The sequence below is a fragment of the Arthrobacter sp. efr-133-TYG-118 genome (assembly GCF_030209755.1).
Lineage (GTDB): Bacteria > Actinomycetota > Actinomycetes > Actinomycetales > Micrococcaceae > Arthrobacter.
In genome coordinates, this window is the sequence record NZ_JARVRH010000009.1 from 1 (window position 1) to 113,143 (window position 113,143).

The following is a 113,143-nucleotide window of genomic DNA, read 5'->3' on the forward strand; positions in this document are numbered from 1 at the left end:
TCACAGGAACCGCGGCACTATGTCCATCCCTAGCACCAAGGAGAGCGCATGCTCAGGCGAATTGCGGTACCGAGGAGAGCGCATGCTCAGGCGAACTGCGGTACCGAGGTGAGCGCCGCGCGCAACTCGCGGACCGCCGACGGGCCTCCCGCAAGGAACCAGTCCAGGCCGTTAACGCGCACGACGTCGGTGTCCCCGCCGGCCGCGCGGACGATCGCCTTGCCGGGGAGCCAGTCCCACTCAGGGCAGCTGTGTTGGAACCAGCAGCCCAGCTCGCCGTCGGCCACCCGGCCGAGATCGCAGGAGCCGGAACCGAACATGCGCAGTGAAGCGGCGGACACCGCTGCAGCGTGCCAGGGCATGGCAGCGCGGGGATCGGCAAGCCAGGTGGGGTGGATATAGGTCGCGGCCCCGAGTTCGCTGAGGGCTGCCCCCGACGGTCCCGGGATCCGTTCGTCGTTGAGGGTCGCGGGGTGGCCTTCGCCGCCGGTCCAGAGCTTGTCCAGCTCCGGCTGATAGATGGCCCCGAGGATGACGTCGGCATCCGAGGCGGCCCCGGGTGATGCCGTGCCCTCGTGCTTCAAGGCGATCGCGGAGCACCAATACGTGGAGCCGTGCAGGAAATTGTAGGTACCGTCCACGGGATCGATCACCCACGTGCGGCCGCTGCTTCCTGCCACCGAGCTTCCTTCTTCACCCAGGATGCCGTCGTCCGGCCGGCAACGGCGCAGTTGCTCGAGGACGTAGGCTTCAGCCGCATGGTCGGCGGCGGTCACCACGTCCGAAACCGAGGTCTTCCGTTCTCCCTGCAAGCCGCCCATCCGCATCAGCAGGGCAAGTTGCCCGGCTTCGCGGACCAGGGCGGCAGCCAGTTCGTAGTCGTCCAGCGATGGATCAAGTTCTGTGGCGGAGTGCCTGCCAGTGGTCATGGGTCCAGCTTATGTGGCGGGATAATGAATGACATGGCCAAGACCCCCGCCCAACGCATCAAGAAGCATGGCGCCAATGCCGCCGTCCCCCAGCACCACTTGCCGTCGGTGATCAATCCCACCACCCAGCGGTCCCCCGAGAAGGCGCAAAACAACGGCCGCCTCATAGTGATTGCCGGGGTGGTGGCCAGCCTTTTCCTGTTCTGGTACGTGCACCTGCTGACCCTGAACCAGATGACCCAGTTGTCCGGCGGCATGGCCATGCCCGATTCCCTCATCGGCGGGTTCTCCACCGACTACGTCCATCAATTGCATGGCGCCATGACGGACGACGCCCGCGGACAGCTCAGCTACATCCACAAGACCGCGGGAACCTTGTTTCCGCTGATCTTCGGCTTCACCTGGCTTCTGCTGATCGGCACCAATGTGGCCGGAAAGGCACTGCGCTGGGCCTTGTGGGCTGCTCCCCTGCTGTTCGCGGTGGTCCGCTTGTGGAGCAACGTGGCGGTTGACGCTGCGCTGGCATCCGCAACGCCCGACGCCGGCCAGGTGGGTTTGGCGTCCACGCTCACCGTTGCGGGCTGGGTGCTGTTCCTGCTGAGCCTTTTGGCTGGCGGCGCGGCTGTGTTCCTGACGCGGCGTTCCAAGAGCGTCTAACAAAAGCGCCTAACAGGGCCAACGCCCGCCGGGGCTACTCCCGTTCCGGATCAGGCCCTATTCCGAATCAGGCCCCGGGGCGAGCATCTCGCGGGCTTGGAGGGCCCGCTGGTGGGCGCCGGCTTTGTCGAAGCGGTCCGCCGCTTCGACAAAGCTTTCCTTCGCCGCCTGAGGGCTCCCTGTACCGGCTTGGGCCCTCGCCATCAAGAGGTAGACCTCGCCTGCCATCTGCGGCGGCAGTTGGTCAGCGCGGCCCCTGATTTCGTCCAGCAGTTCAAGTGCCGCCCGGGCGTCTCCCGCCAGGTAGTTCCAATGCGCGCGGTTGAGCCGAAGCAGGAGAATTTCCTCTTCGCTGCCGCCGACGACATCCGTGGCGAGCTCTGCCCGTTCTATGCACCGCAGGGTGGCGGCATCTGCCACTTCAGCGGCCAGCCTCATCGCTGCCGATGCCTTGTTGAATTTGGCCCAGACATCAAGGTTCCGGGAAGGCGAGAAGGTCTCCGCGGCCAGCTCGTGATAGTGGAGCCCCTCGTCGACCTTGTCGCAGAGGAATGCCACATTGCCGATGACCCAGTACGCTTTGCCGGCTAACTGGTCATCCATTTCATCGGAGATTCTTTCCGAGAGGGACAGGCACTCTTCCCAAGCCTCCTCCAGCTTGCCGGACTCGCCGAACGCGGCGATCAGTGCCTGCCGGGCATGAACGTCGATTTCCATGTCGGCGTCATCATCGACCAATCCCACTGCCGATGCCGCAGCCGAGGTGGCCATCTCCAGGAGCCCTTCGCCCCGCAGGGAGTTCGCCATCAAGATCAGTGCCCGGGCCCGGCGCTGGGGAGAAGCCACGGCCAACGATGCCTCGGAAAGCGACCTCGCTAGGGCAGTGCTCGCAGCGAAATCACCGGCGTCGAGAAGGTTCTCGGCTTGAAGGAAAGTCATGTTCCACCATCCGGCGGAATCGCCCTCATCAAGGGCAATATCAGCAGCCGATCGCGCACCATCGGCAGCCTTGGCGAAGTCGTGGCTAGCCCGGTGCCCTCTCGCCTGCAGTTCCGCGGAGGCGTATGACGGCGCAACCTTCTTTTCTCCCATGGCTCCATTATGTCTCTGGGAACCACGTCTAAGGTGCGGCCGGGCAATTAGCACGATTTTGGGAGATGTGGACAAAGCATTGATGACACGGCGTGTCGTTACTCTTATAATGAGCGTGCTTCACTTCGTTCACTCCAGTCGCATCAGTCACATACCATCAGGAGCTTTCGCATGAAAAGAACTCTCGCCGCCCTCCTCGCGGCAGCAGCAATCTTGCTCGCAGGAATTACCGGCTCGGCAGCAGTGTCCGCCAGCAGCCAGAGCCCCTCGCAGGATTCGTCCATAGCCGTTGGCTGGTGGCCGAACTTTGCACAGGATTCGGCTCAGGCCACCGGCTGGTGGCCGAACTTTGCACAGGATTCGGCTCAGGCCACCGGCTGGTGGCCCAACGCCACCACCCAGGGTTCGCCTCAGGCCACCGGTTGGTGGCCCAACGCCGCCACCAACTCCACCCCCTCCAACTAGCCACACCTGAAAAGGCACCGGACCTGAGGTCCGGTGCCTTTCCGTTGCCTGCCTTTCCATGACTGGAGGAGGCATGCTCAGGTGGCGCGCAGCAGTTCCGCGAATTTTTCTGCTGCCATGGGCCGGCCAAAGTAATACCCCTGGCCACTGGCGCAGCCCAGTCGGGCAAGCTCAGCCGCCTGCTCCGCCGTTTCGATGCCCTCGGCAACGGCCTGCATTCCGCATGCATGAATGAGCTGGAGAACTGCCGCCACAAAGTCCCGTTCCTTGTCGTCCGTGCCCAGGCCTTGGATAAGGGAGCGGTCGATCTTGACCACGTTGACGGGAAGGCTGCGCAGGTAGCTGATGGACGAATAGCCCGTGCCGAAATCGTCGATTTCCAAGCGGATACCCAGACGCCGGAGGCCGGTCAGAGAGTATTTGTCGATGTCGCTGCCGTTCACCGCCATTGACTCCGTCAGCTCGATGACCAGCTTGGATGCCTCCACTCCGGTTTCGGCGAGCACTTCCCGCACATGCTCGATCAGTTCCAAGCTCTGCAATTCGGTTGTCGAAATATTGACGCGCATGCTGAAGTCTTCGTCCACGCCGGGGCCGTCCTGCCACTCGCGCAATTGCTGCATCGCCCGCCGAAGAACCCAATAGCCGAGATCGATGATGATTCCGGTTTCCTCAGCCAGAGGGATGAATGCATCCGGCATCAACAATCCCCTGTCGGGGTGGTTCCACCGCACCAGCGCTTCAGCGCCTTCAATCCGGCCCGAAGCCAACTCGACAACGGGCTGGAAGTGGAGGACCAGCTGATCTGTCCGGATGGCTTCACGCAGCTCGGAGATCATGAGTCCTTGGAGTCGGCGCGCGTACAACAAAGCCGGCTCGAAAACCCTGACGCTGCTCCCCGGCTCGGCCTTTGCCGCATACATGGCCGTATCGGCTTCCATCACGAGGTCGTCCACGGACTGTCCTGGCTCGGCGACCCGGAGCCCGATGCTGGTTCCACAGATGATCCGGACCTCGCCAATGTCGATGCTTTCACCGACGGCTCGGAGGATCCGTTTGGCAACGCCCCGCGCGTGAGCCGCATTGGATTTGGGCATCATGACGGCGAATTCGTCCCCGCCGAGCCTGGCCACCATGTCAGTGTCGCGGACCGCTGCGAGCAGGCGCCTGGCAGTGACCTTCAAGACGGTGTCCCCCGCGCCGTGCCCCAACGTGTCGTTGATCCCCTTAAATGAGTTCAAGTCCAAAACGAGCAATGCGGGTGGGAGCTCGCCCCGTTCGGATTCGACGAGTTCATGGTTCAGCGCCCTTTCGAGTGCCGTGCGGTTGGCCAACTGGGTCAGCGGATCAGTGAGCGCCATCCTTTCGAGTTCGATTTGAGCCTCGCGCAGCATGGCAGTTCGGCTTTCGACCCGTTCCTCGAGCTCCTGGTAGATGGCTTGGAGATCGTCCGCCATGAGGTTGATCCCGGTAATGACGGCAGCCACCTCGTCCCGCGGACCGGAGACCGGGATCCTCGTGCTGAGGTCGCCGTCCGCAATCCGGACCACCCCTTCAACAAGGGCAAGGAGCCGGGGGTCCTGGGGCTCACGATTCACGGTGGTGCTCTCTCAACCAGTCACGGGCTTCCGTCTCGGAGGTGAAGAACTGTCCCGGAAGGGAGCCTGGCTTCGCGCGCAGGAGAAAGTGCGCGATCACCCGGTCCACAGGGCTCTCCCCCAAGAGGGCACAGGCTGAAACGACCACGGAATTCGAGTACGTCAGGCGCGCGTCATCGGTCACGGACAGTACTCCGGTCACCCTGAGCAGAAGCGGAAGCCTCCGTCCGTCCGCAAACATGCGAACGGCTGCTGCGGCCGCCCGCGCCTCCGGCGAGCGGACTACGGTGTTCGGCGGCAGGGTGACTTCGACAATCCCGTCCTCCGCCAAGTCAACGGTGATCTGATCGGCAGGAGCCGGCACGTCTTCGGATGACGCATCCAAAGCATCATCGGGGAGCCTGGAATCCCGGGCGGGGAGTGTCTGGGCGCTCATCGCTGCGTGGCCCGCCGCCGTCGGACGATCGGCCCGTGGGGGTCCATAAGGGCACTACCCGGGAGCTCCGAAGCTGCCCTTATGGGGAATATATCGCCTGCGTGTCCCGGACGACGCAGAACAAGCTGATGAGTCATGGGTCCTATGTTCTGCCGTGTCGATCAATCTAGTCTGGGCCGAGACTGCGTGGAACCCTCAGCCCGACGCCATTCCGGTGAGTGCACTCATGATAGTGCAAAGATTGCCTGCCCGCTGACACGAGGCTACCCGCGAAAACTCAGCGTTTTGCAAGCCGCGCCGCCGTTCGCCGTACTTCCCGAACCCTTTGCGCGACCACTAGCCCGGCGGCGGAAAATCCGATCGTGACCGGATAAGCCATGAGGCGTTCCAAGGTTCCAGGTTCGGGGACATCCATCCTTGTCAGGGCACCGACCACGAGGGCGCCCAGCGTCAACGTCCCGCACGCCACGATGAACCAGCTCATGGCCGTGTGGGGCAGCCAGAGCACCCCTAGGAGCAACAGTGCGAACGCTCCACCGATGAAGAACATGAGGGCGCCCACAAGGTGGAAGGGAGATCCAAGGTCTTCCGGCACAAAACCAACAACCACAGTTCCCAGCCCGGAGATACCCGCCAGGACCCGGACCGCGACGGCGGTGGGCCACGCTCTGCGGTAGGCAGCACCCTGCAGGATGCGCACGCCGGGACGGGCAGCTATGCAGAGGAGCGCCGAACTGAGCAGGAGCGCCCCGAAAAGCATGCCGAGGCCCTGCACCACAAAGGAGGCATTCATGAGCAGATGCAGGGGCGAACAGACGTCGCGGTGCTCGTAGATCCCGCATCTGAGGGCGCCAAGATCGCTGATGAAACCGGTCCGGCGATCGTAGGGCTCGGGACCGCGCCAGGCTTCGATCACCGCCGATTCGGCCACGAAATACTGCACCACGCTCAACTGGGCCCAGCCGCCGATGTTCGAGCGGATGGTGCCCAGGTCCGGGAGGTGGTCGCCGAAGGCGACCGGCGCCGTCATCTGCTCTCTCATGCGGGCCAGCCTAGCGCCAGCGCACCCACGTGCCGCGCCGCCTTTGTCGCCACCCTGCCTGTGCTGCCGGCGTCGGTGTTCGAGGGCTGCCCCGGCAGCTTGTATGCTTGTATGCGTGCCCGGCCAGCGGCTCCCAGGAGCTTCCAGTACGCGCACAGGCCCTCGTAGCTCAGTGGATAGAGCACGGCTCTCCTAAAGCCGGTGTCGTTGGTTCGATTCCAATCGAGGGCACTTGAAAGACCAGCTGCGCGAATCGTCTCCGACGCAAGACCTGCGGGCCTACCTGCTGGGCAGCTGGACCGTGGAACGGTCTCTGTGGGACCGGGCGGGCGGCACCCGCGGTACGTTCACCGGCGTCGTGCGCTATTCAGGAACCCCCGACGGCGGCCTCCTCCTTCGCGAGGACGGCACCATGACGTGGCCCACCCACACGGGCCCGGCCTTCCGCGAATACCTCCTGCGCCCCTCGGGCTCTCCCGCCGCCATGGATGTCTACTTCCCGGACGGGAAACCGTTCCACCGCATGAGCTTCCGCGATCACGCCAACGAGGCCAGCCACTGGTGCGATCCCGATGACTATAAAGTCAATTACCTCTGGGGCGGGCCGGATGCTTTCAGCTACGCCTGGGACGTCCACGGACCGGCCAAGGATTTGCTGCTCGAATCCCGGCTTAGGAGAGCGCAATGACCCGCAACCATCCAGCCAAGGACCTGATAGTCGTCAGCGCGGTCTGCGTGTACGACGACGCCGGACGGCTGCTCACGGTGCGCAAGCGTGGCACGGACAAGTTCATGCACCCCGGGGGCAAGCCCGAACCAGGTGAAACCGCGGCGGAGACGGCATCCCGCGAGCTGGCCGAGGAAGTCGGAATCGACGTCGACCCGGCCGATCTGGAGCCCTTGGGGAGCTGGCTCGCCATCGCCGCCAACGAGGCCGCCACGGATATCCAGGCTACCGTCTTCACTGCACCAGGCATGTGGGAGGCCCATCCTTCGGCCGAGATCGCAGAGATCCGCTGGTTGGATCTCTCTGCTGAACTTCCGGACGATTTGGCTCCACTCCTGACGGACCATGTCCTGCCCCTGCTCGCGAAAAAGTAAGGCCTTCCCGCACCTGGACAATGCTGCGGGTGACACAGCCTGAAGTTCCCTGTTTTCCCATGAAAATCCGGTGAGAACTGGCTATAGTGATCGCACAGTTTGTTTTAACTTGATACAGGCTGCATTGTCAGATCCAGCTGGGGGATCGCATGCAATCTCTTGAACAGCGCCGACGCGCCTGGGGAGACGTCGGCGCGGAAGTCCGCGGAGAACGGACGCAGTTCCGTGACACTCCTGCGGAGGTCAAGGCCTACTCGACGGCGGGAATGGCCGGCTGGGCGGCGCAACTGGGTTCTCCCGCGCCCGAGGCTCCGCGTTCCCGCAGAATGGCCAGGACCGGTGGGATAGCTGCGATCGCAGCGTTGTTGCTCTACCTGACGTGGCGGATCGCATTCACCATGCCGCTTGGCGGCGGGGATCTTGTCATTGCGTGGACGCTGGTGACGTTTGAGGCCCTTCCGCTGATGGGGCTGGTCCTGAAGTCCATCACGCTGTGGAACATCGACTGTTATGCGCCGGAGCCGGTTGCCGAACCACCCAATGGCATGAGGGTCGCCGTGTTGATCCCCACGTACAACGAACCCGTTGAGGTCCTTGCCCCCACCATCGCTGCGGCCTGCGCCCTTAAGCCGAGCCACGAAACGTGGGTGCTGGATGACGGAAGCCGCCCGTGGGTTGCGGAGATGTGCGCATCGTTCGGTGCAAGGGTCGTCACCCGCACCGAGCATGACCATGCCAAGGCGGGCAACATGAACCACGCACTGGAGCTCATGGCCGCAGAGGAAGCGGCCGGCAAGGACGCAATTGACATCATTGCCGTGCTGGACTGCGACCACGTACCGCTGCCGACGTTCCTGACAGCCACCCTGGGATGGTTCGCGGACGAAAAGATTGCGCTCATCCAGGGGCCGCAAGCGTTCTACAACTCCGGAGCCTTCGACGACGACGGCATCTCAGGCGAACAGGGCTTGTTCTTCAACGTCCTGATGCCTTCGCGCAACGTTCCCGGCGCAGGGCCGTTCTGGTGCGGCTCAACCTCGCTGCTGCGCATGAAGGCGCTCCGCGAGGTAGGCGGGGTGGCCACCGAGACGATCACCGAGGACATGCACACGACCCTCAAGCTCATCCGGTGCGGATGGAAGACCGTCTACCACCACCAGACCCTGGCTGTGGGCCTGGCTCCGGCGACAGCGGATCAATACCTGCTGCAGCGCCGACGTTGGGGCATGGGCGCGATGCAGATCCTGACGTACGAGCGCCTCTGGGCTGCCAAGAGCTGGATGACCTGGCGAAACTTCCACGAATACATCAATGGAACTTTATGGTGGCTTGAGGGCATTGCCACTTTGATTGTATTCATCATTCCCATGGCGGTCATGGTCTCAGGCGCCCAGACCTCCACCGCCGGGCCGGTGGAGTTCACGCTTGCCTTCGCAGCCATGTTCTGGGTCCGTTTGTGGGGCGCCAAGAGACTCATGCGCCACCAGATCCACTGGCCGACGGCGTTCGCCCTACGGATTTTCCGGGTTCCCGTTGGGATGGCTTGCCTTTGGTGGCTCGTTTCCCGGAAGTCCTTGGAGTTTCAAGTCACCCCGAAAGGGGCGACGGAACTTCGACTCCGTGGACGGGCCCCGCGGATCCTCGTTGCGCTGATCGTCATCGTGGCCGCGATTATTCTCTATGCGACCGCCGGAGTCTTCGGCTGGGTGCCTTGGCGGACAAGTCCGGGTTCCACCATTGCCGCCGGCGCCTGGCTGGTTCTGGCCGGGGTTGTCTTGGTGCTGGGAACACTCCGGATCAGAGCCGCCGAATTCGCCACATCACGCAGGAGCGCCCACAGGGTCACAGTCAAGGTACCTGTCACGATCGAGGGCGTCGCAGGAGAATTGCTTGACATCTCCATGGGAGGCGCCGCAGTTCGAGTAGAGGCCGACGCGCTGCCCGAGGCCGGTCGCGTTCACCTCGCGCTGCCTGGGGCTGCACCGATTGCCCTGGACATCGTTCGGGTCTGGTCCACGTCGAGGGAAGGCCGCATGGCGTCTCTGCGGGTGCGCGACGGCGACTGGAACGCGTATCGAGGCCTCGCACTCTGGCTGTTCCATACTCCCGATGATGTCCTGCCCGGCTTTCCCCCTGGCGTCCCTGCCGTCGCAACCCGGGAGTCGGCATGAGCGTCCTCAGCCTGCGCAAGCCCACCCTGGCCTGGACAGTTGTCGTCACAGCTGCGGCGGTGGCCGTCCTGGCAACGGTCCTCGGGGCAAACCAAGGGACGTCCGTGGCGCAGTCAGCCGGGGACCTCGCCATCCTGGCAGCCGCGCTGCTCGCCACAGTCAGTTGTGCCCGGGCAGCACGGCGCAAAGACGAAAGCTCCCGTGCGTGGCGGGTCATGGCTTTTGCCACCTTGCTTTGGACCATCGGCCAAGCAATCTGGACCTTTTTTGGGTTGACGCTCGACCATGACTATCCCTACCCCTCCCTAGCCGACGCCGCCTTCGTCGGCTATTCGATCCCGGCCGGGATTGCCCTCTACTTGTTCCCGCGTCCCCGGGTTTCCCGGGTTGCTTTCGTGCGCGCACTCCTGGATTCGGCAGTGATTGCCTCCGCTGTGCTGTTCATGAGCTGGGCCACCGTCCTCGGTTCCATGTACAGGGCGGAAGGCCAGGAAACCCTCGCCCATCTCACCGGCTTGGCCTATCCCGTTGCCGATATCGTGATGGTCTCCATAGTCCTCATGCTCACCATGCGGAGGGCGCCGGGAGAACGCCTCAGATGGGTCTGCCTCGGTGGCGGGCTCCTCGTCCTGGCGATCACTGACAGTACCTATGTGAAGCTGACCTCCGACAACATCACGGGGCTCACCGGGACTCCCCTCGCGGCTGGCTGGATCGCAGCCTTCCTGCTGATTGCCCTCGCCCCACTGGTCCCCTACGCCCCCCGTCCCCGGACGGACCGGCGCCTCTACACCCTGGCGTTGGAGCTCCTCCCCTACGTCCCCGTCTTCGGTGCGGTCATGGTGGCACCCATACGCGTCGGGCGTCCCAGCGACCCCTTCCTCCAGACCGTGGGACTTACCGTGTTGGCCCTGGCCATCACCCGCCAGATCCTCATGATCCTGGAGAACATCAACCTCACGCGGGATCTTGAATCCAAAGTTGCCGAGCGCACCTCGGAACTCGAAGGCTTGGGCGCGATCGTCAACTCTTCGGCAGATGCCATTGTGGGCAAGACCCTGGACGGCGTCGTGACCAGCTGGAATCCCGGAGCCGAACGGATCTACGGATACAGCGCCGCGGAGGCAATCGGCAGGAATGTTTCCTTCATCATTCCGGACGAGCTTCAGGACGAGGAAAAAGAACTCTTGGCAGCCATCAGGGCCGGCGGGGAAACCCACAGCTACGAAACGGCACGGGTCCGCATCGACGGTTCCATCGTTCCCGTCTCGCTGACAATGTCCCCGATCCGCGGAACGGGCGGCATCCGCGGAGTCGCCACGATCGCCCAGGACATCACGGAACGCAGGATCGCCCAGGCCGAGTTGGTGACCGCCCGGGAAGCCGCCGAGGAAGCCAGCCGCTTGAAGTCGGAGTTCCTCGCGACCATGAGCCATGAGATCCGCACACCGATGAACGGTGTGATCGGGCTGACCGGCTTGTTGCTGGACACCACCTTGGAGGAAACCCAGCGCCAATATGCCGAGGGCGTCAAGGGCGCGGGCGAAGCCCTGCTGACCCTGATCAATGACATTCTGGACTTCTCGAAACTCGAAGCCGGCAAGGTCGACCTGGATCCCGCGCCCTTCAATCCACGCACCCTGGTGGAGGAACTCGCAGTCCTCCTCGCCGAAACCGCACAGGCCAAAGGCCTGGAGCTGATTGCGTACTGCCGGCCGGAAGTTCCGGCGATGCTGGTAGGCGACGCCGGCCGCATCAGGCAGATCCTGCTCAATCTGGCCTCAAACGCAGTGAAGTTCACTCCCTCAGGGGAAGTCGTCATTAGCGTGAAGCTCGTTGAGCAAGAATCCGCGAACGCGCGGGTACGCTTCGAAGTCCGTGACACCGGGATCGGGATCGAGGCGGCAGACCATCTCAGGCTCTTCGAGTCGTTCTCGCAGGCCGATGCCTCAACCACCCGGCGGTACGGCGGAACCGGCCTTGGACTGGCGATTTCGCGGAGGCTTACCGAGGTGATGGGCGGCGAGATCGGGGTGGACAGTTCCTTGGGCAACGGCAGCACTTTCTGGGCCACCCTTCCCTTGGCAGTGAGCGGGCCTGCCGCAGCTCCGCCGTCGATCTCGCCCGAGCAACTAACGGGACTCCGGGTCCTGGTGGTGGACGACAACTCGACCAACCGGCTGGTGCTGCAGGCGCAATTGGCGGGCTGGCGGATGAATCCGGAGGCTGTCGGCGACGCCCAACAGGGCTTGGACCGTTGCCGCGAGGAGGCCGCCGCCGGACGTCCCTTCGACATTGCGGTGCTGGACATGTGCATGCCCGACATGAACGGCTTGGAGCTGGCCCACAAACTGAGCACCGACGTCGCGCTCGCATCCACGCGGATCATCATGCTGACGTCCACCATGAATGTGGACAAAGCCGAACTCGTGGCCGCCGGGGTCCAGGAATGGTTGACGAAGCCTGTGCGCAGCTCCGAGTTCTATGACCGCCTCATGCGTCTCGTCGCGACACGTCCGATCGCGGCTCCCGCGGTTTCTCCCGCAATCCCGGTGACCATCAGCCAACCTTCGCGCGGCCTGATTTTGGTCGTCGAGGACAACGAGGTCAACCAGCTCGTGGCCCGCAGCATGGTTGCGAAGCTCGGGTACGAGGCCGACGTCGTCGCTGACGGCAGCGAAGCAGTCGCCGCGACTGCGGCAACAGAGTATGCCGCCGTCCTGATGGACTGCCATATGCCCGTCATGGACGGATTCGAGGCAACCAAGGCCATCCGTGCCCGGCACGATGGCCGCAAGAGGCTCCCCGTCATTGCCATGACCGCAGGCGCGCTGGATGAGGACCGTGAGCGCTGCCTTGCGGCCGGCATGGACGACTATCTGACCAAACCGGTGGACGTGGAAAAATTGGACCAGGTCCTCTCACGATGGATACCCGAAACCCCGAAGGAAAGTGCCGGACCCGCGCTCGACCCCGCGAGGCTGGAAACGCTGCGTGACCTCGGCCCGGACGACGGACTGGGGTTGCTGCCGGCCGCCGCCCACGCCTTCAGGCAGGACATCCAACCGAGCCTGCAAGCACTCCGCCGGGCTTTGGACAACGGAAGCGGAGACACTTTCAGGCAAGTGGCCCACAAATTGAAAGGCGCCGCGGCCAACATCGGGGCCGCCCGCGCGGCCCGGATGTGCGAGGAATTGGAACGTGGCTCATCAAGCGGCAAGCCTGTCGATCCCGCACTCCTGGCTGCCCTTGAAGCCGAACTTGACCTCGTTGACAAAGCGTTGGACCACGCCCTGTCGGTGGCCTCGTGAAGGTCCTGGTGGCGGACGACGACTTCGGTTCGCGTCTCGTGGCGAAGGCGGCAGTGGAGCAGTCCGGCCACGAATGCATCGTGGCCGCGGACGGCAGCTCCGCCTGGGAGATGTACAGGCAACACCGGCCGCAAGTCGTCGTGACTGACCTGATGATGCCCGGGCTCAACGGACTGGAGCTCTGCCGCGCCATCCGCTCCGCGGAAGAGGACTCCTACACGTACCTTGTCCTTGTCACCTCGAAGGATTCACGTGAGGACGTGGTCGCGGGCATGCAGGCCGGTGCTGATGACTACGTGGCCAAACCGCTTGACCCGTTCGCCTTGCATACCCGGCTGTTGGTGGCGCAAAGGGTGACTTCGCTGCACGCGGATCTTGCACGCTACCGTGCCGCGCTCGCCGAACAAGCCCGCACCGATCCCCTGACGAAGCTCCATAACCGGCTGAAGCTCTCCGAGGACCTGGAACAGCTGCACCACACAAGCGCCCGCTACGGAACGGACTACAGCCTGGCGATCTGCGACGTGGACAATTTCAAGAGATACAACGACCTTTACGGCCACCAAGCCGGTGACCTCGCCTTGCAGTCAGTTGCGGCCTCGCTTGCCGGCGAAGGGCGCGAAAGCGACGGAATCTACCGCTTCGGCGGGGAGGAGTTCCTCTTCCTGCTGCCGGGCCAGACGGTATCCGGAGCGGAGACAAGGCTCGCTCGCGCCCTTGAGGCCGTGCGGGACCTGGGCATTGCGCATTCAGGCAACCCCTCGGGCACCCTGACCTTGAGCGCCGGTCTCTCGGCCTTTGTGCCCGACCACCGGGTCAGCAGCGAACGGCTCCTCAAAGAAGCCGACATGGCGTTGTACACCGCCAAGTCCGCCGGCCGGAACCGCGTGGAAGTTGCACCGGAAGTTCGTCAACACACCCGGAGCTGAGAATCCGGCCACGGGGAGACGCCCCCGGGTCTACAGCTCCGGAACAGCTTCCTGGGCCACGGCTGTCGCCTCCGCGAACTGCGTGTTGTACAGCTCCGCGTAGCGCCCGTCCGCGGCGAGGAGCTCTGCGTGCGTACCACGCTCAACGATCGATCCGTCCTCCACGACCAAGATGACATCGGCGGCCCGGATGGTGGAGAGCCTGTGGGCGATCACGACGGCGGTGCGTCCCTCGAGTGCCTCGCCCAAGGCCGCCTGGACGGCGGCTTCACTCGTGGAATCCAAGGCCGCCGTGGCTTCGTCGAGGATGACGACCCTCGGTTGGGCGATGAGGAGGCGTGCGATGGTGAGCCGTTGGCGTTCCCCGCCGGAAAGGCGGTAGCCGCGCTCCCCCACCACGGTCTCCAAGCCATCCGGCAAGGAGCGGACCATCGCTTCAAGCCGGGCGCGCCGGAGCACGTCCCACATTTCCTCGTCCGTCGCTCCGGGCCGGGCCAGCCGCAAGTTGGAGGCGATGCTTTCATGGAAGAGGTGCCCGTCCTGCGTGACCATGCCCAGGGTCGCCCGGAGGGAATCGAACGTGACGTCCCGGACATCCAGGCCGGTCCCTTGACCGCGGCCGCCCAAGCGCACGGCGCCGGAGTCGACGTCGTACAGGCGGGACAGCAGCTGGGCGACAGTGGACTTGCCCGCGCCGGAAGACCCCACGAGCGCCACGGTTTGACCGGGCTCCACGCGGAAGCTGATTCCGTGCAGGACCTCTTCGCCGCCGCGGGTATCAAGCGTCGCCACTTCCTCCAGCGACGCAAGGGACACCTTGTCCGCGGACGGATAGGCGAAGCGGACGTCGTCGAACTCCACCGCAACGGGTCCCGAAGGCACCGCGACGGCGTCGGGCTTCTCCTGGATGAGCGGCTTAAGGTCCAGGATCTCGAAGACCCGTTCGAAGCTGACCAACGCGCTCATGACCTCCACGTGGGCACTGGACAGCGCGGTGAGCGGCGCATAAAGGCGGGTGAGCAGCAGGGCCAGCACGACGACGTCGCCCGCCGCCAGCTGCCCGCTCAGCGCAAGCCAACCGCCCAGTCCGTAAACGAGCGCGAGGGCCAGGGCGGAAACGAGCGTCAGCGCGGTGATGAAGGTGAACTGCAACATGGCGGTGCGGACACCAATGTCCCGCACGCGGCCGGCGCGCAGGGCGAACTCGGCGGATTCCTCGTCAGGGCGGCCGAACAGTTTGACGAGCGTGGCGCCGGGTGCGGAGAAGCGCTCCGTCATTTGGGTCCCCATGGCCGCGTTGTGGGATGCGGCTTCACGACGGAGGTCGGCAAGCTTGGAACCCATGCGGCGTGCGGGGATGAGGAAGATCGGCAGCAGCACCATCGCCAGGACCGTGACCAGCCAGGAGGTGTTGAGCATGACCACAAGGGTCAGGGCCAAGGAGACGACGTTGCTCACCACTCCGGAGAGGGTGCCCGCGAAGGCCGATTGTGCTCCGATGACGTCGTTGTTGAGCCGGCTGACGAGGGCCCCGGTACGGGTCCGGGTGAAGAAGGCGATGGGCATGCGCTGCACATGGTCGAACACCCGTGTCCGCAGATCAACGATCACGCCTTCGCCGATCACGGAAGACAGCCACCGGGTCAGCAGGCCCACCCCGGCGTCGGCGACGGCCACGGCAGCGATGAGCGCGGCCAGCCCGATCACGACGTCCACGCCCGCATGGGCGATGAGCGCGTTCACCACCTTGCCGGCCAGCACCGGGGTGGCCACAGCAAGGAATGCACCGGCGATGGAGGCCAGCACGAAGGCGATCAGCTTGTTGCGGTGCGGTTTCGCGAAAGCGAGGACGCGCTTGATGGTTTCCCGCGAGAACGGCTGGGAGCCGCTCTTGGCGCGGGTGATGTTGTAGAGCGAGCGCCAGGCGACGCCATCCATGCTCATGGCTTGTGATTCCCCATTCCGGAAGTGTGGTGCAGTTCGGTCACGGTGCCGTTGTCAAGGTGCCAGCGGGAGTCGAGCCGGACGTTTTCGAGCAAGCGGCGGTCGTGCGTGACCAGCAGGAGCGCGCCGTCGTAGCCGTCGAGCGCTTCCTCAAGCTGCTCGATCGCGGGCAGGTCGAGGTGGTTGGTGGGTTCGTCGAGGACCAGCAGGTTGACGCCGCGGGCCTGCAGCAGCGCGAGCGCCGCGCGAGTGCGTTCGCCCGGGGACAAGGAATCCACGGTCCGGGAGGTGTGGTCCGCTTTGAGGCCGAATTTGGCCAGAAGGGTGCGGACATCCGCGGAGTTCCATTCGATCAGGACGGATTCGACGGCGTCTGCCAGGGTGAGGTGCCCCGCCAGCAGTCCGCGGGCTTGGTCGATCTCGCCGATCGCCACGGATGCACCCATGGAGGCGTCTCCGGCGTCGGGCTGTTGAAGCCCGAGCAGCAGCCGCAGGAGGGTGGACTTTCCTGCGCCGTTGGGTCCGGTGATGCCAATGCGTTCGCCGGCGTTGAGCTGGAGATTGACCGGTCCCAGCGTGAAGTCGCCTTGGTGTGCCACGACGTCGCGCAAGGTTGCGACGACGGAGCTGGAGCGCGGAGCCTGGCCGATGCTGAACTGCAGCTGCCATTCCTTGCGCGGCTCTTCCACCTCGTCAAGCCGGGCGATGCGGGACTCCATCTGACGGACTTTCTGGGCCTGCTTTTCCGAGGACTCAACGCTCGCCGCCCTGCGGATTTTGTCGTTGTCAGGGCTCTTCTTCATGGCGTTGCGTACGCCCTGCGAGCTCCATTCGCGCTGCGTCCTGGCCCGCGACACGAGGTCCGCCTTGGTGTTGGCGAATTCCTCGTAGCGTTCGCGGGCGTGCCGCTTTGCCACCGCCCGCTCTTCGAGGAAGGAATCGTAGCCGCCGTCGTAGACCGCCACGCTGTTCTGGGCCAGGTCCAGTTCCAGCACCTTGGTAATGCAGCGCGCCAGGAACTCACGGTCATGCGAGACCAACACGGCACCGCCGCGAAGGCCTTGGACGAATGATTCAAGGCGGGCGAGTCCGTCGAGGTCCAGGTCATTGGTGGGCTCGTCGAGGAGCACGACGTCGAATCGGCTCAGCAGGAGCGCCGCCAACGCAACGCGGGCGGCCTGTCCCCCGGACAAGCCCGTCATGAGCGCCTCCGGACCGGATTCCAGGCCGAGTTCCGCCAACACCGCGGGGATCCGGTCCTCCAGGTCCGCGGCACCCGATGCCATCCAGCGGTCAAAAGCCAAGGAATACGCGTCGTCGGCATCCGCGGTCCCGGCTGCGAGCCCCTCCGCGCCTGCCTCCATCTCGGCCGTGGCCTGGGCGCAACCCGTGCGGCGGGCAATGTAGGCGGCTACCGTTTCGCCGGGGGTGCGTTCGTGTTCCTGGGGCAGCCAGCCCACAAAGGCGTCGCTGGGAGCGAGGCTGACCGTACCCTCTTGGGGGCGGTCAGCTCCTGCGAGGATGCGCAGCAGGGTGGATTTCCCGGCGCCGTTGGCGCCGACGACACCCACGACATCTCCAGGAGCGACGGTGAGGGAGAGCTTCGAGAACAAGGTGCGGTGACCGTGGCCGCCGGAGAGCTCTTTGGCGACAAGCGTTGCAGTCATTGGTCTATCCTCTCACTGCTCCGCTCTTGAGCGGAAAGGCCGGCCACGCGAAAAAGGGCGGCCGTGCGAAAACCCTGCCGTGCGAGAAGACCGGGGCATGGAAGAACCCGCTGGTCCGTACTTGGGGGGTGTGCGGACCAGCGGGTTCGAGAATCAAGCATAATTCAATGTGCCCGCATCGTAAAATCAACCTCGCAGTCCTTGCAGGAACCGTCTACCAGAAAGTGGTTCATGTCCCTCCCTTCCAAGGCGTTCCAACGCTGGCTGCACGGGATTGCCCCGAACACCAGCACGGCCGATGTCTGCCGCTTTTCGGGAGTGAAACGCACCACGCTAGCCCAGCAATTGGTCCGCGGCAAGGTGGCCGAGAGTTCACTCGTGAGCATCAGCCGGGCCTTCGACATGAATCCCTTCGATGCATTGGCACAATTCGAGGCATACGCGGCGCTTCGCGGGACCCCGGTTCCCCCCACTGACGCGGAACTCGTCAGCCAGGTCTCCACCATGGATCTGCTGCGCGCAGTCGTCGAGCGCTCGGAGTCCCGGGACGGCGTCCCGCCCTTGGTCCTTGCGGAGACCCCGCACCCGAGTTCAGTCAGGAACTGGGTGGACGCGATCGACGACGGCGAGCTCCGCCACCGGGTGAGCGGCGCCACGGGGATCGCACCGCAGAACTTCTCCGCGCACCTGACAGCCAACCGTTTGCCCCCGGAACTGGCCTTGGCGACGTCCCGGGCGGCCGGCGTCGGACCGGCCGGAGGCCTCGTGGCCAGCGGCCTCGTCACCGAAGCCGAGGCGGGATGGGCCCCCGGGGCGCGGCGGGAGGCACTGGACAGGATGACAGAAGGCGAACTGGCCCTATTGGCCGGGGAGCGGCTGCAGGCCCTCGGCAAGGCCCTGCGCCGCCATGAGCATGAGCTCGACCACACGAACAGAATCTGGGAGAACCTGGGATGACCACCGTATTGGCGTGGGCCACGCTCTCCATTTGCCTCGTTTTGACGGCCATTCGCATTCCCAGCGCCGTCCGGGGCGAGAACCGGATGATGTTCGTCCTGTTCGCACTGATTACCCTCGACATCCTGCTCAGCATCGAGGGTCCATACTTGTTGATCGACGGGTGGCTGGGCAACTTCAACCTTTGTAACCTGCTGCTTAGGTTCATGCTCTATGGAACGTTCCTGCTTATGGGCATCAAGGTGGCGAGGGCCTTTGCTTCACCCGGCGGGGAACGTGCCATCCGGGGGCCCATCGGCTTGGCCGTTTTGGGAGCCACCGCGGTCCTCACGGCTTTCTTTTTCTTCTCGATGGACACCTCGGACTCCACTGTTGGCCTCAATGACCTGGACCCGGGGCCAGCCCTGGATACTTATGCGGCCTTGGGCAGGTTCTACCCGGGCTACGTTGCCGTATGCCTCATCCCGGGCATGTGGCGGTCCGTTCGAAGCTCGGGCCCCGCGCTGCTCCGGGCCGCCTCCGCTACATTGCTCCTGGGCCTCGGTTTGCTGATCCTGTCGCAGGTCTTTCCGCTCATCCCGCTATCCAATACGTGGCTGCGGCCGCTCATCAACTACTCTGCCGCTTTGGCGACTGCGCTTGGCTTGGGAGGCATCTGGCTGTCCAAAATCGTTGCCAGCCGGACTCGCCGCACGGTAACGTAAAAACATACCGCGTAACCTCTTTCATAAATCCATTATATCGTGCCATAATTATGAATGTGTGAAGGCGACGCAGCCTGACCTTTGAATCAATGAACGGGTTTCCAAGGTTCGTGGCGCGTGCGGGAGCACTTTTGGGGGGATGAGTGGTGGCGGGCTGTTGGGGACCGCCCCCACTCAGCCTTTTTAAGCGTCCTTCCGTGTAGGCCCGCAGCAACCGGGCACGGTCCCGTGACTAAGATGGCTTTCATGAAGAGCCTGCCCACTCACCGCATCGCACTGTCCGCAACACTTGCCGCCGTCGCGCTGGCACTGTCCGCTTGCGGCGGCGGTTCCTCGCCGTCGTCGACGTCGGGTGGAGACACTTCGCTGTCCGCCATCAAGTCCAAGGGCGAGATCGTCATCGCCACCGAAGGCACCTACCGGCCGTTCAGCTTCCACGAGAACGGGGCCGGTCCCCTCACGGGCTTCGACGTCGAAATCGCCCAGGCCGTCGCCGGCAAGCTCGGAGTAAAGGCAACCTTCCAGGAAACCCAGTTCGATGGCATCTTCGCGGGCCTTGATTCCAAGCGCTTCGACACTATCGCCAACCAGATCTCCATCAACCCTGAGCGCACGGCCAAGTATGACTTCTCGGCCCCATACACGATCTCCAATGGCGTCGTCGTGACCAAGTCGGACAACAACTCCATCAACAGCTTCGCCGATCTCAAAGGCAAGACCACCGCCCAGTCATTGACCAGCAACTTCTACAAGATGGCAGTTGACGCAGGCGCCAACGTCCAGTCCGTCGAAGGCTGGGCACAAGCCGCCACCTTGGTCCGACAAGGCCGCGTCGACGCAACCGTCAACGACAAGTTGACCTACCTTGACTACGCCAAGAGCACCCCGGACTCCGGCTTGAAGATCGCCGCAGAGACCACGGACAAGACGCAAAGCGCCATGGTCTTCCGCAAGGGATCCACCGAGCTCAAGGCCGCAGTGGACAAAGCGCTCACGGACCTTCGAGCCGATGGCACCCTCGCCAAGATCTCCCAGAAGTACTTCGGCGCAGACGTTACCAAGTAGCCGGCGGCCAAACAGATGACCTTCAACTGGGACCTCGTCTGGAGTTCCTTCGGGCCAATCATCGGCGGCGCAGTCACCGGAACCATCCCCCTGACCCTGGCGTCTTTCGCCATTGGCCTGGCGTTGGCGCTGCTCGTTGCCCTCTTGCGCCTGAGCCCCAACAGGCTGCTCTCGGCCGTCGCGCGCTTCTACGTCTCCGTGATCCGGGGGACTCCCCTCCTGGTGCAGCTGTTCGTGATCTTCTATGGCCTCCCGAGCCTCGGCGTGAAGCTGGAGCCGTGGCCGAGCGCCATCATCGCGTTTTCCCTCAATGTGGGCGGCTACGCGGCCGAGGTCATCCGCGCAGCGATCCTGTCCGTGCCCAAGGGCCAGTGGGAGGCAGGGCACACCATCGGAATGTCGCGGCCGCAAACGCTCGTGCGGATTATCCTCCCGCAAGCGGCCAGGGTCTCGGTGCCCCCGCTGTCCAACACCTTCATTTCCCTTGTGAAGGACACCTCGCTGGCTTCACTCATCCTCGTCACCGAGCTTTTCCGCAATGCCCAGCAGATCGCCGCGTTCAGCCAGGAATTCATGATCCTGTACCTCGAATCCGCCTTGGTCTATTGGGTCATTTGCCTCGTCCTCTCCACGGGCCAGTCCGCCCTGGAGCGTAGATTGGACCGTTATGTCGCCCACTGAGCCCAGCAACGCCCCCCAGGGGAACTCCGGGCTGGTGTTGTCGGCCCGGGACCTCGCCAAAGCCTTCGGCAGCAACGTGGTGCTGCGCGGCATCGACATCGATGTCCGCCGCGGACAGGTGGTCGCCTTGATCGGGCCCTCCGGTTCGGGAAAGACCACAGTCCTGCGCTCGCTCAACGGCCTCGAAGTGCCCGACGCCGGCACGGTCACCTTCGGGGACGCCGACGCCGGTACAGTCCGCGGATCCGGCGCAGGACTGACCCTCGATTTCGCCGGCCCAGTGGGCAAGCGCGAGATTGCCGCCCTCCGGGACCGCAGCGCCATGGTGTTCCAGCACTACAACCTGTTCCCGCACATGACGGTGCTCAAGAACATCATCGAGGGACCGCTGCAGGTCCAGAAGCGCCCCCGGGCGGAAGTAGTGGAGGAGGCCGAGCGGCTCCTCGCCCGGGTTGGCCTCGCGGACAAACGCGATGCCTACCCCTTCGAACTGTCAGGCGGCCAGCAACAACGCGTGGGAATCGTGCGCGCCTTGGCCCTCAAACCCCAACTGCTGCTCTTCGACGAGCCCACCTCTGCCCTGGACCCGGAACTCGTGGGTGAAGTGCTGGGTGTCATCAAGGAACTTGCCGACGAAGGCTGGACCATGGTGATCGTGACGCACGAGCTCGCCTTCGCCCGCCAGGTTGCCGATGAAGTCATCTTCATGGACGGCGGCGTGGTGGTGGAACGAGGGCCGGCCGCGGAGGTCTTGCGGGAGCCCCGGGAGGAACGCACCAAGCAATTCGTCAAGCGCCTCCAACACGACGTCTGAGGCCCAACTGACTCGCATTAGTTGTCGTTTTGGGCCCTCAAAACGACAACTACTGCGAGTCAGTTGGGTGGGTGGGCACTAACTCAGCGGATGAAACGCAAGGTCACCAACTGGAACGGGCGCAGGGTCAATTCGGCGGCACCCGCTCCGGGCGTTACTCCGGGAGCCTCAACGGGGCGCTCCAGGAGGTCCACTGATTGCACCATCCGTGATTCGAAGTTGGCTGTGATGAGGCCCGTGGAGCGTTCACCCAGCGATTCGTAAAGCCTCACGATGACATCTCCGGAGCCGTCCTCGGCGAGCTTGACGGCTTCGATGACCAGCGCTTGGTTGAACACCGTGAAGAGCGGCTCCACAGGATTCGCGCCCGCCAACAGCCTCGGTTTAAGGTTGGTCCGGTAGCCCTCTTCCACGGCGCCGCCGATGCTGGCGCCGGGCCGGATGCTCAGATCCAGGACGTGCACACCGAGGTCGGCCCGGGGGTCCGGGAACTTGGGCGCCCGCAGCAGTGACACACGGACGTTAGTGGTGGTTCCGCCGTCCTCGCGGATGGTCCGGGTGACGTCATGCCCGTAGCTTGACGCATTGGAGATGGCGACGCCGTAACCCGGCTCTGCCACGTGGATCCAGCGGTGGGCGCAGAATTCGAACTTGGCAGCTTCCCAGGACGTATTGGTGTGGGTCGCCCGGAATACGTGACCGAACTGGGTCTCCGAGGCGGATCGGTCGGCACGGACATCCAGGGGGAACCCGATCTTCAGGAGTTTCTCGTGTTCCTGCCAGTCCACCGTGGTGGAAATGCCGAGGGATTCCGCGCCCGCTTCGAGGGAAATGCGCTGCGTGATGGTGGAGGAGCCGACAGTCCGCTCCACCACGACGACGGCGTCCCAGCCTGCTCTTTCCAGCGTCACCGATCGCGCCTCGACTACGGAGACGACGTTCCGGCGGTAGAACTCGTCGATGTCCCAGGCATCCCATTCGTTGGGCGTGTCCCGGTGAAGCTCAAGGTGGTTGCCGAACATCCCGGGAGCAATGGCTTCGCGGCCGCTTGCGTAATCCGAGAGGGAGGTGAGCAATCCGTTGGCGTCCAGCACCGCGCGGATGATGCCGTTGTCCAGAACATAACCGCCGGCGCGTTCTGTGACGTTGACCGGATTATCCTCGTGAACCGCTTCCGCGGCGGCGAGCGCGGGAACCCCGCTGCGCTCATGCGGGGCCGCATTGAGCAGGAAGATGGTGTCTCCCTCGCCCAGTAGGGCCGAAGCGGCATCCGCGATGATGCCTTCCAGCTCCCGGGCAATCGCGGCATAGTTCCGCTCCGCATCCTGGTGGACCCACGCGATGGCGCTGCCCGGCAGGATGTCGTGGAACTGCTGCAACAGCACAAGCCGCCACAAGCGCTTGAGGTCCACCGCAGGATAGGTGAACGAACCGGCCGTCCGTACTGCCGCCGTCGAGCACCAAAGCTCGGCCTCGCGCAGCAGGTGCTCCGAGCGGCGGTTCCCCTGTTTGGTGTTGGCCTGGCTCGTATAGGTGCCCCTGTGTAGCTCGAGGTACATCTCCCCCACCCAGACCGGGAGGTTGTGGTACTCGGCCTCGGCCTGCTTGAAGAACTCTTCGGCGGTTCCCATGCGCACCTTCGGCGAGCCTTCCAGGTCCGCCGTCCGGTGGGCTGCGGCAACCATTTCGCGCGTTGGTCCGCCGCCGCCGTCGCCGTAACCGAAGGGGACCAGCGAAATGGTGCCCCGGCCGTGTTCCCGGTAGTTGCGCTGGGCATGGGCGAGTTCGCGGCCGTGGAGCTCGGAGTTGTAGGTGTCCACGGGTGGGAAGTGGGTGAAAAGCCGCGTGCCGTCGATGCCCTCCCAATTGAAGGTGTGGTGCGGCATCTTGTTGACCTGGTTCCAGGAGATCTTCTGGGTCAGGAACCACCGGGAACCCGCGGACTTGACGATCTGCGGGAGGGCCCCGGAATATCCGAAGGAGTCAGGGAGCCAGGCTTCCTGGCAGTCGACGCCGAACTCCTGAAGGAAGAAGCTCTTGCCCTCCACGAATTGGCGGGCCATGGCCTCGCCGCCGGGCATGTTGGTGTCCGATTCCACCCACATACCGCCAACCGGCACGAATTGCCCGGCCTTTACTTTCTCCCGAATCCGGATGAAAAGCTCAGGATAGAACTCCTTCATCCATGCCAATTGCTGCGCAGAGGAGCAGGAGAAGACGAAATCGGGGTTCTCATCCATGAGGGCGACAACGTTGGAGAACGTGCGGGCGCATTTGCGGATGGTTTCACGGACCGGCCAGAGCCAGGCCGAGTCAATGTGCGCGTGGCCGGTGGCCAGAAGTTCGTGGGCCGAGGCGTAAGCGGGCCGGCTCAAGACCTCGGCGAGGGCTTCCCTGCCGGCGCCTGCGGTGCCCGCGACATCGTCCGGGTCCATGACGTCAAGCATGCGCTCGAAGGCGCGGAGGATCTCATGCCGCCGAGGCAGTTCGAAAGGTAGCTCGTGCATCAGCCCGCTGAGGGTCCAGATGTCCTGGTGGAGCTCCCACACCACCTCGTTAAGTTCGGCTATGGCTATGCGTCCGAACCGGTAGCGGAGCTCGTCTCCGGAGGTGGATTTGTCCCCCAAAGGGGTTGCCGCGAAGCTCCACCCCTGGCTGAGATCCGGATTGGCGGCGGCTTCAACATAGAAGTCCACCGAGAGTCCGCCACCCAGAAGCTTGAGCGGGACGTGCTGGTTGCGCGGAGAGATGGCCTTGATGATGGTGCCGTCATGACGCCATGCGATGCCTTCGCACTGGAATCCGGGGGCGTCGTTGCTGAACCCGAGATCGACGACGATCTCCACCGTCGTGCCGTCGGCAACTCCCCAACCCTCCGGAACCTCACCCCGAAGCCGCAGCCACTTGGTGCTCCAGGCCTTGCCCCACGCAGCACCGTGTTCCTGGGGTTCAAAAACCTGGCGGAGTGCTTCCGAGACCGGAACCGGCTCTCCAGGGGCATCCCAGCTGCTCAGTTCAAGAGGCAATGCGCGGCCATAGATGGCGGGGGCTATCCGCTCCCGGACAAAACGTTCGAGCCGCTTCTCGGTGATCCGGCGGTCGTCGTGCAATTGAAGTCCCCTTTGGCAGTGGGCTGGGTAGAGATGCTTCCTTACCGAGATGAGCAGCCTACTAAGCAAGGTCATTGTCCGGAGGAAACCGATTCCATTCGATGGATAAAATCTACGTTGTTCCTGAACAATAGCCAAGTGATTGGCGGCTATCCCTGCAAGTCCCTAGTCCCCACCGGCTCCCAGCCTTCGCAAGTCCCCACCGGCTCCCAGCCTTCGCAAGTCCCCACCGGCTCCCAGCATTCGCAAGCTCAGGCCGGGGCCCAGCCTTCGCAAGCTCAGGCCGGGGCCCTCGCCGGTGTGGGCCCCCGGCCGGGGCCCTCGCCGGTGTGGGCCCGCGCCGGAACACCCACGCGGTCACTGCCCGCGTAGACGTTCAGGCTGGTCCCCCGGCTGAATCCCACCAGGGTCAGGCCCGTCTCCTGCGCGAGTTCCACGGCGAGGCTGGAGGGTGCGCTGACGGCGGCCAAAACCGGGATTCCTGCGAGCGCTGCCTTCTGGACCAGCTCAAAGGATGCCCTTCCGGAGACCTGCAGGACAGTGCCGCGCAGGGGCAACAATCCTTCGCGCAGCGCCCAGCCCACCACCTTGTCCACGGCGTTGTGCCTGCCCACGTCTTCCCGCAGGCACAGAAGCTCGGCAACACTGCCGGTGCCGTCGTCGTGGATTCTGAAGAGGCCGGCGGCATGCACTCCCCCGGTCTTGTCGAAGACCGCCTGTGCTTCCCGGAGACGGTCAGGCAGGGACGCCAGAACCTCGACCGGAATGCTCAGGGGGTCGCCAGCGGGGCTGAAGTGTGAGGATTTGCGCACTGCTTCGATCGAGTCGGTGCCGCAGATCCCGCACGAGCTGGAGGTGTAGACGTTGCGGCCGGTCTCCGGTAGGACGACGTCGGGACGCAACTGCGCTTCCACGACGTTGAAGGTCTGCACGCCGTTTTCGTCCTCGCCGGCGCAGAAACGCAAAGAGATGAGCTGGGCCGGGTCCCAGATGACGCCTTCGGAGACTAGGAAGCCCGCCACGAGGTCGAAATCGTCGCCGGGGGTCCGCATGGTTACCGAGAAGGTCATGTGCCCCAGGCGCACCTCGAGCGGCTCCTCGACGGCCAGGAAGTCCTCGCGGTAACGGACCGGGTGCTCCAGCGCCTGGGCGGAGCCATCCAGGACAAACTTGTGCACCTTGCGGCGCTGGGTCACCCGTCCCATCTCAAATACCCGCCGTCCCGGCAGCTTCTCTGTGTTCGGCGGCTTCCCCATGCTTGACGAACCGCACCGTCATGGCCTTGTAGCCGGGCGTGTTGGATTCACGGGCAACGAGCTCCCTGTGGACCAGGGCGTTGGCCTCCGGGAAGTACGCAGCCGCGCAACCCTTGGCCGTGGGATAGGCAACCAGCCGGAACTTGTCCGCCCGGCGTTCCGTTCCGCCGAAAGTGGAGATGACGTCCACCATGTCCCTGTCCTCGAAGCCGAGTTCGCTGAGATCGTCCTCGTGGACCAGGATGACGCGACGGCCTTCGGAAATGCCGCGGTAGCGGTCGTCCAGCCCGTAGAACGTGGTGTTGTACTGGTCGTGGCTGCGGACTGTCTGCAGGATCAAGTGGCCGGCCGGGGCTTCAAGGTACTCCAGCGGGCTCACGGTGAATCGTGCCTTGCCGATGTCAGTGGCGAACGTGCGGGTGTCGCGTGGTGGATTGGGCAGCACGAATCCGTTCTTGGTCCGGACACGGGCGTTGAAGTCCTCGAATCCGGGGATCACCCTGGAGATGTGGTCCCGGATGACGTCGTAGTCCTCGGCCATCTCCCGCCAGTTCACCGCATGGTCATCGCCGAGGACTGCCTGTGCCATGCGTGCGACGATGACGGGTTCGCTGAGCAAGTGCTCCGAGACGGGAGTCAGGCGGCCTTGGGTGGAGTGGATGACGGACATGGAGTCTTCCACGGAGAGGATCTGCCGACCGCCCGGGTGTTTGTCGTCCGTGTCCGTTCGGCCCAGGGTAGGCAGGATCAGGGAGGTCTTGCCGTGCACCACATGGGCGCGGTTGGGCTTGGTGGAGATGTGCACCGTCAGCCCGGCCCTCTTGAGCCCTTCCTCCAGCGCGACGGTGTCCGAGCCTGCCGCGGCGAAGTTGCCGCCCATGGAAACGAACACGTCCACCTCGCCCTTCTCCAAGGCGTGTTGGGTTTCCACGGAGTCGTATCCGTGTGCCCGGGGAGTGGTGAATCCAAACTCTTTGTCCAAGGCTGCCAGGAAGCCCTCGGAAGGCTTCTCCCAGATGCCCATGGTGCGGTCGCCCTGCACGTTGGAGTGGCCGCGGACGGGGCAGGCGCCGGCGCCACGCTTGCCGAAGTTTCCCTGCAAGAGCAGCAGGTTGATAATTTCCCGCAGGGTATCCACGGAGTGGGGCTGCTGGGTCAGGCCCAGCGCCCAGCAAATGATGGTGCCCTTCGACGCGGCCAGCATACCGGCCACCTTGGTGATTTCGATGCGGCTCAAGCCCGTGGCCCGTTCAGTCTCAACCCAATCCAGCGCAGCCCGGGCCTCGGCGTAGGCCTCGAAGCCGTCAGTCTGCGCGTCGATGAAGGCGCGATCCACCACTGTTCCCGGCTGCCGCTTCTCCTCCTCCAGCAGGAGGTGGCCCAATGCCTGGAACAGGGCAAGGTCGCCACCCACCTTGATCTGCAGGAATTCATCCGCGATGTCCGTGCCACCGCCCACCACGCCATTGAGCGACTGGGGATCCTTGAAGTTCAGGAGTCCGGCTTCCGGCAACGGATTGACGGCGACAACCTTGCCGCCGTTGTTTTTGCAATCACGCAAGGCGGAGAGCATGCGCGGATGGTTCGTGCCCGGGTTCTGGCCCACAACGAGCACTAGTTGCGCTTCGTGGATGTCTTCCAGTGAGACAGTGCCCTTGCCGATGCCGATGGTCGGGTTGAGGGCGCTCCCGGAAGACTCGTGGCACATGTTCGAGCAGTCGGGCAGGTTGTTGGTGCCCAAGCTGCGGGCGAACAACTGGTACATGAACGCGGTCTCGTTGGCCGTGCGCCCGGAGGTGTAAAAAACGCAGCGGTCCGGCGTGGTGGCATTCACGTGCTCGCCGATCAGGGCGAAAGCATCCGTCCAGCTGATCGGCGAATAGTGTGTGTCGCCGGGGCGGATGACAACCGGCTCGGCAATGCGGCCTTGGCTGCCGAGCCAGTATTCCGTCTTGTCCTCAAGCTCGGCCAGGGAGTGCCGGGCCCAGAACCCTGCATCGACCACGCGTGTGGTGCTCTCCTCGGCGATTGCCTTGGCCCCGTTTTCACAGAACTCGGCTGGACTGCGCTTGCCGGTGATGGACTCCGGCCAGGCGCAGCCGGGACAGTCAAAGCCGTCCCGTTGGTTGACGCGGAGCATTGACTTGACCGTCCGGCTGACGCCCGCTTGGGCCCAACCGCGTTCCAATGCAACGGTGACTGCCTTGACGCCCGCGGCGGAGCGCTTGGGTGGGTGGATCTGGAGGTCATCTTCGTTGATGTCCTGCTCGGGAGCATGCCTGTTCATGTCCCCATCATTGCAAGGCCTGACTCTCTAATCCACCCGCGTCCATTCGGCACCGGAAACTCTCAGCCCGTCAGGGCGCTCCAGTCGACCGGCCCGGACGACACCTTGCGCGCTGGCTTGGCAGGAGTCTTCTTGGCTTTGTCCTCCGTGGCCTTTGGCCGGGGAAGGGGCGGCCCCCACGGCAACGGAAAAGCGGGCACCGCCTCTCCCAGTTGCACGCCGTGCGGTGGCACCACCATGATTCCGTCGGCGCTGGCGAGGCCGCGCATCATCCCGGGCCCCGCATGCTGCGCCGGCGAGGCCAAGCCGTACACGAACCTGAAGGGAAGCAAGCGCGTGCGCCCCGGGTCGGCGTCGAGCATGGCACCGCAAGGAACCTCGCCGACCTCCGGCAGCGCCCTGTGCCCCAGTCCCGCGAGGAGCGGTGCACCGATCGTGAAGAGGACCATCATGGCCGCGAGCGGATTGCCCGGGAGACCCAGCACAAAGCGACCGTCCGGCAGTTCAGCCAAAACGCCAGGATGTCCCGGACGCATCGCAATTCCATCTATCAGCAGGCGGCCGCCGAGCTCCGCAATGGCCCGCCGGAAGTGGTCCGTCCCGGAACGGCCGGTTCCCCCGGTGGTGATGACAACGTCGGCGGGTGGCGCTTCCGGCGACAGTTCGCCTTCCTCAAGGGCCGAGAGCCACTCGTCATAGGAGTCGCCCACCTTGATTTGCTCGCCGCGGATCCCGCCAAGGAGTTCGACGACGGCGCCAAGCTGGGGACCGAAGGTATCCCTCACCCGGCCGGGGACCGGGACACCCGCGGTCACTACTTCGGAGCCGGTGAGGAGCATTTTCACGAGGGGCTTGCCCAGGACGTCCAGATCATCCCGCCCGGCCAGGGCCGCCAGGGCGAGATGGGCAGGGTTCAAGACGACGCCTGCTTTGATCAGCAGCTCGCCCGCCGCGGCTTCTTCTCCGGCATTTCGGATATGTTGGCCGTTGCGCGGTTCGCCCGGTTTCGCGTTCCCGCCGAGCCCGAGCAGCGGTAAGCCATCTTCGTCCGTGGTCAGGACCCCGCTCTCGCTCCGCAGCACGGCCTTGGCCCCCGGCGGGATCAGGCCACCGGTGGCGATCGGGCTCGCTTGGTGCGGGGCCAGCCGATGGCCGGGTTCCGCGAGGATCCATGGGCCGCTGCCGTTGACCGCCCAGCCATCCATCGCCGAGGACGCGTAGTGTGGCAGGTCCTGCAGGGCGTGCACATCCGCGGCCAAGGTCCTGCCGATGGCGTCCTTCAGCGCAACGGGTGCGGCGGGAATGGGCGTGGCACTATCGAAGGCACGTTGCCGCGCCTCGGCCCACAAGTGGTCGGCGTGCGGGACGTGCCCGGGGGCTTCCGTCATCCGGCGTCGGTTCCGGGGTTCGTGTAGTCCTTCGCGAGCGTGCGTGCCAGGCCCATGGCGGCATCCATCGACGCGGCTTCAGTCGCTTGTCCCGAGCCCGCAGCAAGTCCGGCCGCGAAGCCCGCAATGAAGGTAGTCAAGGGAGCCGCGGGCCGGACCACCGAATGGGCTGCAACGCCTGCCAGGGACAGGATCTCGTTAATGTCGATCTCGACGTCTTCCAGCTCATATGCTTGCAGCAGGCTCCTGCACCATTCCTCGAGCGTTTCTTCCTGGCTCTTCACGATCGGCCTCCACTGTCCGGTACAGCTGTTATCACGGCAGGTCGCCGTCCACTCCAAGCGCCGCGGCGTCGTCCCAGGTATCCACGTCATCGGTGGACCCTGCGGGGACAGGCACGGCCAGCAGATCAAGCCTAGCAAGCAGGCGGAACACCGCGGCGTTGGCAAGGCCACCTTGTTCTTCCACAGCCTGCACTTCCCGTTGTAGCGCGGATACGCTGTAGACCCCGAGCAGCGGCTGCTTCCGACCGTCGGCGGATACGGACATGGCCCCTTCCGCTTCCTGGTGGCCTGCAAGTTCCCGGAGCAGTACCGGAACCGCGGCGGCGGCCAGCGGCATATCGCAGGCCATGACGAGTACCCAGGGCGCGGGCTTCGTGGACGGGCTCTGGCCACCCTGCGCTTCGCCGTCTTGCGCTTCTAGCGCGGCGAGTCCGGCGGCGATCGCGGCTGCCGGTCCGGCGAAGGGCGGGTCCTCCCGTGCGGTCAATGTGCCGTCCGGCAAGGTGCCGGGATCCGGCCCGACAACGACGACCCTCCCGGCACCGCGCACGGCCGTCACGGCGCGCTGAAGCAGCGTGACGCCGTCGTACCTCAACTGGGCTTTGGGCACGCCGCCAAGGCGGGAGGACTTGCCACCCGCCAATATCACCGCATCAAAGTCCACCCGCCCAGATTACCCGGGAAGCAGGCTCGACTCCGGTTCAGGCCGCCGATTCAGGCAGGAGGAAGGGATCCCATGCGGGCGCAGGTTTCTCAAGCTCCTTGATCTGCCAGATAGTCCCGGTGGGCGCCGCCGGAGTAAACCTCAGTTTCCAGCCCATCTCGGCTGGAGTGTGGTCGCTCTTGGCGTTGTTGCAGCGAAGGCACGCTGCCACCAGGTTTTCCCAGGAATCCGCGCCGCCCCTGGATTTGGGGTGGACGTGGTCAATGGTGTGTGCTGCTTTCCCGCAATAGGCGCAACGGTGGCCGTCGCGGCGCAAGACGCCGCGGCGTGTAACCGCCGTGATGGTGTTGTACCTCGGCCGGATGTAGCGATTGAGCAGAATCACGGAAGGACGTCCGAGAATCTCCTGTGGCCCGACGACAGGCTCGTCGCCTTCGGCCACTACGCTCGCTTTTCCGGTGAGCACAAGGACCAGCGCCCGGCGGAAGGTTACTACCGCCAGCGGTTCATATCCAGCATTCAGAACGAGTGTGCGCATGCACGTACCTCTTCACGGCCGCACCCGTCAGGGGCGCGAGGGCCGGCTGCCCTCTGCATGTACGGGCTGTGGATCGACAACCTAAGAGTAAACACCCGGAGGCCGGATCAACGAATCCTTGAGGGAGTTCCAGCACAGTGTCGGTCAAAGTTCACGTGCCGGACACGTAGCCGGAACCTTCCAAGCACCTGGAGGCTACTCCTCGAACCGTTGGGTGGAGACATTCAGGAAGGGTGATTTAGCGCATGCTGGTTAAAACAGAACATCCCCGCGGGCGGACCAGCGGGGATGTTCCAGTGGAGCTATGTAGCCGGGGCTATTTAGCCACCAACGCGGATGAAGACCGGGCCGGAGCCGACGTTGACGCTGTACAGGGCGGTGGTGCCACCGTTCCAGCCGCCGTGGACCGCCATGCCGTTGCCGACGTAAACGGCGATGTGGGCCATGCCCATCCCACCGTTCTGGTAGTAGACCAGGTCTCCCGGCTGCGCTTCAGCTGCGCTGACCGTACGGCCAAGGGAGAGGTAGTCTGCCGGCCAGCCGTGGAAGTTGATGCCAACAGCAGCCAGGGAGTTCGAAGCCAGGGCGGTGCAGTCCTGGGCAACGCCAAGCTGCGCGTAAGCTGCGGCAGCAATTGCTGCGCCCTTGCCGCTGGCAACCTTCGTTGCAGGTGAAACAGCAGCGGTGACAGAAAGCGTCGAGGAGCCGGTAGCGGCACCCGTCGCAGCCTGCGAAGCCGGAGTAGCGTCCTGCGTGGCAACCGGAGCTGCGACAACCGGAGCAGCTTCGGTGGAGACCGCCGGGCGCTCGTACTTGATGGCGACGGAGGAGTCGGCCGAAATGCTTGCTTGGGCGATGGACTGGACTTCCAGGGCGGAGGTCGAAGTGGACTCGCGGGGGACGTTGGTTTCTGCAGCGTTGGCTGCGATACCGCTAGTGAGAACCAGACCGGAAGCAGCTGCGATAACTGCTGCCTGACGGCCTACGCCACCGGCGTTGCTGCCGACAGTCTTAGCGATAACAGCGAGCGAGTTGGTCTTGGTGACCGCGGCACGGTGGCGCGCAACAGTAGAGCGTGAAGACACGTTAAGAGGCCTCTCCCTATGCCCGCGAGGTAAGCTGTCGGATTCGGATGGGAGTCATCCGGCCACACTTCTCCCTCTCGGAAGTTGTGTGACTTAACCCCAAGGCCATCGGTGAAGATGACCAAAAGTGGGTCCCCCGCCTCTGCCAGACGATGTTTTGCGAACGGAACCTCGAGCAGTGGCAGAGCTAGGCAATCCACTCGAGTGCATCAACTCTCTAAAAGTTGATGCGTCTTAGACGGTACATGAGTTTTGGCTGAATGTCACATTCAGGTCACGGAGCGTGACAAGCATGCGAGAGGCCTCCATCGGATTGGCTACAGCCAGCCCAGGGGGTCAACGACGTCGCCGTTGACCATGACTTCAAAATGGAGGTGGCAGCCCGTAGAGGCACCGGTGGTGCCGCTCAATGCGATGACATCGCCACGGCTGACCGTTTGGCCCACCTGGACGTTGAACGAAGACAAATGGTTGTACGTGGTTTCCAGGCCGTTGCCATGGTCCACCACAATGCGGTTTCCGCCGCCATACGGATGCCAGCCGGCGAAAGTGACCTTTCCGGCCGCGGCAGCATGGACCGGGGTGCCGCACTGGGCCACGAAGTCCTGGCCTCGGTGGAACTCCCCCAAACCGCCCGTGATGGGATTCACGCGGTAGCCGAAAGGCGAGGCCGTGGTCAGGGTGTCCAGCGGCGCCCCCAGGGTGCCCTTGGAGGACGACGTCTTGATGGTGCCGACGGACTGCGCACTCAAGAGCTGCTTGAGCTTGGTGTCCGGATCCGGCGTGGTGGAAACCGCAGCACGGCTGAAGTCGATCGTGGCGCTTGCGGCTGCCGGAATCTCAGGCTGGGTGCCTACTGCCGAGGCGGCCTGGTTTGATTCGGCCGTGGCCGTCATGGCGCCGGTGCCCGGCATGGCGACCGTCAGGATGAGGCCCGTCGTAGCAAGGGCCACTCCGGCCTTCTGTCCCGCCCCGCTCGCCGCGGCGAACTCGGCCATCTGCCGAAAGGGACCCTTGCGGCGGCGAAGTTCGCGATGGGGATCGCGGGGCCGCTCGTGCTCGACGGCGCTCGTGCTCCGCAGCTCAGCAGTAGGACCGGACGCGCGCCTGCGGCCCCTGGTGTTCTGCGTGGTCAAGGTTTTCCTCTCTGGCAAGCCTGCGAAGTTAGCTGTCGGATTCGGGCCAGAGAGATCGTGGACCCGGTCCGCGCGAAGGGCGCGAAGCGCAGAGCTACCCGAAGGGGCCCCGCGCTGTTTGCACTTCCGCTGCGGACTTCACCCCAAGGCCGTCTTTCGACAGCCGATGGTGGTTCCTCCGCTTCTGCCAGTGAATGGACTAATCCACCTGATCCGCTGGCAGAACTCGGCTTCGGATCAGGTAACGCTTTGGTATCGGCGCCAGTAACAAACTATAGGGGATTAAGCCCCCGCAGTAATAATTCCGTTATCTTTGCTGGTCGCCTCGCGAGGCCGGCTAGGCGACCGTGACAAATACGTGCGAGGCAACCTCGGGCGGCAGTTCCAGCGCGCCGTCGATATTGGGCACGCGAACGGAGATGTACTCCCCCACACGTTCCAGGGAAACACTGGCGCCGGGCCGGATTCCGCCCTCGTCCAGCTGGACCAGAAGTTCCGGTTCCACCTGGATCGGTTCAGCCAGCCGGCTGACGGTGACCCGGTTTTCAGGTGAGTATTCGTTCATCGCGTCAAGTAGGTTGACCACGCCATCCGTAAAGGCGTGGGACGCGACTCCACCGAGCGCTTCAAGTCCGGGAATGGGGTTGCCATAGGGCGATTCGGTGGGGTGGTCCAGAAGCTCGTAGAGCCGCCGTTCCACGCGCTCACTCATGACATGCTCCCAGCGGCAGGCTTCATCGTGGACGTAGGCCCAGTCCAGTCCGATGACATCTGCCAGGAGCCGTTCGGCGAGCCGGTGCTTGCGCATCACCTCGGTGGCGCGTTTCCGGCCCGTTTCAGTCAGCTCAAGGTGCCGGTCGTTGGACACAATCACCAGGCCGTCGCGCTCCATCCGTCCGATCGTCTGGGAAACGGTGGGGCCGGAGTGCCGCAAGCGCTCGGCGATGCGTGCGCGAAGAGCCACGATGTTCTCTTCTTCAAGCTCCAAAATGGTCCGAAGATACATCTCAGTGGTATCGATCAGATCCGTCATCCAGCTCAGCTCCTCGAGCGCAGTATCTTGCGTATTTTCCACCGTACCGCAGCCGCCTCAGTGGTCGAACAGGTGGCCGAACCGCCGGCGGTCCCGGTCCGGGCGCCAGCTCCAAGCTTAGCTTATTTGGAATTACTCCGGATAATTCCGGAACCCCGCCTCCCGCCCGGTCGAGCGCCCGGTCCGCCGCCCCGTCCAAAGCCAGCGGAACAATTGCTTTCCACGTGGCGGACTATGACACCTTCAGTTCTGCCCCCGCCTGCGGCGTCAGGCAGAATTGGGGAGTCGAAGGGGCAGCTTGCCACCTGCCACGACCCATCTAGGCCGCTACTTCACCATTGGAGCATCCCGTGAGCGACAACAGCATCACCATCCCCGCCGATTTGCTGCCCAAGGACGGCCGCTTCGGCGCCGGGCCCTCCAAGGTCCGCCCGGAGCAGATCGAGGCACTTTCTGCCGCCTCGACAACGATCCTCGGCACCTCCCACCGCCAGGCACCGGTCAAGAACCTCGTGGGCTCCGTCCGCGAGGGACTGAGCCAGTTCTTCCGTGCACCCGAGGGCTACGAGGTGATTCTCGGCGTCGGAGGCTCCACCGCGTTCTGGGATGTCGCCAGCTTCGGCCTGGTCGAGAAGAAGGCCCAGCACCTCTCCTTCGGTGAGTTCGGTTCCAAGTTCGCTTCGGCGACCAACAAGGCACCGTTCCTGGAGGCTTCGTCCATCATCAAGTCTGAGCCTGGCACCCGGCCGGTTTCCCAGGCCGAAGCAGGCGTGGACGTGTACGCATGGCCGCAGAACGAAACCTCGACGGGTGTGGCCGCTCCGGTCAAGCGCGTTCAAGGCAGCGACGACGGGGCCCTGGTCCTGGTTGACGCGACGTCCGCAGCCGGCGGCCTGGATGTGGATGTTGCCGAGGCTGACGTCTATTACTTCGCGCCGCAAAAGAACTTTGCCTCCGACGGCGGCCTGTGGCTCGGACTCTTCTCCCCCGCAGCCCTGGAGCGCGCCGCCCGCATCAAGGCAAGCGGCCGTTGGATCCCCGATTTCCTCGACCTGCAGACGGCTATCGACAACTCGAAGCTCAACCAGACCTACAACACGCCGTCCTTGTCCACCTTGGTGACATTGGATGCCCAGGTCCAGTGGCTCAACAAGAACGGTGGACTGGACTTCGCTTCCGGACGCACCGCGGATTCCGCAAGCCGCATCTACAACTGGGCCGAGGCTTCCGAGTACGCCACCCCGTTCGTCGCGAAGGCCGAGGACCGTTCCAATGTCATCGCCACGATCGATTTCGACGATTCGATCGACGCCGCGTCCATCGCCAAGGTGCTGCGCGCCAACGGGATCGTGGACACGGAACCGTACCGCAAGCTGGGCCGCAACCAGCTGCGCATCGCTACCTTCGTTGCCATCGAGCCGGACGACGTCTCTGCGTTGCTCTCCAGCATCGACTATGTGGTGGGCGAACTGAAGAAGTAAGGGACTGCCGCGTTCGCGCGGTCAGGACTGGTCGGCGTCGTCCGGGTCGGGATCCCGGGCGGCGCGACCCCGTTTAACAGCACCGTCCCCTTTAAAGGCGTTAACAGCGCCGTCGGCTTTAGCTGGACCCGCCCCGTGGGACTCAATGCGTAAGAACCGCATCCCGCGGGCGCTGCTATCGAAACGGAGCCGCAGCCGGCGCGCGCGGATGATCCACACGATGCCGACGACGGCGGTGCTCGCGCCCGCCGCGGCGGCCACGCCCACAGCCCATCGGGGTCCGGCCACGTTGGACACCCATCCGACGAACGGTGCACCGATGGGCGTTCCACCCATGAAGATGGCCATGTAGAGTGCCATGACCCTGCCGCGCATGACAGGTTCCGTGGTGGACTGCACGTAGCCGTTGGCGCTCGTGATCATGGTCAGGGCAAACAGTCCGCAGGGAATCAGGGCCAAGGCAAACATGGTGTAACTCGGCGCCAGGGCGGCAAGTCCGCTCGCGAGGCCGAACCCGCCCGCCGCCGCGAAGATGAGCCGCATCCGTGGCCGCCCGCGCCGGGCGGCCAGCAACGCTCCTGCGACGGAGCCGATCGCCATGACTGAGTTGAGCAGCCCGAATGCTCCCGCGTCCATGCCGAACTCCGTGCCGACCATGGCTGCGATGAAGAGGACGAAGTTCAGGCCGAACGTGCCCATGATGAAAATCGCGACGAGGACAACCACAATGTCCGGGCGATTGCGGACATAGCGAAGCCCTTCACGGATGCGGCCCCTGCCCGCGGCAGCCCGGGGCTGGAGGCGCAAGGAGGAGAGAGGGATGGCCCGGATCGCGCCAAGCATTGCGAGGAAGGTCAGGGTATTGGTCATGAATACCCAGCCCGGCCCCACAGCAACCGTCAGCACGCCGGCCACGGCGGGACCGATCATGCGGGCCACGTTGAAGGATGCGCTGTTCAATGCAACGGCGTTGGAAAGATAGTCGTCCTTGACCAGCTCCGACACGAACGTCTGGCGAACCGGGGCGTCAAGTGCCGAGACAACGCCAAGCAAGAGCGCGAACACATAGACATGCCACAACTGCGCGGCACCGCTTAGGACCAGCAGTCCCAAGCCAGTGCTCAGGACCGCCATGGCCGATTGGGTCATGACCAGGAGCCTGCGCCGGCTGTAGCGGTCGGCAAGCAGTCCGGCCCACGGGGCCAGGAAAAGCTGCGGGCCCAGTTGGAGGGCCAAGGTCACGCCCATCGCGCCGGCATCGTGGTTGCTCAGATGGGCGAAGACCAGCCAGTCCTGTGCCGTCCGTTGCATCCACGTGCCGACGTTGGAAATGAGGGCACCAATGAACCAAATGCGGTAGTTGGGGACACCCAGCGATTTGAAGGTGGACATCAGTTTCCACCTTCACGAAATTCACTCGCCGGGTCCGCCAAGGGTTAGTCGGCCTCGATGTCGTCGGCGTCGTCGCTCTCTTGTTCGTCACCGGAGGCGGCGGCGTCCTCATCGGAGGGGCCGCCGTCGTCCTCGACAACGGGGACGCCGGCTTCCTCCGCCAATTCTTCGGCTTCGGTAGCCTCGTCCTCCGGACGGACGCGCTTTGCCCACGGCACCCATTCAGGAGCGAGGATGGAGTCCTCCGACGGCAGCAGGCCAAGCTCGCTGACCGTGACCACTTTGGAGCGCGAGTTGCGGGTCACGACGGCGTACCACTGCCAGCCACCGTAGCCGGCCAGCCGCGATTCGAACAGGTGCGTGACGACGCGTTCGCCTTCGGAGCGCGCGGCAATATGCGGTCCGATCTCACCCGGTTTGGCAATGGTCTCCACCGCGTTCCGGGCGACGTCGACGGCGGCGGCCAGGAAAGCGTCCGGCTTGCCGACGCGCCACACAGGAATGCCGGTGCGGGGTTTCGCCGTTGCCGGCTTCCGCTCAGCACCGGGACCAGCCGTTCCAGCCGTTCCAGCAGTTACAGCAGCGGCATCAATTCCGGCCACTTCAGGACTGGCTTCAGCGGATTCCGATGTCATGGGAGGTTTAGGCTTCCAGCTCGTCGGCAACCTTGCGCAGGGCTGCAGCGATGGCCTTGCCCTTGGCACCCTCAGGGTACTTGCCTGCGGACAACGTGCCAGAGAGGTTGTCCAGGACAGATACAAGATCCTGGACTACCGGAGCGAGCTCGCGGGCATTCATGCGCTTGGCTTTGGCGATGGATGGCAACTTGTCCAGCACGCGGAGGCCCAGCGCCTGGGCGCCCCGGCGACCGTCGGCGACTCCGAACTCAACCCGGGTGCCAGCCTTGAGGTCCGCTACGCCTTCGGGCAGTGCGGATTTGGGCAGAAACACTTCCTGGCCGTCCTCTGCCGCGAGGAATCCAAAGCCTTTTTCCTTGTCATACCACTTGACCTTGCCGGTGGGCACGTAATCAACCTTCTTCGTTCTGACTTGCGAGACACAGCCGGCGCGCCACCGCATCCGCAGGATACTGCGGGAATAGGGGTAACTGCCTGGACCATGTTGGTCTATTGCTTCAAGGTTATCCTGCCCGGCCGCGGATTCGCGCTTTGAGACCCCCGCAGGCAGGTCCCGCCGCCTTTTGTCCGCAACGAGACTGCGCCCTGGCCTGGAACAGGGGATGCGGCCCGGGGCTGTTAGCGTTGCTTCCATGATTCCCCACGACTTCCGCCGCCCGCTCACGATCGTCGCCGCGGTCGTCGCAGTCCTTTCCCTGGCGGCCGTAGCCGCCGTCATGGCCGTCGCTTTCGCCAACGGCGTGGCACCGGTCTGGGTCACGTCCACCGCTCTCTACGGGCTGCCGCTCGCCTTCATTTTGATGGCTGCGTTGGTGGTTGACTCTGTCTGGGCACGCCGTCGCCAATGAGCAGCCGGAAAGCCCGACGGCGGACCCGGCTGGCTGTAACGTTGAACTGATGTCCCTTATTCGCGCGCTCAGCAAGGAACTGGAAGCGCGCAGCGATGATTCGCTGCGGGCCCTGTTTGCCGCGCGGCCGGACCTCATCTCCCCCGTGGTCCCGGACTTCGCTGCACTCGCGGCGCGGGCAAGTGCCCGGGTCAGCGTGCAGCGCGCCCTGGAACGGCTCAACAAACCGGAGATGCAGGTACTGGAGACACTCCACCTGTGCACCAACACCGACACTGGCCACAGCGTCTCCGCGGCGGGACTGAAGAAGTGCATCAACGGCGCCACCCTTGCCGCCCTCGAGCCGATCCTTAACAAGCTCCAGGAACTGGCCCTCATCCACCGCGCCGATCCGCCGGCCACGGTGCACAATCCAGGCCGGCAGCGCTTCTACTTGCCGGTGGGCAGCCTCAAGGACGTCATCGGCATCTACCCGGCCGGTTTGGGCCGTAGCTACACCGAGTTGGTGCGGCTGCAACCGGCCTTCGCCCAGCGCGTGGTGCATCTCGTTGCCGAACTCCACCAGAGCGGCGCCAATATCCTGGCCGCCACGACGCCCATGGACGCGGCGCTGGCGCTGCAACGTTGGACATCGACACCGGAGAACCTCCAGCACATCCTGTCCGAGGCACCCGTACGGACGCGTCCCCTTTTGAACAAGTTCGGCAGCTGGGCCATGGGCGCCGTTCCCCAAGCCCAGCGCAAGGCTTCCGTCCTCCATGAAGGCCGCGACGTCGGTCCCGTGGACTGGCTCTTGGCCCGCGGCTTGCTTGTTCCCCTGGACGCCGGCCACGTTGAACTCCCGCACAGCGTCGGCCTGTCCCTGCGCGGCGGCGCGATCGTGGACCACTTCACGTTGAAGCCTCCCGTGCCCGAACTGGGCCAAACGAGTGCTGCCTTGCGCCGGAACGCCGCCATGGGTGCCATCGCCGAAGCGCTCCGGCTGGTGGGTGAACTCCTGTACGCGGTCCGCGAGCAGCCGGTGGTTACCCTGCGCAGCGGAGGGGTCGGCGTGCGTGAACTCAAACGCCTGGCCGACAGCCTCCGCCTGGGGTTGTCCGAGACCGCCCTGATCCTTGAGCTCAGTGCCTTGTCCGGATTGCTGCGCCTCGACGTAGACAGTTCCACCTGGGTGCAGCCGCCGTCGGTGGAATGGCTCACTCTTCCCCGCCAGGAACAGTGGCTCTGGCTGGTCAACGCATGGCTCGCCAGCGAGCGCGCTCCTTCCCTCGTGGGACAAACCCTCTCCGGACCTGCCACAACGGCACCGCGATCCGGCTCTCCGGCAGGTTCCATCAATGCCTTGTCCGCCGAGGCCCAGCGCCCTGACGCCCCGTTGGTCCGCAAACGGATCCTGGAGATCCTCGAAGAGCTCACCCTCGAGGTGGAAGCACCGGACGGCAAGGCTCCGGTGCTCAACGCCGAAGCCGTCATGGAACGCGCGGAATGGGCCCAGCCCCGCATGTCGCGGCGGTTCAGCTCCCTTGTCCGCGGCATTCTGCACGAAGCCGAACTCCTGGGGCTCATGGGCTCGGGCGCCCTGACCCAGCTTGGTTCGGCGATCGCCACCGAACAGCCCGAGCTGGCGCTCAGCATCCTGGGCGAACACTTGCCCGCCGCGGTCAACCATGTCCTGCTCCAAGCAGACCTGACCGCCGTCGCCCCGGGGTACCTGGCACCTGAACTGAGCGAAAAACTGCTCTTGATTGCCGACGCCGAAGGCCAAGGACCGGCCACGATCTTCCGCTTCTCCGGGGATTCGATCCGGCGCGCGCTGGACGCGGGCCAGGACGCGGAAACCATCCTCGCGTTCCTCCGCACCCACTCCGCCACTGACGTTCCCCAGCCGCTCCGGTACTTGATCAAGGACATCGCCTCGAGGCACGGCCGGCTGCGGGTCGCCAGCAGCCCCAGTTTCATCCAAAGCGACGACGAGGCCGCCATCGCCGAGCTCGTTCGGGAGCCGGGAGCCGCAAGCCTGGGACTTGTCCGGATTGCCCCCACAGTACTCACCTCCGCCGCGAGCCCCCGGGAGACCGCGAGGGTGCTGCGCGAGCTGGGACTCTCGCCTGCCGTGCAGGAGGCGGAGACCGCCGTCGTGCGCTATAAAAGGACGACGGCGGTGGCCGGGGGCGTCCGCCCCGTCTACACGGCGCCCCGCATAGCACCGCCGGACGACGACGTCGACGCCCAGCTCGCGGTCCTGAGGCACCATCGCGCGGTCCACGGCGAAATGACCGGTGAGGCTGCAACACAATTGGGACTCGAAACCCTGCAGAGGGCCATCCGGCTGAAGCAAGCGGTCACCATGAACGTGGTGGACGGCCTGGGGAATTCCAATACCGAAACCGTTGTTCCGGTATCAGTGTCGGGAGGGCGCGTCAGGGTGTTCGACGCCGCCAGGGATACCGAAAGAGTCTTGTCCATCCATCGCATCATCGATGTGGAGCCCGCGGGCGATCCGCGCAAGTGAGGAAGCAATAGTGAGCGACGGTCCGCTGATCGTACAGAGCGACAAAACCATCCTGCTGGAAGTCGACCACGAGCTCGCTACCGAGGCACGGCATGCGATTGCGGCGTTCGCCGAGCTGGAGCGCGCCCCTGAACACATCCACAGCTACCGGCTCACCCCTTTGGGCCTATGGAATGCACGGGCCGCAGGACTGGACGCCGAAAAAGTCCTCGACACGCTCCTGCGCTACTCCCGTTTCCCGGTGCCGCACTCATTGCTGATCGACATTGAAGAGACGATGTCCCGCTACGGCCGCTTGCGCCTCGAAAAGGACCCGCAGCACGGATTGGTCATGCGTACCACCGACTACCCCGTACTCGAGGAAGTCATCCGGGCCAAGAAAATCGCACCCTTGCTGGGACCGAGGATCGACGGCGAAACCGTGGTGGTGCACTCCTCCCAGCGGGGACAGCTCAAGCAATTGTTGCTCAAGCTTGGCTGGCCGGCCGAAGACCTCGCCGGCTACGTGGACGGCACTCCACACCTAATCGCCCTGAACGAAGACGGCTGGCACTTGCGGCCGTACCAGAAGCTTGCCACGGAGAACTTCTGGGCGGGCGGCAGCGGCGTCGTGGTGCTGCCCTGTGGTGCGGGCAAGACCTTGGTGGGGGCCGCAGCCATGGCTACCAGCTCCACCACCACGCTGATCCTGGTGACCAACACGGTGGCGGCCCGGCAATGGAAGGACGAACTCCTCAAGCGGACGTCGCTCACGGAGGAGGAGATCGGCGAGTATTCGGGCGCGGTCAAGGAAGTACGGCCCGTCACGATCGCCACCTACCAGGTCCTGACCACGAAACGCGGAGGCCTTTACCCGCACCTGGAACTCGTGGACGGGCACGACTGGGGACTCATCATCTACGACGAGGTCCATCTCCTGCCGGCTCCGATCTTCCGGATGACAGCGGACCTCCAGGCGCGGCGGCGTCTGGGACTCACTGCGACGCTTGTGCGTGAGGATGGTCGCGAAGGCGAGGTCTTCAGTTTGATCGGCCCCAAGCGCTACGACGCACCGTGGAAAGACATCGAAGCCCAGGGCTACATTGCGCCGGCGGACTGCGTGGAGGTCCGGGTGGACCTGCCCCGGGACGAGCGCGTCGCCTACGCGATGGCAGAAGATGCTGACAAGTACCGGCTCTGCGCAACGTCGGAGACCAAGACCCACTTGGTGGAGCAGCTCGTGGCCCTGCACCAAGGCGAGCAGCTGCTGGTGATAGGCCAGTACATCGACCAGTTGGATGAGATCGGCGAGCGCTTGGACGCTCCCGTGATCAAGGGCGATACCACTGTGAAGGTGCGGCAGAAGCTGTTCGATGCCTTCCGCGCCGGTGATATCAAGACCCTCGTGGTGTCCAAAGTGGCCAACTTCTCGATCGACCTGCCCGAGGCCTCCGTGGCGATCCAGGTATCTGGATCTTTCGGTTCCCGCCAGGAAGAGGCTCAACGATTGGGGCGCCTGCTTCGCCCCAAGCAGGACGGCCGTGCTGCACGCTTCTACTCCTTGGTGGCCCGGGACACCCTCGACCAGGACTTTGCCGCCAAAAGGCAGCGCTTCCTCGCCGAACAGGGCTACGCCTACCGGATCATGGACGCCAAGGACGTACCCGCCGGGTAGGGGCTGGCAACTTAGGGGCTGGGCAACGTCGCGCTAGGCCACCAGCTGGTGTGCGCGCTCCTGTTGCTGCGCTGCTTGCAGCACGACGACATCGACGACAGCCCAGGAGTCCTCGTCCTTGAGCTGTGCATCGGCGAAGCGTTCGGCGGCGGGGCGGTCGTTGAATTCCTCGTGCTCGATGCGTCCAGAGAGCGTATCCAGGTAGCTGACGTGGAATTCGACGTTTTGAATTTCAACGCGTGATTCTTGTTTGTTTTCCATGGCTCAAGTGTGGATCGGGGCTCCGACAATTTAGGACTGGGCCCGCGGCGTGTTGGCTTTTGGCCGGGAACGTTGCCTCGGGCCCGCTTGTTCACGCCCTGCGCAGCACTTCCGCGGCGGTGCTCCGGACCGCCTCAGTCACGGCGTCCAGGATCCGCGACGGTGTCCGCCACCGTTGCCAGTACAAGGGAACGTCCAACGGCCGCTCGGGCGCGAGTTCCACCAAATATCCATCGGCTATGTCCCGGCCGCATTGCGGTTCAGGCAGCAATCCCCACCCAAGCCCCAGGCGGATGGCCTCGGCAAACTCCTGGCTGGACGGAACGTAGTGCCGCGGCCCTGCCGGTTCCATCCCACGCCCCGCACCGCCCAGGAGTTCCAGGAAACGGTGCTGGTACTCATCCTTGCGGTCGAAGTCCACGGCCGGAGCCGCGCTCAGCGAGGCGACATCGACGCCGTCAGGAAGCCACCGCACCCTGAATTCCGGAGTGGTGACGGCACGGTATCGCATGCTCCCCAGCGGCTCCACCCGGCAGCCCTGCACCGGCTCGGGAGTCGCGGTCACGGCGGCCATTACCGTTCCGGCGCGCAGCATGGACGTTGAATACTGCTCGTCGTCCCGGTGAAGATCAAAGACGGCGTTCAGCTCCTCGGGGACCCTGGTAAGGGCCTTGAGGAACCAGACCGACAAGGAATCCGCGTTGACCACGATCGGAACCGAGACCATCGGCGATTCGCCCGGCAGGCCCAGTTCCAGTTCGGCGTCGGCCTCCAACTGGGCGAGCTGCCGCGCCAGCCTGAGCACCACGTGTCCCGACTCCGTGGCCTGGACCGGATTGCTGCGCTGCAGCAATACCCTGCCGGATGCTTGTTCAAGCGCCTTGAGGCGCTGGGAGACCGCCGACGGCGTGATGTTCAGTGATCGGGCAGCGGCGTCGAGCGTACCTTCCGTGAGCACGGCGGCGAAGGTGTGCAACTGTTCAGAAGAGAATCTGGCCATAAGACAATCTTACGATGCCTAAGAATATTTAGCTGGACTAATGTAGAAGGCGAAACCTAGCCTCGAAGTATGAACTCCCCCGATGTTTTCCACGCTGCAGGCCTGGGCCTCGGCACAGGCCTTGCCCTCATTGTTGCCATAGGCGCCCAAAATGCTTTCGTCCTCCGGCAAGGAATCCGTGGCGAACATATCGGAGCAATCGTTGCCGTGTGCGCCATCTCGGACGCCGTGCTCATCGCGGCCGGGGTACTCGGCACCGGCGCCCTGCTCACCGCGGCGCCTGCCGCCGTCGTCGTTCTCCGCTATGTCGGTGCGGCATTCCTGGTCACGTACGGCGTGATGGCGGCACGGCGGATCCTCAAGCCGCAAGCGCTCATGTCCGCTGAGCCCGGGCCTTCGGGTGCCGGCCGAAGCGGACTGGCGGCAGCTCTGGCAACTGTCATGGCACTGACGTGGCTCAACCCCCACGTCTACCTGGACACCGTATTGCTGCTGGGATCCGTGGCGAACGCGCAAGGGCCCGGGCTGCAGTGGTGGTTCGGCGCCGGAGCCATGCTGGGCAGTATTCTTTGGTTCTGTTCACTCGGGTTCGGCGCGAAACTGCTCCGTGGTTTCTTTGCGCGCCCGGCGTCCTGGCGGGTCCTCGACGGCGGGATTGCCGTCACTATGGTGGGACTCGGCGTCGGGCTGGCTCTCGGCAGTTAGCCCGGGCCTACAACCACGACACCCCGATAATTCTCACAACAAGCATCCAGTCAACTCCCAGAAACTGGGAGCATCATGAATGGTATGAAAAAGAACGGCCCCGAAGCCAAGCTCCTCGTCGTCGACGACGAACCCAACATCCGTGAGCTGCTCTCCACCTCGCTGCGTTTTGCTGGCTTTGAGGTCGTTGCGGCGTCGAACGGCCGCGAAGCGCTCGCTGCCGCCGATCTTCACGCCCCGGACCTCGCGGTCCTGGACGTCATGCTCCCCGATATGGACGGGTTCACTGTCACCCGCCGCCTTCGCGCCGCCGGAAAGCACTTCCCTGTCCTGTTCCTGACTGCCAAGGACGATACCGAAGACAAGGTCACCGGCCTCACCGTGGGCGGCGACGACTACGTCACCAAGCCCTTCAGCCTGGACGAAGTGGTGGCCCGCATCCGCGCCGTGCTGCGCCGCACGCAGCCGATGGAAGACGACGACGCCGTCATCCGCGTGGATGACCTGGAGCTCGACGACGACGCGCACGAGGTCCGCCGCGGCGGCACCATCATCGAGCTGTCGCCCACCGAGTTCAAGCTGCTGCGATACCTCATGCTGAACCCCAACCGGGTGCTTTCCAAGGCGCAGATCCTGGACCACGTTTGGGAATACGACTTCAACGGCGACGCCTCGATCGTGGAGTCCTACATTTCCTACCTCCGGCGCAAAGTGGATATTGACCCGGATGCCACTGCCCTGATCCAGACGAAGCGTGGCGTCGGTTACGTACTGCGGACGGCCGAGAAGCGCTGACCTTGTTCAACCGTTGGAAGTCGGCCTCCCTCAGGTCGCAGCTGGTCGCCATCATCATGGGGCTGCTGCTCCTTGCCCTGGCCGCCACGGGCGCCGGGACGCTGACGCTCGTCAAGAGCTACCTCCAGGGGCAAGTGGATGACAAGCTCAAGGCTGCTGTCCAGACCGCCCAGCAGCAGCAGTCTTTTGCCAACCTGTCTGAGGCGAGCCCCGCCGTGCCCACGGACTATTCCTTGACGCTGTACGTCCAGGGCCAGCCGCCCTATCCGTTCGGCGGCAGCAAGACCGATCGGCCGAGCATCGCCGGCATCAGCCCGGTTGAAGCCAAGGACCGCAACTACGCACCCTTCCAAGTGGGTGGCACTGCCGGCGGCAATTGGCGTGTGGTGGCGGTCAACGTCGTGGACAACCGGACCGGGCAAAACGCGGTGGTGATCGTCGGGTTGCCCCTCTCCCCCGTGGACCGAGTCATGGAACACGCGACCCTCGTGGTGGTCGGCGTCGGACTTTTGACCCTGGTGCTCGCGTTCTTCATCGCCACCTGGACTGTTGCACGTTCCTTCCGCCCCCTCGCGCGCGTCGAAAAGACGGCGGCCGCTATCGCTGCCGGTGATCTTTCACGCCGTGTGGAGGTCGAAAACCCGGTCACCGAAGTCGGTCGCCTGGGGGCTTCCCTCAACGCGATGCTCGCCCATATCGAATCGTCTTTTGCGGCGCGTGCAGCCTCCGAGGCCAGGATGCGGCGATTCGCCGCCGACGCCTCCCACGAGCTGCGCACCCCCTTGGTCACCATCCGCGGTTTCTCCGAGCTTTACCGCCACGGCGCCCTTGCCACGCCGGAAGACGTGGGCACCGCCATGGGCAGGATCGAGAGCGAGGCCAAGCGGATGGGATCCATGGTGGAAGACCTGCTGTTGCTTGCCCGCCTGGACGAACAACGGCCGTTGCAGCTCAAGCCGGTGGATCTGCATCTGCTGGCGAACGACGCCGTCGTGGACTCACTCGCAACCTCCGGCGAGCGGAAGATTTCACTCACGGGGCTCGACGGCGGAGCGGCAGCGGCTGCCCCGGTCCAAGGTGACGAGGCCAAGCTTCGTCAGGTGCTCGGAAACCTGGTGGGCAACGCCCTGAGATACACGCCCGAAGGAACACCGATCGAGCTCGCCGTCGGGGTGCGGAACACGCCCGCCGGTCCGTTATCCGTTCTCGAGGTGCGGGACCACGGCAGCGGCATTCCGGCCGAGGAACTGCCCCGGATCTTCGAGCGCTTCTACAGGGCGGACACTTCGCGCACGCGGGAGACCGGCGGCAGCGGGCTCGGCCTCGCGATTGTCGCGGCAATTGTGGGGTCCCACGGCGGCACCGTCAGGGTGGAAGAGACCGACGGCGGCGGGGCCACCCTTGTTGTCAGCCTCCCTTTCCAGGACGACATGTCCGAGGTGCCCGAAGATGCCGGCATTGCCGAGGCGGAGATCTCCGACTAGCAGTTTTCTACGCTGGGCGGCCTGATGTAGCGAGTTGTCCACATACGAAGATTCGACTCTGCCTGGGCCATGTGACGGCTTCTAGGCTCGTTGTGTGGACCACAAGCCAGCCGCACCTGCGGACCCCGTTTAGTTGAAAGGCCACGCCCTATGAGCGTTATCTCCGTCGATACCGAATTGCTCCAGCTCAAGTCCGCCAACGTCAAAGCCACCGTGGATCGCATCAGCGCCGACATCCAAGCGATGAAACGTGGCCTGGACGAACTTCAAGCCACCTGGAAGGGATCAGCGGCCAACAATTTCCAGGCCCTCGTCTCCGAGTGGACGTTGACCCAGAACAAGGTGGAGGCCTCGCTGGCATCCATCAACCTGGCCCTGTCCTCCGCCGCGGCAAGCTACCTCCAGACCGAGCAAGGCAACACCCAGCGGTTCAGCTACTAGGAACTGGGGCTGGGAGATCCCGGCGGGCGGCTAATCTGCCATCCCGCCGGGATCTAGTTGTTTTCAAGGGTCCAGTTGCGTCCAGCGTCCGCGCGTGCTTGCCGCCGCTACTTCTCCGGCGTCGACTGGTGGAAGCGCAACCGCCAGCGGCCGTCGTCCAGCAACCAGATCGAACTCCGCAATGCCGAGCCGGTTCGTCCGTAACTTCTGTAGCTGAGCAAGATGGTGTTGCTGGAGATGCGCTCTGCGGAAATTATTTCTACCTCTGCGGTTTCGCCTGGATCGCCCTCCAACGCCATCATGAGCTCGTCGCGGGACCAGACACGTCCGGAGCTGCCAATCTCAGTGAAGTCCGGGTGGAGCAGGATCCCCGTACGCCCAAGGTCTCCCCTGACGTCGGGCCTCAGGAGCTCCCTCTCAAGAAGAATGACCGTATCCTCGTCCGAACGCCCGCCGGGCTGGCCAAGGACCGCTTCTTCGTCGTCACCGGCGAACAAAGTGGGCTCGATGAATGTCTCCGCCTCCGTGAACGCCGCCGGCACGTTCGGCAAGGACGACCCGCTCAAGAGGTCCTGACCGCCGAACAACGTGAGGTCTTCATCCAGGGCATCAGCGTCGTCGTGGTCGTCGTCGAAAAGCGAGGGCGCCTCCACCGGCGCTGTCCTGACTGACGACGCGCGGGCTGATGGGGTTCGGGGCAAGGACCGTGCAGCTTCACCAGCTCCCGGATAGCCCGGACCGCCGGGAGCGGCTGTTCCTTGCTGGAACGCCGTGGCGACCGCACGGGCGCGATCGTCGGCAGCCTCGTTGAGGTCGTGGCCAGCGTGGCCCTTGACCCACTCGAACGTGTACTTTCGGCCGATAATGGCCTGGTCGATGTCCTTGAGGAGATCGACGTTCAAGACGGGCTTTCCGTCCGCTTTGCGCCAACCCTTGCGCTTCCATCCCGGCATCCACTTGGTGATGCAATTGATGACGTACTGGCTGTCGCAGAGAATCTTCAGCTCTTCATCGGGAACATGTGCCGTGGACCGGAAGAGGTCAAGCACCGCCATGAGCTCGCCCTGGTTGTTGGTTCCGTGCGGCCACCCGCCGGCCCTCCAGCAAGAGTCGTTCACGTACCAGGCCCAACCGGCAGGCCCGGGATTGCCGAGGGCAGAACCATCGGCGGCAGCAATAATCGTCATGGTTTCCATCCTGCCAGACCACCCCGACACTCCCGGACCGCGAGGCCCTGAGCGAGCGTCGCGGCAAAACCCGATAAAGGTGAGCGAGCGTCGCGGCAAAACCCGATAAAGGTGAGCGAGCGTCGTTAAACGGCGACGACGGCCCCCACCGAAGTGGGGACCGTCGTCGTGCGTGTGGCTAGTGAGCCGGCGCGGGGGCTTAGAAGCCGCCCATGCCGCCCATGTCGTCGCCGCCACCCATGGCCGGAGCGTTCTTCTCCGGCTTGTCGGCAACAACGGCCTCGGTGGTCAGGAACAGACCAGCGATGGAGGCAGCGTTCTGGAGAGCCGAGCGGGTGACCTTTACGGGGTCGTTGACGCCAGCGGCCAGCAGGTCCTCGTAAACGCCGGTTGCAGCGTTCAGGCCGTGGCCCGACGGCAGGCCGCGGACCTTGTCGATGACAACGCCCGGCTCGAGGCCAGCGTTGTAAGCGATCTGCTTGAGCGGAGCGTCGATGGCAACGCGGACGATGTTGGCGCCCGTTGCTTCGTCGCCTTCGAGCTGCAGGTTGGCGAATGCCTTGGCGCCAGCCTGGATGAGGGCAACGCCACCACCGGCGACAATGCCTTCTTCAACGGCAGCCTTCGCGTTGCGGACAGCGTCCTCAATGCGGTGCTTGCGTTCCTTGAGCTCGACCTCGGTTGCGGCACCGGCCTTGATGACTGCAACGCCGCCGGCCAGCTTGGCCAGGCGCTCCTGCAGCTTCTCGCGGTCGTAGTCGGAGTCGGAGTTCTCGATCTCGGCACGGATCTGTGCAACACGACCGGCGATGGCGTCGGCGTCGCCGGCACCTTCGACGATGGTGGTCTCGTCCTTGGTGACAACAACCTTGCGGGCGTTGCCGAGCAGTTCGAGGGTTGCGTTCTCGAGGCTCAGGCCGACCTCCGAGGAGATGACCTGGCCGCCAGTGAGGATCGCGATGTCGGCGAGCTGTGCCTTGCGGCGGTCACCGAAGCCCGGAGCCTTGACGGCAACGGACTTGAAGGTGCCACGGATCTTGTTCACGATCAGTGTGGCCAGGGCCTCACCCTCGATGTCCTCGGCGATGATCAGCAGCGGCTTGTTGGACTGCATGACCTTCTCCAGGACCGCAACGAGTTCCTTCACGTTGGAGATCTTGGAGTTGACGATCAGGATGTACGGGTCTTCGAGGACCGTTTCCTGGCGCTCTGCGTCGGTGACGAAGTAAGCGGAGATGTAACCCTTGTCGAAGCGCATGCCTTCGGTGAGCTCAAGCTCCAGGCCGAAGGTGTTGGACTCCTCGACCGTGATGACGCCTTCCTTGCCCACCTTGTCCAGGGCTTCAGCAATGAGGTTACCGATTTCGGAGTCGCCGGCGGAGATGGAAGCCGTGGCTGCGATCTCTTCCTTGGTCTCGATTTCCTTGGCGGAGGCGAGCAGCTCGCGGATGACGGCTTCAACAGCCTTCTCGATGCCGCGCTTGAGTGACAGCGGGTCGGCACCGGCAGCTACGTTGCGCAGGCCTTCCTTGACCAGTGCCTGGGCCAGAACGGTGGCTGTGGTGGTGCCGTCGCCAGCGACGTCATCCGTCTTCTTGGCAACTTCCTTGACCAGCTCGGCGCCGATCTTCTCGAACGGGTCGTCCAGTTCGATCTCCTTGGCGATGGAAACACCATCGTTGGTGATCGTGGGGGCGCCCCACTTCTTTTCGAGGACGACGTTGCGTCCACGCGGGCCGAGGGTGACCTTGACGGCGTCGGCGAGGATGTTAAGACCCCGCTCGAGACCGCGGCGTGCCTCTTCATCAAATGCAATGATCTTGGCCATAACGGCGGTAGTCCTTTCGGGACAGTCGTTAAGAAGGTGCCTTCACTGCGGTGCCCGCGACGGACGATCCTTCACATTCGGCCTCTGTACGCCGCGTGCTCCGGACCTCACCCCAGCAAGGTTTTCTTTGTTCCCCCAGGCACCGCCACTATTTCAATACGACCGGAGCCGCGAAGAATTAGCAGTCAGTGCTTGAGAGTGCTAATCAATAATTAGCACTCACCCGAGGAGAGTGCAAGCAGGAAGAGCCGGAAATTGCTCGCCACGCCAAGGGAATTCGCTACGGGCACAAGCCCGTCATGGAGTCCGAGAGGCGGTCTCCTTGCCGCTCACCCGCGCAGTGTTGTCGGCTCCGTAGGTGAAGACCATGTAATTGGACGAAGTAACGTCGCCGTTGGCGTCGAAGCCGATGGTGCCGGACTCGCCGTCGTAATCCGGGAGCTTGGCCGCTTTCAGCACCTCGAGGCAGTCCTTGTATGACGCACAGGACGTGCGTTCTTTCGTCGCCGCATCCCCCGACGCCGGGCGCGTCCCGCCGGACACAGTGGTGAGCCAGGCCGCGATCGAGCCACCGGCGTCGTCGCCCGCCGCTGCTGCCGCAATCGACGCGAGGTTGACGGCGTCGTACGTCTCGGCAGCGTACGTCGTGTCCTTGAGTTGGGGGTCGATGCCAATCAGATCGGCCTGGAACTCCGCACTCGGAAAGACACCTGGAAGAATCCCCCTCGCGCCGTCGAGGCCACCGGCACCGAGCGCCGTTCCGTATTGGCGGATGGCACCGTCACTCAGGATCAGGCTCTTGCCGCTCAGCCCGGTGTTCAGTAGCTCGGCCAGGGCGCCTTGGGCACCATCACGGGCAACCACGACGACGGCGTCCGGCGTGCCCGACTTGATGCCCGCCGCGGCGGGAGCTGCTTTGCCGGGCGTGAATTCGGCGTTGGACACCGCGTTCATTCCGAGGCTTCGTGCGGCGTCCATGACCGCTCCGGAGACGCGCGTACCGTAGTCCCCGGCTTCGTGGAGGACGGAAATCCTCTTGGCGCCGGCGTCGTGGGCCAGCTTCGCCAAGACGCTGCCCTGTGCGGCGTCAGCGGCCGAGGTGCGGAAGTAGAAGCCGCCGTTCTTGTAGCTGCTCAGCCCCGACGCCGTGTTGGCCGGCGAGATGAGCGGAATCCGGGCGGGAGACAACACATCGATGGCGGCGGGGGCGTGGCTGGAATCCGTTGGCCCCACAACGACGTCGGCGTGGGCCGACAGCAACGCCTTGGCTTGCGCCGCGGTATCGGCAGTGAAGGCCGCCGCGCTGGCCCCTTGGCTAGCGCTGCTGCCTTCGCCGGCCGCCGACGCCGGAAGCAACTCGACAGGGTGGCCCTTGTATCCGCCTGCGTCGTTGATCTGCTTGACAGCCAACTTGGCCGCTGCCAGCTCGGACTCATTGAGGAATGCCGAGCTACCGGTGTTGTCCAGAATCACGCCGACGCGCAGGACCCCGTCGCCGCTCGGGGTAACGGAGCTGAGCCTGGCGTTGCCGATGGGGGCGGAACATCCGGCCAGCCCAAGGGCCAAGGCCGCAAAGCCTGCAAGAAGAGAAACCACCCGGGACCGGTGTCCTCCAAGGGGCCGGGTTCCAAAAGGCCGGGACAGCCCTGTTGCCGCATCACCCACTAGATAAGCCGCACGCTTTCTGCCTGCGGGCCCTTCTGGCCCTCGCCCAGTTCGAAGTCGACCCGTTGTCCTTCTTCGAGAGCACGGAAGCCATCCATCTGGATGGCGGACCAATGCACAAAGATGTCGTCACCGGACTCATCCACGGTGATGAATCCGTAGCCCTTTTCGGCATTGAACCATTTGACGGTTCCCAAAGCCATGATCCCCACACTTTCAACTAGCAGTGGCCGGCTTCCGGGATCTCCGGGCCAGCTCACAACTACTGTAACCACAGTCACGTTGCCGTAGCGCAACCTTGGGTGCGGGTAGCCGCAATGTTATTGAGGCGTAACCGAGTTGCTACTTGTAGCCGGGGCCCAGAATGACAACCACGGGCTGCTGGAATTCGGCGCTGTCCACAAGGTTGGAAATGCCCAGCAATTTGCCGAGCGCTTCGGCATTGCCTTTCTGGGCTGCACCTTTGTAGAAGACCGACGACGTCTGCTGGGGCATGCCACCCCAGTTTGCGACGGTGGCCAACGGCCACCCCCCGCCTTGCACGAGGCCGGCCACGCGGGCAGCCAGGCCGCCGGTGGTGGTGCCGTTGTAGACCGCGACTGCCGCCGTCTTGTCCAATGGCGCCGTGCTGGGGGTCGCTGTGATGGCCGTCGGCGTGCTGGAAGGCGTGTCGCTCGGGCTCGGCTGGCTGGATGCCTGCGCGGAGCTGCTTGCGGAAGGTGACGCCGCGGCGCTTTGCTTGGAAGCGTCCGCGGTGACGACGGCTTGCGGCGTCGTCGATGAGGTGAAGCCAAGCTTCGGAAGGATGAGGAAGGCAACGAGGCCTACGGCCAGCGCGATGCCGCCCAGGAGCAGGACCGGCCACAGCGCGGGACGGGAAGCGGACGCGACGAGCCTGTGGACACCCTGGCGCGATGAGCTCTGCGGGACACGGTCGAATTCATCCCGGGCAAATTTTGTCATGGTGAAGCCTTGTCCTTGCTGCTTGCTTGCTGGGGGATCAGCGGGTGCTCTACGCGTCAGAACCGAGACGACGCGCTGTGCGGGCCCTCTGACGTGACATACGTAGTCTACGCAATCTCTTGACCAGCATAGGATCGTGAGCCAATGCTTCCTCAGTGTCGATGAGGGCATTGAGCAGCTGGTAGTAGTGGGTCGCGGAGAGACCGAAGAGTTCCCTGACGGCCTGTTCCTTGGCCCCGGCGTACTTCCACCATTGCCTCTCCAGGGCAAGCATCTGCTGTTCACGCTCGCCGAGCGGCGAATCGCTGCGGAGTCCGGCGGACAGGTCTTCAAGCACCAATCCAGTTGCTTCGGACGCCATGGGTTCCCGTGCGGGTTCTGCCACGACACACTCCTTCGACGCATTGACTGAAAATGTCCCCCGCCCATGGTAGCGGGCGAATAACACCAATGTCATTTGCCCCGCCGCCTTCCGGAGCCGCTTTCCCAGGCGCCGCTTTCCCCGGGAGCCTCTGGACAGGGACAATGGCTGGGTGGCAGGCGAAGAAGCGTTATTTGAGCTTGAATCCGAGGATCACTCCGCCGGGTTCGAGGCACTCCCGGGAATGGCCTTGGAGGACCTGATGGCGCCGGACTGGGCTGACGCGCTCTCCGGCGTCGAGGACGAGCTGCGCTCGGTGCTGGCCTTCGTGGCGGGCGAGGCCAGCCGCGGAACCCATGTCCTGCCTGCGGCGCCCAACCTCCTTCGCGCCTTCCGGCAGCCTCTGGCAGACGTCAAGGTGCTGATCCTGGGCCAGGACCCCTACCCAACGCCGGGCCACGCCGTCGGGCTCTCCTTCGCGGTTTCCGCGCCAACCCGGCCCATCCCCCGCAGCCTCTCGAACATCTACCGCGAGATGGAGTCCGATCTCGGGCTCCCGCCGCGGGTCCACGGCGATCTTTCGGCCTGGACGGGCCAGGGAGTACTCCTCCTCAACAGGGTGCTCAGCGTCGCGGCCGGTGCGGCCGGCTCCCACCGGGGCAAAGGCTGGGAGGCGATCACGACGGCGGCGGTCACCGCCGTCGCCCGCCGCCGCACCGCTGCCGGGCAGCAGAGTCCGCTCGTCGCGATCTTGTGGGGCAAGGACGCTGAAGCCGTGCAGCCACTGCTTGAAGGCGCCCCTGTGATCTCTTCCGCACACCCCAGCCCGCTCTCCGCGTCGCGGGGATTCTTCGGTTCGCGCCCGTTCAGCCGGGCCAACGCGCTGCTCCGTAGGCAAGGCGCGGATCCCGTCATCTGGGAGCTTCCACCACTGCCCTAGCTTAGGCTTGCCTACATGACATCTTTGCCCGCGACGTCGTCTGCATCCCGCAATACCCGCCCCCAAGTGAACCTGACTGTGCTGCGCACAGAACAGCTTTCGCCCCACATGGTGCGCATCATTGCTGGTGGACCCGGTTTTGCCGGCTACGCGAACAACGACTTCGTGGACCGGTATGTGAAGATCGTGTTCCCGCAGCCCGGCGTCGACTATGAGCTGCCACTGGATCTTTGGGCCATCCGCGAGACCATGCCCCGCGCGCAATGGCCTTACACCCGTACCTACACCGTCCGTTGGGTGGACCAAGCCGCGCAGGAACTGGCAATTGACTTTGTGGTCCATGGCGACGAGGGCCTTGCAGGCCCGTGGGCGCTGGCAGCCCAGCCCGGCGACACCCTTGTTTTCACGGGTCCCGGCGGCGCCTACAACCCCGCGCCCGACGCCGACTGGTACCTTTTCGCGGGCGACGACGCCGCGCTCCCGGCGATTGCCGCCGCGATCGAATCCCTGCCGGCCGACGCCAAGGGCCTTGCTTTCCTCGAAGTCGATAGCGGCGCCGACATCCTTGCCATCGCGGCGCCCGACGGCGTGGGGCTGCACTGGCTGCTTCGTTCCGGAGTCCCGGCCGGATCAAGCACGATCCTGCTTGATGCCTTGGGCGATGCAGAGTGGCTGCCCGGCCGGGTCGACGTGTTTGCGCACGGTGAACGCGGCTACATGAAGGGGCTGCGGGACATCTTCTTCAAGCAGCGCGGGCTGGAGCGTTCCCAGGTATCGCTTTCCGGATACTGGGCCCAAGGGCGTGTGGAGGACGATTTCCAGGCGGAGAAGAAACTCCCGATCGGGCAGATCTAGCGCCTGGCGCTTTGGCGTTCCCTCGGCTGGCGGGCTACCGCCGGCGGACGCGGCGGCGCTCGTTGCTGGCCAGGCCCTTGGTCAACGGCCGGGCAAGGTTGTCACCCAGCACAATCCCTGCGGCCACACCCAGCACGATCGCTCCTGCGTTGAGCATGCCGCCCGAACCCAGCAAGACATCCGCTTCCTGGACCGTCAACACATACATGGAACGGAATATCTTCAGGCCTGGCAGAAGGATGAGGGCCGCGGGAACGGCTACCACCAGCTGCGGCGCCCCGAGCCTGAGTGCCACCATTCGGGCGAGCAGACCGATGACCACGGCGGAAATCGCCGGCGAGAGCCGGTCTCCGAAGCCAAGGTTGGAAGCCCCCCACAAGACGAAGTAACCCACCAAACCCACTGCCGCCGTCGGGAGCAGGAGTTTGAGCAGGGTCTGTTCGGTGATGCCGATGGCAATCACCCCGATGGCGATCAGGATGGCCTGGCCCCACAATGGATACGCCTCGGGGAATGTTTGCGTGACGTCGATCGCGACGCTGCCGATGAGGTCGCCCACAACCACCGCGACGGCGATGCCCGCAACGATCGCGCCGAAGGTCAGGATGGTGGACAGGAATCGTCCGGCCGCAGTCACGGGGAATCCGTTGATGGCATCCTGCACTGAAGAGACGAGCCGCCCGGTTGGCAACAGCAGGAGAATGCCGCCCGCCACGACGATGGACGGCGGGATGTCCGCCCCGGCCCAGTGGAGCATGAGCGCGATGAACGTGACCAGGAAGGAGCAGGCCGCTGTCACGAAGAAGTCAGGCGTGCGCCACTTGCCCAATTGCCGGGCCACGAGGTTGACCAGCATGTTGGAGACGAAAGCCAGGGCGGACGCGCCCGGTCCCCCGCCCAGGACCCCGACGAAGACAGCAGAGAAGACGCCGAACGCCATGGTGACCATCCACCGCGGGAAGGGCTTGCTGCTGCGGATGATGTCATCCAGCCGGTTCACCGCTTCTGACCTGCCCACCCCGCCGGCCACGATATCCGTGACGAGTTGGTGCACCTGGGCCAGGCCTGCGTAGTTGTTGGTCCAGGAGCGAACAACCCGGAGCAGTGTAATGGGAGTCTGGTCCTTGGGCGCATAGTTGAGCGCGACCGACTGGTTGGTGATGTCCACTTCAATGTTCTTCAACCCGAGTGCCGCCGTGACCGCGATGATGCTGGTCTCGACTTCCAGGGCACCGGCGCCGTAACGAAACATGGATTCGGCCATGTGCAGCGCGAAGTCGATGGTCTTGCGGGCCGAAGCGTCAACACCGCCCACGTGGATGATGGGGTTGGCATAGGGGCTGCCCGCCAGGCGGTCGACGATGCTCATGGGGGCGGTGGGAGGATTCTCGCCCTGCACGAGCCTGCGGAGCATGCGCTTGGCGTTGACATTCTGGCGCACCTGGGATGGCTTCAGCGGCTGCGTCTTGGGCAAGCCGTCCGTGTTGGGCCTGTTGTCGGGGCGGTCAGTCACGCGGGTGTTCCTCCAAAGGGCGTGGTTCCTCCAAATACGGTGTCGTGCACATGCAGTGGGCGGGGTGGCGCTGCGATTTTAATAGAACTGCTGGCCCGTGCGGCGGGTGTAGATCTGCCGTGCGATACGTTCCCCGGCAGCGGTCCAGAGCTTGTACTTCAGCGGGCTGATGACTTGGTCGTAGCACCCGACGAAGTCGGTGACGGTCTTGCTGAAGCTGGTCTTGAACAGGCCAAGTCCGTGGAACGGATGTGAGGTGTCTTTGAGCCGGTCCCCGGGCGGAGTGCCGCAGAAATCGTACTCAGTGCAACCCAGCTCCTTGACCTGGTTGATGGCTGTCCACTGGACCAAGTGCGAATCGCCGTACTGCGCGCGCTTCTGCAGCGATCCGCCGTCCTTGTAGGTGCCCTTCCGGCCATAGTTGATGACGAAGGCTCCGACGGATGGGACACCGTTTTCGAAGACAAACAGGAGCCTGCCCTGGCCACGCTCGATGAAGTTGGTCCAGAACTGGCGGTAGTACCCGAATTCCCGGACGCGGACTTGGGACTTCGCCTCGACCGTGTTGGTCATCAGCGCATACATGGAACGGAAGTTCTCTTCCGTGGGTTCCATGGTGTGGACTTCGACGCCTTCGCGGATGGCCCTGCGAACGGCGTTGCGGCCGCGGGAATGCAGGTTGCGCAGCAGCTGGTTTTCCTCGGGAGAGATGTCCAGCAGGGCTGTGGAGTCGTTCGGCTGCAGGTTGGGGGTCTTGACCACTCCCGTAGCCTCAATCGCGTCCCGGGCCTCGCCGCTGAGGACGATGTCCGGCTCGATTTTCACGGCGAAAACCCCGAGCTTGTCCCGCTTGACGAATTCCCGGTTGGCCTTGATGATCCCCTGAATGTCCTCGACGCTGGCAACGTCGGGGCCCTTGATGAGGTACCAGAGCTTGCCGAGCAATGGAAACGACTTCTCCAGGACCAGGTTGTAGCTGCTGTACTCCTTGGTCTCGTAGACGAGATGCAAGGGCTTCCAGCCGAAGTGCTGCTTCACGTCTGCAAATGCCTCGGATTGGAGGAGGTTGCCGCCGTTGGGGTTGGCGGTGACGTGTTTGTCCCAGTGTTCGATTTCCTCGGCGGTGGCAAAGCGTGCGGTAAATTCTCGCAAGGGGGCCGTGTCCAATCAGTTGCGTACGTGAGGCAGCAGGCACCGGTGTGCGGCGCAGGTGTTCAGCCCCAAGTCTATCGGCCCCCACGGAAGGCTACAGCCTGGCCTGTTCCAACGCCTCCACGTTGATGCCCTTCGATTCTCACAGGCAGGGCAAAGGCTCCCCAAAGTCCACAACTAATCCGGCGGCGGAAGGTGGTAGTACCAAACGCCGAGCCAGGAGTATCCGATGATCGTCTACCGCCCCATTCCGCCGCTCACCACCGGCCGCAGCAACGGCATTTGGTCGGTACTCACTGCCATGGCATCCGCGGCACTGCTGGGCCCGGCCTGGCCGTCCGGTACCGGCCGCCTCGAAGATCAGGACTCGGGCGTCAGCACTCCACGACGTTGACTGCGAGGCCGCCCATGGCGGTTTCCTTGTATTTGGAGGACATGTCCTTGCCGGTTTCGCGCATGGTCACGATGACCTCGTCCAGGGAGACGCGGTGGGTGCCGTCGCCCCAGAGCGCCATCTTCGCGGCGTTGATGGCCTTCGCCGCCGCGATCGCGTTGCGTTCGATGCACGGGATCTGCACGAGTCCGCCGATCGGGTCGCAGGTCAGTCCCAGGTTGTGTTCCATGGCGATCTCGGCCGCGTTCTCCACCTGTCCAGGCGAGCCGCCCATGACTTCGGCCAAGCCGGCGGCCGCCATCGAGGAAGCGGAGCCCACCTCGCCTTGGCAGCCCACTTCGGCTCCGGAGATCGAGGCCTGCTCCTTGTAGAGGACCCCGACGGCGCCTGCGGCGAGCAGGAACTTCACCACGACGTCGTCGCGGTCCTGTTGGGTGGCCTTGTCCATGCCGGGGGCGAAATGCAGGGCGTAGTACAGCACGGCGGGGATGATCCCGGCGGCACCGTTCGTGGGCGCGGTGACAACACGGCCACCCGAGGCGTTTTCCTCGTTCACGGCCAGGGCAATCAGGTTCACCCATTCCTGCCAGTACTTCGGGTCGTGATAGTCGGGGTCCTGGTCCTTTGTCTCCTTCAGGAGCCGTTCGTGCCAATCTGGAGCGCGACGCCGGACCTTGAGCCCGCCTGGCAGCACGCCTTCGCGCTTGAGGGACGTTTCAACACAGGCCTCCATGACGGAGTAGATGTGCAGCAGGCCTTCGCGGATTTCCTCTTCGGTCCGGGAAGCGCGTTCGTTGATGAACATGATGTCCGAGATGCCGAGCCCCTTCGAGGAGCAGCGTCCCATGAGTTCGGCTGCCGTGCGGAAGGGCAACGGGAGTTCCTTCTTGGACTCCTCCAGTTCCTTCTGGGCCGCGTCCTCTTCGCCTTCGCGGACGATGAAGCCGCCGCCCACGGAAAAGAACGTAGCCTCGTGCAGCACGTCGCCGTCGGCGTCGGAAACGGAGAACTTCATCCCGTTCGTATGCCGGGGCAGGACCGTGAGCGGGTGCAGGATCATGTCCGATTCCCCGTACGGCAGCGGTACTCCCAAAACCGGGTCGCCATCGGGATCGACGGCGCCGCAAAGGTTCAGCGTCCCGGTTTCGGCAATCGAAGCGAGCCTTTCCTCCACTTCCTCGGGGAGGATCTCCTCGGGGTGATAGCCCTCCAATCCCAGCAGCACCGCGGTCATGGTGCCGTGCCCGCGGCCCGTAGCAGCCAGGGAACCGTACAGGTCAACGCGCAGGGAGGCCACCCGTTCCAGGGCGCCGGTCTCCTTCAGTTCACCCGCGAATACTGCCGCGGCACGCATAGGTCCCACGGTATGCGAACTCGAAGGACCAATCCCAATAGAGAAAAGATCGAAGACGCCAACAGCCATTGTCGGTTCCTAACTAGGTATGTGGTTGGGTGGGGAGGGAGCCGGACATCCTCTGCATGCCTTGGGCCCACACCGTCCGGGTTCCCTGACCGAGCTTGCGAGGTCAGGGGGACGGTGGGGCGCATGCTGCCGGATGCCCAGCCCCCTCCGGGCCCGGAGAACCTCAGCTGAGGTTCGCAACGCGCGGGTAGAGCGGGTGCGCGGCGGCGAGTGCCTCCACGCGATGACGCAGGCCGGAGAGGTCGGCGTCGGCATCGGCGATCAGTGCCTCGGCGATGATGTCCGCAACTTCACGGAACGCCGCTTCACCGAAACCGCGGGTGGCCAGGGCCGGGGTGCCGATCCGCAGGCCGGAGGTCACCATCGGCGGGCGCGGGTCGAACGGAACGGCGTTGCGGTTGACGGTGATGTCGATCGCAGCGAGGCGGTCTTCGGCCTGCTGGCCGTCAAGTTCGCAGTTGCGCAGATCCACGAGCACCAGGTGCACGTCCGTGCCGCCGGAAATCACGGAGATCCCCTTGGCAGTGACGTCGGGCTGGACGAGGCGCTCGGCCAGGATCCGGGCACCGGCCAGCACGCGCTCCTGGCGTTCCTTGAACTCTTCCGAGCCGGCGATCTTGAAAGCCACGGCCTTGCCGGCGATCACGTGCTCCAACGGGCCACCCTGCTGGCCCGGGAAGACCGCGGAGTTGATCTTCTTGGCGATGTCGGCGTCGTTGGAGAGGATGATGCCGCCGCGCGGACCGGCGAGGGTCTTGTGCGTCGTCGACGTCGTGACGTGCGCGTGCGGGACCGGGGACGGGTGCAGACCGGCGGCCACCAGGCCCGCGAAGTGCGCCATGTCCACCATGAGGTACGCGCCCACCAGGTCCGCGATCCGGCGGAACTCGGCGAAGTCCAGCTGGCGCGCGTAGGCGGACCAGCCGGCCACGATCAGGGCCGGCTTGTGCTCAAGCGCCAGGCGCTCCACCTCGGCCATGTCGATTCGGTGGTCTTCTTCGCGGACTTGGTACGGGATGACGTTGTACAGGCGTCCGGAGAAATTGATCCGCATACCATGGGTCAAGTGCCCACCGTGTGCCAGGTTCAGGCCCATGATGGTGTCGCCCGGCTTGATGAGGGCGTGCATCACCGAGGCGTTTGCCTGGGCGCCGGAGTGCGGCTGCACGTTCGCGTACTCGGCACCGAAGAGGGCCTTCACGCGATCGATAGCCAACTGCTCGATGACGTCCACGTGCTCGCAGCCACCGTAGTAGCGCTTGCCCGGGTAGCCTTCCGCGTACTTGTTGGTCAGCACCGAACCCTGCGCCTGCATGACAGCCACGGCGGTGTGGTTCTCGGACGCGATCATTTCCAGGCCCGAACGCTGACGGTTCAACTCGTCGTCGATCTTCGCCGCGATCTCCGGATCCAGCTCGGACAACAACGTGTCCAGGCTCGGCGAAACTACCTGCTCGAACGCTGTGGTTCCGGTGCCTGCGGCCCCGGTTGCGGCGCTCACAGCTCGCCACCGTTCTTGGAAGCGTATTCCTCCGCGGAAAGCAGCGGACCGTCGGACTCGGCGGCGACCTTGAATAGCCACCCTGCACCGTACGGATCGTTGTTGATCAGGGCAGGATCGTCGACGACGGCGGAGTTCACTTCCGTGACTTCACCCGTCACCGGGGAGTACAGGTCCGAGACGGACTTGGTGGACTCAACCTCGCCGCAGGTCTCCCCCGCAGTCACAGCGGAACCGACCTCGGGCAAGTCAACGTACACGATGTCGCCGAGGGCATCGGTGGCCACGGCGGAGATACCGATAGACACAAGGTTGCCGGCCTCGCGGGAAACCCACTCGTGCTCGTCGGAGTACTGCAGTTCAGGTGCAACTTTTGCCATGTTTTTTCCTTTGCGTTGGTCTAAAAACAATTGTGGTCAGGTTACGCGGCGGGGGCCGCCATCCTCTGCGTGCTGCTCCTTCGTCGTTTTGACGCACGCTGCCGGATGCCGCTCCCCCACCGCTAGAGGCATGTTCAGTTTCGGGGCCAACAGTTCCGGAAAAGAACGCTGGCCCTTTCGGTTTTAGTCGGTGACCCGTGGTTCCCGCGGGCCAAGCTGCGGCAGGTGGCTCATCATCCAGCACCTTTGGCTTTCGAAAATGAGCCAAACCAAAGGTGCCGGACTGAAACTGAGCCGCGGTGAGCCGAGAGCCGCCGCTTGCCGGGAGGATCCGGAAGCGTGCGTCCCCACCGTCCCCCTAACCTCGCAAGCTCGGTCAGGGAACCCGGACGGCGTGGGCCCCTGGAAGCGACACGTCCGCTCAGCGGGCGTCTTCGCGACCGAGCACGCGGAGGATTCTTCCGTCCCGCGGCTCCCAGCCACCCCCGGAGCCGCGAGCCACCCGAGACTTACTTGGCTCGCTTGTAGAACGGCAGTGCGACAACTTCGAACGGCTCGGCCTTGCCGCGCAGGTCGACGTCCAGGGCCGTGCCGGGCTCAGCGTGTTCGACGTCGACATACGCCAAAGCGACCGGGTAGCCGAGCGTGGGGCTGGGCTGGCCGGACGTGACTTCGCCGACCACTGTGCCGTCCTTGAGGACCGGGTAGTGGCTGCGGCCGGCGCGGCGCCCGAGGCCCTTGAGGCCAACCAGCTTGCGGCCGCTGGTTGAACCGGCGCCCTCAGCCTTCAGGGCTTCCAGGGCGGCGCGCCCCACGAAGTCGCTTTCCTTGGCGAGCGAGACAACGGGGCCCAGGCCTGCCGAGAAGGGGTTGCCTTGGCGGGAGAGCTCGTTGCCATAGAGCGGCATGCCGGCTTCGAGACGCAGGGAGTCACGCGAGGCCAGGCCGGCGGGGATCAGTTCGCCGTCCTCGGCAACTGCTGCGATTGCTTGCCACAGGGCCGCAGCGGCATCATTGTCCACGAAGATTTCGAAGCCGTCCTCGCCGGTGTAGCCGGTGCGGGCGAGCAGCAGTTCGGTGGTGATTCCGGCAAAGGTGAAGGGCACCTCGACGGCGGCGTAGTACTTGAGCTCGGTAACCAGCGAGTGCTGTTCCGCCGGGACCAGGCGAAGGAGGATTTCTTCCGCTTTGGGACCCTGGACGGCGATCAGGGAGGTTGCCGCGGAGGCGTCCTCGACGACGACGTCGAAGTTGGCTGCCCGCTGTGCCAAAGCCTCGGCCACGACCTTGGCGTTGCCGGCGTTCGGAACCACGAGGAACGTGGCATCGCCGCGGCGGTACGTGATGAGGTCGTCGATGATGCCGCCGTCTTCCTGGCAGATCAGCGAGTACTTGGCCTTGCCCACGGACATGGCGGAGATTTTGCCCACCAAGGCGTAGTCGAGGAAAGCGGCGGCGTCCGGGCCGGTGACCCAGACTTCGCCCATGTGGGAAAGGTCGAACAGGCCTGCGGACCGGCGGACGGCGTGGTGTTCGGCCAGTTCGGAGGAGTACTTCAGGGGCATCTGCCAGCCACCGAAATCGGTGAAGGAAGCGCCGAGCTTCTTGTGCTCTTCGTAGAGCGCAGTGTAGTTCTCAGTCATCGTGGGGTCCTAGTTCTCGAAGTCTTCGATCGGAGGGCAGGAGCAGACCAGGTTGCGGTCGCCTGCGGCGCCGTCGATGCGGCCTACGGGCGGGAAGTACTTGTCCTGCTTGAGGTGGTGGACCGGGAAGACGGCCTGCTCGCGGGAGTATGCACGGTTCCAGTCAGAACTCACGACGGCGGCGGCGGTGTGCGGTGCGTGGCGCAGCGGACTGTTCTCCACCGTGAAGTCGCCGTTGGCGACCTGGTCGATTTCCTTGCGGATGGTGATCATGGCTTCGATGAAGCGGTCGATCTCGCCGAGGTCCTCGGACTCCGTGGGCTCCACCATGAGGGTGCCCGCGACGGGGAACGCCAAGGTTGGGGCGTGGAAGCCGTAGTCGATGAGGCGCTTGGCGACGTCCTCCGCCGTTACTGCGGTGCGAGCGGTCAATTCGCGCAGGTCAAGGATGCACTCGTGGGCTACCAGTCCGCCTTCGCCGGTGTAAAGCACGGGGAAGTACTCGTTGAGGCGCGAGGCAATGTAGTTCGCGGCCAGCAGCGCGGACTTGGTGGCTTCGGTGAGGCCTTCGCCACCCATGAGCTTCACGTAGGCCCAGGAGATCGGAAGGACACCGGCGGAGCCGTAGCGCGAGGCGGAAATCGCCACGCCAGTCCCTGGCAGAGAAGCGCCGTCTTCGTGTGCTGCCTTGTTGGCGTCGCCCGGCATGAAGGGTGCGAGGTGGGCCTTGGCCGCGACCGGGCCTACGCCCGGTCCGCCGCCGCCGTGCGGGATGCAGAAGGTCTTGTGCAGGTTCAGGTGGGACACGTCGCCGCCGAACTTGCCCGGCTGGGCAAGGCCGACCAAGGCGTTCAGGTTGGCGCCGTCGACGTACACCTGGCCGCCGGCTGCATGCACGGAGTCGCAGATTTCGCGGACGTCGGCGTCGTACACGCCGTGCGTGGACGGGTAGGTGATCATGATGGCCGAGAGGACGTCTTTGTTGGCGTCGATCTTGGCCTGCAGGTCGGCGTGGTCGATCGTGCCGTCGGCGGCCGTGGCCACCACAACCACTTTCATGCCGGCCAGCACTGCCGAGGCGGCGTTGGTGCCGTGGGCCGAGGCCGGGATGAGGCAGACGTTGCGCTGGAGGTCGCCGCGGGAGTGGTGGTAACCGCGGATGGCCAGCAGGCCGGCGAGTTCGCCCTGGGAACCGGCGTTGGGCTGGATGGAGACCTGGTCGTACCCCGTGATCTCGGTCAGGTCAGCTTCCAAATCTTCGATCAGTTCGCGCCAGCCCTCGGTCTGGGAATCCGGGGCAAACGGGTGGATCGAGGCGAATTCCGGCCAGGAGATGGCTTCCATCTCTGCGGTGGCGTTCAACTTCATGGTGCACGATCCCAGCGGGATCATGGTGCGGTCCAGCGCCAGGTCGCGGTCCGACAGCTTGCGGATGTAGCGCAGCAGCTGGGTCTCGGAACGGTGGGTGTTGAACACCGGGTGCTGAAGGTAGTCGGAAGAACGCTCGACGGCGGCCTCCAGGGCGAAGCCCTCTCCCCCGTCTGCGAGCGAAGCGCCGAACGCCGCAGCGACGTCGAAAGCATCAAGGACGTCGCCGAGGATTTCTTCAGTTGTTGTCTCGTCAACAGAGACGCCCACCGTGTCGGCGTCAATGCCGCGCAGGTTGATGCCCTTGGCCTCGGCAGCTGCAACGATCCCGGCAGCCTTGCCCGGGACACGGACGGTGACGGTGTCAAAGAAGCTGCCGTGCAGGACCTCAAGGCCCGCAGCCTTCAAGGACGCAGCCAGGGTCCGGGCGTGGTTGTGGGCCGTCTCGGCGATCGCCTTCAGACCCTCGGGGCCGTGGTACACGGCGTACATCGAGGAAACGATGGCCAACAGTGCCTGCGCCGTGCAGATATTGGACGTCGCCTTCTCGCGGCGGATGTGCTGCTCACGGGTCTGCAGCGCCAGGCGGTAGGCGGGAGTGCCGGCGTCGTCCTTGGAAACGCCCACCAAACGGCCCGGCATCGAGCGCTCGAGGCCCTTCTGGACAGCCATGTACGCGGCGTGCGGGCCGCCGAAGAACAGCGGCACGCCGAAGCGCTGGGTGGAGCCGACGGCGATGTCGGCACCCTGCTCGCCCGGAGGCGTGATCAGGGTCAGGGCGAGGAGGTCAGCGGCAACGGTGACGAGGGCACCGCGTTCCTTGGCGGCGGCGATCACGGCGGAGTGGTCGAACACCCGGCCGGAAACGCCCGGCTGCTGCAGCACGATACCGTTGATGTCGCCGTCGGGCAGGCCCTGGGACAGGTCGGCGACCTCCACCTCGAAGCCCAGCGCCTCGGCGCGGCCCTTCACGATCGCGATGGTCTGCGGGAGGCAGTCGGCGTCGAGGACGGTCTTGCCGTCATGGGCCGTCTTGTTCTTGTTGGCGCGGCGCATCATGAGGACCGCTTCGGCGACGGCGGTGGCTTCATCCAGCAGGGAGGCATTGGCGATGGGCAGGCCCACGAGGTCCTGGACCATGGTCTGGAAGTTCAGCAGGGCTTCGAGGCGGCCCTGAGAGATTTCCGGCTGGTACGGGGTGTAGGCCGTGTACCAGGCAGGGGATTCGAGGATGTTGCGGCGGATCACCGGCGGAGTGACGGTGTCGTAATAGCCTTGGCCGATCATCTGCACGGCCGTCTTGTTCTTGGCCGCCAGCTTGCGAAGTTCAGCCAGAACCTCCACCTCGCTGAGGGCGTCGGTGCCGTGCTTGGACAGCCTGAGTGCGACGTCCTGGCGGATGTCATTGGGAACCGCGGTGTCAACGAGCGAATCGACACTGTCGTAGCCAACAGACTTGAGCATGATGTCAATGTCGGCCTGGCGGCGGGCGCCGATATGCCGATCTACGAACGTAGTGGAGGTTGAGCTAACCGTCACGAAGGAACTCCATTAATAAGGCGGCGCAGGGTACGCCACAGCTAATCGGGTTCCTCCCCGCTCTGTATTGGACCTGAGAGTTTCCGCGAATCCGTGCTTGTGGCACTGGTTCGCTTGCACCGTCGGTGAGCACGCGTCAGCGTGCTGCTTTCCAGAGTTGCCTTGCCGCGGCGGTGCGTGGGCCTGAGAGATTCCTGGGGAGGATTTGCTCCTACGGCGCCTGCATCACATGCCTGCAGGACTCTCCCGCCGCAGATCAAAGGCGTATTCAGTTATGTGAATCTACAGTGGTTGCCGGTGACGGCTGCCACAACTATCAATTGTCCTATGGACTGCCCGCGTCCGCAAATGTGGTCACCGACCCCGCCCAACTTTCCCAACTGACTGGCACTTATTGTCGTTTTGGAGCCTCAAAACGACAACAACTGCGAGCTAGTTGGGGGCCGCTCAGTGACGGAGGCGTTCGACGGCGGCCAGCAGCGCTCCGACGTCGGCGCTCCTCGCACTGGCCTTGACTTCCGTATCACCGGCGCCGCCTTCAAGCATCGCGTTGAAGTAAAGTCCATCGCCCATGTACCGGACCGCTTTGGCCATTTCGGGCCCCACTTCCTCGGCGAGCACATCGAGCCATTGTTGCTGGATCCCGGCGAAGCGCCTGCGGGTTTCTTCATGGGCCACTTCCGCGAGCCGCGTGGCCGCTACAAACACCCGGTCCAGGGGAGTATCCGCCCACAGGGAAGACTTGATAAAGAACGCGGCCGCACCTTCGGGGGCTGCCTTCATTGCCTCGATGTCCAGTGCGGCCAGCCCGTCCATGCGTTCGAGCAAGGAACCGATCATGGCTTCCTTGTTGGGGAAATGGTAGAGCAAGCCACCCTTGGAGACGCCTGCGCGCTTGGCGACGGCGTCCAGGGTGGCAGCCCGCTCCCCCACCTCGATCAGCAGGGCTTCAAAGGCATCCAGGACTGCGTCCCGGGCAATAGGTTTTCGCGGCATGGTGTCCATCATCCCTTAGTTCGATGTGGCAATTTTATGAGTCAGATTGAAACTATACCGTCCAGACGGTACAGTTATCTTCATGTTCAGCCCGTCCACAACCCAGCACCCCCGCACCCCTTCGATCCAATCCGCCCCGTGGCGCGATTGGGCTGCCCTGGCACTCCTGATGTTCCCCGTGCTGCTGGTGGCTGTGGACAATACGGCGCTGACATTTGCCCTGCCGCAAATCGCCCGTTCGCTGGACGTCGGGGGCGTGCAGCTCCTGTGGGTCGTTGATGCCTATGCGCTTGTGCTCGCCGCACTCTTGGTGTCCATGGGAAACCTGGGAGACAGGATCGGCCGCCGCCGCCTGCTGTTGATCGGCAGCACGGGGTTCGCCGCCGTTTCCGCGGCCACGGCCTTCGCGCCGTCGGCTGAATGGCTCATTGCCGGACGTGCCAGCATGGGCATCTTCGGAGCCATGCTCATGCCGTCCACGCTGTCCTTGATCCGCAACATCTTCCCGGACCCGAACCGCCGACGGCTCGCCGTCGCCGTGTGGGCCGCCGGATTCTCCGGCGGCGCCGCCCTCGGGCCGATCTTCGGTGGCTGGCTCGTGGAGCACTTCTGGTGGGGAGCCGTGTTCCTGGTCGCGGTACCACTGTTGCTGCCCCTGCTCGCCTTCGGTCCGTTCCTCATCCCCGAATCCAAGGATCGCAACCCGGGCAAGCCGGACGTTCCCAGCGTCGTGCTGTCCATCCTGACGATGGCCCCCGTGGTTTATGGAATCAAAGAGGCCGCCGTGCACGGTTTTGGCCCTGGGCCCGCGGCCTTCACGGCATTCGGCCTGGCCCTGGGAATCGTCTTCGTCCGCCGGCAGCGCTCCTTGGCATCGCCCATGTTGGATGTACGGCTGTTCCGGAACAAGGTCTTCAGCACGGCCATCACGGCCAACGTTTTGTCCCTGTTCTCCATGACGGGCTTCATCTACTTCTTCGCGCAGCACTTGCAGCTCGTGGAAGGCCAATCCCCCATGCAGGCGGGTATCGCGATGGTTCCGGCACTGCTGGCCACCATCGTGGCGGGCCTGGTGGTGGTTCCACTCGTCAAGCGGATCCGCCCGGGCCTGGTGGTGGGATCGGGGCTGGCACTGAGCGCGGTTGGATACCTCGTGGCCGCCCTGGGCAACCACAGCCAGGGGCCCGGGTACCTTTTGACGGCACTCCTGCTGCTGGCCATAGGGGTTGGCTCGGCGGAAACCATCTCCAACGACCTGATCCTCGGCGCGGTTCCCGCCGACAAGGCGGGCGCGGCATCGGCGATCTCCGAAACGGGTTACGAACTCGGATCACTACTCGGCACGGCCGTGCTTGGCTCCATCCTGACAGCGTCCTACCAACACCACTTGCTGCTTCCGGGCGAATTGTCCGGCCACGCAGCCGAACGCTCGCGGGAGACGCTCGCCGGAGCCATGGACGTTGCGGCCACGCTGCCCCAGCCATTGGGCGACGCCCTGGCCACCGCCGCGCGTGCCGCCTTTGAATCGGGCGTCCACATCACGGCAGCGATCGGGCTGGTACTGATGGCGGGAGCGGCAGTCCTTGCCGCCGTCGTGCTCCGCCGCGTGCCGACCGCAAAGTAGGCCAAGGCTGCCTTCAACCACAATGGCCCTGCGCGTGGAGTCTAGACGGCCCGGTTGAAGGCAGCATCAGGCGAGCTGAAACTACGGGTAATTCCGCCCAAGGTAGCGGTGGCAAGGGTCGAGAGGTAGTCGTGCCGGCGTCGGGCAGTAATGCGCGATTGGGGCTCGAAGGATTGCCCGGGATCGTCCGCGTAATGCGCGGAAAGTCCGTCGCGCATGAGGCGGATGCCCTCGGCGCGCTGTTGTGAGACCGCAGCGTGCGTGGAACCGAGTTCCTCGGCCAATTCCTTGACGGTCCGCCCCCCGAAGTAGATCTCCTCGACGACATAACGCATCTTTTCCGGCAGGGCTGCGACGGCGGCGCGAAGGTACTTGAGGCGCTCATCGGCCAGGACTGAGTGCTCCGGGGAGATGGTGTCCGCGGCGACAGTGTCCACGACGACGTCGTCCAACGGCGACAGCGTCCGTGCGGCGTCGGCCAGGGCGGCTTCCACCACGCTGCGTTCGACACCCAGGGCTGATGCGGTTTCGGCGACCGAAGGCGTGCGGCCAAGGAGCCCGGACAGCGTTTCCTGGACCGACATGGTTTCCTTGATGCGTTTGCGCGCAGATCGCGTGGCCCAGTCGCTGGCCCGCATCTCGTCCGCAAAGGCTCCGACGATGCGACGGCGCGCGAATGCGCCGAAGGGGACTCCGAGGTTCGGATCGAAGGAATCGGCAGACGTTATCAACGCCACGGACCCTACCGACGCGAAATCGTCGCGCGACAAATGAGAAGCTCTCGCGCAGAGCTCCGACACCAAGTAGCCAACGAGTGGCAAGTGCTGCAGCACCAACTCGTTGCGTTCTTCGCGATTCAAATTAGTCCCCCCATGAGACCTGTTTATTGAGTTGCCAAGCCTGATTCCAGGGGCTTCATGGGCGAGCTACTGAGACGATGCAACGTGCCGAAGATTACATGGAACAGACATGTATTCAGTGAACATATCATCTGAAAAATAACAATGCGTGTACGCTCATGAAAAAGATACAAAAGAGGCCTCGGAATCATGTTCCGGGGCCAAACCGGGGAGTGGGGAACCGTGGGGGCGGATGAGCTATCGGCGATGCTGTGGCGCGAGCGGAGACAGCTGGAACTGCTGTTGTACCGGCTCGAAACACAGTTGCTGCACGTCCGGGCAGGCAACTGGGATTGGTTGAAATTCACTGCCGCTGACGTGGAAAAGGTCCTGGAAAACCTTCGGTTCGACACCCTTGCCCAGAACATCGAGTCGTCGGCCCTGGCCATCGAATGGCGCCTGCCGGCCAACGCCACGCTGCCGATCATCGCTTCAGTGGCCCCGCCCGGGATCTGGCCGGAACTGCTTCAGGATCACCACCGTGAGCTGGTCCTGTTGCTCAATCACGTGGAAACAACGGCGGCCGCCAACGTCGAGGCTCTCCTGACGGGGCCACAAGGGCCCGGGAACCCGCCGCTTGGCTCTGTGCAACCCGGCGACAATGGGACCCCAGCGGGGCCGGGAGCGGTCGCACAGGCCGACATTGCGGATGACGTGATGCTCCTCGCGGAAAACGCCAATATTGAGCGGGCCTTGGCTGTGACGAGGGATTGCTCGCTGCCGCTCCTCAAGGAGTTCCTGGGCTTGGCTTAGCGCCGGCTACCGGTGGACGACAGTGTGCAAGAGAATAAAGCTTGGCTGTCCCGAGTTCGGGTTTGCATCGTAGGCGTAAACCTCCGAAAAGTTGCACGGTTGCCTGTCCATTTTCGCCCACTCAAGTACTTCCAAGAGGCTGCTAGACGAAATATCGAAAGCCTGCGACTTGTCCCAAGCACCACTGTTGGGGTCGAGCCAGACGTCTATCACTCGGAAAGACGGATCGACACAGATCAAGTTCATGTCCCGCTCGTCAATCGTCTGAATCTTCATCGCAATCAGTCAGATCGCATTCTTGTAGACAACCTGGGTGTCTGAGCCAACATTCCCCACCTGGGGTGAAACTATTTGAATGGTATGAGTGTAATAACAATACCCGGTTCCATACCCTCCACTACTACCAACTTGAGGCACATAGAATGTCACCTGGCTCCCATTGACGCCAACAACCTGGGTTTGGTCACTCGATGCCCGATTCTGAATCGGGCCGGCTGGGCACCCCTGACAACTCGCAGGGCTGAGGGCAAGGTTTCCCCGAATCCGGACGCTGACCGCAGGGATCGCCCAGTTTGAGGCCGCGCAGGTAATGCGAACCTTGAATATCATCCCGCCGGCGCCGAGTGACACGTGGGGTCCATCCATGGTGCTCGTACAAATCACCGTCGCAATGCTCTGGCTGTTCGGTGAAATTGTCCCACGCCCGGATGGCCGAATCACGACTTCAGTAGAAGAGACGGCTGTTGCCAAATCACTGGCCGCCGTCACAGTACCGTCGACGATGCCTGTTGCGCTGCCACCCAGGGGTCTGAACTAGAGTCCGAATTTCTAAGCGATGCCGCTTCTGCCCCGGATGCACCGGAACCAAAGCTTGTGAGAATTAGGGTAGTCCCCAGCAAAATATGGACCGCTGAAATCCAGTTTTTCATTTGGACATCACTTCTTCCATGGAGGGTCATTCCGATTAGAAGACGATGGAAGCAATGAAGCAATGCCATGCGATCAATACAACAAATACCCCCAATGCATGGAGAATATTGCAATTCTCCTAGACCGTCAAGCAAGCAAAAGTCTGTGCCCCGGAACCTCAGCCTTTACTCGGCTCGAAAGAAGACTCATCACCGGGACCGGACTTTGTCGAAGTAGCATAGATGATTCTCGGCGAGGGGTTTGTAAGGCCAAACATCCCCGCGCCAACCGCAACGAGAAGGAACTGCCAGTCCTAGAGGCAGCGGCGGCATCACCGATTTCATACTCGGACGTGATTCATTATGGTTTGGAAGCCATCTAAGCATGCGCACGGTTGCGTCTTGCGCTCCGCTCCACCGGGGGCCATCGTGCAAACTTGGATGACTTGCGCCTAATCGACCTTCGGTTTCCGGGCAGGCGGACGCAGCCCGGCAACGAGTTCCTCGGCTTCGGGGCCAGCCTGGGCAGCAGCGAGGTTGGCCGCGGCGATCGCCTCGACCACTTCGCGACGCTGGATGGACACCCCACGGGGGGCCTCGATCCCGATCCGCACGCCGTCGCCGCGGCCTTCCATGACGGTGATGACGATGTCCTCACCAATCATGATCTGTTCGCCCGGCTTGCGTGTCAGTACCAGCATGCTCTCAATCTACCTTTCCGAGCACGGCAACGCGGGCGGGCTTGCCGTCCACCCATCCGATGGGAACGCCGAGTCCGTTGACCGTCTCGGGACTTGCGGTTTCCGACGCGCCGAAAACAGCAAGGGCGTCGGCACGGACACGCTCGGCGGCCAGTGCGGCGGAGAGCGCCCGGACCCAGGCCGCCGTGTCTTCCGCTTTCCGCCCGGCGTCAACAACCAGCCACAACTGGTCTGCGGCGAGGGCTGCGATGTCCGCCGCGTGCCTCACGGTTTCGCCCTGCATGCCGAGTCCGTACGCCACCAGCACGGTTTGGCCGGTGAGCACAGCTTGGGCGCGCGCCGCCGTCGCGCCCTGGCGCCCCGCCACGTGGAGGTGCCCGAAAGCGGTCAACGCTCCGGCTGTCCGGACGTCGGAACCGCCCTCGGCGATGGACATTTCCAGCGCTGGTCCCAAGGCGTCGTCGCCGAGGCCGAGCAGGATGATCAGGTTGCCGCTGCCGGTAAGCGGCACCGGTACGGGCACAGGAACGCGGTGCCCGACGGCGGCCGCCGGCAACGCCGTCAGGCTCCCTTGCGTTTGTGGTCCGGAGACCTGTAACTCCTTCCCCAGCTGCTCCAACATCCCGGCGAAATCCGGGGATGCAGTCGAAACAACTGCCTCGGGCCGGTGCAGATCCATCTCGGCGGCGTCGGCTTGCTCCAGGAGCGCGGCGATAGCGGGCCCCTGCAACGCGTGAGCCGCCTCGGCAAGCTGCGCCTCCCCCGCAACGTGGGCATCCCAACTAGCTCGCACTTGTTGTCGTTCTGAGCCCTCAAAACGACAACTATTGCTAGCTAATTGGGTGGAACCCTCTAGCTGAACTTCGATAGTGGCCTCGTAGCGATTGGCTACGAAGAGCCCGGCGATCCCCGGATTGGTGACCTTCTCGGCGGAGACGATCCGCGCCCCGGGGCCGTACTGTTGCTCGGCTTTCACCCGGATGTCGTCCAGGGATGCTCCTTTCAGTCGGTATCTAAGACTGTATTGCTTCGGCATGGCGGACCACCCCCACGGTTTCGATCTGGATGTTTGCGGACGTCACTTCCCGGTACGACAACACGGGAACACCGCCGTCGGGAGCAGCCACGAGCCGCCGGACCGCGGGCCGCAACGCCGGGGCGCACACCAGGACGGCTTGCCGTCCTGCATTTGCCGCGGCCTCCACCGAAGACTGCACAGAGGCCAGGACGGCGTCCAGGCGCGCTTGGCTCATGACGATCTGGGTACCCCCTTCGGCCGGGCGCATGTCTTCGAGCATGGACTGTTCCAGGAGCGGATCGATCATGATCACATTGAGCACCGTGCCGTCCAGGAACTTGGCTGCGAGCGCGGGCCCCAGGGACTGCCGGGCGGTTTCCACCAAAGCCTCGGGCTCGGTGGAAACCTTGGCGCGCAAGGCGAGTGCCTCGTAAATGCGGGGAAGATCGTTGATGGGGACCTGTTCTTCGAGGAGTCCCTGCAGCACCCGCTGCACTTCGGCCAAGGACATGAGCCCGGGAATGAGTTCCTCGACGGCGGCGGGGCTCTGCTTGCGCACGCCTTCCGTCAGCACACGGACATCCTCGCGGGTGAGTAGCCTTCCGGCGTTGGCCGAGACGATCGACGACAAGTGGGTCACCAGCACGGAAACCCGGTCGATCACGGTTGCGCCGGTCATTTCGGCACTGTGGCGCATCTCGGTGGGAATCCACTTCCCGGCCAACCCGAAGACCGGTTCCACCGTGGAGGTACCGGGCAGCGCGTCAAGATAATCGCCGAGGGCCAGCAACTTGCCCGACGGCGCCGTGCCGCGTCCGGCTTCCACCCCCGCAATGCGGATGGCATAGGTGGCCGGCGGCAGCTCGACGTTGTCGCGCGTGCGCACGGGCGGAATCACGATCCCCAACTCCATGGCGATCTTGTGGCGCAGGGAGCGGACGCGGGCCAGGAGATCGTCCGAGGCGCCGGAGACCATGTCGACAAGGTCAGGAGCCAACAAGATCTCGAGGGGGTGGACGCGCATGTCCTGCATGAGCCGCTCGTTGGGGTCTTCTTCGGAGCTCAGGATGGCCGCTTCCTGGGCGCCCTCCGCCTCACTCTGCTTCTTCTGCTGCGCCGCCAGGCGCCTGGAGCCGAACAGCAGGGCAGCGCCCACCAGCAGGAAGGGCACGATGGGCATGCCGGGGATGAGTGCCATCGCCACTGCGGCCAGTCCCGCGATGAGCAAGGCGTTGGGCGACTGCATGAGCTGCGAGGAGGCCGTGCGGCCCATGTCTTCTTCGGCATTGGACCGGGTGACGATCATGCCCGTTGACACGGCCATGAGGAGGGCCGGGATCTGGGTCACGAGCCCATCGCCCATGGTCAGCAGGCCATAGGAGTTCAGCGCGTCGCCCACGTTCATGCCGCGCTGCAGCACGCCGATGGCGATGCCGCCAACGAAGTTGATGATGATAATGATGATGCCCGCGATGGCATCGCCCTTGACGAACTTCGAGGCCCCGTCCATGGCGCCGTAGAAGTCGGCCTCTGCGGACACCTCCGCGCGGCGTTTGCGGGCCTGGGCGTCCGTGATGAGGCCGGCGTTGAGGTCGGCGTCGATGGCCATCTGCTTGCCGGGCATGGCGTCCAGGGTGAACCGCGCCCCCACCTCGGCCACGCGTTCGGCGCCCTTGGTGACCACCACGAACTGGATGACCACGAGGATCAGGAACACCACGGCGCCGATGATCATGGAGCCGCCTACGGTGACCTTGCCGAAAGCGTCGATCACTTGTCCGGCGAATCCTTGTCCCAGCACGAGCCGGGTGGACGCGACGTTGAGGCCCAGCCGGAACAGTGTCGCCACGAGCAACAAGGACGGGAAGACGGAGAAGTCCAGGGGCTTCTTGACGAACATGCTGGTGAGCAGGATCAGCAGGGCCAGGAGGATGTTGCAGACGATCAGGAAGTCCAGCAGCGGCGCCGGAACGGGAACCACCAGCAGTAGCACAATGCCCACGATTCCCACCGGCACAGTGAGCCTGGCGAATCTGTTCATTTCTGTGTCCTGTCCGGGGTGGTGTGGTTGCTGGGTGCGGTTCGGGGGCTGGTGCTCCGGCTCATGCGGGCGCTCCGGCCATCGTTCCTGCCACGCCCGGCAAACGGTGCATTCCGAGTGCCGCTCCCCTGGCCTTGAGCGACATGACGAACGCCAGGACTCCCGCAACGGCCCGGTACAGCTCCACGGGGATTTCCTGGCCCAGCTCGCAGGCCGAGTGCAGTGCCCTCGCCAGCGGGATGTCCTGGACCATCGGCACCGATTTCATTTCCGCCTCTTCCCTGATACGGGCAGCGATCACCCCCGCTCCCTTGGCCACTACGCGCGGTGCCGCTTTGCCGGCGTCGTACTTCAGCGCTACGGCGACGTGCGTCGGGTTGACGATCACGACGTCGGCGTCCGCGATCGCGCCGATCATGCGGTTCCGGCTCATGCTCAATTGGCGCGAGCGCCGCTGGGACTTGATGAGGGGATCGCCGTCGCTGTTCTTGTTTTCGTCCTTGATTTCCTTCTTGGACATGCGCGTCTTCTTGCGGTTGCGGCGCATGACCACGAAGATGTCCGCGGCGGCAAGGACCAGCCCCGCCAGCACGGCGAACTGGATCAACGAACCGATGCCACCGGCCGCTGCCGAAAGGATGCCGGACACCGGCAGTCCCCCTGCGGTGAGCAGCACCGGGATGAGCCCTTGCACGACCGCGTAGAGGACAAGCCCGACGACGGCGGTCTTCAGGAGCGCTTTCAGGCCGCCCCACAGTGCCTGGCCGCCGAAGATCCGCTTGAAGCCGCTGACAAGGTTGAACTGTTCGAACTCAGCGCGGAACTTTTTGAAGTGGATGCCGCCCTGCGACGCGGATCCGGCAAGTACTACCACCAGGACCACCACGAACAAGGGCCCCAGCACTTGGGCCAAGGAACCGAATCCGGCTTCGAGCGCTGCCACGGCTTTGGCAGGCTCGGGGTTCGCGATGACTCCGCGGACGGTGAACAGTTGGTCCGCCGCAGCGTTGGAGGCACGCTCGATGGTGGACGGGATCATGGCTGCCGCGGATCCGACGGCGAGCCAGGAGGTGAGGTCCTGCGAGCGGGAAAGCTGCCCCTTGGACCGGACTTCCCGCATCCGTTTGTCGGTGGCTTGCTCGGTTTTCTCCTGTGAATCCGACATCAGCCCACCCCCATCAGTGTGTTCGCCACTTGTTCGGCGAGCATGGCAACGAGCCGCGGCAGTGCCAGGAAAAGGAATCCAGCGAGTCCCAGGGTGATGAAGACTTTGAGCGGGAAGCCCAGGGCAAAAGCGTTCAGTGCGGGCGCTACGCGGGTGAGGAGTCCCAGCCCGATGTCGGCGAGCACCAGCACCACCAACAGTGGTCCGGCGATTTGCACCGCCGAAAGGAACATCCCGGTAACAGCCGAAACCATCGCGTGCACCGGCTGTGCGATGTCCAGTCCCCCAGCCAGCGGCAAGGCCGTGAAACTTCCGGTCAAGCCGCCGACCACCAGCTGGTAGCCGTCGGAGGCGAAAAGCAGGGCCAGGGCGGTCATCTGCATCAGCCGGGTGAATTGGGCACCGTTGATCATCATCTGAGGATCGAAGCCCTGGGCCATCTGGAACCCGCTGAAGAGGTCTAGCAGGCTGCCGGCCGATTGGATGGCCGCGAAGACGAGCAGCACGAGGAAGCCAAGGACCAGTCCGGTCACGAGTTCAAGGACCACAGCCGTGATGAAGCCGGCGGTGTCCTTGGATGTGTAGCCAACCGAGAGACGCTGGGAAACGGCCAGCCCCAAGCCGATGCCGAGCATGCCTTTGATGCGCAGCGGAATTGCTTGGTGCGAGAAGGGCGGGGCCGCCACGAGGAAGGCCGTCATCCGGACGGAGGCCAGCAACAGGACCTCAAGCCAGGACTGGTTGAAGGGGAGCTCCACTTCACGCTCCGCCAATCAGCCCGGGTATCCGGGCAAAGAGCTCGTTGGTGAAGGAGACGGCCTCGGTGATCATCCAGTGTCCGCACACCACCAAGGCCACGGCCACGGCGACTGCCTTGGGCACGAAGGAGAGGGTGGCTTCCTGAAGCTGGGTGATGGACTGCAGGAGGGAAATGGCGAGGCCCACCACCAGCGCGGTCACCAAGGCGGGCGCGGCCAGCTTGGCCGCGAGGATCAGGGCCTGGAGGCAGACGTCCAGGACGGCGTTGGTATCCATCAGCCGCTCGAATAGCTCTGGATCAGGGCGGTGATCACGAGTCCCCAGCCGTCCACCAGGATGAACAGCAGGATTTTGAAGGGCAGCGAGATCATCACCGGCGGAAGCATCATCATGCCCATGGACATCAGCGCGGCCGAGACCACGAGGTCGATCACCAGGAACGGGATGAAGATGACGAAACCGATGATGAACGCTGCCCGGAGCTCGGAGATCATGAACGCCGGGATAAGGGTCTGCAACGGGACCGATTGCGGGTTGGCCGGGTTTTCCAGCTTGGCCGCCCGGGTCATGAGGGCAATGTCTTCTTGCCGGGTGTGGGCCACCATGAAGTGCTGGAGCGGGGCGGACCCGGCCGAAACGGCTCCGTTGAAGTCCAGCGTTCCGTTCAGGTAGGGCTGGATCCCGACGTTGTTGATCTCCGAAATCACGGGCCACATCACGAACAGGGACAGGAAGAGCGCCAGCCCGGCCAGTACCTGGTTGGGCGGGATGGACGGGAGGGACAAGGCGTTGCGGGTCATGGCCAGCACCACGAAGATCTTGGTGAATGAGGTCATCATGAGCAGCAGGGCAGGGGCGACGGAGAGCAGGGTGATCCCGATCAGGGTCACCACCGCGGTGGATGGTTTTCCGTCGAGCCCATTGATGTTGATGCTGACGTTGCCGTTGGAGGGTTGGGCCGGTGCGGTGGGAACTACTGGCGGAGTGGGTGGCGTCGGACTGACCGGTGCCGCATGTCCGGTGGACATGCCCAGCCATAGGAAAAGTGCCGTCAGCAACAGGACACAGAGCACCGCGGGAAGCGTCCTGCGCACCGCAAGCAATATCCTGCCGGTGCTGCGGGCACCGGCAGGCCCAAGGGTCAGGATCAATTCCGGCGTCCCCTGATGGCCTCGGCGGCCTGCCGCCAGGTGGAACCGGCAAGGATCGAGCCGTGCATGGGCTGGGCTTTGTCCAGCTCGCTTCGGCGGTGGATCTCGCTGCGGCGCCTGAGTCCAGCGCCACCGACGTCGCGGAAAATGTCGGCGAAGCTCTCGGGTGCCGGAGGGTTCTCCGGCACGTCGACCGGGACGTCGCCGCTGTGCAGGACGTTGATGGCGTGCTCGGTGACGCCCAGGAGGAAGCGCTTGTCTCCGGCGTCGACCACCACAACGGAGGCCTTTTGGCCGACAGTCTGCCGGCTGACCACCGTCAGGGTGGTGTTGGCCCGGCGTCGGCCCTTGGCCTTTCCTTTGAGGAGGCGGCGCTGCAAGACCCAGATGAGTCCCAGCACCGCACCCAGGGCCACGAGCACGCGCAGCCCGAGGATGAGCGAATCCATCTAGTAGATTCCCTCGGCGACGTCCAGGATGCGGGTGATCCGCACCGCATAGTCCTGGTCCACGACGACGACTTCACCGTGGGCGATCAGGCGCCCGTTGAGGAGGACGTCCGCGGGTGCACCGGCCGAGCGGTCCAGCTCGATCACTTTGCCCGGTTCCAGGGCGAGGGCGTCACGCACGGACATACGGGTGCGGCCGATCTCCACGGTGAGGGCCATTTCGACATTGCTGATCAGTCCGAGGCGGGCCGAAACCGCGCCGGACTGGGCGTTCCGTGCGGCAGCGGTGTCCTGCACGGTCCCGTGTTCGCGGACCCGGACGGCGAACCAGCCGAACGCCTGCCCGCCGTCGGACGAGGGAGACTGGCGCAGTTCGAAAACAGCGGTTTCGGAGTCGGACAGCAGCCCGGCGGCGTCTTCCTCGCGCAACTCCCCCAGCACGCCGGCGTCGAACGCGTCGGCTGCGTGTTCCATCGCCGGACGCAAGATGTCGACGGCCGACACTACTCCGCTGGGCAGCCCGCCTTGGGGTGCGCCGCCGCCCAACCCGCCCCCGGCGGCGGCCAGGAAAGAACGGTCCGTGAGGATGAGTGCGAAGTCCGCGGTCACGGCGCCCACGAAAGTGGCCGTGATCGCGAGAGGTGCATATGGCGCAGCGGCCTGGGACGGGACAATGCCGGAGACGTGCAGCGTGGCAGGAGTCGGCAATTGCATGGCCAAACGCTCGGCCGCGGACTCGTGCAGTGTCAGGGTGATGCTCATCGCTGGTTCTCCTCGATTGTGACGATGACGGCGGCTGCACGGGAGCCGTTGCGGGCCGGTGCTGCGGTGGCCAGGCGGGTGCCGTTGATGGCGACGTCGAACGGCCGGTTCTCCAGGTGCGGCAACGGAATGACGTCCCCGACGGCGAGGCCCAGGATCTGCGCCGGCGTCACCGGAGTGGGGCTCAACTGGATGGCTACGTCTACCGGCACCTGGGTGACCTGGGCCCGGACCAGTGCCTCGGTATCGCGGCTGTGGACAGTGGGATTCACGTCGCCGAGCCCGGAAAGGAGGATATCGGCGGGAATCGCGAGACTCGCCGCGGCAAGGCTTTCGCCCACCTTCACGGTGAATGAGGCCACGATCATGAGCTCCGCCGGAGCAGCGGCTTGGGCGAACTGGGAGTTGTACTGGATGACGTCCATGCGCACCGGGGTGGCCAGGAGGGCGCCAAGCGAATAGCTCAGGTCCTCGAGTCCGTCTTCCACCATGCGGCTGATGAGGGCCTGCTCGATCTGGGTGAACTTCCGATCCGGGACCGCCGCCTCACTGGCCCCACCCAACATGCGGGTGACCCAGGACAATGCCGCCGTGGCAGGAAACTGCATGACCAGCCGCGACTCGCTGCCCTCAATGCGGCACAGGACCATCGAGGTGACCGAAGGGAGGGAAGCGGCGTATTCGTCGTAGCTCTGCATGATGAGCTGTTCCAGGGTCGCGGTGGATTTCACGCGGACCTTGGCCGTGAGCTGTGTTCCCCATTGGCGGGCGAACGTCTCGAAGGCGACTTCCAGGACGCGGCTGTGCTGGCGCGGCAAGGTGGTGGGCCTGCGGAAGTCATAGACGTCCACGGCGCGCTGCCGTCCCGCCGATTGATCTTCCTGTTCACTCACGGTTGCCACTATCGGCAAGGAAAGTGCGGGCGTAAGGGACTAGTTTTGGGCGGGTTCGCGGGTCTGGTCCGGGGGCTGCGTTTCGGAACGCAGCCCCCGGCCGTGACCCACGAACTCAGACTGGCTTAGGCGGCTGGCGCCTGGTTGATCCTCACCATGTTGCCCGAAGGATCGCGGAATGCGCAGTCGCGGGGGCCCCACGGCTGGTCGATCGGCTCCTGCATGACCTCCGCGCCGGAAGCCCTGACCTTCTCGAAGAGCGTGTCGACGTCGTCGGAGCGGAAGACGATCGGCCCCAGGACGCCCTTGGTGACCAGCTCCTGAAGGGAGTCGCCGTCGGCCTTGGACCGGCCCGCGTGCGGTTCGGAAAGCACGATTTCAACACCCGGCTGGTCCGCGCTGCCGAGCGTCACCCAACGGAATCCGCCCTGCGCGACGTCGTTGAGCACCTCGAGGCCGAGGGCGTCCCGGTAGAAGGTGAGTGCTTCGTCGGGATCGTTGACAGTGATGTGTGAGTACTGCAGTGAAATAGTCATGGCAACGACGCTAGTCCGGCGCATGGACGAGCGCTTCTCGAATCCTGCTCGCTTCTTCCAGAGGGCTATGGCGTTCCGAAACCGGCGTCACCGAGAACCTTCTTGCCTTCACTTCCCGTTACCAATGCGATGAAAGCCGCGGCCAGGTCCTTGTTCTTGCTGGTGCCGACGGTGCCGATCGGGTACGTGTTGACGGCCTTGTCCGACTCGGGGAAGGTGATGCCCTTGACCTTGTCCCCGGCGCCCTTGACGTCGGTGACATAGACGAGTCCGGCGTCGGCCTCTCCGGAGGCGACCTTGCCCAGGACGTCAGTCACGGAAGACTCTTCGCTGACGGGCTTCAGGGTTGTGCCGCTGGCCTTTTCGATGGTTTGGGCGGCGGAGCCGCAGGGTACTTGGCTCGCGCAGACGACCACCTTGACTCCTGGCTTGGCCAGGTCCGCGAAGGAACTGATCGACGCCGGGTTGGACGGCGGGACGGCAATCGTCAGGACGTTGGTAGCGAAGTTCTTTGCCGTTCCGTCGAGCAGTTTCGCGTCGGAGAGCTTGGCCATGTTCTTCGTGTCGGCCGAGGCAAAGACGTCCGCCGGAGCGCCTTGGGTGATCTGCGTGACGAGGTCGGAAGACCCGGCGAAGCTCAGGGCGACTTTGGTACCCGGGTTCGCTGCCTCGAATTCGCTGGCCAGCTTGGTGAACGTTGCCTTCAGCGAGGCGGCCGCGTAAACCGTCACCGTGCCCGAAAGCTTTGGCGTTGCGCTGGCGCTATCGGATCCGCTGCTTACAGTGCTGGCGGGACTGCCTGAACCGCAGCCGGCCAGGCTGGCCGCGAGGGCGCCGGCGACGAGCAACGCGACGAAAGGCTTGCGGGTGATCCTCATATGGTGCTCTTTCCTTGGGGAGTTTCGATGATGACGGTGGTCGCCTTGACCACGGCTGTGGCGACCGAGCCGAGTTCGAGCCCGAGCTCCCGGACCGCCTCGCTGCTCATGAGGGAGACGACGCGGAACGGACCGCATTGCAGTTCCACCTGTGCCATGACCTTGTCCGTGGTGATGCCGGTGACCAGGCCGACGAAGCGATTGCGTGCCGAACGGCCCACCCGGGTGGGATCCTCGGGTAGCTGGGCCTGGTCCCGCGCGACGTGGGCAAGTTCCAGCCCATCCACGGCCAGCCGCCCGGAATCATCCCTGACGGGGGTCAGGATGCCGTTCTCGGTCCAGCGCCGGACGGTGTCGTCACTGACCCCCAGGAACCGAGCTGCTTCAGATACTCGAATATTTGGCATAGCTTCAGAATAATCCTCAAATGCGGTTGTGATGGCACGGATATTCCGCAAATCAAATGTGACCGGGTTTCCAGTGGTCCCGGTTAGTAGACGTCCCGGACACAGCAGAGGCCCCGCCCCACTGGGGCGGAACCTCTGGCGTGTGTTGGCCTACTACGTCTTATCGGTTGGTTAGTCTGCGGCGACCGCGAGCGCTTCCCGACGCTTGTTCGCTTCGTTCCGGCTGGGCCGCGTGCGGATCTTCGCCACGCACGCAGGCATGGCAATAACGGCCAGGTGTTCGCGGGCGCGGTAAGTGCTCGGCGGCACTCCCACGAGTTCAGTGAAACGCGAGCTGAAAGAGCCAAGCGACGTACAACCGACCTCCATGCATGCGTCGGTCACACTCATTCCGCCGCGCAGGAGTGCCATCGCGCGCTCGATTCGGCGGGTCATGAGGTAGTTGTAAGGAGTCTCTCCATAAGCGGCCCGGAACTGCCGCGAGAAGTGCGCCGGTGACATGAACGCGTGGCTGGCCATGGTCGGCACGTCAAGCGGCTTGGCGTATTCGCGGTCGATCAGGTCGCGGGCCTTGCGCAAATACGTGAGCCTGGCGATGTCTTCCGGAGTCATGCCACGAGCGTACCTCGGCGCGCTGGCCATTTCCACGGATCCCGACGCCGTCCTGTCACCTGCGCGACAAGCGCGCCGCCCTATTGGCCACCGGCCCTCGCCTTGAGCGCCTCGGGGATGAGGGCGCGGACCACTTCGGGCTTATCCGAGAGGACGACGACGTCGACCCTGCGGTTGAGTTCCATCAGCGCCTCGGTGGAATCGTCGTTGACCTGCCTGGCGGATCCGAACGCGACGGCGCCGATGTGCCCGGCCGCTATGCCCCCATGGTCGACGAGGTACCTCAGGACGTTGACGGAGCGCGCAGAAGAAAGCTCCCATGTGGAGGGGTACGAGGTGATGCCGTTGGCGGCATGGCCTTCCACCATGACTTCAAGGGCCGCCTTGGCCATGGGCGGTGCAATCATGCCAAGGACCTGGCTCGCGCGGGCCGTGAGTTCCGGCCGGTCGGGTTCGAAGAAGGTCTGGGATCCCACGAGTTTCACTGTGAGTCCGCGTTCGCTGATCTGGAACTGCACATTGGCACCCAGCCCCGCGGCGTCGAGCTTGGACTTCATGTCGTCGCGCAAGGCGGTGAGCCGGTCCGCTTCCTTGAGCGCCAGGTCCAGGTTGGAGAATCCCTGGGCGTCGGCAGCTGTGTATTCCGGTGGAACGACGGTCCCGGTGGCGGTGTCCACCTTTTGGCTCGCCACCGTGCCGAAACCCGTGGCCAGCGAATTGCGGAGCTTGTCGAATTTGGCCTGGTCCACCGTGGACATTGCGAAGAGCACGATGAACATGCACATGAGCACCGTAACCATGTCCATGTAGGAAGCCATCCAGCGTTCGTCGACGTGTTCTTCCGTCGGAGGAGAACCGCGGCGGCGGCGGGACCTCATGCTGCCTTGGACGAAGCGAATTTGCCGGGGCGGGCTTCGTCGTCGTCGCTCTTCTTTGCGGACTTCGCCTTGCCGAGCCTGTCCGCGGGAACCATGGCGCGGAGCCTTTCGGCGAGCAGGAGTGGCTGGGTCCCGTTTTGCACCGCCAGCATGCCCTCCATCAGGAGGGTCATCCGCTCGATTTCGAGCTCGGAGAGCCGCTTGAGCCGCGAGGCGAAAGGAAGCCAGATGAAGTTCGCGGACAACAAACCCCAGAGGGTAGCCACGAAAGCGGAGGCGATCATTGGTCCCAGATGATCGGGGGAGGAGAGGTTTTCAAGGACGTGGGTCAGCGATACCACAGTGCCGATAATGCCGATGGTTGGTGCGTAGCCTCCCAAGCTGGCGAAGAATTTGGCGGAAACGTGGTCGCTGCGCATCTTGGAGTCGATCTCGTCCTCCATGAGGATGCGCAGCTCCTCAGCATCCGTTCCGTCGGCGATGTTCTGGAGGGCCCGGGCCAGAAAGGGATTCTTCTCGTCCAAAGCCGCCTCCTCAAGGGAGAGAAGACCCTCGCTCCGCGCCTTCTCGGCAAAGCCGATCAGCTGGTCGATGCTGTCCTGAGGCTTGTCCGTCTTTCCTTTGAACGCTTTGGGGAGGTCCTTGAACGCCCGCACCGTGTCCCGGAAGGTGTTCCCGGCCAGACCGACGGCCAGGGTGGCACCGAAAACCAGGACCATGGGCGCCGGAAGCAGGAGGGCCATGAGGTTGGCGTCTTCGAGGGTCACCATGGCGACCACCGAGCCGAAGGCCAGGAACAGGCCGATTATTGTTGACGGATCCATGGCTTACCTTCCGTCCGGGTCCGGTGTGCGCACGAGGCTCAAGGGGTAGCCCGTCACTGTGGGGAGATCCTGTGCCCGCCGAAGAATATAGGCCCGGTAGTTCGCAATCAGTTCCACGACCTCCGCGAGGCTTTCCCGCACAACGTACGTAGCGCCGTCGAGCGTCACCAGATGGGTGTCCGGGCTTTCGTGGATCCGTTCAATGATGTCCGGATTCACGGCAAAGCGGGTGCCGTTCAGGCGGGTGACAACGATCATGGGCCGTTTCTGCTTTAGGTAGGGAGGCGCTTGTAGGAGGGCGGTTCAGTTCCTACTGTCGGCCAGCCGCAAGCTTGCGTTAGCTTGCAGCCCGCGCGTTGACCGGAATCAGCGGAAATGTCCCTTCAGCCAGCCTCCATCCGCGCGCATCACTTTCATACAGAATTGCGTGAATACATCCTGCGCTGTACTTTGAGGCAATGCAGACTTTGACTCATGCGCCCGTCCTGGCGCGCTTCGGGTACGCGGTGTCGGATCCGACGCGGGCGCGCATCCTCCTGGCTTTGGCGGAGGCATCCGCCTATCCGTCCGATCTCGCCGAGTCCTTGGGCGTCTCGAGGCAGAGCATGTCCAATCACCTGACCTGCTTGCGGGGATGCGGACTCGTGATCGCCGTCCCGGACGGGCGGCGCAGCCGCTATGAGTTGGCTGATCAGCGGTTGGGCCACGCGATCAAGGACCTGATCGGTGTGGTGCTCGCGGTGGACCCTTCCTGCTGCGCCCCGGACGGGCGGTGCCTGGCATGACGGGTCGGCTGCTCGCTCCGACGCCGCAGCGCAAGGCTGTCTTGAGCTTGAGGATCCGGCTTTTCGCTGCGGCCACCATCACCTACAACCTCATTGAAGCCGTCGTGGCGCTCTGGGCTGGTGGTGTTGCCGATTCCTCGGCGCTCATCGGGTTTGGACTGGACTCGGTGATCGAGGTCGCCTCTGCACTGGCGCTGTCCTGGCAGTTCTCCGCGAAGGACCCGGAACGGCGCGAACACCTGACCCTGCGGATCATCGCCGTATCCTTCTTCGCCCTTGCAGCGTTCGTGTCGGTCGACGCGGTCCGCTCCCTCACTGGCGCGGGCGAAGCCCAGCACTCCACACCCGGGATCATCATCGCCGGCCTGAGCCTGGCCATCATGCCTGTTCTGTCGTGGGCTCAGCGGCGGGCCGGCCGGGAGCTAGGCTCCAAGTCCGCCGTGGCCGACTCCAAGCAAACCCTTTTGTGCACCTACCTCTCCGCCGTCCTGCTCGCGGGCTTGATCCTGAACAGCTTGTTGGGCTGGTGGTGGGCAGACGCCGGCGCCGCCCTGGTGATCGCAGCAATAGCGGCGCGGGAAGGCTTCAACGCCTGGCGCGGAGATGCCTGCTGCGCGGTGCCGCACGCGCAAGAAGCTACCGTGCCGCACGCGCAAGAAGCTACCGTGCCGCACGCGCAAGAAGCCCGGGGATCCGGCGCGGATGGCTGCTGCGCTGAGTGCGGATGCGGAACAGGGCCTGCACCCGTCATCCACTCCCTTCCCTTGCGGAGGGACTGACGCGTGAACCTCATGGGACAAACACCGAGCAACCGGAAACCACGCGACGCCGCTAAAGACCCAGCCAAAAGAGTCCGGATCTTCCTCTGGATCACCGTGGGCGTTATCGTCGCGGGTGGCCTGATCTGGTACGCCGTATTCATGGCCACGAAACCCGCCCCAACAGCCGCCCAGCCCGCCTCCGAGGCGCGGCTGGTCAGGGAGGATAGCCACCGCGTCACCGCACCGTCCACCGAAAAGGCCCAGCTCGTCGAGTTCCTCGATTTCGAATGCGAATCCTGCCGAGCCGCCGCGCCTTTGGTGGAGGAGCTGAAAAAGGAATACGGGGACCGGATCACCTTCGTCAACAGATACTTCCCCCTGCCGGGGCACCGGAACTCCGGCACGGCAGCCCTCGCCGTTGAAGCCGCGGCGCAGCAGGGCAAATACGGGCAGATGTCCGGCAAGATGTTCGAAACCCAACCCGAGTGGGGCGAAAAACAGGACTCCCAGGCAACACTGTTCCGTACCTTCGCCCAAGAACTCGGGTTGGACATGGACCAGTACGACGCCACCGTGGCGGACGGCGAAACCCGGGATCGGATCCGCAAGGACGTCGTCGACGGCACCGCCCTGGGCGTCACAGGAACTCCGACATTCTTCCTCAACGGCGAAAAGCTAACCCTCAACAGCGAGGGACAATTCCGGCAACTGCTGGATGCCGCCGTCAAATAGGCCAAATAAGCCAAGCAGTCACACTCGCAGGCTCACCATGCGCAGCCCGGGAAACTCGGCCACAGCCCTCTTCTCATCAGCGCAACGTCGCTGGACGCACGCGTACCGGCGCGAGGATTCCGATGATCATGACGGCGGTCATGGAACCTGCCGCCATGATCGCCGCGAGCACCACTATTTGAAAGCGGCCTGCCTCAAAGGGAGAGACCCCGCCAAAGATCGCCCCGACGAACGCACCGGGCAGGGTGACAAGTCCCGTCGTCTTGGTTTGATCGGTTGACGGGATAAGGGCCGAATATACAGTGCGTCGAGCGAGATCCAGGGTTGCTTGCCTCGGCGAAGCGCCGAGCGCGAGCCAACCCTCAACCTCCTCCCAATGCTCGTAGACCGATTCCTTAAAGCGCCGGCCGGCCAGGACTGCGATGGTCATGCCGTTGCCGATGACTATCCCGCCAATCGCGAGCGTGTAGCGGGGCGTGAACGCGATGGCTCCCGTCGCAAAGATGACGGCGAGGGTTATTCCGATGCCCGCGGCCATGGAGCCGCCGACCAAGCCCAAATGGGGCAGGCTCCAGCCTATCCGGCGGGTGGCGCTCATCGCGGCTACTGCAAACATCACCAGAAGTGCTACCGCCACCCATAGCGGGCTGGTGATCACACCACCCAGAACAAAACTGATCGCGGCGAGTTGCACGGCTCCGCGGAGGATGGCCAGTGCCGGCGCGAATGGGTGAGGGGTCCGGAACACCAGGAGCAGTGCCAACGTGGCCGCCATCAGGACGCCGACGCCGAGGAAGGTCGGCAGGAATTCGGCGAGACCGGGCATGGGGCCAGCTTATCGACTGCCGCAAGGCGCTCGCTCAAGCGACGACGCGTCGCTTCCAAATATTAGGTCATGTAAATCTTGCGTAATACATGTGATTCCGGTCACGATGGAGCATTCTGGATGGAAATTTAGGTATGGCTAACCTAAAGTTTCAAGCTGTGAGCCCGCATTTCCTTCCCCCGGGCTCCTTTGGATTTGCTCGCAGAAAGAAGCCCTCATGAAGATTCGCGCAAATGCGCTGGCCGGCATCGCACTCGCCGCCACTGCAGCCCTGAGCCTGGCGGCTTGCGGCAACGGCACCGCCTCCTCCGCAGCCACCGGCTCCTCTTCCGCCGACGCTGCTACTTCCACTAAGGTGGCTGGCGAAATCACCGTCTACAACGCCCAGCACGACACCCTGACCAAGGAATGGGTGGACGCGTTCACCAAGGAGACCGGAGTCAAGGTCACCGTCCGCCAGGGTTCCGATACCGAGCTCTCCAACCAGATCATCCAGGAAGGCGCGGCATCCCCGGCCGACGTCTTCCTCACGGAGAACTCCCCCGCCATGGCCCAGGTTGAGAACGCCGGCCTCTTTGCCGACATCGACAAGGCCACCGTGGACCAGGTCCCGGCTGAGTACCGTCCGTCCACCAACAAGTGGACCGGCATCGCCGCCCGCTCCACCGTCCTGGTGTATGACAAGACCAAGATCAGCGACGACAAGCTGCCCAAGTCCATGCTGGACCTGGCCAAGCCGGAGTGGAAGGGCCGGTGGGCCGCTTCGCCGTCGGGCGCTGACTTCCAGGCCATTGTTGCCGCCCTCCTCGAACAGAAGGGCGAGGCCGCAACCGCTGAGTGGCTCAAGGGCATGAAGGATAACTTCAAGGCATACAAGGGCAACAGCACCGCCATGAAGGCAGTCAACGCCGGCGAAGTCGACGCCGCGTTGATCTACCACTATTACTACTACGGCGACCAGGCCAAGACCGGCGAGAACTCCAACAAGGTCACCCCGTACTTCTTCAAGAACCAGGACCCGGGCGCTTTCCTGTCCGTGTCCGGCGGCGGCGTGCTGAAATCCTCCAAGAACTCCGCGGCTGCCCAGGCCTTCATCAAGTTCATCACCGGCAAGCAGGGCCAGGAAGTCCTCAAGAACGGCACTTCCTACGAATACGCCATCGCTTCCAAGGTGGACTCGAACGCTAAACTCGTTCCCATCAAGGATCTGCAAGCTCCCACAGTGGATCCGGCTAAATTGAACTCCGCAAAGGTCACCGACCTGATGACCAAGGCAGGACTGCTGTAATTCTGTGACCACTGATCTATCGGCCCGCATCTCCCCGGAAATTCCCGAGGCTTCGGCGAGCACGACGACGGCGGGCAGGGGCAAGCGCCCCCGCCCGCCTTTCGGCGTTTCTGCAATATCCCTCCTGGCCGTGCTGATCGCACTGTTTTCGCTCATCCCGCTGGGGTACGTCGCTTACATGACGGCCGCGACCGGGTGGGACACCGCCGTCGCGCTCATCGTCCGGCCGCGCGTTGGCGAGCTGCTCCTGAACACCGTCATGCTGGTGGTCTTCACGGTGCCCATATGCCTCGTGTTGGGGGTCGGTGGCGCGTGGCTCGTGGAGCGGACGAAGCTGCGGGGGCATCGCTGGTGGGCCGTGGCCCTGGCAGCCCCGCTGGCCATCCCGGCGTTCGTCAACAGCTATGCATGGGTGACGGCAGTCCCCTCGCTGGAGGGCATCTGGTCCGGCGTACTTATCGCCACCCTGTCCTATTTCCCCCTTGTCTACATTCCCGCGGCGGCGACGCTGGGGCGTCTCGACCCCGCGATTGAGCAGTCCGCGGCCTCGCTTGGCCTGGGTCCGTGGGCCATCTTCTTCCGGGTTGTCCTGCCTCAACTACGGATCGCCATGACCGGTGGCGCCCTCTTGGTGTCGCTGCACCTGCTGGCCGAGTACGGCGCGTTCGCGATGATCCGCTTCGACACGTTCACCACCGCGATCATGACCCAGTTCCAATCCACGTTCAACGGCACCGCCGGGAACATGTTGGCGAGCGTCCTGGTGTTTTTCTGCCTCATCCTGCTCCTGGCCGAAGTCAGGAGCCGCGGTACCGCACGCTATGCCCGTATCGGTTCCGGCGCCCAGGCCAAGCCGACCCGGCTTCCCCTGCACCACTACCAAATTCCGTCCCAGCTCGCCCTGCTTGCCCTCACCGTCTTGGCCTTCGGCTTGCCGGTCTTTTTTGTCCTGCGCTGGGTGGTGGCGGGTGGCGCCCGCGTCTGGTCAGCCGACGAATTCCTTCCGGCACTCCTCCAGACCCTCGCGTATGGCACCGTGGGCGCCGCGGCGACAATCGTCGTCGGCTTCCCCATGGCCTATCTGGCCGTGCGGCACCCGAGCTGGTTCAGCAAGATGCTTGAACTCTCCAATTACGTCACCAGTTCCCTGCCCGGCATCGTTGTGGGCCTCGCCTTCGTGACCGTGAGCATCCGGATGGTTCCGGGCGTGTACCAGACGTCCGGGGTCCTGATTGCGGCCTATGTGCTGCTGTTCCTGCCGCGGGCCTTGGTCAACATCCGCTCCGGACTGGCCCAGGCTCCCAAGGAACTCGACGAGGCCGCGCAATCGCTCGGCAAGGCCCCGCTGGTGTCCTTCCTGAAAGTGACGCTGCGCCTCACAGCTCCGGCCGCCGCCGGCGGGGCTGCGCTGGTGTTCCTCGCCATTGTTAACGAGCTGACGGCAACACTGCTGCTATCCCCCAACGGCACGCACACCCTGGCCACCGAATTCTGGAGCAAGAGCAGCGAGATCGACTATTCGGGCGCGGCACCCTACGCGCTGCTCATGATCCTGTTGTCTGCCCCCATGACGTACTTGCTTTTCCAACAGTCCAAGAAAGTAGCCGGACAGTGACCGAACAATCCCCCTCAAGGCTTCCGTCACCCCGCGTAGCGGCTTCGGTGGCTCCCACCACCAACACGCATCTGGACATCGCGGAGGTTACCAAGAACTTCGGCTCGCAGGCCGTGCTGAAGGGCGTGAACCTCTCGGTGGCCAAGGGCGGAACAACCGCCATCGTCGGGCCCTCCGGATCCGGCAAGACCACCCTGTTGCGCCTGATCGCCGGCTTTGAGCACCCGGACACCGGTTCCATCAGCCTCAACGGAAACAAGGTAGCCGGGAACGGGATCTGGGTACCTGCCCACAAACGGCATGTTGGCTATGTTGCCCAGGACGGCGCGCTCTTCCCGCACCTTACGGTGGGGCAGAACATCGCGTTCGGGCTGGACAAGTCAGCGCTCGACGGCGGCCGCCGCGCCGTGAAGACGCGCGTCCAGGAGCTGCTCGACATGGTTTCCCTCGATGCGGACATGGCAAAGAGGCGGCCCCACCAGCTCTCCGGGGGCCAGCAGCAACGAGTGGCACTCGCCCGCGCCCTGGCCCGCGAACCGCAACTCATGCTGCTCGACGAGCCGTTCTCCGCGCTCGACGCCGGCCTCCGCGTGGCCACACGGCGCGCCGTAGCGAAGGTCCTGAACGAAGCCGGGGTCACCACCATTTTGGTGACGCACGATCAAGCCGAGGCCCTGTCCTTCGCGGATCAAGTGGCGATCATGCGCGGCGGCAAGCTGGCGCAGATCGGCAACCCGTTCGTTGTGTACACGCGCCCCGCAGACCGGGCAACAGCCGAATTCCTCGGTGATGCCGTCATCCTGGACGCGTGGATGGAAGGCTCCCTGGCCACGTGTTCCCTGGGCGGCATACCCGTACGCCGTCCCCCGGCACAGGGCCTCGTGCAGTTGATGCTCCGCCCGGAACAGATCCGGATTGCTCCCGATGGTCCCATCCGCGGAGTGGTTGTCGATACCGACTACTTCGGCCCTGAGACCACAGTGCGGATCAAGCTCGCTCCGCGCGTTGCGGCGGCCGGCGCATCCTTGGCCTACCCGGGAGGCGGCGAAATCATCACCATCCGGCACTGGAACGCTTCCATCACCAAGCCCGGCACCGAACTGTGCCTCCGCGTGGTGGGCGAAGGCGTGGCGTTCCCTGTGGAGGATTAGAGATAGGTCGCCGTGATGCCGCCGATTGCGCACCGCGTCGCGGGCGTGTTAGCGTTGCGGCGATCGTGATCAATCGGCAGGAGGTGAGTCCCATGAACGCAGTATCCGCAATGGGTGCTCCCCTGCAGTCCACGATCGCGCGACTGACGTAGTCGCCACCGGGAGCGCCACACAGGCAATTCGCGAAAGGCGACTCCCATGAACACACCCTCTTCTTTACCTTTGCACTCCCGCGAGCGAGCGTTGGTCCTCGGCGGCGGCGGATCGACAGGCAATGCCTGGCTGATCGGCGTCATCGCCGGCCTCTTCGATGCCGGACTGGACGTGACCGACGCCGATCTGACCATCGGCACGTCAGCCGGGTCGACGGCCGCGGCCCAGATTGCTGGCGCGACCCCAACCGAGCTATTCGCCAACATCCTTGACGCTGTCCCACAGCAACGGTCCGCTCCGGTCGGGTCCGGACCGGGACGGGCACCGGCCAGGCCGGTGGTGAACCATCTCGAGCGGATCAACAAGATCATCGCCGACGCCCAGGACGTGGCCGACATGCGCCGGCGATTGGGCGAGGCAGCGCTCGAAATGGATGCGGCGTCGGATGGCTCCTGGTCAACACAATGGCGCAGTACCGTCGCCACCCGGATACCCAACCATCACTGGCCGGAACGAACGGTGCTCATCACGGCGGTCGATGCCCGTACCGGTGAACCGATCGCTTTCGACCGCGACTGCGGAGTCGGCCTGGCGGACGCCGTGGCCGCCAGCTGTTCCAGTGGTATGCCTTACAGGATCGGAGACAACCGCTACATCGACGGCGGTTACCGATCCAACGCCGAGAATGCCGATCTGGCTGCCGGATACGAGCGGGTCCTGGTGCTCTCGCCCTTCGGTGGCAGATCACTGCAACCGCTGGAGTGGGGCACGCATCTGGCAACGCAGGTCGATGAACTCCGCGCACGCGGAAGCAGAGTCGAAACGATCTTCCCGGACGGCAACTCCGAGCACATGTTCGGCGCCAATGCCATGGATCTGTCACTGCGTCCGGCCGCGGCCCGCGCGGGTTACGAGCAAGGCAGGGCCCTTGCCGGGCAGCTCTCCGAGTTCTGGCGCTGAGTGTGCTTCGGGGGTTACTGACCCCGGACAGGCATAGCCTTATGGCATGACGGCAAGTTACAGGTACGACGTGGAGATCTTGCATCTGCTCGTGTCATCCGGACACGCCTACTTCGGCCGCTCACGCGATGGTGCCGCCGAGGTGCCCACCACGGATGCCGAGCAGGTCGACGTCGTGGGCGGCAAGGGCATCGTCGGTGACCGGTTCTTCGGCAAGGCGGCGCACATGGATGCAGCAGTCACCCTGATAGCAATCGAGTCGCTCGAAGCGATGGCCGCTGAGTTGGGCGTCGCACCCTTCAACCCGCTCCTCACGCGCCGGAATGTAGTCCTCAGGGGGGCCCATCTGGCTCCCCTGTTGGGCGGGGAGTTCGCGTTGGAATCCGGCGGCGGCCTTGTACGGTTCCGGGGCGGGCGGCCTGCCCACCCCTGCGCTTGGATGGACCAAGTCCTGGCTCCGGGCGCGCACGCCGCCATGCGAGGCCGGGGCGGCGTGCGCTGCCAACCGCTTTCGGATGGCATTCTCTATCGTGGCCCAGCTGTGCTAATTAGCCCAGTACGGCTTGATCCCGACAAGGCCGGCCAGGCCACCCTCCTCCGGGCTTCACGGCTTCCGTAGGTCAATTCCTACGACTGCCGGGGTTCTGCGTCGGATGCAGCGATCGAGGCGTTGGCCTGATCGGCCGAAGAGCGCTGCCGACGACTCGCCAGGAGGAAAGGCACCGCGATCAGTTCGACGACGCCGCTGATCGCCAATGAGGTGGGGTAGCCGTACACATCGGCCGCCCGGCCAAGCAACGGCTGCACCACCACTCCCCCGCTTGATCCCATGAGCGAGTCGAAGCTCAGCACTGTTGCCCGCTGCTTCGACGGGATCATGTCGTTCACGTAGGCCTGCCGCACCGGGGTGGCGCCCGAGTCGACCATGGCCCAGAACGTCAGTAAGGCCAGGGCCACCCAGAAAACATTCGCGAACCCGAGCACCACCAGAATCGATGCGCTCACCACTCCGCTCAAAATCAACACCGTGGTGCGTTTGCGAACGAGGCGTCGGATACGCGGTGCAAACCACCCGCCCAACACCTGCGCTCCGGCCACGATGGCCGCGGCCAGCCCGGCCACGGAGTACGCGTGCCGGTCACCGAAGAGCTGAAGCAGGTACGGCTGCAGGGCATAGAACACATAGATCCCGACGCCGGCGCTGAACGGCGCGGCCAGCATCACGTACCGCACTGGTGGATTTTTCAAACCGTTCTCGATCGAGGCATCCAGGACGGCGCGGGTCGCCTTGAGGGGACGGGCAGAACGTTCGGGGGTGAACCCGACGTCGCGCATGAGGAAGAAGGCCACGACGAACATAGCGAGGAGCACCCCCACACGAACCAGGAACGGCACGCCAAGGTTGGTCGCCTGGGCGATCACCCCGCCAACCACCGAGCCCGCAAGCATGGCTGCGCCGGACACCATCTGTCCGCGCCCGAGCACCGTCTCCAGGCCGCCGTCATATCCAGTGAAGCGCAACGCGTCGACGAGCCAGGCCTCCACCGCACCCGAGAAGAAAGTGAAGCCCAGACCGAGCAATACCGACACCACGGCCCACCACCAGAACGGGGCGGAAAGCTGCCAAAGCAGATAGTAGAGGTAAGTGGACCCGGCCAGCGTCACCGTGCCCAGGAGGAAGGAAAGCCGGCGCCCCCAACCATCGGCCACCACTCCAGTGGGCACTTCGAATATGACCATCCCGGCCGTGAAGAAGGCGTTCGCCGCAAAGGCCTCGAGGTTGCTGAGTCCCGCATCCAGCAGGAAGAGGGTATTGATCCCCCAGATGAACGAGGCCGCAAGGGTATTGCCAAGGGTCAATGTGAGAAAGATGCTTTGAATCTTTCTGGCGGCGGGGTTCATCAAGGCGCCGTCCCCGCCAGGACGAGGGGGAACCACCAACCCATTCTCGTCCGCTTCGGCTACGCCCGCCAGAGCCGGGGGCTGGACCGCGCTCGCCGGGCGATACCGCGAACGAATTCCGGGAATTTCGGCGGGCAGACGATCTTCGACCTAATAATGTCGTAGGTCCCTGGAATGCTTGGTTTATGGCCGAGAACCGGGGAACACAGCTGATCGGACCGGGTGCGCCTTCGCGCGGCGCGGGTTCGGAGCCTGCCGTGCCGGGCGTCCGCGTACACGAGCTGATTAATGCCGTGAAATCGCTTCGGCCAGCCGCTGCCTTTGAACTGGTGGGCGGCACCGGACCGGACCAGGGCGCCGAATTGATTGACCAGCTGCGCGAACTTGAAGACTTGAAGTCCGCGGCCGCGGCTGCGCAGGCCAGGATCGCCGTCGCGTTCGACGCCGTCCAGCGCAGCGCCGACGCGGCGGCCGGTGTCCCGGCCGACGAACGCGGGCGCGGCATCGCCGCGCAGGTGGCTTTGGCCCGGCGGGAATCCCCCGCCCGCGGCTCCCGTCTCCACGGACTCGCGAAGGCGCTGGTCACCGAAATGCCGCGCACCCTCGCCGCCCTCGAGTCAGGCCGGTTGAACGAATGGCGCGCCACCCTGCTCGTGAAGGAAACAACCTGCCTGAGTGCCGAAGACCGCTGCGCCGTGGACGAGGAACTCGCCGCCGACACCGGAACCTTCGACGGTATGGGAGACAAGGCCATCATCGCCGCGGCCAAGACCGCGGCCTCCCGGCGGGACCCCCGCTCCGTCACCCAGCGCGCGGTACGTGCCGCCGAGGAACGGCACGTCAGCCTGCGCCCGGCCCCCGACACCATGACCTACCTGACCGCGCTGCTCCCCGTCGCCCTTGGCGTGGCCGTGCACGCGGCCCTAAACCGGCACGCCGACACCCTGCGCTCCGGCGGGGAGACCCGGTCCCGGGGCCAGATCATGGCCGACGCCCTCATCGAACGCACCACCGGCACCCCCGGCGGGATCAGCGGGGTGGAGGTGCAGCTCGTCATGACCGACCGCACCCTCTTCCAGGGCGATGCCGAACCGGCCCGCCTGCCCGGCTACGGCATCGTCCCCGCCGCCTGGGCCAGGACACTCCTCACCGGGAACGAGCCTGTCGAACCCGGCCAGCGCGGAGACAAACAGCCTGGCCACGGGCTTCGGCAGGACCAAGCCGGGCAGGATCAGGACCTGAAGGTTTGGCTCCGGCGCCTCTACACCGCCCCGGGACCGGGGACCTTGTCGCCGTCGACTCGAGGGCGCGGCTCTTCCCGGCAGGCATGCGGCGCTTCATCCAGGCCCGCGACGACACCTGCCGCCCCCCTACTGCGACGCACCGATCCGGCACTTCGACCACATCGTCCCGTGGCACCACGGCGGCCCCACCAGCGTGGCCAACGGCGCGTGCCTGTTCGAAGCCTGCAACCACACCAAAGAACTCACCGGCTGGATGGCACGAACCCCGACAGCAAAAACCGGCCCCGGGACACGGCATGTCTTCGACATCCGCACCCACACCGGACACCACTACCGCTCAACAGCCCCACCCCTCCCCGGAGTCGGGATACAAGGCACAGATCCACCCGACACCGCGCCACCGCATTCCAGGCGCCATCGGCGGCGGCTACGACACCACGCCAAGGCCCTCAAATACGCCCAAGCCACCGAACTACACACCGCCGCCTGAGAAAGCTATGCCGAGCCTGGCGCCGTGTCACTCGGAGTCGTGGCCTTCGGGGCGAGTGGCAGCGTGATCCTCATGACCGTTCCCCGCGGACCGCTGCGCTCAACCTCCACAGTGCCCCGGGCCCCGGTGATGATTTCACGGACCAACGCCAAGCCGATTCCGAAGCTGCGCTGGCCCGGTGCGCCCTCGGGGCTGTGGGTCCTCACGAAGCGGTCAAAGATCCGGGTCTGGTCAACTCCCTTGATCCCGGCCCCGGAATCCGAGACGGTGACCACCGCGCGATTGCCGAGCACCGCCGTCGTGATCCCCACTTGGCCACCAGCAGGGGTGTGCGCCAGCGCGTTGTCGGCCAGGGCAAGGAGGGCCCGGCGGAAGCCATTGCTGTCAATGAGCGCGAAGGGGCGGTCCTTTTCCGTCAGGGTGACGCGGACGTTTTTCTCCCCTGCGAGCTGTTGCAGGCTCTCGACGACGGCGCCCGCCACCTTGGCGAGATCGCTTGGCTCTGCTGATACATCCGTGGGCGAACCGGTGGCTGCCACAAGTAATTCGTTGACGATGCCGGTGAGGGTCGCGGTGTCGTTGCGGATGCGGGCGAGTGCTTCCCCGGTTTTTGAGTCCGCTGGGGCATCGCGCTGGGCCAACTGGACGCGTGCATCCAGGATGGCCAGGGGTGTGCGCAACTCGTGGCTGGCGTCCTGCACGAACCGTCGCTGCAATGCCAGCGCTTCTCCCAGGGGTCTGATGGCACTCCGCGCGCTGAGCCAGCCGATGGCCCCGGCAAGGAGGATCCCCGCAATGCCGGCAACGATCATGGCCTTCAGGAGGTCCTTGGTGTCCAAATACGCATAGACGGAGTCGGTTTCGCCTGGCCCAGCCAGCGTTGGATGCTGTGCCTGGTTGAAGAGGTAGATCGCAGCGGCCGCCAGCAGGCAAAGAACCAAAACCGCGCATGCCGCGCTGATCCGCACTGCGATCTTCAGGGACGCTTTGCGGAGCGTCGCCTGGTCCGGGTTTTCAGTCATGGGAATTGTTCTCAGTCATGGGGGTCGCCGATCTGGTATCCGAGGCCGTGGACCGTCCGGATCACCGTTTTGGAGATCTTACGGCGCAAGTGGTGGACGTAGGTGTCGATCACGCCCGGCTGGTCCGTGGGATGGAACAGTGCGTTGATGAGGTCTTCACGGGTAAAGACACGTTCGGGTTCGCCAGCCAAGGTTTCCAGGAGCCCTGCTTCCTTCGCCGTCAGGGTGACCACGGAACCGTAGACGGAGCGCATGGAACGGGCACCGGCGTCGAGCTCCCAGTCCCCGATTCCCAGCGTCTGAGGCGGCAGGGCATACGTCCTGGTCAAGGCTCGCAAACGGGCGGCCAGTTCCATGGCATCGAACGGTTTGGCCATGTAGTCGTTCGCCCCCGCGTCAAGGCCCCGGATCTTCTCATCGGTGGCACCGAGCGCCGTCAGGATGAGGATCGGGGTGGCGATCCCTTTGGCCCGAAGGGCCTTGATCAGTGCGATACCGTCCATGACCGGTAGGCCCCGGTCAATGACCATCGCATCCCAACTCCGGGTCAAGGCGAGGTGGAGGCCCTCGCTCCCATTGACGGCCAGATGAACGGCGAAGTCGGGCTCCAGGAGTTCGCTGATGAGCGGCCCAAGGGCGGCGTCGTCTTCGACCAGGAGGAGGGACGGCCGCTCAGCTGTTGTCATGCGGTCTATTCTTCCCCGGCGTGCCCGTTCGCGGCGCCCACCTTGGCCTTGCGCCGCTTTTTGAGGAACTCGACTCCCCACGGCAGGACGGAGATCAACACCATGATGACGGCGATGGCGTCAATGTTCTTGGCCACGAACTCATAGTGTCCCAGCCAGGAGCCCAGGAGCGTCACGGAGGTTGCCCAAATGACCGCACCTGCGATGTTCCACAGGGTGAAGGATTTGTAGTTGTAGCGGGCGATGCCTGCGCTCAGCGGGGCAAATGTCCGCACAATGGGGACAAATCGGGCCAAGACGATCGCGGGGCCGCCGTGGCGCTTGAAGAAGTCCTCGGCCGTGTCCAGGTGCGCGGTCTTCAAGACCCGGGCATCATCCTTGAACCAGCGCCGTCCGAACTTGTGCCCGAGCATGTAGCCGATCTGGTCTCCGGCGATGGCGGAGACCGATACGACGGCGATCAACACCGGCAATTCAAGCTGCAGCTGCTGGTGAAGCAGGCCGGTAGTGAACAGCAAAGAGTCACCGGGCAGGAAAGGGAAAAGGAGACCGGATTCGATGAAGACGATCAACGCCACTACGCCCAGCGCCGCGGGACCCAAGCCCTGAAGGAGGGTGGTGGGATCAAGGAATGCGGGCATGGCAGAAAGTGCGTGCATGGGGTCCTCCTCAGGATCCGTGTGCTTGGGTTGCGGCTGCTTGGGTTGAGGTTGCTTCCGAGGCGGCTGCTTCCGTCGCAACGCCAAACGGTAGCCGCCCGATGACTCGCGGAACGTACCGGTTCCAGAGCCCGGCCAAGACGATGACTACGGCGCTGGTGGCCAGGAATGACGCCACAACATCGCTGGGGTAATGGACTCCGATGTAGATCCGGGACCACGCCACCACTATGGCCAGGACGGCGCCGACCCACGCGGTGATGACGCCCCATCGGGTGCCCCGGACCAGGAAGTACAAGGCGAAGGCGAGCGCTACTGCGAAGGCGGTATGGCCGCTGGGAAAGCTGTTGGAACCCGTTTCCGGAGCCAGGGGGTCGAAAAGTAGCGCAGGGTTGGGACGGTGGCGGGCAACGATGAGTTTGAATACCTCGCTGGCAGCCCAGCCCGAACATGCGAAGAGCACAAACATGACCGCCCGCACGAAGGACTTTCGAACCAGGAAAACGAACAAGCCGATCACCAGGACAATGCACACTCCCGCTACGGGGGCGAAGAGAAAGTTCAGTGCCATGGCCACGGTGGTCAATGCGCCCACGTGATGGCGGCTGAGTTCCTGGTCAACACCGAATTCGTTGGCGGTCAGGCCGGTTACCGACTGCACACTGAAGCCAATGGCAAGAACTGCCGCGGCGAGGACAATGCCCCACAGAAGCCAGTACCTGGGCTGCGGGAGCAACGGCACACCGTGACGGACGACGGCGGAAGCGCGGCCTTCCGTGGAATCGTTCTGCTTGGCGTCTGATGGCATGCGGCTCTCCGGTTCGGGTGGTGACGGCCGTTGAATGGCCTGCTTCCACTCTCGCGCGCGGCATTTAAGAAGCTCTTAAGAACTCCTGGCCCGCGCCGTTCTCCCCTTGACCCGTCGGTGGCTGAGCGCCAGAGTTTAGGAACCTACTGTCCGCCAAATCGAAGGATCTGGGATGTCCGAATTTGCGCTCTCGAAAGACGGTACCCGCATCGGGTACGACCAATACGGCGAGGGACCGGCCGTGATCCTGGTTGGCGGTGCAATGCAGTTCAGGGGCTTCGACCCCAACACGGTGGAAATGGCCAAGCTCCTGGCCGCCAAGGGGTTCAAGGTGCTGAACTACGACAGGCGCGGCCGTGGGGAAAGCGCCGAGGCTCCGTCATTCAGCCTGAAGGACAACATCGACGATCTCGCCACGCTCATCGATATCGCGGGCGGCCAAGCCGCGCTCTTCGGGAGCTCTTCCGGTGGCTCGATTTCCCTGGCAGCGGCGGCAGCAGGCCTACCCGTCACGAAGCTGGCGCTCTGGGAGACTCCCCTGAGCGATGAGCTCGGCACCGGCGGTGCTGAATTCTTCGCCGGGCTCCAGGAACGGATCGCATCCGGCGACAAGGCCGGCACCATCGAGTACTACATGAAGGACATGCCGCCGGAATGGCTGGCTGGCGCCAAAAACAGTCCGGGATGGCCCATCATGCTCGAGTTGGGCCCCAGCCTTTCCGCCGACGCCGAATCCCTCGCATGGACCCAGTCCGCGCCGCGGGCAGAACTGTGGTCCGGGATCACCCAGCCCACCCTTGCGATCGTCGGCGAGCAAACCATCCCGATCATGCCGAAAGCGGCCGACTCCATCGTGGCCAACATCCCGAGTGCCCGCAAAGCCACTATTCCGGGCGCCAACCACGGCTGGCAACCCGGAGTCATGGCTGACGCACTCGCCGGGTTCCTGGCCGATTAGCACAGCGCCGGCGTCCACGATGGTTCTGGCCGCGATCGCCGTCGAGCTCTACACACTGGTTCCCTCGGCGTTCACGGCGGCCCGCACTGCGCGGGCAAAGGAAGCCAAGTCCGCAGGGGACGCGGAACTGGCAAAACAGGTCGCCCAGTTGCCCAAGCCTTCGACGGCGGCGTGGGCAGTCAACATGCTCGTCCGGCACGGCACCAAGGAATTCGCGGGTGTCCTGGAGCTCGGGGCATCGCTCGGGAGGGCCCAGGAGCAGCAGGATCACGACCGTCTCCGCACGCTCGGCCAGCAGCGGCCGCGCGTCCTGGGTGCCGCCGTCGAGCAGGCCCGGGCCGTGGCGGAAGGCTTGGGCGTCAAAATCAGTGGCGCCGCCGCGATGGAGATCGAGGCCACGCTGAGGGCCGCCATGACTGATCCCGGTGCTGCCGCGGCGCTCCGCAGCGGGCAGCTGGTGCGCTCGCTCTCCACGAACGGATTGGAACCCGTGGACCTCTCGGGCGCGGTGGCGATTGCGGGCGCGCTCCCGGCGGTGGATACCACTGGAGAAGGGCCCGACGACGGCGGGCGGCAGCGCGGGCGGGCAGACTCCCAGCGCGGCCGCGCTGACTCGGAGCGCGAACGCGAGAAGGCACAGACTGCGCTCGTGGAGGCAGAGCGCAATGCGGACAAGGCTGACCTGGAACTCGCCCAGGCCGAGCGCGAAGAGTCGGAGGCCGTGCGCCGGAGCGAGAAACTCGCCGTCGAAGTCAAAGCTGCCAAAGACAAGCTGGCTGCGCTGCAGCTGGAGCTTGCCGCCACGGAGTGGGCGATCACCCTGGCCGAGCGTAACCGCAAACTGGCAGTGCGGCTAGCCGCCCGGGAACGCCGGACCGCGGAGACGGCGCGAGCCCGGTTGGAGGGATTGCCTTGAAGCGGAGCGCGGCTTCCACGTCCGGTATACCGGACATTCCGGGGCGTATTCTAGGACAATGTACAGTCAATCCGTGCGGCCCAAGGCGCCGGCCGCGGCGCAGGTGCTGGCGGTTCTCAGGTTCGTCGCTGGCCAGGCCGGCCCGGTCAGCGCGTCGATCATTTCGCGCGATGTTGGCTTGCCCCGGTCAACCACGTATCAGCTCATTGCCTCACTGATCGATGACGGCTTTCTGGTTCACCTTCCCGAAGAGCGCAAGTATGCCTTGGGAGTGACCGCCCATGAGTTGGGGACAGGGTATTCGCGACAAGCGCCCATCCAGCGGATTGCCCGGTTCCCCTTGTCCCGGCTCGTCGCCCGGACCCGCCGGACTGCCCATCTTGCCGTGATGCACGGGCGCGACGTCGTTTACGTGATCGAGGAACGTGCGCCGCGGCAAAGCCCCTTGGTCACCGACACCGGGGTGCGGCTTCCGGCCCACCTGACGGCCAGCGGCAGGGCGATGATGGCCCAGATGGACCCCGCCCAGGTGGCTGCCCTTTTCCCCGGACCGGAGGCCTTCGCGGAACGCCACAGCAAAGGCCCGCAATCCTTGCCCGCGTTGCAGGATCTCTTGGCGCGGGCACGGTCGCTTGGATATGCGTGGGAGCAGGACGAGGTCACGGAGGGGTTTTCCTCTGTGGCCGTCGCCGTCCTCGATCGGCAGCGCTACCCGGTGGCCAGCGTGACGCTGACGGTGTCGAACCGGGCGTTTCCCGGCGGAGGCACTCGGCACCGCGCCAAGGACGCGGAGACCGCCGAAGAAAGGGCGGTCCGCATCGAGGACGTCGCCCGCGAGTGGATTCCGGAAGTGACCAGATGTGGCCGGGAAATTTCCCGCAGGCTCGGCACCCAAGCCTGATCCCGACATCCTTCCCTCCGTGGCGCAGGGACGCTCGCTCACATATAAGGCCAAAAGCCGCGACGCTCGCGCACCTCAAGTGAGCGGGCGTCCGGGGGAAACACCCCAAAAGTGAGCGAGCGTCCGGGGGAAACACCCTAAGAGTGAGCGAGCGTACCGGGGGGATGGAGGCAAAGGCACGACGACGGCGCAACGGGACCGCCGCCGTCGGGCCCTAGGACAACTGTTCCCGGCACATCGACAGAAACGCTCGCTCACAAACAAGGCCAGATGCCGTGATGCTCGCTCACATATATGGACAAAAGCAGGGACGCTCGCTCACCTCATGTGAGCGAGCGTCCGCCGGAAATGCCCCAAAAGTGAGCGAGCGTCTGGGGGAACGAGGGCAGAGCCTAAACTGCCGCGGTGTTCGACACTGAGCCGGCTAGCGGAGCTACCGCCTCCAAGCCGGGTTCCATCGGGTAGACCATCTCAGCCGGAGCGTTGGAGTTCCTCTTCGCCAGCGGGTAGAACACGATTGCCGTGACCACGAGGCCTACGAGCCAGGAGATATCCGCCCCGCCCAGAAGGTCCGTCATCGGTCCGGTGTAGAGGGTCTGCGCCAGGAACGGGATCTGGACGACGATGCCGATCGCGTAGCTGAGCAGCGCAGTCTTGTTCCACCTCCCATAGCGCCCATTCAGGTCATACAGTGCCGGAATGTCTACCTTTTCCTTGGAAACCAAGTAGTAGTCCACCAAGTTAATGGAGCTCCAGGGGATGAATACCATCAGCAGGAGAAGGACGAAGTTCTTGAAGTTGGCGATGAAGTCGGGAGAGGCGAGGACTGCGATGAGTACTGAGAGTCCGATAAAGCCGATCACATAGGCGAACCGGGTCCATGACGCTACCGCAGACTTGCGGGTGAACGCTGTGACCGAGGTAAGCATGGTCATGTAGCCGCCATATGCGTTCAGCGTGTTGACGGTCAGTTTTCCGGTCACGATGACCAGGTAGATGACCACCGCGATCAGTCCGCCACCACTCAGGTTCCCGAGGAAAGCGACTTGGCCATCCAAGAACCGCGCGCCCTTGGGCAACGCTAGGGCAGCGAAGAGCGCGCCCAGGGTCATGGACCACTGGGAACCGATCACCGTGCCGAAGTACGCCGACATGAAGGTCTTGCGTGTCGGGGTGTTCGAAGGCAGGTACCGGGAGTAGTCGGCCACGTACGGACCGTACGTCAGCTGCCATCCGGCGCCAAGCGAAATGGCGAGCAGGAAGGTCGGAAACTCGAAACCGCCGGCTCCCAAGAGTGCACCGACGTCCTGGCTGGTCAACAACCTGATGCCCAGGTAAGTGAAGCCGAGGATACCGACGACGGTCGCAATGCGGCCCAACATGTGGATGTACTTGTAGCCCAGGGTCGCCACGATGATGGTCAGCACCCCGAAGACGATCATGCCCACGGCCGGGGTGCCCGTGTGGAGGATGAGGCTGATGGCCTGTCCGGAGAGGACAGTGCCGGTTGCCGCGAAGCCGAGGTACATGACGACGACCAGCACCAGGGGAATCACCGCCCCGAAGATTCCGAACTGCGCCCGGCTGGAAATCATCTGCGGCAAGCCGAGCTTCGGCCCCTGGGCCGCGTGGAGCGCCATGACAGCGCCACCCAGGAGGTTTCCGACCAGGAGTCCGAGGATCGCCCACAGCGCATCCGCGCCGAACAGCACTGCCAAGGCGCCGTCGACAATGGCCGTAATCTGCATGTTCGCCCCGAACCAGAGCGTGAACTGCTGGCCGGGCGAACCATGGCGCTCATTTTCCGGGACAAAGTCGATGGAACGACGCTCTACGCGCGGCCCACCCGTTCCCGCTTTTCCTATGGCCTGCATGCCTGATCCTCACTTTGACAACCGAAGTCCGATGTCCCCAACTGAGAATCAATCAGAGCATGCAAAGTGACAGTGATCACGGAAAGGGGGCCATCTTAAGTCCGATATCCCGGACGATAGGGCAAGAGCTGTCAATTACCCCTAATTACCGCCTTTAGCGCCGTCGCCGCCGGCCAGGCCCATGAACATCGTCTTATGCAACACATCCACGTGCCGCCGCGATACCTCCACCGCGCCGAGATCGTCACCAACCCGCAGGGCGTTCACCAGCGCGATGTGGTCCCGATTGGACTCGTGGAGAAACTCGATCGGGTACGGGATGAAGTATGCGTAGAGTTCCGCCAACGCCTCGTTGTAGGCCTCGACCGCGGTTCCCAAGCCTGAGGACGCCGCGACGAGCCGGTGAAACCTCTCGTCGGCCTGGTGATACTCGGACCAATTGCTTGATCCGGCCATTTCCTGGGTAAGCCGCTCCAGCTCGTCAAGTTGCGCTGCCGTGGCATTGACCCCAGCGAAATGGGTGATCGCGCATTCGAACAGCAGCCGGCGGCCCACCAGCCGGTTCACGGCAAGGGATTCTGCGGGCGACGCAGTTAGCTGCTCAAGCACGTTCCGCGGCGGCTCATCAGCGACAAAGGTTCCGCCGCCGCGTCCGCGACGGCGGACAACGACGCCCTGATCAGCCAGGCTTGCCAGGGCCCTGCGAGCCGTGATCGGGCTGACCGATAGGCCCAGCGCGACGTCTTGCTGATCGGGCAGCCTCTCCCCCGGCTGGAGCAGCCCCAAGGATATGGCCATGCCGATCCGCAGCCGCACGGCGTCGATTGCGCTCCTGCGGTCGATTCCGAGCAAAGGGGCAGCATCGATGGGTGAGTCGCCGGTGTTCTCCTCGAGCTGACGGGTCATATCCGCTACTTTACGGGGCAAAATCCACCTTTCTTTTATTTGATCATTATGATCTAATATGAGGCGAGTCACAACGACAACGTGGAGAAACAAGTGCAACGTATCCTTCCCCTCATCGCCGCCCAAGCGTCACCCCGACTGATCGGCGAGCCGATCCAGGCCTTCGCAGCCGAGGTCGCCGCCGCCGTCGCGATCCAACCGCAAAGCAAGCTTGTGGTCTTCCCCGAACTGCACCTCTTCGGGGACACCTACCCGGATCAGCAGCGCACTGAGGTGTTGCAGGACTCTGCCGAACCGCTGGACGGTCCGCGGGTCAAAGAGTTACGACAGCTCGCAGCGGATTTGGGCATCTGGCTGGTTCCGGGCAGCGTCTGCGAACGCGGCCCCGAGGGGCAATTGTTCAACACCCAGTTGGTCCTTTCTCCGCAAGGCGACCTTGCCGGCTACTACCGCAAGGTCTTCCCTTGGCGCCCCTTTGAGCCCTACGACCCTGGCGATCGCTTCACGACCGTTGATCTTGAAGGGATCGGCAGAGTGGGCCTGAACATTTGCTACGACGCCTGGTTCCCCGAGGTAACCCGCCAGCTGGCGTGGATGGGCGCCGAAGTCATCCTCAACGTCGTGAAAACCACGACGGCTGACCGCAAGCAAGAACTCGTCCTGGCCAAGGCAAATGCGATTGTGAACCAGGTCTTCATGGTCAGCGTCAACTGCGCGGGCCCCACCGGCAAAGGCCTCAGCCTGATCGTCGACCCTGAGGGGAACACCATAGCCGAGGCCGGCGACGACACCCCCACCCTTCTCGCCGCGGAACTGGACCTCTCCGCCGTCGAGCATGTCCGCACGCACGGGACCGAAAACCTCAACCGTCCCTGGTCCCAATTCCGCCCCGGCGAGCCGCCCATCGAGCTGCCCATCTACCAAGGCCGCATCGACCCGACCACGTGGACCCCGCGGTCCTCCAACTCCTAAGGAACCACCGGTGACAACGCAACCGAGCCTCACGCGCGCCCTGAAACTGCCCTCGCTGGTCCTGTTCGGGCTGGCCTACCTGACCCCGCTCATCGTCCTGGCGATATTCGGCGTGATCGCCGAAACCACAGGCGGCGCATCGCCGTCGGCCTATCTGGTGGCGATGGTCGCCATGCTCTTCACCGCGCAGAGCTACGGACGGATGGCTGTTGCCTATCCGGTGGCCGGCTCCGCGTACACGTATATCCGGCGCTCCATCGATTCCCGGATCGGGTTCCTGGCCGGTTGGGCGGTCCTGCTGGACTACCTGTTCCTGCCGATGGTCATCTGGCTGATCGGAGGCTCCTACCTCACGGCGCAGTTCCCCGCCATCCCCATCGGGGTCTGGATTGTCGCGTTCATCGCCATCACCACGCTGCTCAACGTGGTTGGCGTCAAGGTGGCGGACAAGGCCAACTACCTGCTGATGGCTTTCCAGCTCCTGGTGATAGTCCTCTTCGTTGCCTTGTCCGTTGCAACCTTGATCTCAACCTCCGGCGCGAGCGCCCTGGTCAGCACGGCTCCCTTCTTCAACGACACGTCGAGCTTCGACAAGATCACCGCCGGAGCCGCCATCGCGGCGTACTCGTTCCTCGGCTTCGACGCCGTGTCCACCCTCACCGAGGAGACCATCGAGCCGAAGAAGACCGTTCCGAAGGCGATCATGCTCGTCGCACTGATCGGCGGCGCGATCTTCGTTGTTGTGTCCTACACGACCCAGCTGATCCACCCCGGCGGGGTGTTCGACGATTCGGCGTCGGCGGCCTCGGACATTGCCCTGAAGATCGGTGGGCAGTTCTTCGGCGCAGTTTTCCTGGCGGGACTCGTGGTGTCCCAGTTTGCCTCCGGGCTCGCGGCACAGGCCAGCGCCTCGCGCCTGCTCTACGCGATGGGCCGGGATTCAGTCCTGCCGAAGAGGGTCTTCGGGGCGCTGAACAAGTCCTTCCACACGCCGGTGTTCAACCTGGCCATCACCGGGGCGGTGGGACTCATCGCCATGTTCCTGGACGTTGCCACTTCGACGTCGTTCATCAACTTCGGTGCCTTTACGGCCTTCACCCTCGTCAATATCTCGGTCATTGCCTACTACCTGCGCCAACGACGCTCGGGGCACCGGCTCAGCGTATTGTTCTACGTGGTCATGCCGGCGGTGGGCGCGATCATCGACGGTTTCCTGCTCTCCCAGCTGGATTCGAATGCCATCACGCTCGGGCTGATCTGGCTCTGCGTCGGCGTCGTTGTGCTGGGCATCATCACCAAGGGGTTCGGGAAGGCACCGCCGGAAATGGTGATGGAGGAAAAGGAAGCCGCCCTGATATGACGACAGGTCACCGCGTGCTGCCGGAACACAGAGAAACGAGGACTGCGTGCGCATCACCCTAGCCCAGATCGATTCCGGCACGGACGTCGACCGTAACCTCGACCTCATCGCGGAATACTGTGCCAGGGCCGCCCGCGAGGGCTCTGACCTCATTGTGTTCCCGGAGTACTCGACGTATGAGAAAAGCCGGGTGGACCAGAGCTTCGTGGACATGGCCGAACCCCTTGACGGCCCGGTGGCTGCCAAGCTCCAGGCGACGGCGGCACATTACGGGATCGCCGTCGTCGCGGGCCTCCTGGAAAGTTCCGGGGAACGGGACGGATCCGGGGAAGAGGACCGGGCCTTCAACACGTTGGTGGCGATCGGTCCGGACGGTTCCCGCCTCGCCAGCTACCGGAAGATCCACCTGTTTGACTGCCAAGGATTCCGCGAATCGGATTACATCGAAGCCGCGCCGGAGCCCGTGCCGGTCATCTTTTCCTGCGGCGGCATGAGCTTCGGGTTGATGACCTGCTACGACCTGCGTTTCCCGGAGTTGGCGCGCATCCTGGCCGATGCGGGGGCCGAGGTGCTCCTCGTCTGCTCCTCGTGGGTTCCCGGCAGTGCCAAGACCGAGCAATGGGCCACCTTGGCCAAGGCCCGGGCAATAGAGAACGGCGTGTACGTGGCGGCGGTCTCCCAGACTCCGCCAGTGTCCATCGGCTACAGCATGCTCATTGACCCCCTGGGAACTGTCCTGCATGGCCTCGGCACTGAGCCGGCCACCGCGACACTGGAAATTTCACCGGGTGCCGTCCAGGCAGCCCGGGACCAGTTCCCCACGTGGCGGCACCACCGGCTCGTCTAGGAATCTCGCGACCTCTTCTAGGCCGCCCAACTCTGTGCTAAACCAAAGTCAAGATGCACCCGCGCATCGAAGGAGAAACGCCATGAGCACTACGACGGACAAAGGATCGGGCCGCGGACTGGAGGTCCGGTCGATCGACTACGTTCCATTGAACGAGAGGCACGGCAAGGTCTCACACATCGGGCCGTTGTGGTTCGTCAGCAACGCCCAGATCGCCACCCTGGCCGTGGGGTTGATCAGCATCACCACCGGCGGCAACTTGATCTGGTCGCTGCTCGCGATCGCCATCGGGGTGCTCGTCGGCACGCTGTTCATGGCCGCTCACTCTTCGCAGGGCCCCCAACTCGGCCTGCCACAAATGATCCAGTCCCGGCCGCAATTCGGCTACATCGGCGCCCTGCTGGTTTGGCTCTTCGCCTACCTCCAGTACGCGGGCTTCAACATCTTCAACACCATCCTGGCCGGCCAAGCCATCCAGGAATCGGTCAACGTCGGGTCCCAAAACCTGTGGTTCTGGGTGGTCACCATTGTTGCCGTCGTCATCGCCTTGTTCGGCTACGACCTCATCCACGCCTTTGAGCGCTACCTGACCTACCTGACCATCATCATGCTGGCGCTGCTCACCATTGCAGCCGTGAAGCTAGTCATACCCGCCGGCGCATACAACCTGGCCGACTTCCACCTGGTGCCGTTCCTGGGCCAGCTAGGGGTCGCGGCCGGCTACCAGATCTCCTGGGCCATCTACGTCTCGGACTACTCCCGTTACCTTCCGCGGTCCAGCGGTCGCGGCACCTTCCGGTGGACGTTCTGGGGCAGTGCCCTCGGCGGTATTTGGGTGATGTTCCTGGGCGCATACATCGGCGCCGCCGCCGGGGAAAACTTCGAAACCATCGGCTCGATCAAATCCACCGCCGACCAGCTCTTCGGCGGATTCGGTGGCATCGCCTTGTTCGTCGCGGCCCTGGGCTTGCTGTCCGTGACTGCCTTGAACATGTACGGCGGTTCGCTAACCCTGATATCGTCCATCGACAGCGTGCGGCAGATCCGGCCGACCCTGAGGCTCCGGATCATCACGATCTCCATCACCGCACTCATTTCCGTGGTCCTGGCGAACCTTGCCTCCGCCGATTTCCTGGCCAACTTCAACGACTTCCTACTGCTGGTGCTGTACTTCTTCATTCCGTGGACGGCGGTCAACCTCACCGACTACTTCATCGTCCGCAAGGGCCACTACGCCATCGCAGAGATCTTCAAGCCGGACGGGATCTATGGACGCTGGGGATGGCCTGGCATCATTTCCTACCTCGTCGGCTTTGTGCTGATGATCCCCTTCTTCTCCGCCGGTAAGCTCTTCGTCGGGTTCATAGCCCACGCCCTTGACGGCGCCGACATCTCGCTGTTCATCGGGCTCCCCGTCTCCGCTGGGCTGTATTGGCTGATGACCCGGCGCATCGACGTCGAGGCAGAGACCCGCATGGCCAAGGAAGAGGCCGAGGCCTTGGAGGCAGCCGCGCACGAACACATATTGCCTTAGCTCGGCCGGGAGGCGAAAGGCCCGGAATCAGGCAGTGGCGATGACCGTGGACGTCGCCAAAACGTTGCCCGACTTGTCCAAAGCCTCGACGGCAGCCCTCGGCGCGGCGGCCACCGCCGTCGACGTCTCAAAGCCCCGACGCGGAACCGTCACCGCTTCAGCCATGGACCCGGGACCGGTTCCGGTGAGGAACCTCCACTTGGCAACCTCGGTTGCGCCGTTCCAGCTGGTGTAGAGCTGCATCGTGGACCCGTTGCCGGGCACCGCCGCCAGATCGGGGACGGTGTCCGGCCGGCCTGTCCATGGCGAGCGATAGGTGCGGTATGAGGCATCGCCTAGGCCTGTCGCTTCGAATACCGCTTTCCCATCGGGAGTGAATTCGGTGGCGGCGGGGTCCGCTCCCCAGCCCACCAGGACGTGCCCGTTATCGAGGAACTGCAGGTTCCCTTCGGCGTCGCCCCGGTGGCCGCCCCTGCTGAACTCCTGCCTGACGACGGCGGTGCGCGCCTTTTCGTCAACGGCGAGGAGAAGCCCGCGCGACCTCCCGGTGGTGCCTTGGTTGTAATGGTTGTCGAACATGCTGATGATGCCGCTGGGCCGACGCCGAACATCGTGCTGCCAAGCGAAGACAGACTCCGGCGTCATCGAGAAGTCGCTGCGTTTCCCGCCCAAACGCCAGCGGATCTTCCCGTCCGAGCGGCCGATCAAATAGGCGGTGTGCGTGTGGCGGGACGAAACAAGGAGTGCGTCCCCGCTCTCGTCCACCGAATTGAGGTGGAACGGATCGAACGCTTTCGTGGCGTCGGAGCCGTCGGCCTTGGGGTTGTCGAACGGGCGCACATAGGACTCAGTCAGGTCGATGTGGTCCGAGGCCGTCCAGTCGAAGAGGACCTTGCCGGAACGGATGCCGATTTCCTGGACATGGCAATCAAACATGTAGCCCTGCGCAGGTCCGCCCACCGACGTCAGGTCATGCCGGACGGTCGGGTAGGAGATCATCAACGCCGTCCCGGCAGAGGTGATGGTGAACTCGTGCAGGTCCGCTTGCAGTCCGTTGCCCGTGTTGACTTCGGCCACGGTGCGGTAATGGACATCCTTGACGATGCCCTTTCCTGCACCGTGTCCACCGGTCCCGATTCCAGTCCAATAAGTCAAAACCATTTGGCCTTCGAAGGCTTGTACCCGAAGGTCCGTCACCCCGGAACCTGTCGGTTCCATCCATATCGGTTCACCGTGGTTGTCCATGATCAGCCCGTTGCTGCCGTGGCCCATCGGTCCCACGAACAGCAAGCCTGCCCCGGTAGGACCGGTAGCCCAGCTGGCAACGCGGGCAGCGGTCAAAGCCGTGGAAACGAAGCTACGGATCGCAGGGGCGGAAGCCGTGCTGCTCGCCGACGGCGAGGGTGACGCCGTCGGCGCCGGTGTAGCCGCGCTGACCGGGGCCGTGCCTCCGGGCAATACGCCTGTCCTGGCGATGCCGAGTCCGGCGAGCAATCCCGCGCCTGCCATCCCGGCCCCGCCAAGGAAGCCGCGCCGGCTCAACCTGAAGCGGGACTCACGGTCTTCCCGGGAAGCTGCCCGATCACCACTCCCAGACTCCGTATTCTGCTCCACCCCCTCAGGATAGAACCGGAACACAGTGCGGAAACCGGACAGAAGCTGCAAGTTTGCTGTAAGAGGGCGGGGCGGGAACTCAGTGTTTGGTGCGGGCTGTCCCGGCGTCACGCAGAGCAGGTTTTTGTTGGCTTGAGCCGGCCGCGAGCTCAAGAATCCGGGGTTTGAGCGGAGTCGCGGGGCCAAGAAGTTACCTGGCGTGACGCGGCCTCGAGTCACCTCCGGAGAAGATCACCCTTGGAGGAGCCGGGTCCGTCGCAGCCACGATTCGATGTCCTGTCCTGAGTCGCGGACGCGCTCACCGCGGACTGCGAGTCCTTCGCCGATGATCGCCCCTGGGCTGGATGTGGCGTAGTCCTTTTCGGTGGTTCCGAGCCCACTCATGGCATGGGTGGTGATCGGGTGGATGGTCTTGCCCGTGAAATCGTGGCTCTCCACGAACGTGGTCATGATCATTGGTGCCCGGACGTTCCAGATGCCACTGGCCAACAGCACCGTGTCGTATTTCTCGATCGAGGGCAGCGGTTTGGCTATGGCCGGGCGGGCGTTCGCGTTCTGCTCCTGGACGTTGCGCGCAACGGTCGCATCGTAGTTGTCCGGATAGGGTTCCTCAGCGTCGATGCGGTGTACGTCGCAGGCGATGAGGCTGCCGATCATGCCAGCCAGCACCTCCGTATTGCCGACGTCGAGGCGGACGCGGCCGCCGTCGTAGTAGTTCTCTCCGGCGCGTGAGAAGTAGGCGAGAAGGACACGGCCGCCGCTGGTGCCGGGAGCGGCGGTGGTTCGGGCAGGCTGCGTTTCTCTTTGAGTGGGCATGGTCGTCTCAGGCGATCCTGCGTCCGCCCAGCCAGCTGACCATGGCGGGGTCGCGGTGGTCGAAGAAGAGGCTGGCGCCGGTGTCCAGGGTTCCGATCTGGTTCATCTGCTCGTCCGTGAGGGCGAAGTCGAAGACGTCGAGGTTCTGGGCCATGCGTTCCGGCCGGACCGACTTGGGGATGACGACCACTTCGCGCTGGATGAGCCAACGAAGCACCACCTGGGCGACGGACTTGCCGTGTGCCCCGGCGATGGCGCTGAGGAACGGATTGGTGAACAGCTCGTTCTTGCCTTCGGCGAATGGTCCCCAGGACTCGATCTGGACGCCGCGTTCGCGCATCAGCGCCTGGTCGGCGGCGCGCTGGTGGAAGGGGTGGGTCTCGATCTGGTTGACGGCCGGGGCGATCTCGTTGTGGTCGATGAGGTCCACCAGCCGGTCCAGGTGGAAGTTCGAGACCCCGATCGCGCGGGCGAGGCCGTCCTTGTGGATGTCCTGCATGGCGCGCCACTCGCTGTAGTAGTCCCCGAGCGGCTGGTGGATCAGGTACAGGTCGAGGTAGTCCAGTCCGAGGCGGTTCAGTGAGTTGTCGAAGGCGCGCTTGGTGTCGTCCTGGACGCTGCCTGCCGGGGCATGCTGAATCCAGAGCTTCGTGGTGATGAATAGTTCGTCGCGGGCGATCCCGCTCGCCTTGATCGCGGCGCCGACGGCGGCCTCGTTGCCGTAGGAGGCGGCTGTGTCCAGGTGGCGGTAACCGGCGTCGAGGGCGGCTTCCACGGCGGCCTGGGTTTCGTCGTCCGGGATCTGGAAGACGCCGAAGCCGAGGATCGGCATTTCGACGCCG

General features: G+C 64.4%; 106 protein-coding genes, 1 tRNA gene, 1 pseudogene and 4 riboswitches (1 of these 112 cut by a window edge). Of the genes and pseudogenes, 42 read left to right on the top strand and 66 right to left on the bottom strand.

The genetic code is table 11. The features are described 5' to 3' along the window. Positions 1-86: 86 nt before the first annotated feature. Positions 87-929 (bottom strand): inositol monophosphatase family protein, encoded by an 843-nt coding sequence (locus tag QRN59_RS07835; protein ID WP_284981968.1) that lies wholly within the window; start codon positions 927-929, stop codon positions 87-89. Positions 930-962: 33 nt separating this feature from the next. On the opposite strand from QRN59_RS07835, the gene QRN59_RS07840 reads away from it, so the two are divergent. Further along, a complete protein-coding gene (locus QRN59_RS07840) occupies positions 963-1,586 on the top strand; it encodes a hypothetical protein (protein ID WP_284981969.1) in 624 nt (207 codons plus the stop codon). Positions 1,587-1,643: 57 nt separating this feature from the next. Here the strand turns inward: QRN59_RS07840 and QRN59_RS07845 are convergent, their stop codons facing one another. Continuing rightward, positions 1,644-2,678, bottom strand: a complete 1,035-nt coding sequence (locus QRN59_RS07845; RefSeq protein WP_284981970.1) for a hypothetical protein — start codon at positions 2,676-2,678, stop codon at positions 1,644-1,646. A gap of 171 nt (positions 2,679-2,849) precedes the next feature. Between QRN59_RS07845 and QRN59_RS07850 the strand changes: the two genes are divergently transcribed. Beyond that, entirely contained in the window at positions 2,850-3,143 is a 294-nt protein-coding gene (locus QRN59_RS07850; protein ID WP_284981971.1) for a hypothetical protein, read from the top strand. A 77-nt stretch (positions 3,144-3,220) separates the two neighbouring features. On the opposite strand, the gene QRN59_RS07855 is transcribed toward QRN59_RS07850, so the two are convergent. The 4 genes from QRN59_RS07855 to QRN59_RS07870 form a co-directional block, all read right to left on the bottom strand. Further along, positions 3,221-4,741, bottom strand: a complete 1,521-nt coding sequence (locus QRN59_RS07855) for a putative bifunctional diguanylate cyclase/phosphodiesterase (protein WP_284981972.1) — start codon at positions 4,739-4,741, stop codon at positions 3,221-3,223. Beyond that, positions 4,731-5,177 (bottom strand): DUF7793 family protein, encoded by a 447-nt coding sequence (locus tag QRN59_RS07860; RefSeq protein ID WP_284981973.1) that lies wholly within the window; start codon positions 5,175-5,177, stop codon positions 4,731-4,733. Before QRN59_RS07860 ends, QRN59_RS07855 begins: the two co-directional genes overlap by 11 nt. A 277-nt stretch (positions 5,178-5,454) precedes the next feature. Continuing rightward, a complete protein-coding gene (locus QRN59_RS07865) occupies positions 5,455-6,219 on the bottom strand; it encodes a DUF998 domain-containing protein (RefSeq protein WP_284981974.1) in 765 nt (254 codons plus the stop codon). Then, on the bottom strand, positions 6,216-6,404 hold the full coding sequence (locus tag QRN59_RS07870; protein WP_284981975.1) for a hypothetical protein: 189 nt from the start codon (positions 6,402-6,404) through the stop codon (positions 6,216-6,218). Before QRN59_RS07870 ends, QRN59_RS07865 begins: the two co-directional genes overlap by 4 nt. Between QRN59_RS07870 and QRN59_RS07875 the strand changes: the two genes are divergently transcribed. From QRN59_RS07875 to QRN59_RS07900, 6 genes are all read left to right on the top strand, one after another. After that, a tRNA-Arg gene (locus QRN59_RS07875) sits at positions 6,378-6,450 on the top strand. The two genes, QRN59_RS07870 and QRN59_RS07875, sit on opposite strands and share 27 nt — an antisense overlap. Position 6,451: 1 nt before the next feature. Further along, positions 6,452-6,907: a DUF6314 family protein gene (locus QRN59_RS07880; protein WP_284981976.1), complete on the top strand. Its 456-nt coding sequence runs from the start codon at positions 6,452-6,454 to the stop codon at positions 6,905-6,907. Next, positions 6,904-7,320, top strand: coding sequence for an NUDIX hydrolase (locus tag QRN59_RS07885; RefSeq protein ID WP_284981977.1), 417 nt, complete (start codon positions 6,904-6,906; stop codon positions 7,318-7,320). The genes QRN59_RS07880 and QRN59_RS07885 overlap by 4 nt, the downstream gene beginning before the upstream one ends. Positions 7,321-7,469: 149 nt before the next feature. After that, complete coding sequence (locus QRN59_RS07890) at positions 7,470-9,491, top strand: glycosyltransferase family 2 protein (protein WP_284981978.1); 2,022 nt, start codon at positions 7,470-7,472, stop codon at positions 9,489-9,491. Next, positions 9,488-12,802, top strand: a complete 3,315-nt coding sequence (locus tag QRN59_RS07895; RefSeq protein WP_284981979.1) for a PAS domain-containing hybrid sensor histidine kinase/response regulator — start codon at positions 9,488-9,490, stop codon at positions 12,800-12,802. The genes QRN59_RS07890 and QRN59_RS07895 overlap by 4 nt, the downstream gene beginning before the upstream one ends. Then, positions 12,799-13,731: a GGDEF domain-containing response regulator gene (locus QRN59_RS07900; RefSeq protein WP_284981980.1), complete on the top strand. Its 933-nt coding sequence runs from the start codon at positions 12,799-12,801 to the stop codon at positions 13,729-13,731. Before QRN59_RS07895 ends, QRN59_RS07900 begins: the two co-directional genes overlap by 4 nt. 30 nt (positions 13,732-13,761) lie before the next feature. Here the strand turns inward: QRN59_RS07900 and QRN59_RS07905 are convergent, their stop codons facing one another. Together QRN59_RS07905 and QRN59_RS07910 are read right to left on the bottom strand one after the other, a co-directional pair. Next, on the bottom strand, positions 13,762-15,675 hold the full coding sequence (locus QRN59_RS07905; RefSeq protein ID WP_284981981.1) for an ABC transporter ATP-binding protein: 1,914 nt from the start codon (positions 15,673-15,675) through the stop codon (positions 13,762-13,764). Further along, positions 15,672-17,342 carry an ABC-F family ATP-binding cassette domain-containing protein gene (locus QRN59_RS07910; RefSeq protein ID WP_284981982.1) on the bottom strand — a complete coding sequence of 557 codons (1,671 nt, stop codon included), beginning with the start codon at positions 17,340-17,342 and terminating at the stop codon, positions 15,672-15,674. Before QRN59_RS07910 ends, QRN59_RS07905 begins: the two co-directional genes overlap by 4 nt. 231 nt (positions 17,343-17,573) lie before the next feature. Between QRN59_RS07910 and QRN59_RS07915 the strand changes: the two genes are divergently transcribed. From QRN59_RS07915 to QRN59_RS07935, 5 genes are all read left to right on the top strand, one after another. Then, entirely contained in the window at positions 17,574-18,299 is a 726-nt protein-coding gene (locus QRN59_RS07915; RefSeq protein WP_284981983.1) for a hypothetical protein, read from the top strand. After that, positions 18,296-19,003: a hypothetical protein gene (locus QRN59_RS07920; protein WP_284981984.1), complete on the top strand. Its 708-nt coding sequence runs from the start codon at positions 18,296-18,298 to the stop codon at positions 19,001-19,003. The genes QRN59_RS07915 and QRN59_RS07920 overlap by 4 nt, the downstream gene beginning before the upstream one ends. Positions 19,004-19,249: 246 nt before the next feature. Next, a complete protein-coding gene (locus QRN59_RS07925; protein WP_284981985.1) occupies positions 19,250-20,068 on the top strand; it encodes an amino acid ABC transporter substrate-binding protein in 819 nt (272 codons plus the stop codon). Between the two features lie 15 nt (positions 20,069-20,083). Further along, positions 20,084-20,749, top strand: a complete 666-nt coding sequence (locus QRN59_RS07930; RefSeq protein ID WP_236815702.1) for an amino acid ABC transporter permease — start codon at positions 20,084-20,086, stop codon at positions 20,747-20,749. Next, on the top strand, positions 20,736-21,563 hold the full coding sequence (locus QRN59_RS07935) for an amino acid ABC transporter ATP-binding protein (protein ID WP_284981986.1): 828 nt from the start codon (positions 20,736-20,738) through the stop codon (positions 21,561-21,563). The genes QRN59_RS07930 and QRN59_RS07935 overlap by 14 nt, the downstream gene beginning before the upstream one ends. 83 nt (positions 21,564-21,646) lie before the next feature. Here QRN59_RS07935 and QRN59_RS07940 read toward each other — a convergent pair whose 3' ends face one another. From QRN59_RS07940 to QRN59_RS07985, 10 genes are all read right to left on the bottom strand, one after another. Then, positions 21,647-24,673 carry an alpha-mannosidase gene (locus QRN59_RS07940; RefSeq protein WP_284982159.1) on the bottom strand — a complete coding sequence of 1,009 codons (3,027 nt, stop codon included), beginning with the start codon at positions 24,671-24,673 and terminating at the stop codon, positions 21,647-21,649. Between the two features lie 278 nt (positions 24,674-24,951). After that, on the bottom strand, positions 24,952-25,878 hold the full coding sequence (gene fdhD / locus QRN59_RS07945) for a formate dehydrogenase accessory sulfurtransferase FdhD (protein ID WP_284981987.1): 927 nt from the start codon (positions 25,876-25,878) through the stop codon (positions 24,952-24,954). 1 nt (position 25,879) lies between these two features. Further along, positions 25,880-28,216 (bottom strand): FdhF/YdeP family oxidoreductase, encoded by a 2,337-nt coding sequence (locus tag QRN59_RS07950; protein ID WP_284981988.1) that lies wholly within the window; start codon positions 28,214-28,216, stop codon positions 25,880-25,882. Between the two features lie 62 nt (positions 28,217-28,278). After that, positions 28,279-29,604: a molybdopterin molybdotransferase MoeA gene (locus QRN59_RS07955; RefSeq protein ID WP_284981989.1), complete on the bottom strand. Its 1,326-nt coding sequence runs from the start codon at positions 29,602-29,604 to the stop codon at positions 28,279-28,281. Then, positions 29,601-29,888 carry a DUF6457 domain-containing protein gene (locus QRN59_RS07960; RefSeq protein ID WP_234751566.1) on the bottom strand — a complete coding sequence of 96 codons (288 nt, stop codon included), beginning with the start codon at positions 29,886-29,888 and terminating at the stop codon, positions 29,601-29,603. The genes QRN59_RS07955 and QRN59_RS07960 overlap by 4 nt, the downstream gene beginning before the upstream one ends. A 31-nt stretch (positions 29,889-29,919) precedes the next feature. Next, the gene (mobA, locus tag QRN59_RS07965; protein ID WP_284981990.1) at positions 29,920-30,552 is read right to left on the bottom strand and encodes a molybdenum cofactor guanylyltransferase; all 633 of its coding nucleotides are present in this window, start codon (positions 30,550-30,552) and stop codon (positions 29,920-29,922) included. A 37-nt stretch (positions 30,553-30,589) separates the two neighbouring features. After that, on the bottom strand, positions 30,590-31,090 hold the full coding sequence (locus QRN59_RS07970) for an HNH endonuclease (RefSeq protein WP_028266173.1): 501 nt from the start codon (positions 31,088-31,090) through the stop codon (positions 30,590-30,592). Between the two features lie 320 nt (positions 31,091-31,410). Further along, positions 31,411-32,175 (bottom strand): NlpC/P60 family protein, encoded by a 765-nt coding sequence (locus QRN59_RS07975; protein ID WP_284981991.1) that lies wholly within the window; start codon positions 32,173-32,175, stop codon positions 31,411-31,413. 5 nt (positions 32,176-32,180) lie between these two features. Then, positions 32,181-32,347: riboswitch (cyclic di-AMP (ydaO/yuaA leader) on the bottom strand. A gap of 145 nt (positions 32,348-32,492) precedes the next feature. After that, positions 32,493-33,311, bottom strand: coding sequence for a M23 family metallopeptidase (locus QRN59_RS07980; RefSeq protein ID WP_284981992.1), 819 nt, complete (start codon positions 33,309-33,311; stop codon positions 32,493-32,495). A 2-nt stretch (positions 33,312-33,313) separates the two neighbouring features. Then, a riboswitch (cyclic di-AMP (ydaO/yuaA leader) is annotated at positions 33,314-33,522 on the bottom strand. 126 nt (positions 33,523-33,648) lie between these two features. Next, positions 33,649-34,344 carry an iron-dependent transcriptional repressor DtxR gene (locus QRN59_RS07985; RefSeq protein WP_284981993.1) on the bottom strand — a complete coding sequence of 232 codons (696 nt, stop codon included), beginning with the start codon at positions 34,342-34,344 and terminating at the stop codon, positions 33,649-33,651. A gap of 350 nt (positions 34,345-34,694) precedes the next feature. On the opposite strand from QRN59_RS07985, the gene serC reads away from it, so the two are divergent. Next, complete coding sequence (serC, locus tag QRN59_RS07990) at positions 34,695-35,825, top strand: phosphoserine transaminase (RefSeq protein WP_284981994.1); 1,131 nt, start codon at positions 34,695-34,697, stop codon at positions 35,823-35,825. Positions 35,826-35,846: 21 nt separating this feature from the next. On the opposite strand, the gene QRN59_RS07995 is transcribed toward serC, so the two are convergent. Genes QRN59_RS07995 through QRN59_RS08005 form a run of 3 tightly spaced genes read right to left on the bottom strand, consistent with a single transcriptional unit; the run spans position 35,847 to position 38,243 of the window. Beyond that, a complete protein-coding gene (locus QRN59_RS07995) occupies positions 35,847-37,217 on the bottom strand; it encodes an MFS transporter (protein ID WP_284981995.1) in 1,371 nt (456 codons plus the stop codon). Positions 37,218-37,261: 44 nt separating this feature from the next. Further along, the gene (locus tag QRN59_RS08000) at positions 37,262-37,852 is read right to left on the bottom strand and encodes a DUF3027 domain-containing protein (RefSeq protein WP_284981996.1); all 591 of its coding nucleotides are present in this window, start codon (positions 37,850-37,852) and stop codon (positions 37,262-37,264) included. A 7-nt stretch (positions 37,853-37,859) separates the two neighbouring features. Further along, positions 37,860-38,243 (bottom strand): cold-shock protein, encoded by a 384-nt coding sequence (locus tag QRN59_RS08005; RefSeq protein ID WP_059388199.1) that lies wholly within the window; start codon positions 38,241-38,243, stop codon positions 37,860-37,862. Between the two features lie 244 nt (positions 38,244-38,487). Here QRN59_RS08005 and QRN59_RS08010 point away from each other — a divergent pair, with 244 nt between their 5' ends. The 3 genes from QRN59_RS08010 to QRN59_RS08020 are packed head-to-tail and all read left to right on the top strand — an operon-like array spanning position 38,488 to position 42,869. After that, positions 38,488-38,703, top strand: coding sequence for a hypothetical protein (locus QRN59_RS08010; RefSeq protein WP_234751558.1), 216 nt, complete (start codon positions 38,488-38,490; stop codon positions 38,701-38,703). 49 nt (positions 38,704-38,752) lie between these two features. Next, on the top strand, positions 38,753-41,215 hold the full coding sequence (locus tag QRN59_RS08015) for a helicase-associated domain-containing protein (protein WP_284981997.1): 2,463 nt from the start codon (positions 38,753-38,755) through the stop codon (positions 41,213-41,215). A gap of 10 nt (positions 41,216-41,225) precedes the next feature. Then, a complete protein-coding gene (locus QRN59_RS08020) occupies positions 41,226-42,869 on the top strand; it encodes a DNA repair helicase XPB (protein ID WP_284981998.1) in 1,644 nt (547 codons plus the stop codon). Between the two features lie 33 nt (positions 42,870-42,902). Here the strand turns inward: QRN59_RS08020 and QRN59_RS08025 are convergent, their stop codons facing one another. Beyond that, the gene (locus tag QRN59_RS08025; RefSeq protein ID WP_284981999.1) at positions 42,903-43,130 is read right to left on the bottom strand and encodes a hypothetical protein; all 228 of its coding nucleotides are present in this window, start codon (positions 43,128-43,130) and stop codon (positions 42,903-42,905) included. A 91-nt stretch (positions 43,131-43,221) separates the two neighbouring features. Beyond that, complete coding sequence (locus QRN59_RS08030; RefSeq protein ID WP_284982000.1) at positions 43,222-44,130, bottom strand: LysR family transcriptional regulator ArgP; 909 nt, start codon at positions 44,128-44,130, stop codon at positions 43,222-43,224. Positions 44,131-44,199: 69 nt separating this feature from the next. On the opposite strand from QRN59_RS08030, the gene QRN59_RS08035 reads away from it, so the two are divergent. The 4 genes from QRN59_RS08035 (at position 44,200) to QRN59_RS08050 (ending at position 47,555) form a co-directional block, all read left to right on the top strand. Then, on the top strand, positions 44,200-44,835 hold the full coding sequence (locus QRN59_RS08035; protein ID WP_284982001.1) for a LysE/ArgO family amino acid transporter: 636 nt from the start codon (positions 44,200-44,202) through the stop codon (positions 44,833-44,835). Positions 44,836-44,919: 84 nt separating this feature from the next. Further along, on the top strand, positions 44,920-45,630 hold the full coding sequence (locus QRN59_RS08040) for a response regulator transcription factor (RefSeq protein ID WP_059388206.1): 711 nt from the start codon (positions 44,920-44,922) through the stop codon (positions 45,628-45,630). A gap of 2 nt (positions 45,631-45,632) precedes the next feature. Further along, on the top strand, positions 45,633-47,114 hold the full coding sequence (locus tag QRN59_RS08045) for a sensor histidine kinase (protein WP_284982002.1): 1,482 nt from the start codon (positions 45,633-45,635) through the stop codon (positions 47,112-47,114). 150 nt (positions 47,115-47,264) lie between these two features. Further along, the gene (locus QRN59_RS08050) at positions 47,265-47,555 is read left to right on the top strand and encodes a WXG100 family type VII secretion target (RefSeq protein WP_284982003.1); all 291 of its coding nucleotides are present in this window, start codon (positions 47,265-47,267) and stop codon (positions 47,553-47,555) included. A 107-nt stretch (positions 47,556-47,662) separates the two neighbouring features. Here QRN59_RS08050 and QRN59_RS08055 read toward each other — a convergent pair whose 3' ends face one another. The 6 genes from QRN59_RS08055 to QRN59_RS08080 form a co-directional block, all read right to left on the bottom strand. After that, positions 47,663-48,742 carry a ribonuclease HI family protein gene (locus tag QRN59_RS08055; protein ID WP_284982004.1) on the bottom strand — a complete coding sequence of 360 codons (1,080 nt, stop codon included), beginning with the start codon at positions 48,740-48,742 and terminating at the stop codon, positions 47,663-47,665. Between the two features lie 199 nt (positions 48,743-48,941). Continuing rightward, positions 48,942-50,570, bottom strand: a complete 1,629-nt coding sequence (gene groL, locus QRN59_RS08060) for a chaperonin GroEL (protein WP_184737888.1) — start codon at positions 50,568-50,570, stop codon at positions 48,942-48,944. A gap of 297 nt (positions 50,571-50,867) precedes the next feature. Continuing rightward, positions 50,868-52,166, bottom strand: coding sequence for an ABC transporter substrate-binding protein (locus QRN59_RS08065; protein ID WP_284982005.1), 1,299 nt, complete (start codon positions 52,164-52,166; stop codon positions 50,868-50,870). A gap of 68 nt (positions 52,167-52,234) precedes the next feature. Then, positions 52,235-52,438, bottom strand: coding sequence for a cold-shock protein (locus QRN59_RS08070; protein ID WP_059388209.1), 204 nt, complete (start codon positions 52,436-52,438; stop codon positions 52,235-52,237). A gap of 139 nt (positions 52,439-52,577) precedes the next feature. Beyond that, a complete protein-coding gene (locus QRN59_RS08075) occupies positions 52,578-53,198 on the bottom strand; it encodes a LytR C-terminal domain-containing protein (RefSeq protein WP_284982006.1) in 621 nt (206 codons plus the stop codon). A gap of 49 nt (positions 53,199-53,247) precedes the next feature. Beyond that, the gene (locus QRN59_RS08080) at positions 53,248-53,583 is read right to left on the bottom strand and encodes a DUF3263 domain-containing protein (RefSeq protein ID WP_284982007.1); all 336 of its coding nucleotides are present in this window, start codon (positions 53,581-53,583) and stop codon (positions 53,248-53,250) included. A 148-nt stretch (positions 53,584-53,731) separates the two neighbouring features. Between QRN59_RS08080 and QRN59_RS08085 the strand changes: the two genes are divergently transcribed. Both QRN59_RS08085 and QRN59_RS08090 read left to right on the top strand, forming a co-directional pair. Next, positions 53,732-54,499 carry a uracil-DNA glycosylase gene (locus tag QRN59_RS08085; RefSeq protein ID WP_284982008.1) on the top strand — a complete coding sequence of 256 codons (768 nt, stop codon included), beginning with the start codon at positions 53,732-53,734 and terminating at the stop codon, positions 54,497-54,499. A 15-nt stretch (positions 54,500-54,514) separates the two neighbouring features. Further along, entirely contained in the window at positions 54,515-55,354 is an 840-nt protein-coding gene (locus QRN59_RS08090) for a siderophore-interacting protein (RefSeq protein ID WP_284982009.1), read from the top strand. Between the two features lie 34 nt (positions 55,355-55,388). On the opposite strand, the gene QRN59_RS08095 is transcribed toward QRN59_RS08090, so the two are convergent. Both QRN59_RS08095 and QRN59_RS08100 read right to left on the bottom strand, forming a co-directional pair. Further along, a complete protein-coding gene (locus QRN59_RS08095) occupies positions 55,389-56,867 on the bottom strand; it encodes a threonine/serine exporter family protein (RefSeq protein ID WP_284982010.1) in 1,479 nt (492 codons plus the stop codon). A 78-nt stretch (positions 56,868-56,945) separates the two neighbouring features. After that, complete coding sequence (locus tag QRN59_RS08100) at positions 56,946-58,019, bottom strand: lipid II:glycine glycyltransferase FemX (protein WP_284982011.1); 1,074 nt, start codon at positions 58,017-58,019, stop codon at positions 56,946-56,948. Positions 58,020-58,248: 229 nt separating this feature from the next. Here QRN59_RS08100 and QRN59_RS08105 point away from each other — a divergent pair, with 229 nt between their 5' ends. Next, entirely contained in the window at positions 58,249-58,413 is a 165-nt protein-coding gene (locus tag QRN59_RS08105) for a hypothetical protein (RefSeq protein ID WP_284982012.1), read from the top strand. Here the strand turns inward: QRN59_RS08105 and QRN59_RS08110 are convergent. The 6 genes from QRN59_RS08110 to QRN59_RS08135 form a co-directional block, all read right to left on the bottom strand. Beyond that, complete coding sequence (locus QRN59_RS08110) at positions 58,394-59,836, bottom strand: L-serine ammonia-lyase (protein WP_284982013.1); 1,443 nt, start codon at positions 59,834-59,836, stop codon at positions 58,394-58,396. The two genes, QRN59_RS08105 and QRN59_RS08110, sit on opposite strands and share 20 nt — an antisense overlap. A gap of 163 nt (positions 59,837-59,999) precedes the next feature. Then, positions 60,000-61,337: a serine hydroxymethyltransferase gene (gene glyA / locus QRN59_RS08115; protein WP_284982014.1), complete on the bottom strand. Its 1,338-nt coding sequence runs from the start codon at positions 61,335-61,337 to the stop codon at positions 60,000-60,002. Continuing rightward, positions 61,334-61,717, bottom strand: a complete 384-nt coding sequence (gene gcvH, locus QRN59_RS08120) for a glycine cleavage system protein GcvH (RefSeq protein ID WP_284982015.1) — start codon at positions 61,715-61,717, stop codon at positions 61,334-61,336. Before gcvH ends, glyA begins: the two co-directional genes overlap by 4 nt. 509 nt (positions 61,718-62,226) lie before the next feature. Next, positions 62,227-63,360 (bottom strand): glycine cleavage system aminomethyltransferase GcvT, encoded by a 1,134-nt coding sequence (gene gcvT / locus QRN59_RS08125; protein ID WP_284982016.1) that lies wholly within the window; start codon positions 63,358-63,360, stop codon positions 62,227-62,229. Positions 63,361-63,369: 9 nt separating this feature from the next. Further along, positions 63,370-66,267 carry an aminomethyl-transferring glycine dehydrogenase gene (gene gcvP, locus QRN59_RS08130; RefSeq protein WP_284982017.1) on the bottom strand — a complete coding sequence of 966 codons (2,898 nt, stop codon included), beginning with the start codon at positions 66,265-66,267 and terminating at the stop codon, positions 63,370-63,372. A 52-nt stretch (positions 66,268-66,319) separates the two neighbouring features. Next, a riboswitch (glycine riboswitch) is annotated at positions 66,320-66,427 on the bottom strand. Between the two features lies 1 nt (position 66,428). After that, positions 66,429-66,526, bottom strand: a riboswitch (glycine riboswitch). A 188-nt stretch (positions 66,527-66,714) separates the two neighbouring features. Then, positions 66,715-67,263: a TetR/AcrR family transcriptional regulator gene (locus QRN59_RS08135; RefSeq protein WP_284982018.1), complete on the bottom strand. Its 549-nt coding sequence runs from the start codon at positions 67,261-67,263 to the stop codon at positions 66,715-66,717. An 82-nt stretch (positions 67,264-67,345) separates the two neighbouring features. Here QRN59_RS08135 and QRN59_RS08140 point away from each other — a divergent pair, with 82 nt between their 5' ends. After that, the gene (locus tag QRN59_RS08140) at positions 67,346-68,887 is read left to right on the top strand and encodes an MFS transporter (RefSeq protein ID WP_284982019.1); all 1,542 of its coding nucleotides are present in this window, start codon (positions 67,346-67,348) and stop codon (positions 68,885-68,887) included. A 41-nt stretch (positions 68,888-68,928) separates the two neighbouring features. On the opposite strand, the gene QRN59_RS08145 is transcribed toward QRN59_RS08140, so the two are convergent. Continuing rightward, complete coding sequence (locus QRN59_RS08145; RefSeq protein ID WP_284982020.1) at positions 68,929-69,747, bottom strand: sigma-70 family RNA polymerase sigma factor; 819 nt, start codon at positions 69,745-69,747, stop codon at positions 68,929-68,931. A 189-nt stretch (positions 69,748-69,936) separates the two neighbouring features. Here QRN59_RS08145 and QRN59_RS08150 point away from each other — a divergent pair, with 189 nt between their 5' ends. Continuing rightward, positions 69,937-70,539, top strand: coding sequence for a hypothetical protein (locus QRN59_RS08150; protein WP_284982021.1), 603 nt, complete (start codon positions 69,937-69,939; stop codon positions 70,537-70,539). Positions 70,540-71,899: 1,360 nt separating this feature from the next. Here QRN59_RS08150 and QRN59_RS08155 read toward each other — a convergent pair. From QRN59_RS08155 to QRN59_RS08235, 17 genes are all read right to left on the bottom strand, one after another. Beyond that, positions 71,900-72,148: a carbon storage regulator gene (locus QRN59_RS08155; RefSeq protein ID WP_284982022.1), complete on the bottom strand. Its 249-nt coding sequence runs from the start codon at positions 72,146-72,148 to the stop codon at positions 71,900-71,902. Positions 72,149-72,152: 4 nt separating this feature from the next. Beyond that, positions 72,153-73,184 carry a hypothetical protein gene (locus tag QRN59_RS08160; RefSeq protein WP_284982023.1) on the bottom strand — a complete coding sequence of 344 codons (1,032 nt, stop codon included), beginning with the start codon at positions 73,182-73,184 and terminating at the stop codon, positions 72,153-72,155. Beyond that, entirely contained in the window at positions 73,162-75,207 is a 2,046-nt protein-coding gene (locus QRN59_RS08165; RefSeq protein WP_284982024.1) for a flagellar biosynthesis protein FlhA, read from the bottom strand. Before QRN59_RS08165 ends, QRN59_RS08160 begins: the two co-directional genes overlap by 23 nt. A 61-nt stretch (positions 75,208-75,268) precedes the next feature. Then, positions 75,269-76,372: an EscU/YscU/HrcU family type III secretion system export apparatus switch protein gene (locus tag QRN59_RS08170; RefSeq protein ID WP_284982025.1), complete on the bottom strand. Its 1,104-nt coding sequence runs from the start codon at positions 76,370-76,372 to the stop codon at positions 75,269-75,271. Continuing rightward, positions 76,372-77,130 (bottom strand): flagellar biosynthetic protein FliR, encoded by a 759-nt coding sequence (locus QRN59_RS08175; RefSeq protein ID WP_284982026.1) that lies wholly within the window; start codon positions 77,128-77,130, stop codon positions 76,372-76,374. The genes QRN59_RS08170 and QRN59_RS08175 overlap by 1 nt, the downstream gene beginning before the upstream one ends. A 1-nt stretch (position 77,131) precedes the next feature. Further along, the gene (gene fliQ, locus QRN59_RS08180; RefSeq protein ID WP_284982027.1) at positions 77,132-77,407 is read right to left on the bottom strand and encodes a flagellar biosynthesis protein FliQ; all 276 of its coding nucleotides are present in this window, start codon (positions 77,405-77,407) and stop codon (positions 77,132-77,134) included. Next, positions 77,407-78,159 (bottom strand): flagellar type III secretion system pore protein FliP, encoded by a 753-nt coding sequence (gene fliP / locus QRN59_RS08185; protein ID WP_236818338.1) that lies wholly within the window; start codon positions 78,157-78,159, stop codon positions 77,407-77,409. Before fliP ends, fliQ begins: the two co-directional genes overlap by 1 nt. A 119-nt stretch (positions 78,160-78,278) precedes the next feature. Continuing rightward, entirely contained in the window at positions 78,279-78,731 is a 453-nt protein-coding gene (gene fliO, locus QRN59_RS08190) for a flagellar biosynthetic protein FliO (protein ID WP_284982028.1), read from the bottom strand. Then, on the bottom strand, positions 78,732-79,493 hold the full coding sequence (fliN, locus tag QRN59_RS08195; RefSeq protein ID WP_284982029.1) for a flagellar motor switch protein FliN: 762 nt from the start codon (positions 79,491-79,493) through the stop codon (positions 78,732-78,734). After that, on the bottom strand, positions 79,490-80,386 hold the full coding sequence (locus QRN59_RS08200) for a flagellar motor switch protein FliM (protein ID WP_284982030.1): 897 nt from the start codon (positions 80,384-80,386) through the stop codon (positions 79,490-79,492). Before QRN59_RS08200 ends, fliN begins: the two co-directional genes overlap by 4 nt. Positions 80,387-80,511: 125 nt before the next feature. Further along, entirely contained in the window at positions 80,512-80,922 is a 411-nt protein-coding gene (locus tag QRN59_RS08205; protein ID WP_284982031.1) for a VOC family protein, read from the bottom strand. A gap of 65 nt (positions 80,923-80,987) precedes the next feature. Beyond that, positions 80,988-81,800 (bottom strand): molybdate ABC transporter substrate-binding protein, encoded by an 813-nt coding sequence (gene modA, locus QRN59_RS08210; RefSeq protein WP_284982032.1) that lies wholly within the window; start codon positions 81,798-81,800, stop codon positions 80,988-80,990. After that, on the bottom strand, positions 81,797-82,207 hold the full coding sequence (locus tag QRN59_RS08215; protein WP_284982033.1) for a TOBE domain-containing protein: 411 nt from the start codon (positions 82,205-82,207) through the stop codon (positions 81,797-81,799). The genes modA and QRN59_RS08215 overlap by 4 nt, the downstream gene beginning before the upstream one ends. Positions 82,208-82,378: 171 nt before the next feature. Further along, positions 82,379-82,819, bottom strand: coding sequence for a helix-turn-helix transcriptional regulator (locus QRN59_RS08220; protein WP_284982034.1), 441 nt, complete (start codon positions 82,817-82,819; stop codon positions 82,379-82,381). Positions 82,820-82,899: 80 nt separating this feature from the next. Next, positions 82,900-83,697: an OmpA/MotB family protein gene (locus QRN59_RS08225; RefSeq protein WP_284982035.1), complete on the bottom strand. Its 798-nt coding sequence runs from the start codon at positions 83,695-83,697 to the stop codon at positions 82,900-82,902. Continuing rightward, complete coding sequence (locus tag QRN59_RS08230; protein WP_284982036.1) at positions 83,694-84,521, bottom strand: motility protein A; 828 nt, start codon at positions 84,519-84,521, stop codon at positions 83,694-83,696. Before QRN59_RS08230 ends, QRN59_RS08225 begins: the two co-directional genes overlap by 4 nt. Positions 84,522-84,524: 3 nt before the next feature. Next, entirely contained in the window at positions 84,525-84,779 is a 255-nt protein-coding gene (locus tag QRN59_RS08235) for a flagellar FlbD family protein (protein WP_269994903.1), read from the bottom strand. A gap of 200 nt (positions 84,780-84,979) precedes the next feature. Between QRN59_RS08235 and QRN59_RS08240 the strand changes: the two genes are divergently transcribed. Genes QRN59_RS08240 through QRN59_RS08250 form a run of 3 tightly spaced genes read left to right on the top strand, consistent with a single transcriptional unit; the run spans position 84,980 to position 86,799 of the window. Then, positions 84,980-85,306, top strand: coding sequence for an ArsR/SmtB family transcription factor (locus QRN59_RS08240; protein ID WP_078106317.1), 327 nt, complete (start codon positions 84,980-84,982; stop codon positions 85,304-85,306). Continuing rightward, on the top strand, positions 85,303-86,085 hold the full coding sequence (locus QRN59_RS08245) for a cation diffusion facilitator family transporter (protein ID WP_284982037.1): 783 nt from the start codon (positions 85,303-85,305) through the stop codon (positions 86,083-86,085). Before QRN59_RS08240 ends, QRN59_RS08245 begins: the two co-directional genes overlap by 4 nt. A 12-nt stretch (positions 86,086-86,097) precedes the next feature. Beyond that, positions 86,098-86,799 (top strand): DsbA family protein, encoded by a 702-nt coding sequence (locus tag QRN59_RS08250; RefSeq protein WP_284982038.1) that lies wholly within the window; start codon positions 86,098-86,100, stop codon positions 86,797-86,799. A 76-nt stretch (positions 86,800-86,875) separates the two neighbouring features. On the opposite strand, the gene QRN59_RS08255 is transcribed toward QRN59_RS08250, so the two are convergent. Next, positions 86,876-87,625, bottom strand: a complete 750-nt coding sequence (locus QRN59_RS08255) for an ABC transporter permease (RefSeq protein WP_284982039.1) — start codon at positions 87,623-87,625, stop codon at positions 86,876-86,878. Positions 87,626-87,842: 217 nt separating this feature from the next. On the opposite strand from QRN59_RS08255, the gene QRN59_RS08260 reads away from it, so the two are divergent. The 5 genes from QRN59_RS08260 (at position 87,843) to QRN59_RS08280 (ending at position 93,411) form a co-directional block, all read left to right on the top strand. Then, entirely contained in the window at positions 87,843-88,913 is a 1,071-nt protein-coding gene (locus QRN59_RS08260; protein WP_284982040.1) for an iron ABC transporter substrate-binding protein, read from the top strand. Between the two features lie 4 nt (positions 88,914-88,917). Then, complete coding sequence (locus QRN59_RS08265; protein ID WP_284982041.1) at positions 88,918-90,528, top strand: ABC transporter permease; 1,611 nt, start codon at positions 88,918-88,920, stop codon at positions 90,526-90,528. Next, positions 90,525-91,679 (top strand): ABC transporter ATP-binding protein, encoded by a 1,155-nt coding sequence (locus QRN59_RS08270; RefSeq protein WP_284982042.1) that lies wholly within the window; start codon positions 90,525-90,527, stop codon positions 91,677-91,679. Before QRN59_RS08265 ends, QRN59_RS08270 begins: the two co-directional genes overlap by 4 nt. Positions 91,680-91,877: 198 nt before the next feature. After that, entirely contained in the window at positions 91,878-92,792 is a 915-nt protein-coding gene (locus QRN59_RS08275; protein ID WP_284982043.1) for a patatin-like phospholipase family protein, read from the top strand. A gap of 46 nt (positions 92,793-92,838) precedes the next feature. After that, positions 92,839-93,411 carry an MOSC domain-containing protein gene (locus QRN59_RS08280; protein ID WP_284982044.1) on the top strand — a complete coding sequence of 191 codons (573 nt, stop codon included), beginning with the start codon at positions 92,839-92,841 and terminating at the stop codon, positions 93,409-93,411. A gap of 8 nt (positions 93,412-93,419) precedes the next feature. Here the strand turns inward: QRN59_RS08280 and QRN59_RS08285 are convergent, their stop codons facing one another. Further along, positions 93,420-94,694: an MFS transporter gene (locus QRN59_RS08285; RefSeq protein WP_284982160.1), complete on the bottom strand. Its 1,275-nt coding sequence runs from the start codon at positions 94,692-94,694 to the stop codon at positions 93,420-93,422. Positions 94,695-94,879: 185 nt separating this feature from the next. Here QRN59_RS08285 and QRN59_RS08290 point away from each other — a divergent pair. Further along, positions 94,880-96,428 (top strand): annotated as a pseudogene (locus tag QRN59_RS08290) (HNH endonuclease). 5 nt (positions 96,429-96,433) lie between these two features. On the opposite strand, the gene QRN59_RS08295 reads toward QRN59_RS08290, so the two are convergent. From QRN59_RS08295 to QRN59_RS08310, 4 genes are read right to left on the bottom strand one after another with little or no spacing between them, the layout of a single operon-like run. Then, positions 96,434-97,450: a sensor histidine kinase gene (locus QRN59_RS08295; RefSeq protein WP_284982045.1), complete on the bottom strand. Its 1,017-nt coding sequence runs from the start codon at positions 97,448-97,450 to the stop codon at positions 96,434-96,436. A gap of 11 nt (positions 97,451-97,461) precedes the next feature. Continuing rightward, complete coding sequence (locus QRN59_RS08300) at positions 97,462-98,136, bottom strand: response regulator transcription factor (RefSeq protein ID WP_284982046.1); 675 nt, start codon at positions 98,134-98,136, stop codon at positions 97,462-97,464. Positions 98,137-98,141: 5 nt separating this feature from the next. After that, positions 98,142-98,795, bottom strand: coding sequence for a DedA family protein (locus QRN59_RS08305; protein ID WP_284982047.1), 654 nt, complete (start codon positions 98,793-98,795; stop codon positions 98,142-98,144). 10 nt (positions 98,796-98,805) lie between these two features. Next, the gene (locus QRN59_RS08310) at positions 98,806-99,603 is read right to left on the bottom strand and encodes a phosphatase PAP2 family protein (protein ID WP_284982048.1); all 798 of its coding nucleotides are present in this window, start codon (positions 99,601-99,603) and stop codon (positions 98,806-98,808) included. Between the two features lie 172 nt (positions 99,604-99,775). On the opposite strand from QRN59_RS08310, the gene QRN59_RS08315 reads away from it, so the two are divergent. From QRN59_RS08315 to QRN59_RS08325, 3 genes are read left to right on the top strand one after another with little or no spacing between them, the layout of a single operon-like run. Then, positions 99,776-100,561 (top strand): alpha/beta fold hydrolase, encoded by a 786-nt coding sequence (locus QRN59_RS08315; protein WP_284982049.1) that lies wholly within the window; start codon positions 99,776-99,778, stop codon positions 100,559-100,561. Between the two features lie 19 nt (positions 100,562-100,580). Then, the gene (locus QRN59_RS08320) at positions 100,581-101,477 is read left to right on the top strand and encodes a hypothetical protein (RefSeq protein WP_284982050.1); all 897 of its coding nucleotides are present in this window, start codon (positions 100,581-100,583) and stop codon (positions 101,475-101,477) included. A 58-nt stretch (positions 101,478-101,535) separates the two neighbouring features. Further along, positions 101,536-102,378: an IclR family transcriptional regulator gene (locus tag QRN59_RS08325; RefSeq protein WP_284982051.1), complete on the top strand. Its 843-nt coding sequence runs from the start codon at positions 101,536-101,538 to the stop codon at positions 102,376-102,378. 392 nt (positions 102,379-102,770) lie between these two features. Here QRN59_RS08325 and QRN59_RS08330 read toward each other — a convergent pair whose 3' ends face one another. Both QRN59_RS08330 and QRN59_RS08335 read right to left on the bottom strand, forming a co-directional pair. Then, positions 102,771-104,252, bottom strand: coding sequence for a purine-cytosine permease family protein (locus QRN59_RS08330; RefSeq protein WP_284982052.1), 1,482 nt, complete (start codon positions 104,250-104,252; stop codon positions 102,771-102,773). A 141-nt stretch (positions 104,253-104,393) separates the two neighbouring features. Beyond that, positions 104,394-105,158 (bottom strand): FadR/GntR family transcriptional regulator, encoded by a 765-nt coding sequence (locus QRN59_RS08335; protein ID WP_284982053.1) that lies wholly within the window; start codon positions 105,156-105,158, stop codon positions 104,394-104,396. A gap of 93 nt (positions 105,159-105,251) precedes the next feature. Between QRN59_RS08335 and QRN59_RS08340 the strand changes: the two genes are divergently transcribed. The 4 genes from QRN59_RS08340 (at position 105,252) to QRN59_RS08355 (ending at position 109,871) form a co-directional block, all read left to right on the top strand. Then, positions 105,252-106,130, top strand: a complete 879-nt coding sequence (locus tag QRN59_RS08340; protein WP_284982054.1) for a carbon-nitrogen hydrolase family protein — start codon at positions 105,252-105,254, stop codon at positions 106,128-106,130. A gap of 10 nt (positions 106,131-106,140) precedes the next feature. After that, positions 106,141-107,490 carry an APC family permease gene (locus tag QRN59_RS08345; RefSeq protein ID WP_284982055.1) on the top strand — a complete coding sequence of 450 codons (1,350 nt, stop codon included), beginning with the start codon at positions 106,141-106,143 and terminating at the stop codon, positions 107,488-107,490. Positions 107,491-107,536: 46 nt separating this feature from the next. Continuing rightward, on the top strand, positions 107,537-108,337 hold the full coding sequence (locus QRN59_RS08350) for a carbon-nitrogen hydrolase family protein (protein WP_284982056.1): 801 nt from the start codon (positions 107,537-107,539) through the stop codon (positions 108,335-108,337). A gap of 82 nt (positions 108,338-108,419) precedes the next feature. Then, positions 108,420-109,871 (top strand): purine-cytosine permease family protein, encoded by a 1,452-nt coding sequence (locus QRN59_RS08355; RefSeq protein ID WP_284982057.1) that lies wholly within the window; start codon positions 108,420-108,422, stop codon positions 109,869-109,871. Positions 109,872-109,898: 27 nt separating this feature from the next. Here QRN59_RS08355 and QRN59_RS08360 read toward each other — a convergent pair whose 3' ends face one another. The 3 genes from QRN59_RS08360 to QRN59_RS08370 all read right to left on the bottom strand — a co-directional run. Then, positions 109,899-111,485: an arylsulfotransferase family protein gene (locus QRN59_RS08360; protein WP_284982058.1), complete on the bottom strand. Its 1,587-nt coding sequence runs from the start codon at positions 111,483-111,485 to the stop codon at positions 109,899-109,901. Positions 111,486-111,716: 231 nt separating this feature from the next. Then, a complete protein-coding gene (locus QRN59_RS08365) occupies positions 111,717-112,301 on the bottom strand; it encodes a flavodoxin (protein ID WP_284982059.1) in 585 nt (194 codons plus the stop codon). Positions 112,302-112,308: 7 nt separating this feature from the next. Then, on the bottom strand, positions 112,309-113,143 hold the 3' portion of the coding sequence (locus QRN59_RS08370) for an aldo/keto reductase (protein ID WP_284982060.1). The gene runs 23 nt beyond the window's last position; the window shows 835 of its 858 coding nt (coding positions 24-858); the start codon falls outside the window, past its right edge; the stop codon is at positions 112,309-112,311.

What these genes read in the sequence shown, in the direction of transcription:
- QRN59_RS08205 (WP_284982031.1), bottom strand. Translation starts at nt 80,922, where the DNA reads ATGACTATTTCACTGCAGTACTCACACATCACTGTCAACGATCCCGAC.
- QRN59_RS08240 (WP_078106317.1), top strand. Translation starts at nt 84,980, where the DNA reads ATGCAGACTTTGACTCATGCGCCCGTCCTGGCGCGCTTCGGGTACGCG.
- QRN59_RS08070 (WP_059388209.1), bottom strand. Translation starts at nt 52,438, where the DNA reads ATGGCTTTGGGAACCGTCAAATGGTTCAATGCCGAAAAGGGCTACGGA.
- QRN59_RS07905 (WP_284981981.1), bottom strand. Translation starts at nt 15,675, where the DNA reads ATGAGCATGGATGGCGTCGCCTGGCGCTCGCTCTACAACATCACCCGC.
- QRN59_RS08305 (WP_284982047.1), bottom strand. Translation starts at nt 98,795, where the DNA reads ATGCACGCACTTTCTGCCATGCCCGCATTCCTTGATCCCACCACCCTC.
- fdhD (WP_284981987.1), bottom strand. Translation starts at nt 25,878, where the DNA reads ATGGGACGGGTGACCCAGCGCCGCAAGGTGCACAAGTTTGTCCTGGAT.
- QRN59_RS08110 (WP_284982013.1), bottom strand. Translation starts at nt 59,836, where the DNA reads ATGGCTGTTGGCGTCTTCGATCTTTTCTCTATTGGGATTGGTCCTTCG.
- QRN59_RS08000 (WP_284981996.1), bottom strand. Translation starts at nt 37,852, where the DNA reads ATGACATCGGAATCCGCTGAAGCCAGTCCTGAAGTGGCCGGAATTGAT.
- QRN59_RS08160 (WP_284982023.1), bottom strand. Translation starts at nt 73,184, where the DNA reads ATGCCGAAGCAATACAGTCTTAGATACCGACTGAAAGGAGCATCCCTG.
- QRN59_RS07970 (WP_028266173.1), bottom strand. Translation starts at nt 31,090, where the DNA reads ATGCGCACACTCGTTCTGAATGCTGGATATGAACCGCTGGCGGTAGTA.
- QRN59_RS08250 (WP_284982038.1), top strand. Translation starts at nt 86,098, where the DNA reads ATGGGACAAACACCGAGCAACCGGAAACCACGCGACGCCGCTAAAGAC.
- QRN59_RS07915 (WP_284981983.1), top strand. Translation starts at nt 17,574, where the DNA reads ATGTCCCTCCCTTCCAAGGCGTTCCAACGCTGGCTGCACGGGATTGCC.
- fliN (WP_284982029.1), bottom strand. Translation starts at nt 79,493, where the DNA reads ATGAGCATCACCCTGACACTGCACGAGTCCGCGGCCGAGCGTTTGGCC.
- QRN59_RS08285 (WP_284982160.1), bottom strand. Translation starts at nt 94,694, where the DNA reads ATGAACCCCGCCGCCAGAAAGATTCAAAGCATCTTTCTCACATTGACC.
- QRN59_RS08040 (WP_059388206.1), top strand. Translation starts at nt 44,920, where the DNA reads ATGAAAAAGAACGGCCCCGAAGCCAAGCTCCTCGTCGTCGACGACGAA.
- groL (WP_184737888.1), bottom strand. Translation starts at nt 50,570, where the DNA reads ATGGCCAAGATCATTGCATTTGATGAAGAGGCACGCCGCGGTCTCGAG.
- QRN59_RS08235 (WP_269994903.1), bottom strand. Translation starts at nt 84,779, where the DNA reads ATGATCGTTGTCACCCGCCTGAACGGCACCCGCTTTGCCGTGAATCCG.
- QRN59_RS07860 (WP_284981973.1), bottom strand. Translation starts at nt 5,177, where the DNA reads ATGAGCGCCCAGACACTCCCCGCCCGGGATTCCAGGCTCCCCGATGAT.
- QRN59_RS07955 (WP_284981989.1), bottom strand. Translation starts at nt 29,604, where the DNA reads ATGACGGAAGCCCCCGGGCACGTCCCGCACGCCGACCACTTGTGGGCC.
- QRN59_RS07890 (WP_284981978.1), top strand. Translation starts at nt 7,470, where the DNA reads ATGCAATCTCTTGAACAGCGCCGACGCGCCTGGGGAGACGTCGGCGCG.
- QRN59_RS08300 (WP_284982046.1), bottom strand. Translation starts at nt 98,136, where the DNA reads ATGACAACAGCTGAGCGGCCGTCCCTCCTCCTGGTCGAAGACGACGCC.
- QRN59_RS07995 (WP_284981995.1), bottom strand. Translation starts at nt 37,217, where the DNA reads ATGTCCACCTTCAAATCGCTGGGTGTCCCCAACTACCGCATTTGGTTC.
- QRN59_RS08035 (WP_284982001.1), top strand. Translation starts at nt 44,200, where the DNA reads ATGAACTCCCCCGATGTTTTCCACGCTGCAGGCCTGGGCCTCGGCACA.
- gcvH (WP_284982015.1), bottom strand. Translation starts at nt 61,717, where the DNA reads ATGGCAAAAGTTGCACCTGAACTGCAGTACTCCGACGAGCACGAGTGG.
- QRN59_RS07920 (WP_284981984.1), top strand. Translation starts at nt 18,296, where the DNA reads ATGACCACCGTATTGGCGTGGGCCACGCTCTCCATTTGCCTCGTTTTG.
- QRN59_RS08055 (WP_284982004.1), bottom strand. Translation starts at nt 48,742, where the DNA reads ATGACGATTATTGCTGCCGCCGATGGTTCTGCCCTCGGCAATCCCGGG.
- QRN59_RS08275 (WP_284982043.1), top strand. Translation starts at nt 91,878, where the DNA reads ATGAACACACCCTCTTCTTTACCTTTGCACTCCCGCGAGCGAGCGTTG.
- QRN59_RS08355 (WP_284982057.1), top strand. Translation starts at nt 108,420, where the DNA reads ATGAGCACTACGACGGACAAAGGATCGGGCCGCGGACTGGAGGTCCGG.
- QRN59_RS08155 (WP_284982022.1), bottom strand. Translation starts at nt 72,148, where the DNA reads ATGCTGGTACTGACACGCAAGCCGGGCGAACAGATCATGATTGGTGAG.
- QRN59_RS07865 (WP_284981974.1), bottom strand. Translation starts at nt 6,219, where the DNA reads ATGAGAGAGCAGATGACGGCGCCGGTCGCCTTCGGCGACCACCTCCCG.
- QRN59_RS08315 (WP_284982049.1), top strand. Translation starts at nt 99,776, where the DNA reads ATGTCCGAATTTGCGCTCTCGAAAGACGGTACCCGCATCGGGTACGAC.
- QRN59_RS07845 (WP_284981970.1), bottom strand. Translation starts at nt 2,678, where the DNA reads ATGGGAGAAAAGAAGGTTGCGCCGTCATACGCCTCCGCGGAACTGCAG.
- QRN59_RS08325 (WP_284982051.1), top strand. Translation starts at nt 101,536, where the DNA reads ATGTACAGTCAATCCGTGCGGCCCAAGGCGCCGGCCGCGGCGCAGGTG.
- QRN59_RS08050 (WP_284982003.1), top strand. Translation starts at nt 47,265, where the DNA reads ATGAGCGTTATCTCCGTCGATACCGAATTGCTCCAGCTCAAGTCCGCC.
- QRN59_RS08105 (WP_284982012.1), top strand. Translation starts at nt 58,249, where the DNA reads ATGATCGTCTACCGCCCCATTCCGCCGCTCACCACCGGCCGCAGCAAC.
- QRN59_RS08220 (WP_284982034.1), bottom strand. Translation starts at nt 82,819, where the DNA reads ATGACTCCGGAAGACATCGCCAGGCTCACGTATTTGCGCAAGGCCCGC.
- QRN59_RS08330 (WP_284982052.1), bottom strand. Translation starts at nt 104,252, where the DNA reads ATGCAGGCCATAGGAAAAGCGGGAACGGGTGGGCCGCGCGTAGAGCGT.
- QRN59_RS07985 (WP_284981993.1), bottom strand. Translation starts at nt 34,344, where the DNA reads ATGACGGATCTGATCGATACCACTGAGATGTATCTTCGGACCATTTTG.
- QRN59_RS08025 (WP_284981999.1), bottom strand. Translation starts at nt 43,130, where the DNA reads ATGGAAAACAAACAAGAATCACGCGTTGAAATTCAAAACGTCGAATTC.
- QRN59_RS08320 (WP_284982050.1), top strand. Translation starts at nt 100,581, where the DNA reads ATGGTTCTGGCCGCGATCGCCGTCGAGCTCTACACACTGGTTCCCTCG.
- QRN59_RS08245 (WP_284982037.1), top strand. Translation starts at nt 85,303, where the DNA reads ATGACGGGTCGGCTGCTCGCTCCGACGCCGCAGCGCAAGGCTGTCTTG.
- QRN59_RS08230 (WP_284982036.1), bottom strand. Translation starts at nt 84,521, where the DNA reads ATGGATCCGTCAACAATAATCGGCCTGTTCCTGGCCTTCGGCTCGGTG.
- fliO (WP_284982028.1), bottom strand. Translation starts at nt 78,731, where the DNA reads ATGGATTCGCTCATCCTCGGGCTGCGCGTGCTCGTGGCCCTGGGTGCG.
- QRN59_RS08260 (WP_284982040.1), top strand. Translation starts at nt 87,843, where the DNA reads ATGAAGATTCGCGCAAATGCGCTGGCCGGCATCGCACTCGCCGCCACT.
- QRN59_RS07950 (WP_284981988.1), bottom strand. Translation starts at nt 28,216, where the DNA reads ATGAACAGGCATGCTCCCGAGCAGGACATCAACGAAGATGACCTCCAG.
- QRN59_RS08135 (WP_284982018.1), bottom strand. Translation starts at nt 67,263, where the DNA reads ATGCCGCGAAAACCTATTGCCCGGGACGCAGTCCTGGATGCCTTTGAA.
- QRN59_RS08170 (WP_284982025.1), bottom strand. Translation starts at nt 76,372, where the DNA reads ATGTCGGATTCACAGGAGAAAACCGAGCAAGCCACCGACAAACGGATG.
- QRN59_RS08280 (WP_284982044.1), top strand. Translation starts at nt 92,839, where the DNA reads ATGACGGCAAGTTACAGGTACGACGTGGAGATCTTGCATCTGCTCGTG.
- QRN59_RS07930 (WP_236815702.1), top strand. Translation starts at nt 20,084, where the DNA reads ATGACCTTCAACTGGGACCTCGTCTGGAGTTCCTTCGGGCCAATCATC.
- QRN59_RS08255 (WP_284982039.1), bottom strand. Translation starts at nt 87,625, where the DNA reads ATGCCCGGTCTCGCCGAATTCCTGCCGACCTTCCTCGGCGTCGGCGTC.
- QRN59_RS08225 (WP_284982035.1), bottom strand. Translation starts at nt 83,697, where the DNA reads ATGAGGTCCCGCCGCCGCCGCGGTTCTCCTCCGACGGAAGAACACGTC.
- QRN59_RS07895 (WP_284981979.1), top strand. Translation starts at nt 9,488, where the DNA reads ATGAGCGTCCTCAGCCTGCGCAAGCCCACCCTGGCCTGGACAGTTGTC.
- QRN59_RS07850 (WP_284981971.1), top strand. Translation starts at nt 2,850, where the DNA reads ATGAAAAGAACTCTCGCCGCCCTCCTCGCGGCAGCAGCAATCTTGCTC.
- QRN59_RS08140 (WP_284982019.1), top strand. Translation starts at nt 67,346, where the DNA reads ATGTTCAGCCCGTCCACAACCCAGCACCCCCGCACCCCTTCGATCCAA.
- QRN59_RS08015 (WP_284981997.1), top strand. Translation starts at nt 38,753, where the DNA reads ATGTCCCTTATTCGCGCGCTCAGCAAGGAACTGGAAGCGCGCAGCGAT.
- QRN59_RS07840 (WP_284981969.1), top strand. Translation starts at nt 963, where the DNA reads ATGGCCAAGACCCCCGCCCAACGCATCAAGAAGCATGGCGCCAATGCC.
- QRN59_RS07910 (WP_284981982.1), bottom strand. Translation starts at nt 17,342, where the DNA reads ATGACTGCAACGCTTGTCGCCAAAGAGCTCTCCGGCGGCCACGGTCAC.
- QRN59_RS08090 (WP_284982009.1), top strand. Translation starts at nt 54,515, where the DNA reads ATGACATCTTTGCCCGCGACGTCGTCTGCATCCCGCAATACCCGCCCC.
- QRN59_RS07935 (WP_284981986.1), top strand. Translation starts at nt 20,736, where the DNA reads ATGTCGCCCACTGAGCCCAGCAACGCCCCCCAGGGGAACTCCGGGCTG.
- QRN59_RS08310 (WP_284982048.1), bottom strand. Translation starts at nt 99,603, where the DNA reads ATGCCATCAGACGCCAAGCAGAACGATTCCACGGAAGGCCGCGCTTCC.
- QRN59_RS08215 (WP_284982033.1), bottom strand. Translation starts at nt 82,207, where the DNA reads ATGCCAAATATTCGAGTATCTGAAGCAGCTCGGTTCCTGGGGGTCAGT.
- QRN59_RS08295 (WP_284982045.1), bottom strand. Translation starts at nt 97,450, where the DNA reads ATGACTGAAAACCCGGACCAGGCGACGCTCCGCAAAGCGTCCCTGAAG.
- modA (WP_284982032.1), bottom strand. Translation starts at nt 81,800, where the DNA reads ATGAGGATCACCCGCAAGCCTTTCGTCGCGTTGCTCGTCGCCGGCGCC.
- gcvT (WP_284982016.1), bottom strand. Translation starts at nt 63,360, where the DNA reads ATGACTGAGAACTACACTGCGCTCTACGAAGAGCACAAGAAGCTCGGC.
- QRN59_RS07885 (WP_284981977.1), top strand. Translation starts at nt 6,904, where the DNA reads ATGACCCGCAACCATCCAGCCAAGGACCTGATAGTCGTCAGCGCGGTC.
- QRN59_RS08335 (WP_284982053.1), bottom strand. Translation starts at nt 105,158, where the DNA reads ATGACCCGTCAGCTCGAGGAGAACACCGGCGACTCACCCATCGATGCT.
- QRN59_RS08165 (WP_284982024.1), bottom strand. Translation starts at nt 75,207, where the DNA reads ATGAACAGATTCGCCAGGCTCACTGTGCCGGTGGGAATCGTGGGCATT.
- QRN59_RS07835 (WP_284981968.1), bottom strand. Translation starts at nt 929, where the DNA reads ATGACCACTGGCAGGCACTCCGCCACAGAACTTGATCCATCGCTGGAC.
- QRN59_RS08365 (WP_284982059.1), bottom strand. Translation starts at nt 112,301, where the DNA reads ATGCCCACTCAAAGAGAAACGCAGCCTGCCCGAACCACCGCCGCTCCC.
- QRN59_RS08030 (WP_284982000.1), bottom strand. Translation starts at nt 44,130, where the DNA reads ATGGCCAGATTCTCTTCTGAACAGTTGCACACCTTCGCCGCCGTGCTC.
- fliP (WP_236818338.1), bottom strand. Translation starts at nt 78,159, where the DNA reads ATGTCCACCGGACATGCGGCACCGGTCAGTCCGACGCCACCCACTCCG.
- QRN59_RS08075 (WP_284982006.1), bottom strand. Translation starts at nt 53,198, where the DNA reads ATGACAAAATTTGCCCGGGATGAATTCGACCGTGTCCCGCAGAGCTCA.
- QRN59_RS08150 (WP_284982021.1), top strand. Translation starts at nt 69,937, where the DNA reads ATGTTCCGGGGCCAAACCGGGGAGTGGGGAACCGTGGGGGCGGATGAG.
- QRN59_RS07925 (WP_284981985.1), top strand. Translation starts at nt 19,250, where the DNA reads ATGAAGAGCCTGCCCACTCACCGCATCGCACTGTCCGCAACACTTGCC.
- QRN59_RS08010 (WP_234751558.1), top strand. Translation starts at nt 38,488, where the DNA reads ATGATTCCCCACGACTTCCGCCGCCCGCTCACGATCGTCGCCGCGGTC.
- fliQ (WP_284982027.1), bottom strand. Translation starts at nt 77,407, where the DNA reads ATGGATACCAACGCCGTCCTGGACGTCTGCCTCCAGGCCCTGATCCTC.